At 68.7% G+C, this 112,341-nt stretch carries 99 protein-coding genes (1 of these 99 only partly in view); 40 read left to right on the top strand and 59 right to left on the bottom strand.

Features of this window, described 5'->3' with window-relative positions:
• The 7 genes from AC1DW3_RS10775 to AC1DW3_RS10745 all read right to left on the bottom strand — a co-directional run.
• Positions 1–365, bottom strand: the 5' portion of a protein-coding gene (locus tag AC1DW3_RS10775) for a hypothetical protein (protein ID WP_477931262.1). Its footprint begins 202 nt before the window's first position; 365 of the gene's 567 nt are visible here — the first part of the coding sequence; it begins with the start codon at positions 363–365; its stop codon lies off the left edge, out of view.
• A 144-nt stretch (positions 366–509) separates the two neighbouring features.
• A complete protein-coding gene (locus tag AC1DW3_RS10770) occupies positions 510–1,115 on the bottom strand; it encodes a type 1 glutamine amidotransferase family protein (RefSeq protein ID WP_477931260.1) in 606 nt (201 codons plus the stop codon).
• A complete protein-coding gene (locus AC1DW3_RS10765) occupies positions 1,112–1,606 on the bottom strand; it encodes a Dps family protein (protein ID WP_477931258.1) in 495 nt (164 codons plus the stop codon). The genes AC1DW3_RS10770 and AC1DW3_RS10765 overlap by 4 nt, the downstream gene beginning before the upstream one ends.
• A 66-nt stretch (positions 1,607–1,672) precedes the next feature.
• Positions 1,673–2,104 (bottom strand): DoxX family protein, encoded by a 432-nt coding sequence (locus tag AC1DW3_RS10760; RefSeq protein WP_477931257.1) that lies wholly within the window; start codon positions 2,102–2,104, stop codon positions 1,673–1,675.
• A gap of 150 nt (positions 2,105–2,254) precedes the next feature.
• Positions 2,255–4,420: a catalase/peroxidase HPI gene (gene katG, locus AC1DW3_RS10755; RefSeq protein WP_477931255.1), complete on the bottom strand. Its 2,166-nt coding sequence runs from the start codon at positions 4,418–4,420 to the stop codon at positions 2,255–2,257.
• Positions 4,421–4,601: 181 nt separating this feature from the next.
• Positions 4,602–5,324, bottom strand: coding sequence for a P-loop NTPase family protein (locus tag AC1DW3_RS10750; RefSeq protein WP_477931253.1), 723 nt, complete (start codon positions 5,322–5,324; stop codon positions 4,602–4,604).
• Positions 5,325–5,401: 77 nt separating this feature from the next.
• The gene (locus AC1DW3_RS10745) at positions 5,402–6,406 is read right to left on the bottom strand and encodes a hydrogen peroxide-inducible genes activator (protein WP_477931251.1); all 1,005 of its coding nucleotides are present in this window, start codon (positions 6,404–6,406) and stop codon (positions 5,402–5,404) included.
• A 61-nt stretch (positions 6,407–6,467) separates the two neighbouring features.
• Between AC1DW3_RS10745 and panB the strand changes: the two genes are divergently transcribed.
• The 8 genes from panB to AC1DW3_RS10705 all read left to right on the top strand — a co-directional run bounded on the left by panB (position 6,468) and on the right by AC1DW3_RS10705 (position 12,783).
• Entirely contained in the window at positions 6,468–7,274 is an 807-nt protein-coding gene (gene panB / locus AC1DW3_RS10740; protein ID WP_477931249.1) for a 3-methyl-2-oxobutanoate hydroxymethyltransferase, read from the top strand.
• A 2-nt stretch (positions 7,275–7,276) separates the two neighbouring features.
• The gene (panC, locus tag AC1DW3_RS10735) at positions 7,277–8,110 is read left to right on the top strand and encodes a pantoate--beta-alanine ligase (protein ID WP_477931247.1); all 834 of its coding nucleotides are present in this window, start codon (positions 7,277–7,279) and stop codon (positions 8,108–8,110) included.
• 1 nt (position 8,111) lies between these two features.
• Positions 8,112–8,753: a peptidylprolyl isomerase gene (locus tag AC1DW3_RS10730; protein WP_477931245.1), complete on the top strand. Its 642-nt coding sequence runs from the start codon at positions 8,112–8,114 to the stop codon at positions 8,751–8,753.
• 77 nt (positions 8,754–8,830) lie between these two features.
• A complete protein-coding gene (locus AC1DW3_RS10725) occupies positions 8,831–9,529 on the top strand; it encodes a peptidylprolyl isomerase (protein WP_477931243.1) in 699 nt (232 codons plus the stop codon).
• Positions 9,530–9,649: 120 nt separating this feature from the next.
• Positions 9,650–10,543: an alpha/beta fold hydrolase gene (locus AC1DW3_RS10720; RefSeq protein ID WP_477931241.1), complete on the top strand. Its 894-nt coding sequence runs from the start codon at positions 9,650–9,652 to the stop codon at positions 10,541–10,543.
• A gap of 18 nt (positions 10,544–10,561) precedes the next feature.
• Positions 10,562–11,608, top strand: coding sequence for a sensor histidine kinase (locus tag AC1DW3_RS10715; protein ID WP_477931239.1), 1,047 nt, complete (start codon positions 10,562–10,564; stop codon positions 11,606–11,608).
• Positions 11,609–11,750: 142 nt separating this feature from the next.
• Positions 11,751–12,473, top strand: a complete 723-nt coding sequence (locus AC1DW3_RS10710; RefSeq protein WP_477931237.1) for a LytR/AlgR family response regulator transcription factor — start codon at positions 11,751–11,753, stop codon at positions 12,471–12,473.
• A 112-nt stretch (positions 12,474–12,585) separates the two neighbouring features.
• Positions 12,586–12,783: a hypothetical protein gene (locus tag AC1DW3_RS10705; protein ID WP_477931235.1), complete on the top strand. Its 198-nt coding sequence runs from the start codon at positions 12,586–12,588 to the stop codon at positions 12,781–12,783.
• Here AC1DW3_RS10705 and recG read toward each other — a convergent pair whose 3' ends face one another.
• Together recG and AC1DW3_RS10695 are read right to left on the bottom strand one after the other, a co-directional pair.
• Positions 12,784–14,820 carry an ATP-dependent DNA helicase RecG gene (recG, locus tag AC1DW3_RS10700; protein WP_477931233.1) on the bottom strand — a complete coding sequence of 679 codons (2,037 nt, stop codon included), beginning with the start codon at positions 14,818–14,820 and terminating at the stop codon, positions 12,784–12,786. It lies immediately after the preceding gene.
• A gap of 23 nt (positions 14,821–14,843) precedes the next feature.
• Positions 14,844–15,596: a substrate-binding periplasmic protein gene (locus AC1DW3_RS10695; protein ID WP_477931232.1), complete on the bottom strand. Its 753-nt coding sequence runs from the start codon at positions 15,594–15,596 to the stop codon at positions 14,844–14,846.
• 186 nt (positions 15,597–15,782) lie between these two features.
• Between AC1DW3_RS10695 and AC1DW3_RS10690 the strand changes: the two genes are divergently transcribed.
• On the top strand, positions 15,783–18,098 hold the full coding sequence (locus AC1DW3_RS10690) for a YCF48-related protein (RefSeq protein ID WP_477931230.1): 2,316 nt from the start codon (positions 15,783–15,785) through the stop codon (positions 18,096–18,098).
• A 66-nt stretch (positions 18,099–18,164) separates the two neighbouring features.
• Positions 18,165–19,217 (top strand): tRNA preQ1(34) S-adenosylmethionine ribosyltransferase-isomerase QueA, encoded by a 1,053-nt coding sequence (gene queA, locus AC1DW3_RS10685; protein WP_477931228.1) that lies wholly within the window; start codon positions 18,165–18,167, stop codon positions 19,215–19,217.
• Here queA and AC1DW3_RS10680 read toward each other — a convergent pair.
• From AC1DW3_RS10680 to AC1DW3_RS10665, 4 genes are all read right to left on the bottom strand, one after another.
• Positions 19,169–19,774 carry an IMPACT family protein gene (locus AC1DW3_RS10680; RefSeq protein ID WP_477931226.1) on the bottom strand — a complete coding sequence of 202 codons (606 nt, stop codon included), beginning with the start codon at positions 19,772–19,774 and terminating at the stop codon, positions 19,169–19,171. The genes queA and AC1DW3_RS10680 overlap by 49 nt on opposite strands.
• Before the next feature lie 166 nt (positions 19,775–19,940).
• Positions 19,941–20,732 carry a substrate-binding periplasmic protein gene (locus AC1DW3_RS10675; RefSeq protein ID WP_477931224.1) on the bottom strand — a complete coding sequence of 264 codons (792 nt, stop codon included), beginning with the start codon at positions 20,730–20,732 and terminating at the stop codon, positions 19,941–19,943.
• Between the two features lie 61 nt (positions 20,733–20,793).
• The gene (locus AC1DW3_RS10670) at positions 20,794–21,552 is read right to left on the bottom strand and encodes a substrate-binding periplasmic protein (RefSeq protein WP_477931223.1); all 759 of its coding nucleotides are present in this window, start codon (positions 21,550–21,552) and stop codon (positions 20,794–20,796) included.
• 21 nt (positions 21,553–21,573) lie between these two features.
• Positions 21,574–22,392 (bottom strand): substrate-binding periplasmic protein, encoded by an 819-nt coding sequence (locus AC1DW3_RS10665; RefSeq protein ID WP_477931221.1) that lies wholly within the window; start codon positions 22,390–22,392, stop codon positions 21,574–21,576.
• Between the two features lie 49 nt (positions 22,393–22,441).
• On the opposite strand from AC1DW3_RS10665, the gene tgt reads away from it, so the two are divergent.
• On the top strand, positions 22,442–23,569 hold the full coding sequence (gene tgt / locus AC1DW3_RS10660; protein WP_477931219.1) for a tRNA guanosine(34) transglycosylase Tgt: 1,128 nt from the start codon (positions 22,442–22,444) through the stop codon (positions 23,567–23,569).
• 175 nt (positions 23,570–23,744) lie between these two features.
• Positions 23,745–24,263, top strand: a complete 519-nt coding sequence (locus AC1DW3_RS10655) for a hypothetical protein (protein ID WP_477931217.1) — start codon at positions 23,745–23,747, stop codon at positions 24,261–24,263.
• Here the strand turns inward: AC1DW3_RS10655 and AC1DW3_RS10650 are convergent.
• The 5 genes from AC1DW3_RS10650 to AC1DW3_RS10630 form a co-directional block, all read right to left on the bottom strand.
• Complete coding sequence (locus AC1DW3_RS10650) at positions 24,196–26,103, bottom strand: MFS transporter (protein WP_477931215.1); 1,908 nt, start codon at positions 26,101–26,103, stop codon at positions 24,196–24,198. The genes AC1DW3_RS10655 and AC1DW3_RS10650 overlap by 68 nt on opposite strands.
• A complete protein-coding gene (locus tag AC1DW3_RS10645; protein WP_477931214.1) occupies positions 26,100–26,879 on the bottom strand; it encodes a DUF2145 domain-containing protein in 780 nt (259 codons plus the stop codon). Before AC1DW3_RS10645 ends, AC1DW3_RS10650 begins: the two co-directional genes overlap by 4 nt.
• A complete protein-coding gene (locus AC1DW3_RS10640) occupies positions 26,876–27,325 on the bottom strand; it encodes a hypothetical protein (RefSeq protein WP_477931212.1) in 450 nt (149 codons plus the stop codon). The genes AC1DW3_RS10645 and AC1DW3_RS10640 overlap by 4 nt, the downstream gene beginning before the upstream one ends.
• A gap of 120 nt (positions 27,326–27,445) precedes the next feature.
• Positions 27,446–28,669 (bottom strand): amidohydrolase family protein, encoded by a 1,224-nt coding sequence (locus tag AC1DW3_RS10635; RefSeq protein WP_477931210.1) that lies wholly within the window; start codon positions 28,667–28,669, stop codon positions 27,446–27,448.
• Positions 28,670–28,672: 3 nt separating this feature from the next.
• A complete protein-coding gene (locus AC1DW3_RS10630; protein ID WP_477931208.1) occupies positions 28,673–29,110 on the bottom strand; it encodes a hypothetical protein in 438 nt (145 codons plus the stop codon).
• 135 nt (positions 29,111–29,245) lie between these two features.
• Between AC1DW3_RS10630 and AC1DW3_RS10625 the strand changes: the two genes are divergently transcribed.
• Entirely contained in the window at positions 29,246–30,016 is a 771-nt protein-coding gene (locus AC1DW3_RS10625; RefSeq protein ID WP_477931206.1) for a helix-turn-helix domain-containing protein, read from the top strand.
• 8 nt (positions 30,017–30,024) lie between these two features.
• Positions 30,025–30,810 carry a hypothetical protein gene (locus AC1DW3_RS10620; RefSeq protein WP_477931204.1) on the top strand — a complete coding sequence of 262 codons (786 nt, stop codon included), beginning with the start codon at positions 30,025–30,027 and terminating at the stop codon, positions 30,808–30,810.
• Positions 30,811–30,825: 15 nt separating this feature from the next.
• On the opposite strand, the gene AC1DW3_RS10615 is transcribed toward AC1DW3_RS10620, so the two are convergent.
• From AC1DW3_RS10615 to AC1DW3_RS10590, 6 genes are all read right to left on the bottom strand, one after another.
• Positions 30,826–31,275 carry a YiaA/YiaB family inner membrane protein gene (locus AC1DW3_RS10615; protein WP_477931202.1) on the bottom strand — a complete coding sequence of 150 codons (450 nt, stop codon included), beginning with the start codon at positions 31,273–31,275 and terminating at the stop codon, positions 30,826–30,828.
• Between the two features lie 147 nt (positions 31,276–31,422).
• Entirely contained in the window at positions 31,423–34,128 is a 2,706-nt protein-coding gene (locus AC1DW3_RS10610) for an immunoglobulin domain-containing protein (protein ID WP_477931200.1), read from the bottom strand.
• Positions 34,129–34,278: 150 nt separating this feature from the next.
• Positions 34,279–34,962, bottom strand: a complete 684-nt coding sequence (locus AC1DW3_RS10605) for a CAAX prenyl protease-related protein (protein ID WP_477931199.1) — start codon at positions 34,960–34,962, stop codon at positions 34,279–34,281.
• 78 nt (positions 34,963–35,040) lie between these two features.
• Positions 35,041–36,609, bottom strand: a complete 1,569-nt coding sequence (treF, locus tag AC1DW3_RS10600; RefSeq protein WP_477931197.1) for an alpha,alpha-trehalase TreF — start codon at positions 36,607–36,609, stop codon at positions 35,041–35,043.
• Positions 36,606–37,850, bottom strand: coding sequence for an MFS transporter (locus AC1DW3_RS10595; protein ID WP_477931195.1), 1,245 nt, complete (start codon positions 37,848–37,850; stop codon positions 36,606–36,608). The genes treF and AC1DW3_RS10595 overlap by 4 nt, the downstream gene beginning before the upstream one ends.
• Positions 37,851–37,894: 44 nt before the next feature.
• Positions 37,895–40,411 carry a TonB-dependent receptor gene (locus AC1DW3_RS10590; protein WP_477931193.1) on the bottom strand — a complete coding sequence of 839 codons (2,517 nt, stop codon included), beginning with the start codon at positions 40,409–40,411 and terminating at the stop codon, positions 37,895–37,897.
• A gap of 222 nt (positions 40,412–40,633) precedes the next feature.
• Here AC1DW3_RS10590 and AC1DW3_RS10585 point away from each other — a divergent pair, with 222 nt between their 5' ends.
• Together AC1DW3_RS10585 and AC1DW3_RS10580 are read left to right on the top strand one after the other, a co-directional pair.
• Entirely contained in the window at positions 40,634–41,395 is a 762-nt protein-coding gene (locus AC1DW3_RS10585; protein ID WP_477931191.1) for a UPF0149 family protein, read from the top strand.
• Positions 41,395–42,159, top strand: a complete 765-nt coding sequence (locus tag AC1DW3_RS10580; protein WP_477931189.1) for a metallophosphoesterase — start codon at positions 41,395–41,397, stop codon at positions 42,157–42,159. The genes AC1DW3_RS10585 and AC1DW3_RS10580 overlap by 1 nt, the downstream gene beginning before the upstream one ends.
• A 330-nt stretch (positions 42,160–42,489) precedes the next feature.
• On the opposite strand, the gene AC1DW3_RS10575 is transcribed toward AC1DW3_RS10580, so the two are convergent.
• Together AC1DW3_RS10575 and AC1DW3_RS10570 are read right to left on the bottom strand one after the other, a co-directional pair.
• Positions 42,490–42,822, bottom strand: a complete 333-nt coding sequence (locus tag AC1DW3_RS10575) for a hypothetical protein (protein ID WP_477931187.1) — start codon at positions 42,820–42,822, stop codon at positions 42,490–42,492.
• Between the two features lie 148 nt (positions 42,823–42,970).
• Positions 42,971–43,438 carry a DUF5071 domain-containing protein gene (locus tag AC1DW3_RS10570; protein WP_477931185.1) on the bottom strand — a complete coding sequence of 156 codons (468 nt, stop codon included), beginning with the start codon at positions 43,436–43,438 and terminating at the stop codon, positions 42,971–42,973.
• Positions 43,439–43,915: 477 nt separating this feature from the next.
• Between AC1DW3_RS10570 and AC1DW3_RS10565 the strand changes: the two genes are divergently transcribed.
• Positions 43,916–46,747: a carbohydrate-binding protein gene (locus tag AC1DW3_RS10565; protein WP_477931183.1), complete on the top strand. Its 2,832-nt coding sequence runs from the start codon at positions 43,916–43,918 to the stop codon at positions 46,745–46,747.
• A 73-nt stretch (positions 46,748–46,820) separates the two neighbouring features.
• Here the strand turns inward: AC1DW3_RS10565 and AC1DW3_RS10560 are convergent, their stop codons facing one another.
• On the bottom strand, positions 46,821–47,366 hold the full coding sequence (locus tag AC1DW3_RS10560; RefSeq protein ID WP_477931181.1) for a hypothetical protein: 546 nt from the start codon (positions 47,364–47,366) through the stop codon (positions 46,821–46,823).
• A gap of 425 nt (positions 47,367–47,791) precedes the next feature.
• Entirely contained in the window at positions 47,792–48,769 is a 978-nt protein-coding gene (locus AC1DW3_RS10555) for a DMT family transporter (RefSeq protein ID WP_477931325.1), read from the bottom strand.
• 54 nt (positions 48,770–48,823) lie between these two features.
• Here AC1DW3_RS10555 and AC1DW3_RS10550 point away from each other — a divergent pair, with 54 nt between their 5' ends.
• Complete coding sequence (locus AC1DW3_RS10550; protein WP_477931179.1) at positions 48,824–49,495, top strand: hypothetical protein; 672 nt, start codon at positions 48,824–48,826, stop codon at positions 49,493–49,495.
• Here AC1DW3_RS10550 and glpD read toward each other — a convergent pair.
• On the bottom strand, positions 49,479–50,960 hold the full coding sequence (gene glpD, locus AC1DW3_RS10545; protein ID WP_477931177.1) for a glycerol-3-phosphate dehydrogenase: 1,482 nt from the start codon (positions 50,958–50,960) through the stop codon (positions 49,479–49,481). The genes AC1DW3_RS10550 and glpD overlap by 17 nt on opposite strands.
• A gap of 22 nt (positions 50,961–50,982) precedes the next feature.
• On the opposite strand from glpD, the gene glpK reads away from it, so the two are divergent.
• Together glpK and AC1DW3_RS10535 are read left to right on the top strand one after the other, a co-directional pair.
• On the top strand, positions 50,983–52,449 hold the full coding sequence (gene glpK, locus AC1DW3_RS10540; protein WP_477931175.1) for a glycerol kinase GlpK: 1,467 nt from the start codon (positions 50,983–50,985) through the stop codon (positions 52,447–52,449).
• A gap of 134 nt (positions 52,450–52,583) precedes the next feature.
• Complete coding sequence (locus AC1DW3_RS10535) at positions 52,584–53,072, top strand: hypothetical protein (protein ID WP_477931173.1); 489 nt, start codon at positions 52,584–52,586, stop codon at positions 53,070–53,072.
• Between the two features lie 69 nt (positions 53,073–53,141).
• Here the strand turns inward: AC1DW3_RS10535 and AC1DW3_RS10530 are convergent, their stop codons facing one another.
• Positions 53,142–54,002: an oxidoreductase gene (locus AC1DW3_RS10530; protein WP_477931171.1), complete on the bottom strand. Its 861-nt coding sequence runs from the start codon at positions 54,000–54,002 to the stop codon at positions 53,142–53,144.
• Positions 54,003–54,107: 105 nt separating this feature from the next.
• On the opposite strand from AC1DW3_RS10530, the gene AC1DW3_RS10525 reads away from it, so the two are divergent.
• The gene (locus AC1DW3_RS10525; protein ID WP_477931169.1) at positions 54,108–55,004 is read left to right on the top strand and encodes a LysR family transcriptional regulator; all 897 of its coding nucleotides are present in this window, start codon (positions 54,108–54,110) and stop codon (positions 55,002–55,004) included.
• Here AC1DW3_RS10525 and AC1DW3_RS10520 read toward each other — a convergent pair.
• Together AC1DW3_RS10520 and AC1DW3_RS10515 are read right to left on the bottom strand one after the other, a co-directional pair.
• Positions 54,990–55,313 (bottom strand): DUF805 domain-containing protein, encoded by a 324-nt coding sequence (locus tag AC1DW3_RS10520; RefSeq protein WP_477931167.1) that lies wholly within the window; start codon positions 55,311–55,313, stop codon positions 54,990–54,992. The genes AC1DW3_RS10525 and AC1DW3_RS10520 overlap by 15 nt on opposite strands.
• Before the next feature lie 68 nt (positions 55,314–55,381).
• The gene (locus AC1DW3_RS10515) at positions 55,382–55,960 is read right to left on the bottom strand and encodes a TMEM165/GDT1 family protein (protein ID WP_477931165.1); all 579 of its coding nucleotides are present in this window, start codon (positions 55,958–55,960) and stop codon (positions 55,382–55,384) included.
• A gap of 85 nt (positions 55,961–56,045) precedes the next feature.
• Between AC1DW3_RS10515 and AC1DW3_RS10510 the strand changes: the two genes are divergently transcribed.
• Positions 56,046–56,441: a VOC family protein gene (locus AC1DW3_RS10510; protein ID WP_477931163.1), complete on the top strand. Its 396-nt coding sequence runs from the start codon at positions 56,046–56,048 to the stop codon at positions 56,439–56,441.
• Here the strand turns inward: AC1DW3_RS10510 and AC1DW3_RS10505 are convergent.
• On the bottom strand, positions 56,387–56,599 hold the full coding sequence (locus AC1DW3_RS10505; protein WP_477931161.1) for a hypothetical protein: 213 nt from the start codon (positions 56,597–56,599) through the stop codon (positions 56,387–56,389). The genes AC1DW3_RS10510 and AC1DW3_RS10505 overlap by 55 nt on opposite strands.
• A gap of 75 nt (positions 56,600–56,674) precedes the next feature.
• On the opposite strand from AC1DW3_RS10505, the gene AC1DW3_RS10500 reads away from it, so the two are divergent.
• Positions 56,675–57,367 carry a helix-turn-helix transcriptional regulator gene (locus tag AC1DW3_RS10500; RefSeq protein ID WP_477931159.1) on the top strand — a complete coding sequence of 231 codons (693 nt, stop codon included), beginning with the start codon at positions 56,675–56,677 and terminating at the stop codon, positions 57,365–57,367.
• A 167-nt stretch (positions 57,368–57,534) separates the two neighbouring features.
• Here the strand turns inward: AC1DW3_RS10500 and AC1DW3_RS10495 are convergent, their stop codons facing one another.
• From AC1DW3_RS10495 to AC1DW3_RS10455, 9 genes are all read right to left on the bottom strand, one after another.
• Positions 57,535–57,921, bottom strand: a complete 387-nt coding sequence (locus AC1DW3_RS10495) for a DUF488 domain-containing protein (protein WP_477931158.1) — start codon at positions 57,919–57,921, stop codon at positions 57,535–57,537.
• Positions 57,922–58,148: 227 nt separating this feature from the next.
• Entirely contained in the window at positions 58,149–60,944 is a 2,796-nt protein-coding gene (locus tag AC1DW3_RS10490; RefSeq protein WP_477931157.1) for a PAS domain S-box protein, read from the bottom strand.
• Positions 60,934–62,913 carry a ferritin-like domain-containing protein gene (locus tag AC1DW3_RS10485; protein ID WP_477931155.1) on the bottom strand — a complete coding sequence of 660 codons (1,980 nt, stop codon included), beginning with the start codon at positions 62,911–62,913 and terminating at the stop codon, positions 60,934–60,936. Before AC1DW3_RS10485 ends, AC1DW3_RS10490 begins: the two co-directional genes overlap by 11 nt.
• Before the next feature lie 80 nt (positions 62,914–62,993).
• Entirely contained in the window at positions 62,994–64,076 is a 1,083-nt protein-coding gene (locus tag AC1DW3_RS10480; protein WP_477931153.1) for an acyltransferase family protein, read from the bottom strand.
• A 138-nt stretch (positions 64,077–64,214) separates the two neighbouring features.
• Positions 64,215–64,751 carry a CoxG family protein gene (locus tag AC1DW3_RS10475; RefSeq protein WP_477931151.1) on the bottom strand — a complete coding sequence of 179 codons (537 nt, stop codon included), beginning with the start codon at positions 64,749–64,751 and terminating at the stop codon, positions 64,215–64,217.
• A gap of 88 nt (positions 64,752–64,839) precedes the next feature.
• Positions 64,840–65,160 (bottom strand): BON domain-containing protein, encoded by a 321-nt coding sequence (locus AC1DW3_RS10470; RefSeq protein ID WP_477931149.1) that lies wholly within the window; start codon positions 65,158–65,160, stop codon positions 64,840–64,842.
• Positions 65,161–65,279: 119 nt separating this feature from the next.
• Entirely contained in the window at positions 65,280–66,440 is a 1,161-nt protein-coding gene (locus AC1DW3_RS10465) for a vWA domain-containing protein (protein ID WP_477931147.1), read from the bottom strand.
• Positions 66,441–66,443: 3 nt separating this feature from the next.
• The gene (locus AC1DW3_RS10460; protein ID WP_477931145.1) at positions 66,444–67,337 is read right to left on the bottom strand and encodes an AAA family ATPase; all 894 of its coding nucleotides are present in this window, start codon (positions 67,335–67,337) and stop codon (positions 66,444–66,446) included.
• An 89-nt stretch (positions 67,338–67,426) separates the two neighbouring features.
• Entirely contained in the window at positions 67,427–68,188 is a 762-nt protein-coding gene (locus AC1DW3_RS10455; RefSeq protein WP_477931143.1) for a hypothetical protein, read from the bottom strand.
• A 188-nt stretch (positions 68,189–68,376) separates the two neighbouring features.
• On the opposite strand from AC1DW3_RS10455, the gene AC1DW3_RS10450 reads away from it, so the two are divergent.
• Genes AC1DW3_RS10450 through AC1DW3_RS10440 form a run of 3 tightly spaced genes read left to right on the top strand, consistent with a single transcriptional unit; the run spans position 68,377 to position 70,056 of the window.
• Positions 68,377–69,252, top strand: coding sequence for a hypothetical protein (locus AC1DW3_RS10450; RefSeq protein WP_477931141.1), 876 nt, complete (start codon positions 68,377–68,379; stop codon positions 69,250–69,252).
• A 40-nt stretch (positions 69,253–69,292) separates the two neighbouring features.
• On the top strand, positions 69,293–69,514 hold the full coding sequence (locus AC1DW3_RS10445; protein WP_477931139.1) for a hypothetical protein: 222 nt from the start codon (positions 69,293–69,295) through the stop codon (positions 69,512–69,514).
• A 5-nt stretch (positions 69,515–69,519) separates the two neighbouring features.
• Complete coding sequence (locus tag AC1DW3_RS10440; protein WP_477931138.1) at positions 69,520–70,056, top strand: DUF924 family protein; 537 nt, start codon at positions 69,520–69,522, stop codon at positions 70,054–70,056.
• Here AC1DW3_RS10440 and AC1DW3_RS10435 read toward each other — a convergent pair.
• Positions 70,053–70,343: a hypothetical protein gene (locus AC1DW3_RS10435; RefSeq protein ID WP_477931136.1), complete on the bottom strand. Its 291-nt coding sequence runs from the start codon at positions 70,341–70,343 to the stop codon at positions 70,053–70,055. The genes AC1DW3_RS10440 and AC1DW3_RS10435 overlap by 4 nt on opposite strands.
• Before the next feature lie 143 nt (positions 70,344–70,486).
• On the opposite strand from AC1DW3_RS10435, the gene AC1DW3_RS10430 reads away from it, so the two are divergent.
• Complete coding sequence (locus AC1DW3_RS10430; RefSeq protein ID WP_477931134.1) at positions 70,487–72,217, top strand: hypothetical protein; 1,731 nt, start codon at positions 70,487–70,489, stop codon at positions 72,215–72,217.
• A 105-nt stretch (positions 72,218–72,322) separates the two neighbouring features.
• The gene (locus AC1DW3_RS10425) at positions 72,323–72,541 is read left to right on the top strand and encodes a hypothetical protein (RefSeq protein WP_477931132.1); all 219 of its coding nucleotides are present in this window, start codon (positions 72,323–72,325) and stop codon (positions 72,539–72,541) included.
• A 61-nt stretch (positions 72,542–72,602) separates the two neighbouring features.
• Here the strand turns inward: AC1DW3_RS10425 and AC1DW3_RS10420 are convergent, their stop codons facing one another.
• The gene (locus AC1DW3_RS10420) at positions 72,603–74,477 is read right to left on the bottom strand and encodes a phosphoenolpyruvate carboxykinase (GTP) (protein ID WP_477931130.1); all 1,875 of its coding nucleotides are present in this window, start codon (positions 74,475–74,477) and stop codon (positions 72,603–72,605) included.
• Positions 74,478–74,983: 506 nt separating this feature from the next.
• On the opposite strand from AC1DW3_RS10420, the gene AC1DW3_RS10415 reads away from it, so the two are divergent.
• Positions 74,984–75,832: an amidohydrolase family protein gene (locus tag AC1DW3_RS10415; RefSeq protein ID WP_477931128.1), complete on the top strand. Its 849-nt coding sequence runs from the start codon at positions 74,984–74,986 to the stop codon at positions 75,830–75,832.
• A gap of 30 nt (positions 75,833–75,862) precedes the next feature.
• Here AC1DW3_RS10415 and AC1DW3_RS10410 read toward each other — a convergent pair whose 3' ends face one another.
• Both AC1DW3_RS10410 and AC1DW3_RS10405 read right to left on the bottom strand, forming a co-directional pair.
• Complete coding sequence (locus AC1DW3_RS10410) at positions 75,863–76,978, bottom strand: YbdK family carboxylate-amine ligase (RefSeq protein WP_477931126.1); 1,116 nt, start codon at positions 76,976–76,978, stop codon at positions 75,863–75,865.
• Entirely contained in the window at positions 76,975–78,234 is a 1,260-nt protein-coding gene (locus AC1DW3_RS10405) for a cation:proton antiporter (protein WP_477931124.1), read from the bottom strand. Before AC1DW3_RS10405 ends, AC1DW3_RS10410 begins: the two co-directional genes overlap by 4 nt.
• A gap of 93 nt (positions 78,235–78,327) precedes the next feature.
• Between AC1DW3_RS10405 and AC1DW3_RS10400 the strand changes: the two genes are divergently transcribed.
• Both AC1DW3_RS10400 and AC1DW3_RS10395 read left to right on the top strand, forming a co-directional pair.
• Positions 78,328–78,894, top strand: coding sequence for an MOSC domain-containing protein (locus AC1DW3_RS10400; protein ID WP_477931122.1), 567 nt, complete (start codon positions 78,328–78,330; stop codon positions 78,892–78,894).
• Positions 78,894–80,036: a right-handed parallel beta-helix repeat-containing protein gene (locus AC1DW3_RS10395; RefSeq protein WP_477931120.1), complete on the top strand. Its 1,143-nt coding sequence runs from the start codon at positions 78,894–78,896 to the stop codon at positions 80,034–80,036. Before AC1DW3_RS10400 ends, AC1DW3_RS10395 begins: the two co-directional genes overlap by 1 nt.
• On the opposite strand, the gene AC1DW3_RS10390 is transcribed toward AC1DW3_RS10395, so the two are convergent.
• Both AC1DW3_RS10390 and AC1DW3_RS10385 read right to left on the bottom strand, forming a co-directional pair.
• Positions 79,996–81,261, bottom strand: coding sequence for a PEP-CTERM sorting domain-containing protein (locus AC1DW3_RS10390; protein WP_477931119.1), 1,266 nt, complete (start codon positions 81,259–81,261; stop codon positions 79,996–79,998). The genes AC1DW3_RS10395 and AC1DW3_RS10390 overlap by 41 nt on opposite strands.
• Positions 81,262–81,376: 115 nt before the next feature.
• Positions 81,377–82,459 (bottom strand): alkene reductase, encoded by a 1,083-nt coding sequence (locus AC1DW3_RS10385; RefSeq protein ID WP_477931117.1) that lies wholly within the window; start codon positions 82,457–82,459, stop codon positions 81,377–81,379.
• Between the two features lie 102 nt (positions 82,460–82,561).
• Here AC1DW3_RS10385 and AC1DW3_RS10380 point away from each other — a divergent pair, with 102 nt between their 5' ends.
• Both AC1DW3_RS10380 and AC1DW3_RS10375 read left to right on the top strand, forming a co-directional pair.
• Positions 82,562–83,428 (top strand): 23S rRNA (adenine(2030)-N(6))-methyltransferase RlmJ, encoded by an 867-nt coding sequence (locus AC1DW3_RS10380; RefSeq protein ID WP_477931116.1) that lies wholly within the window; start codon positions 82,562–82,564, stop codon positions 83,426–83,428.
• Positions 83,425–84,411: a substrate-binding domain-containing protein gene (locus AC1DW3_RS10375; protein WP_477931114.1), complete on the top strand. Its 987-nt coding sequence runs from the start codon at positions 83,425–83,427 to the stop codon at positions 84,409–84,411. Before AC1DW3_RS10380 ends, AC1DW3_RS10375 begins: the two co-directional genes overlap by 4 nt.
• A gap of 654 nt (positions 84,412–85,065) precedes the next feature.
• Here the strand turns inward: AC1DW3_RS10375 and AC1DW3_RS10370 are convergent.
• Complete coding sequence (locus tag AC1DW3_RS10370; protein WP_477931112.1) at positions 85,066–86,487, bottom strand: aminotransferase-like domain-containing protein; 1,422 nt, start codon at positions 86,485–86,487, stop codon at positions 85,066–85,068.
• Between the two features lie 213 nt (positions 86,488–86,700).
• On the opposite strand from AC1DW3_RS10370, the gene AC1DW3_RS10365 reads away from it, so the two are divergent.
• The 3 genes from AC1DW3_RS10365 (at position 86,701) to udk (ending at position 88,792) form a co-directional block, all read left to right on the top strand.
• Positions 86,701–87,345, top strand: coding sequence for a glutathione S-transferase family protein (locus tag AC1DW3_RS10365; RefSeq protein WP_477931110.1), 645 nt, complete (start codon positions 86,701–86,703; stop codon positions 87,343–87,345).
• A 99-nt stretch (positions 87,346–87,444) separates the two neighbouring features.
• Positions 87,445–88,005 carry a LysE family translocator gene (locus tag AC1DW3_RS10360; RefSeq protein ID WP_477931323.1) on the top strand — a complete coding sequence of 187 codons (561 nt, stop codon included), beginning with the start codon at positions 87,445–87,447 and terminating at the stop codon, positions 88,003–88,005.
• Between the two features lie 145 nt (positions 88,006–88,150).
• On the top strand, positions 88,151–88,792 hold the full coding sequence (gene udk / locus AC1DW3_RS10355; RefSeq protein ID WP_477931108.1) for a uridine kinase: 642 nt from the start codon (positions 88,151–88,153) through the stop codon (positions 88,790–88,792).
• 45 nt (positions 88,793–88,837) lie between these two features.
• On the opposite strand, the gene AC1DW3_RS10350 is transcribed toward udk, so the two are convergent.
• The 3 genes from AC1DW3_RS10350 to AC1DW3_RS10340 form a co-directional block, all read right to left on the bottom strand.
• A complete protein-coding gene (locus AC1DW3_RS10350; protein ID WP_477931107.1) occupies positions 88,838–90,556 on the bottom strand; it encodes a M14 family metallopeptidase in 1,719 nt (572 codons plus the stop codon).
• A 99-nt stretch (positions 90,557–90,655) separates the two neighbouring features.
• On the bottom strand, positions 90,656–91,411 hold the full coding sequence (locus AC1DW3_RS10345) for a LytR/AlgR family response regulator transcription factor (protein ID WP_477931105.1): 756 nt from the start codon (positions 91,409–91,411) through the stop codon (positions 90,656–90,658).
• Positions 91,408–92,451 (bottom strand): sensor histidine kinase, encoded by a 1,044-nt coding sequence (locus AC1DW3_RS10340; RefSeq protein WP_477931103.1) that lies wholly within the window; start codon positions 92,449–92,451, stop codon positions 91,408–91,410. The genes AC1DW3_RS10345 and AC1DW3_RS10340 overlap by 4 nt, the downstream gene beginning before the upstream one ends.
• 116 nt (positions 92,452–92,567) lie before the next feature.
• On the opposite strand from AC1DW3_RS10340, the gene AC1DW3_RS10335 reads away from it, so the two are divergent.
• The 3 genes from AC1DW3_RS10335 to pcaF all read left to right on the top strand — a co-directional run bounded on the left by AC1DW3_RS10335 (position 92,568) and on the right by pcaF (position 96,142).
• Positions 92,568–93,365, top strand: a complete 798-nt coding sequence (locus tag AC1DW3_RS10335; RefSeq protein WP_477931101.1) for an enoyl-CoA hydratase-related protein — start codon at positions 92,568–92,570, stop codon at positions 93,363–93,365.
• A complete protein-coding gene (locus AC1DW3_RS10330; protein ID WP_477931100.1) occupies positions 93,362–94,774 on the top strand; it encodes a 3-hydroxyacyl-CoA dehydrogenase NAD-binding domain-containing protein in 1,413 nt (470 codons plus the stop codon). Before AC1DW3_RS10335 ends, AC1DW3_RS10330 begins: the two co-directional genes overlap by 4 nt.
• A gap of 165 nt (positions 94,775–94,939) precedes the next feature.
• The gene (gene pcaF / locus AC1DW3_RS10325; protein ID WP_477931098.1) at positions 94,940–96,142 is read left to right on the top strand and encodes a 3-oxoadipyl-CoA thiolase; all 1,203 of its coding nucleotides are present in this window, start codon (positions 94,940–94,942) and stop codon (positions 96,140–96,142) included.
• Here the strand turns inward: pcaF and AC1DW3_RS10320 are convergent, their stop codons facing one another.
• From AC1DW3_RS10320 to AC1DW3_RS10305, 4 genes are all read right to left on the bottom strand, one after another.
• Positions 96,143–97,348: an NAD(P)/FAD-dependent oxidoreductase gene (locus tag AC1DW3_RS10320; RefSeq protein WP_477931096.1), complete on the bottom strand. Its 1,206-nt coding sequence runs from the start codon at positions 97,346–97,348 to the stop codon at positions 96,143–96,145. It lies immediately after the preceding gene.
• Positions 97,349–97,447: 99 nt separating this feature from the next.
• On the bottom strand, positions 97,448–100,225 hold the full coding sequence (locus AC1DW3_RS10315; protein ID WP_477931094.1) for a TonB-dependent receptor domain-containing protein: 2,778 nt from the start codon (positions 100,223–100,225) through the stop codon (positions 97,448–97,450).
• Between the two features lie 461 nt (positions 100,226–100,686).
• On the bottom strand, positions 100,687–103,704 hold the full coding sequence (locus AC1DW3_RS10310) for a TonB-dependent receptor (protein ID WP_477931092.1): 3,018 nt from the start codon (positions 103,702–103,704) through the stop codon (positions 100,687–100,689).
• A 169-nt stretch (positions 103,705–103,873) separates the two neighbouring features.
• Positions 103,874–106,045, bottom strand: a complete 2,172-nt coding sequence (locus AC1DW3_RS10305; protein WP_477931090.1) for a malate synthase G — start codon at positions 106,043–106,045, stop codon at positions 103,874–103,876.
• A 156-nt stretch (positions 106,046–106,201) separates the two neighbouring features.
• On the opposite strand from AC1DW3_RS10305, the gene AC1DW3_RS10300 reads away from it, so the two are divergent.
• Entirely contained in the window at positions 106,202–107,107 is a 906-nt protein-coding gene (locus tag AC1DW3_RS10300; RefSeq protein ID WP_477931088.1) for a LysR family transcriptional regulator, read from the top strand.
• A gap of 141 nt (positions 107,108–107,248) precedes the next feature.
• Here AC1DW3_RS10300 and AC1DW3_RS10295 read toward each other — a convergent pair whose 3' ends face one another.
• From AC1DW3_RS10295 to AC1DW3_RS10285, 3 genes are all read right to left on the bottom strand, one after another.
• Positions 107,249–108,949 (bottom strand): AMP-binding protein, encoded by a 1,701-nt coding sequence (locus AC1DW3_RS10295; RefSeq protein ID WP_477931086.1) that lies wholly within the window; start codon positions 108,947–108,949, stop codon positions 107,249–107,251.
• Between the two features lie 123 nt (positions 108,950–109,072).
• Positions 109,073–111,847 (bottom strand): serine/threonine-protein kinase, encoded by a 2,775-nt coding sequence (locus AC1DW3_RS10290; protein WP_477931084.1) that lies wholly within the window; start codon positions 111,845–111,847, stop codon positions 109,073–109,075.
• Positions 111,848–111,860: 13 nt separating this feature from the next.
• On the bottom strand, positions 111,861–112,341 hold a 481-nt coding region (locus AC1DW3_RS10285), incomplete at its 5' end, for a hypothetical protein (RefSeq protein ID WP_477931082.1).

Here is a 112,341-nt window from a genome sequence, read left to right as displayed (position 1 = left end):
CCCTGCAGCTGGCGGTCCCACATATTGTCGAAGGCGGTGGCTTTTTGGCCGCTGTCGGCGCGCATCCACAAACCGCCCCATTCGGCCAGTTGGGCGCCGCGCAGCTGGGCGCTCAGGCGCACGCGCTTGCCGGCGTAGTCGGTGCCGGCGAGCTGCTGCATCAGCGTCGAAAAGCCCACGGTGCCCGGTTTGCAATCGATGCTGTAGGCCTTGGGGCTGGGCGCGCTGTCGACCGGCAGGACCCGGCCCTCGCAGGTCTGGGCATCACCGGACTGCATCCAGCCCGAAGGCAGGCCGGTCGGCTTGGCCAGGGCCGTGGCAAGCACGCCGACCCCGATGGCGGCGACGATGGCAGAGGCTTTCATCAATCAATCTCCCGTGACGGACACGAATCGGTCCGCACGCAGACTAGGTGGGCGAGTCGCGGCCCGCGGCGCAACGGGGCGAACGGTCACTGGCCGTGCGGCAGGGGTCGAAAAGGCGACATCAGCGCAGGCGTGGGGGTCGGGTCATGCCGCCGGCAGGAAAGGCTTGACGACGCCGATCAGCCGCTCCACATAGGTCTCCTTCTCGCCCACCGGCGCCGCGTAATGCAGGGCACCGCGCGCGGCGTCCAGCCCGGCGCGCGAGGCCATGACCCAGGTGGCCAGGTATTGCGAGGCCAGGCAGCCGCCGGCCGTGGCGATGGGGCCGCGGGCCTGGAAGGGCTCCTCGACGACGCGCACACCGGCCTCGACGACCCAGGGCTTGGTCGTGGAGTCGGTGCAGGCGGGCATGTCGGCCAGCAGCCCGAGGCGGGCCATCAGCAGCGTGCCCGAGCATTGGCCGCCGATGAGCTGGCGCACCGGGTCCAGGCGCAGGCGGTCCAGCAGCGCGCCGTCGGCGGCGATGGCGCGGGTGTGGATGCCGCTGCCGAACAGCACGACGTCGGCTTCGTTGGCGAACTCCAGCGGCCGCTGTGCCGTGATGGCGACGCCGTTCATCGAGCGCACCTGTTCGACCGGGCTGGTGATCTCGGCCGACCAGCCGAGATGGCTGAGCCGGTTGATCAGCCCCAGCGCGATGAAGCTGTCGAGTTCGTTGAAGCCGTCGAAGGTGACGACCGCAACCTTCATTCCGCCAACAGGCTTCGCAGCATCCATGCCGTCTGCTCGTGCACGGTCAGCCGCTGCGTCAGCAGGTCGGCCGTGGGTTCGTCGCCGGCCTTGTCGACCAGCGGAAAGATGGCGCGCGCCGTGCGGGCGACGGCCTCATGGCCCTGCATCAGCACCTCGACCATCTTCATGGCCTTGGGCGGCACGGCGGGGGCGTCGGGCAGGCCGCTAAGCTTGGTGAACTGGGCGTAGCTGCCCGGCGCCGGGTGGCCGAGCGAGCGGATGCGCTCGGCGATGGGGTCGACGGCGTTCCACAGCTCGGTGTACTGGGCCATGAACATCGCATGCAGGCTGTTGAACATCGGCCCCGTGACGTTCCAGTGGAAGTTGTGCGTCGTCAGGTAGAGCGTGTAGGTCTCGGCCAGCAGCTTGGACAGGCCGGCGGCGACCGCGGCGCGGTCCTTCTCGCTGATGCCGATGCTGATGGACGGGGCGGCGGATTTCTTGGCCATGAGGGCTCCAAAAACATAACGGGGTGAGCCTAACGGATTCGGCTTGCCCCCGTGCGGCGGCGCCCGTCAGGCGGCGGCGAACAGCCGGGGCCAGCGGGCGCGCAGCAGCGTCGGCGCATGGTGCCAGGCCAGGCAGAGATAGCAGACGATCATCAGCACCGGGTACTCGCAGCCGTCGACCTCGCTGCCCGACGAGAACCAGCCGTTCGGCAGATGGTGGACCGGGATGCCGACGAGGTAGATGGCCGCAAAGCCCAGGCTGAGCGGGAAGACGAAGCGGCCGCTGGCCAGCACCAGCGAGGCCAGCATCTCGTAGCCGGTGACGGCCGGGCCCAGCCAGGTGCCCAGCGGCACGCCATGGCGCTCGACGTAGACGCCGAAGCCCAGGGCATCACCGTGGACGAAGCGCACCCAGCCGTGGATGGCGACGAAGAGCGCCACCGTCAGGCGCAGCAGCGTCATCGGTTCAAGGGGGAAGCGGGAGCGGAGAGCGGACATGGAAGCCTCTTCAGGTCAGGATGGCGAGGGGCCGGCGCTTGCCGGACGGCTCGCCATCCTGCGGATTGCTCCGCTGATCGTCCTGAATTGGCTCTGAATTCTTCTGATTCAGGGTCTGCCGTCGCTCAATGGGCCCTGGTCTGTCCTTTTTCAGGCGTGCAGGTCGAAGCGGTCGAGGTTCATGACCTTGGTCCAGGCGGCGACGAAGTCCTTGACGAACTTCTGCTTGCCGTCGGCGCTGGCATAGACCTCGGCATAGGCGCGCAGCACGGAGTTGCTGCCGAAGATCAGGTCGGCGCGCGTGCCGGTGTACTTCACGGCGCCGCTCTTGCGGTCGCGGCCTTCGAAGACCTCGGCGCTGGCGTCCGTCGGCTTCCAGACCGTGCCCATGTCGAGCAGATTGACGAAGAAGTCGTTGCTCAGCGTGCCGGGCTTGTCGGTCAGCACGCCATGCCTGCCGCCGTCGGCATTGCTGCCCAGCACGCGCAGGCCACCGACCAGCGCGGTCAGCTCGGGCGCGGTCAGCGTCAGCAACTGGGCGCGGTCGATCAGCAGGGCCTCGGTGGAGGCGCCCAGATTGCCCTTGCTGTAGTTGCGGAAGCCGTCGGCCAGGGGTTCGAGCACGGCGAAGGACTCGACGTCGGTCTGGGCCTGCGTGGCGTCGACGCGACCCGGCGCGAAGGGCACTTCGACCGACACACCGGCAGCCTTGGCGGCCTGCTCGATACCGACGACGCCGGCCAGCACGATGACGTCGGCGAGGGACGCCTTGCCTGAGGCCTTCTGGATCTCGGCCAGCTTGGGCAGGGCCTTCACGGCGGCGGCGTTGACGGCCCAGTCCTTCTGCGGCGCGAGTGCCAGGCGGGCGCCGTTGGCACCGCCGCGCTTGTCGCCACCGCGGAAGGTCGAGGCCGAGGCCCAGGCGATGGAGACCAGCTCACTGACCGTCAGGCCCGAGGCGGCGATCTTGGCCTTCAGGTCGGCGATGTCGCCGGGGGTGGGGTGGTGGCTGGCGGCCGGCAGCGGGTCCTGCCAGATCAGGTCTTCCTGGGGCACCTCGGGGCCGAGATAACGCGCCTTGGGGCCCATGTCGCGGTGGGTCAGCTTGAACCAGGCGCGGGCAAAGGCGTTGGCAAAGGCCTGCGGGTCGTCGCGGAAGCGCTGCGAGATCTTGCCGAACTCGGGGTCGAAGCGCAGCGTCAGGTCGGTCGTCAGCATGGTGGGCTTGTGGAACTTGCCCGGGATGTGAGCGTCGGGGATGTCCTCGGGCGCGTTCTTGGCCACCCATTGCTTGGCGCCGGCCGGCGAGGTGGTGGCCTCCCATTCGAACTTGAACAGGTTGTCGAAGAAGTGGTTGCTCCACTGCGCGGGGGTCTGGGTCCAGGTGACTTCCAGGCCGCTGGAGATGGTGTCCTTGCCATGGCCGCCGCCGAAGCCGCTGGTCCAGCCCAGGCCCTGGGACTCGATGCTGGCGCCCTCGGGCTCGGCAGTCTTGTGGTGCTCGGGCGCGGCGCCGTGGGCCTTGCCGAAGGTGTGGCCGCCGGCGATCAGCGCGACGGTCTCCTCGTCGTCCATGGCCATGCGGCCGAAGGTGGCGCGGATGTCCTTGGCGGCGGCCAGGTAGTCGCCGCTGGCGTTGGGGCCTTCGGGGTTCACATAGATCAGGCCCATGTGGGTGGCGCCGACGCTGGCGACGAGGTTGCGATCGCCCTCGAAGCGCTTGTCATCGGCCAGCCACTTGGTCTCGGCGCCCCAGGCCACGTCCATGTCGGGTTCCCAGACGTCCTCGCGGCCGCCGGCGAAGCCAAAGGTGCGAAAGCCCATCGACTCCAGCGCCACATTGCCGGCCAGGATGAAGAGGTCGGCCCAGGAGATGGCCTGGCCGTACTTCTGCTTGATGGGCCACAGCAGGCGGCGGCTCTTGTCGATGTTGACGTTGTCGGGCCAGGAGTTCAGCGGCGCGAAGCGTTGCTGGCCGCGCCCGCCGCCGCCACGGCCGTCGGTCGTGCGGTAGGTGCCGGCCGCGTGCCAGGCCATGCGCACCATCTGCGGGCCGTAGTGGCCGAAGTCGGCCGGCCACCAGTCCTGGCTGTCGGTCATCAGCTTGACGAGGTCGGCCTTGAGCGCCTTGTAGTCGAGCTGGGCGAAGGCCTCGGCGTAGTTGAACCCGTCGCCGAGCGGGTCGGACTTGCTCGAATGCTGGTTCAGCAGGTCGACGCGCAGCTGGTTGGGCCACCAGTCCCGGTTGCTGGTGCCGCCGCCGGCGGCATGGTGGAAGGGGCACTTGCCTTCGGGCTTGGTGGTCGGGTCGCTCATGTCTGCTCCTGGTGTCTGGGGGGAGACCGAAGCTTAATGATGACTATTGATCGTTGGCTTTGAATAGAACTAACCTACCAATAGCCAAAATCATCATCAAGCGCCGCGTGGGCGGCACCCGATGGTGCACAGACCGGCGACGTCGCGCCACCACCAAGATGTGACGCTGGCCCACCGGGCTCTAGACGCCCAGCCGCGCCAGTTCGCTCTCCACCAGCGCCAGCCACACACGCAGGCGCTGACGCTCCAGCAGGCCCAGCTTGGCGCCCTCGCTGCTGGATGCGGTGCGGGCCGACCAGAAGCTTGCATCCGCCGCGTCGATCTTGCGCAGCACGGCGTCCTGCAGATGCTTGAGCGGCATGGTGCGGGCGCCGAGCGATTGCGCGCGGGCGAGTTGGCCGGAGCGCTCCAGCTGCGAGAAGTCGTCGCCACGCAGCTGGTTCAGCACCAGCACATAGCGCAGCCTGTCGCCGAAGCGGTCCAGCAGGCGGGCCAGCAGGTCCACCGAGTCGCGCCCGGCGTCCATCACATGCCAGTAGTTCACGGCCACACCGGCCTCGGCCGCCAGCTCCAGCACGCCGGACTCGTCCATCCAGCGCGCCAGCGGTTCGTGGGTCTGCGCGGCCAGGTCCACCAGCACGCGCCGGCCTGGCTCGGCCAGGGCACTCTCGACGATGGCGTCCAGCGCCGCGAAGTTGTCCACCAGCGCGGGCGAGGCGTAGTCGGCATAGAAGCGCAGCAGCGCGCCGTGGGAGCGGTCGGTGTCGAAGCCCGTGAAGGGGATGCCGCGGTCGATCATGTACTGCGCCAGCAGCCGCGACAGCAGCGACTTGCCCACGCCGCCTTTTTCACCGCCAACGAAATGGATGGCGCCGGCCGTGGTGTCAACGGGAAGGGTGCTCATGGCGAGGGCGCGCGCGGCGGGTGTGGAGGTGATGCGCAGTAGAACATTGTGCGGCGCAACATGGCTGTTTCAGGCCGTCACTGCGACAGCCGGGTGACGCTGTCCAGCTTGCAGGCGTAGATCGCGTTACGCAGCGCCGCGATGGCCTCGTAGCGCGTGAAGCTGCGCCGCCAGGCGAGCACGACGCGACGTGTCGGGATGGGCTCGCTGAAGGGCACGAAGCGCAGGTGTGAATTTCCTGCCCCCACGCCCAGCGAATAGCTGGGCTGCCCCCCGAGGGGGCGCGGCCCGTCTTGGGACGGCCCGGCGAAGGGCCCGGCGTCCTTGGGCACCGACAGCGCCGGCACCACGGTCACGCCCATGCCCGAGGCCACCATGTGCTTGATGGTCTCCAGCGACGAGCCCTCGAAGCTGCGGCGTATGCCCTCGGCGTCGCTGGAGAAGCGCGCGAACTCGGGGCAGACCTCCAGCACATGGTCGCGGAAGCAGTGGCCGGTGCCCAGCAGCAGCATGGTCTCGCGCTTGAGCTCCTCGGCCGAGATGGTCTCGCGGGTGGCCAGCGCATGCGTGGCCGGCAGCGCGACGACGAAGGGCTCGTCATAGAGCTGGGCCGTGGCCAGGCCCGCCTCGGGGAAGGGCTCGGCCATGATGGCGCAGTCCAGCTCGCCGGTGCGCAGCATCTCCAAGAGCTTCACCGTGAAGTTCTCCTGCAGCATCAGCGGCATCTGCGGATAGAGCTCGATGGTGTGCTTGACGAGCTCGGGCAGCAGATAGGGGCCGATGGTGTAGATGATGCCCAGGCGCAGCGCGCCGGCCAGCGGGTCCTTGCCGCGCTTGGCGATCTCCTTGATGGCGCCGGCCTGGTCCAGCACCGACTGGGCCTGGCGCACGATCTCCTCGCCCAGCAGCGTCACCGACACCTCGCTGCCGCCACGCTCGAAGATCTTCAGGTCCAGTTCTTCCTCGAGCTTCTTGATGGCGACGGACAGCGTCGGCTGCGACACGAAGCAGGCTTCGGCCGCGCGGCCGAAATGGCGTTCGCGCGCGACGGCGACGATGTAGCGCAACTCTGTGAGGGTCATAGGGCCGAACGCTACACTGCGGCCGCCTCGGCAGCCCCATCGGGGTTTCTACGGAGAAGTTATGACCGACCGCAAGCCAATCACCCTGCCGCGCCTGGCGCAGATGCACGCCAGCGGCGAGAAGATCGCGATGCTGACCTGCTATGACGCGGCCTTCGCCAGCCTGCTGGACGAGGCCGGTGTCGACATCCTGTTGATCGGCGATTCCCTGGGCAATGTGCTGCAGGGCCGCGGCTCGACGGCCCCGGTCAGCCTGGAGGACATGGTCTATCACACCTTCTGCGTGTCGCGCGGCCACAAGTGGGCCTGGATCATTGCCGACCTGCCCTTCGACAGCTATCACGTCAGCAAGGAAGAGGCCTGGAAGAGCGCCGCCGCGCTGGTGAAAGCGGGCGCCCATATGGTCAAGCTCGAAGGCGGTGGCTGGACGGCCGAGACGGTGCGCTTCATCAGCGAGCGCGGCATCCCGGTCTGCGCCCACCTGGGCTTCACGCCGCAGACGGTGAATGCGCTGGGCGGCTTCAAGGTGCAGGGCCGCGACGAGGCCGGGGCGGCGCGCATGAAGCGCGAGTCGCGTGAGCTGGTGGAAGCCGGTGCCGCCATGCTGCTTTACGAGATGGTGCCGGCCGCGCTGGCCGCCGAGATCACGGCCGAGTCGCCCGTGCCCGTCATCGGCATCGGCGCCGGTGTCGGCACCTCGGGCCAGGTGCTGGTGCTGCACGACATGCTCAACATCACGCCCGGCCGCAAGCCGCGCTTCGTCAAGAACTTCATGGAAGGCCAGGCCTCGGTGCTGGCCGCCGTGAAGGGCTATGTCGACGAGGTGAAGGCCAAGACTTTCCCGGTGAACGAGATCCACGGGTTCTGACCATGCAGGTGATCCACACCATCGCCGAACTGCGCGACGCGCTCGCCCTCCACCGGCAACGCGGCTTCGTGCCCACCATGGGCAATCTGCATGAGGGTCACCTGGCCCTGGTGAAGCAGGCCCGCGAGCTTGTGGGTCCGGCGGGCGCGGTCGTCGCGAGCATCTTCGTCAACCGGCTGCAGTTCGCGCCGCACGAGGACTTCGACACCTACCCGCGCACGCTGGAACGCGACTGCGCGCTGCTCGAAGGCGCCGGCTGCGACATCGTCTTCGCGCCAAGCGAGAAGGAGCTCTACCCCGAGCCCCAGGGCTACAAGGTGATGCCGCCGACCGAACTGGCCGACATCCTCGAAGGCCATTTCCGTCCCGGCTTCTTCACCGGCGTCTGCACCGTCGTGCACAAGCTCTTCAACATCGTGCAGCCGACGCTGGCGGTGTTCGGCAAGAAGGACTACCAGCAGCTGATGGTGCTGCGCCGCATGACGGCGCAGATGGCGCTGCCCGTCGCCATCCACGGCGGCGAGACGCGCCGCAGCGATGAAGGCCTGGCGCTGTCCTCGCGCAATGGCTACCTCAGCGAGGCCGAGAAGGTCGAGGCGCTGCGCCTGTCGCGCACGCTGAAAGGCCTCATTGCCCGCTGGCAGGCCGGCGAGCGCGACGTGGCGGCCCTGGAAGCGGACGCCATGCAGGCACTGCGCGATGCCGGCTGGTCGCCGGACTATCTGACGCTGCGCAGGCAGCACGACTTAGGGCCAGCGGTGGATGGTCAGCCGCTGGTCGCGTTAGGAGCTGCGAAACTAGGCAGCACCCGTTTGATCGACAACCTTGAAATTTGAAATGACACAGATTCGACTGCGCCGGCGTCCTCTGCTGGCCCTGGCTGCCACTTCCTTCGCACTGACCCTGACCGCCTGCGGCGGCGGCGGTGGCAGCAGCGGTGACCCCATCACCCCGCCGCCCACGCCGGTCACGCTGACCGTCACGCACAAGGTCAAGATCACGACCTCCATGGGCGACATCGAGCTGGGCCTGGACCGCAACCACGCGCCCGTCTCGGTGGACAACTTCCTGAAGTATGTGAACGACGGCTTCTACAAGAGCACCGTCTTCCACCGCGTCATCAAGGACTTCGTCATCCAGGGCGGCGGTGTCACCCGCACCGCGGCCGGCCTGGTGGAGAAGACGCCCACCTACGCGTCCATCGCGCTGGAAAGCCGCAATGGCCTGTCCAACCTGCGCGGCACGCTGGCCATGGCCCGCACCGCGGTGCCCGACAGCGCCACCAGCCAGTTCTATATCAACACCGTGGACAACACGAGCCTGAACTACGCCAATCCGGCCAATCCGGGCTATGCCGTATTCGGCCAGGTGACGGCGGGCATGGACATCGTGGACAAGATCCGCGCGGTCAACACCAATGCCGCGGACGTGCCGCTGGTCGACGTCACCATCACCGACGCCAAGGTGATTCCTCTGTAACAAGCTGCGTCCGCCTGTCGTCCTGACAGCGGACCTTTTCGTTAGGCAGGCCCCATCACGCCAACGGGTGCCCTGCCATGTTCAAACGTCTCGCCGCCCTGTTGCTCGTCGCCACCCTGTCCGCCTGCGGTGGAGGTGTGGAAATCGATGTGGGCGGCGGCGGGGGCGGTGGAGGTGGAGGTGGCGGCGGCACGCAATACCCGCGCCCCAATCCGGTCCCCAACCCGCCGACCCTGTCCTGCAGCCCCGCCGGCCTGGCGGCGTCCGCCGCGAGCAAATGGGGCACGGTCTGCATGCTGACCAGCAGCGGCGAGATCGTCGTCGAGCTCTACGACACCTACTCGCCGCAGACGGTCGCCAACTTCTACAAATACGTGTCGGCGGGCTTCTACACGAACACGCTGATCCACCGCGTCGACCGCGATTTCGTCGTCCAGGGCGGGGGCTACACCAGCGGCATGGTGACCAAGACGCCGCTGTTCGCGCCGATCAAGCTGGAGAGCAACAACGATCTGTCCAATCTGCGCGGCACCATCGCGATGGCCCGCCGCAGCGATGCCGACTCGGCCACCAGCCAGTTCTTCTTCAACGTGAAGGACAACACCAGCCTGGACTACCAGAGCGCCGCCAACCCAGGCTATGCCGTCTTCGGCCGCATCATCTCGGGCTTGAACACGCTGGACGCGATCAATGTCGTGCCGACCTACACCTACAGCCCGACCGACATCGAACCGCGCACCGAAGTGCTCGTCTACTGGGCACAACGCTTGAAGTAAGCCCCGCCCGCCCCGGCGGCTCGCCACTCGTCCGCCGGGCTTGCCGTTCGTCATCCGGTGCCGGGTGACGCCCGGGACCGCCGGCAACATGCGTCCATCACAACCTCGATGGAGACCTGCATGTCCAAGCGTTCCTGGATCGGCCTGTTCGGTGCTGCCGTGGGCATTGCCACTGCCCTGTGGGTGAGCAACAGCCAGGCCGCGACGGCCGAGTTTCGCGACCTGCGTGTCGACGTCGTCGGCCAGGGCCGGCCGGTGCTGATGATCCCGGGCCTGAACAGCGCCGCCAGCACCTGGACGGAGACCTGCGCCGCGCTGCAGCCCAGCGTGCAATGCCACATCGTGCAGCTGCCTGGCTTTGCCGGCGCGCCGGCCGTGGCGACCGACAGCTTCCTGAACGGCATGCGCGACCGCCTGCTGGGCTATCTGGACGACCGCAAGCTCGACAAGCCCGTCGTGATGGGCCACAGCCTGGGCGGCGTGCTGGCCCTGCAGATGGCGGCCGAGAAGCCCGGCCGCATCGAACGCCTCGTCATCGTCGACTCCCTGCCCTTCCTGGCCGGCCTGCGCGGCATGACGCCCGAGGCCGCGAAGGGCGCCGCAGTGGCCATGCGCCAGGGCATGCTGAACTCCACGCCGGCGCAGTGGGAGGCCGGTGCCCGCCAGGGTTCCATGGGCATGAGCCGCACGCCGGCCAACAACGAGCGCGTCTTCGCCTGGAGCATGGCGACCGACCGCGCGACGTCGGCTCAGGCCATGTCCGAACTCTGGGGCGAGGACCTGCGCCCGCTGTTGCCCCGCATCACCGCGCCCACCCTGGTGCTCGGCGCCTGGGCGGCCTACGAGCCGATGGGCTCGACGCTGGACAGCACGAAGAAGATCTTCGAGACCCAGTACGCCGGCCTGAACGGCGTCAAGGTGTCCATGAGCCAGCGCGGCTATCACTTCCTCATGTGGGACGATGCCGACTGGCTGGTCGGTGAGGTCAAGGGCTTCCTGGCCGCCGCCAGATAAACCAGGGAAGCGCAGCGCATGAACACACGCAGGCGGGCAGTCGTCCAGGGGCTGCTGTGGAGCGGCTACGTCGGCATCTCGCTCGTGATGATTGCCAACTTCGGGCCGTTGAGCGGCTCCATGGTCTTCGTCATGGTGTCGGTCGCTGCGGGGCTGTGGGTGGTCAGCGAGGCGCTGCGCGCTCTGGCACTGCGCCGGGCCTGGCTGGATCAAACCCCGCAGGGCCTGCTGCTGCGCCTGCTGCTGGTGCCGCCGCTGTTCGCCGTCGCCCTGCAGATTCTGATCTTTTTCGTCAACAAGGCCGGTGTGGCACTGGGCCTGCTGGAGTTCCCGCCCGGCATGCCGAGGAACTGGCTGGTGCTGTTGGTCTACACCTTCAACACCAGCATCCTGCTGTGGCTGTGGATGGCCGTCTGGGTGGGCCTGCACATGATCGAGCGTTGGCGCTCCGGCGAGATCGCCAAATGGAAGGCCGAGACCGCCGCGCGCGAGCTGGAGCTGCAGGTGCTGCGCGCCCAGATCAACCCGCATTTCCTGTTCAACGCGCTGAACAATCTGCGCGCCCTCATCAACGAAGACCCCGCCCGCGCCCGCGAGATGCTGAGCCGCCTGTCCAACACGCTGCGCCACACGCTGCAGCACAGCGCCAAGGAGCGCGTGCCGCTGGCCGATGAGCTGGCCGTCGTGCGCGACTACGTGGCGCTGGAGCAGCTGCATCACGAGGAGAGGCTGCGCGTGGACTGGCAGGTCGACCCCGCCACGGCCGGCGCCAGCGTGCCGCCCATGCTGCTGCAGCTGCTGGTGGAGAACGCCATCAAGCACGGCATCGCGCGCACGCCGGGCGGTGGTGTCGTCGACATCCGCATCGCGCGCGACGGCGAGAGGCTCCAGATCGCCGTCGACAACCCGGGCCAGTGGCAACCGCAGCCCACGGCCCCCACCAGCACCGGACTGGGTCTGGTGCATCTGCGCGAGCGTCTGGCGCGAGCCGGCGGCGCCGGGGCGGACTGCCGCATCGCCGCGGCCGATGGGCGCGTCAATGTGACTGTGGGGCTGGCCGCATGAGCGCTGCGCCGGGCCGTCCCAAGCAAGCTCGCTCCCGCTTGGCGGGAGTGAACCCGGACTGGAGATGCCCAGTGGGCATCTCCAGCCTGGTGAACGCCTGGCCGGCTCGGCCAGGCAAGCGCGTAGCGCGAAGGGTGCACCAGTGAAGATCTACATCGTCGAGGACTCGCGCCTGGCGCGCCAGGAGCTGCGCACGCTGCTCGCCGCCATTCCCGATGCCGACATCATTGGCGAGGCGGCCGAGCTGGCGCCGGCCCGCGAGGCCATCGAGACCCTGCAACCCGAGCTGCTGCTGCTGGATGTCGAGCTGCCCGGCGCCACCGGTTTCGACCTGCTGGACCAGCTTGAGCATCTGCCCCTCGTCGTCTTCACGACCGCCTACGACCAGCACGCCCTCGCGGCCTTCGAGCGCAACGCGCTGGACTATTTGCTCAAGCCCATCGACGCCGGACGGCTGGAGGCCGCGCTGGCCAAGGCCCGCGAGCGCCTGCGGCCCGCACCGGTTGCTGCGCTGGCGGCCGGCGCCTTCAAGGGCGCCGACGACATGGTCTTCCTGCGCGACGGCGAGCGCTGCTGGTTCGTGCGCCTGGGCGACGTGGCCGGCTTCGAGGCCTGCGGCAACTACGCCCAGGCCTGGTTCGACGGCCAGCGCCCGCTGCTGGCCCGCACCCTCACCAGCCTGGAGGAAAGGCTGGACCCGCAGCTCTTCTTCCGCGCCAGCCGCAGCCACCTGATCAACCTGCGCTGGATCCAGGACATCCAGCCGTGGAGCAACGACGGCTACCGCGTGCTGCTGCGCGACGGCCACCAGGTCGAGGTGTCGAGGCGCCAGGCCAAGCTGCTGCGCGAGAAGCTGGAGTTGTGAGATCGGCGTGCAGCCTGTCCTGGGCGATCTGCAGTCCGTCGCTCGCTGCGTGACCGGCTGGCCTCGGTTGGGGAGGATGCGTCCTCCTCAACACCTGTCCCCGACAACTCGAATGAAGCGCTTCGCCACCGTCCTTGCCCCGCTGACCGCCCTGGCCGCCTCCAGCCTGCTCGGCGCCTGCGTCTTCGCACCGCCCATCCATACGCCGGCCGACACGCAGGCCGTCAGCAAGATGAGCGAACAGGCCCTGGCCACCTGCGGCGTAGGCAATGTGAAGGAGGTGAATGCGAAGAGCTTCACCTGCAAGTAGTCAAGCCTTGAGGTACTCCGCCTTGGTCCCCAGCCAGCGCTTCACCTGGGCGGCTGCCGCGGCCGGATGACGGTCCAGCAGCTCAGGCGCCAGCGCACGCGCGGCGACGAGCAGCGGCGCGTCCTCCTGCAGGTCGGCGAAGCGCAGCAGCTCGGCGCCGCTCTGGCGTGAGCCCATGAACTCGCCCGGGCCGCGGATGTCGAGGTCGCGCCTTGCGATCTCGAAGCCGTCGGTCGTCTCGGCCATGGCCTTGAGCCGGGACTTGCCGGTGTCGGACAGCGGCGGGCTGTAGATCAGCACGCAGACGCTGGCCTTCGCGCCGCGCCCGACGCGGCCACGCAGCTGGTGCAGTTGCGCCAGGCCGAAGCGCTCGGCATGCTCGATGACCATCAGGCTGGCGTTGGGCACGTCCACGCCCACTTCGATGACCGTCGTGGCCACCAGCACGCTCATGGCCCCGTTGGAGAACTGCGCCATGACGGCGGCCTTGTCGCCGGGCGACATGCGGCCGTGCAGCAAGCCGACGCTGGTGCCCGCCAGCGTGGCGCTCAACTCCGCGTGCGTCTCGGTCGCATTGCGCAGGTCCACCGCTTCGCTTTCCTCCACCAGTGGGCAGACCCAGTAGACCTGGGCGCCGTCGGCCACCGCCATGCGGATCTTGTCGACCACATCGTGGCGCTTGGACTCGGTGAACACCTTGGTGACGATGGGGCTGCGGCCGGGCGGCAGCTCGTCGATGGTGGACACGTCCAGGTCGGCGAAATAGGTCATCGCCAGCGTGCGCGGGATCGGCGTGGCGCTCATCATCAGCATGTGCGGCTCAAGGTCCATCGCCTTGAGCTTGTTGCGCAAGGCCAGCCGCTGCGCGACGCCGAAGCGATGCTGCTCGTCGATGACGGCCAGGCCGAGCCTGGCGAACTTCACCTTGTCCTCGATGACGGCATGCGTGCCGACGATGAGCTGGGCTTCGCCCGAGGCCGCCGCGTCCAGCATCTTCTGCCGCGCCTTGCCCTTCACGCTGCCGGTGATCCACGCGACCTTGAGCCCCAGCGGCTCCAGCCAGTCGATGAGCTTGCGGAAATGCTGCTCGGCCAGGATCTCGGTGGGCGCCATCAGCGCGCATTGCCAGCCGGCATCGATGGCCACGGCCGCGGCCAGCGCCGCGACCACGGTCTTGCCGGAGCCGACGTCGCCCTGCAGCAGCCGGTGCGTGGGCTGTGGCCGGGCCAGGTCCTGGGCGATCTCCTCGGACACGCGCTGCTGTGCGGCCGTGAGCTGGAAGGGCAGGGCCGCCAGCAGCTTCTCGTGCAGGCCACCGGGCTTGGCGCGCAGCGCGGGCGCGACGAGCAAGGCCCGCTCGCGCTGGGCCTGCAGCTGCGACAGCTGCTGGGCCAGCAGCTCCTCGAACTTGAGGCGGTGCCAGGCCGGGTGGTGGTGCTCGTGCAGCGCGTCCTGGGAGGCGCTGGGCGGCGGGTGGTGCAGGTAGTTGAGCGCCTCCTTCAGCGAAGGCAGGTCGGGCGGCACGACGCCGGCCGGCAGCAGCTCGCGCAGGTCGGCGCGCGCCAGGCCCGAGGCCACGGCCTTGCGCAGATAGGCCTGGGGCAGCTGCGCCGCAGACGGGTAGACCGGCGTCAGCTCTTTAGCCAGCGGCGTGTCGTCGTCGACGACCTTGACGACGGGGTGCACCATCTCACGGCCGAAGAAGCCGACACGCGCCTCGCCGCGGATGCGCAGCCGGGTCGCGGCCGACATCTGCTTCTGCTGCGAGGGGTAGAAGTGCAGAAAGCGCAGCAGCAGCGTGCCGGAGTCGTCCTTCACGCGCACCAGCAGCTGGCGGCGGCTGCGCAACTCGACCTGGCAGTCGACGACGACGCCTTCCACCTGGGCCGGCTCGTTCTCGCGCAGCGCGGCGATGGGGATGAGCCGGGTCTCGTCCTCGTAGCGCATCGGCAGGTGCAGGGCCAGGTCGATGTCGCGCACGAGGCCGAGTTTCTCCATCGCTTTTTGCGGTGCAGATTTGGCGCGTTCCTCGGGCATGGCCGGCATTGTGCCGGCCGCTCTCAGCGGAAATAGCGTTGCCGCAACTGCTCATAGCGCCCGTCGCGCTTCATCGCATCCAGCGCCGCCTGCAGTCGCCTCGCCAGGGCCGGGTCGGTCTCGGGGCGCAGCCCATACCAATAGGCGCGCGTGACATCCAGCTCCATGACGGGCTGCAGCGCGGCGTAGTCCAGCTTGTGCTGGCGCATGGCCCAGGCGGCAGCCCAGTCCAGCAGCACGACGAACTCCATGCGGCTGGCCAGCAGCTTGCGCACATTGGTGGCGTCGTCGAGGCCATGCTCGAGCTCGATGCCCGGCTTCAGCCCGGCCGCCTGCAGCAGGCGGTCGGCCGCCGAGTCACGCACGACGCCGATGCGCCGCTCGCCCAGCTCGCTGAGCTGGGGCAGGCTGAGGTCGCTGCGCTTGGCCAGCCGGTAGATCAGCACGCGCCGTGGCGCGATCGGCCCGACCCACTGGAACTGGGCCTCGCGCTCCGGTGTGCGCGTCAGCGAGAACAGCACGCTGGCCGGCTGGGCCTCGGCCATCTGCACGGCACGCTGCCAGGGCAGCACCTGCAACTCCAGCGGCAGTCCGGCCGCGGCCGCCATCTTGCGCAGCAGCTCGACGCTGAAGCCGCGCACCTCGCCGCCGTCCTGGTAGTTCAGCGGCGCCAGGTTTTCGGTGAAGCCCACCAGCGTGCGCTCGGCCGGCGCCGCGACCGCCGCGGCGGGCAGGCCGGAGACAGCGGGCAGGGCGAGACAGGTACGGCGCTTCACGGGGCCGCGAGTCTAGGATGACAACGCTGACGCCCGTATGACCGAGCGGCCGACGGTGTGGAATAAGGCGCGGCTCGCTGTCCTGTCGGGTTCTGCGTGACAAACTCCTGCCCAAAAGAGGTGCTCGGGAGGGCGGAGTTGAAGACTTTTCAGATGGCGGGCATTCGTGCAGTCGCGGCGTTGGCATTGGCTGCCCTCGTTAGCGCCTGCGGCGGCGGCGGGGGCGGGGGTGGCTATGGCGCTCCGCCGCCTGCTCCACCCGCGGCCATCCCGGACAACCTGGCGATCACGGCACCGGCCGTCGCCGAGATGTCGGCGGCTGCGGCATTCACCAGTTCGGCCGCCAGCCTCAGCGGCCTGAGCTTTGCGTGGAGCTTTGGCGATGGCGCGAGCAGCACCGAGGCCAGCCCCCAGCACCAGTACACCCAGCCGGGCGACTTCGAGGTCAGCCTCAAGGTCAGCAATTCGGCCGGCACGAGCAAGGAAGTCAAGGCCAAGCTGGCCGTCAACAACCGCGCGATCACCAGCGGGCTGAGTTGCAGTGGCGCAAACCAGGGAGGCTGGTGCTGGCAGACGCCACGGCCGAGCGGCAACGCCGTTAATGACGCGCATTTCGTGAGCAGCTCGGTGGGCTGGACCGTGGGTGACAGCGGCGAAATCCTCAAGACCGTCGATGGCGGCAAGACCTGGGCACGCCAGTTCGCAGGCGTATCGACGCAGTTGACGAGTGTGCGCTTTGCCGATGCCAACAACGGCTGGGCCCTCGGGGCCTATGGCGCTCTGCTGCGCACGGTGGATGGCGGTGCCCGCTGGACGATGCAGAGTGCCGACCTGCCGCAGGGCGCCTCCACCCGGTTGGTCGTCGTGAACGCTGCGACCGCCATGATCCTTGCCGGCAGCAACGTGCTGGCGGCAACGGCCGACGGCGGCAACAGCTGGACGCGCCCCATCCTGGACACCGTTTCGCCGACGATCACTGCGGACGGCGTGATCTGGGACCTTGGCTCCTCGGTGCTGCGCAAGTCCGCGGACTTGGGCAAGACCTGGACGGTGCTGYGGAGCTTCTCGTCCTTCCCGTACGGGCCTGTCCTGGTGATGCAGGGGCAGTCGCTGTGGATCGCGGCGCGCGCGCTCGCCTATGACCCCCTGCTGGAAAGGACGGTCTACCGGGTCACGATCCAGCGCAGTACGGACGGCGGCGCCACCTGGGGCACGCTGACGCCCGAGACCCTGCCCGGCAATGCCGCCTCCATGTCCGCCATCGACTTCAACGATGCCAATGTGGGCGCCGTGGAGGTGAACACGGCGCTCTACCGGACGACGGACGGCGGCGTCAGCTGGACCCAAACGGCGGTGCCCGCGGGCGCCTACGGCCTTGAGCATCGCGTGATGGCGCCCGGTGTGCGCTATCGCGGCTACTTCGACAGCAGCAACAAGCGGGTGCATCAGCTCAGCGAGGATGCCGGCGCCACCTGGCGAACCATCAGCACCCCGGGCCGCACCGACAGCTTCTACGACGACTTCCAGCTGCAGCGGTTGCAGCGGCTGGACGGTCCCGCGTGGGTGGCGCTTTCGGAAGGCGAGCTTCGCCAAAGTGTCGACGGCATGGCGAGCTGGAGCGTGGTTCGCGGATCGGCGCTCGCGCAGCAGGCCACGGCCTTCCAATCGCCATGGTTCTTTGACGCCAAGCGAGGTCTGGCCCTGTCGCAGCTCGGTGAGCTGCTGGAGACCAGCAACGGCGGCCTCGACTGGACGGCCCGGCGCATCGGCGTGCCCGCGGGGTTCTGGACCGCTTCGCGCATGCATTTCGTTGACGCGACGCATGGCTGGTTGGTGACGGACCTCGGCGATCTTTTCATGACGACGGACAGCGGCGGGCGCTGGAATGCAACTCCAGCGACGCTGACCTATGAGTTCAGCCGGGTCCATTTCCTGGACGCCCGGAACGGCTTTGCAACGGGACGCGAGGTGGCCTATCCGAATGAGCGACGCTTCCTGACCTCGGCCGACGGTGGTCAGACCTGGACCGCGCTTGCCACGCTTGCGGAAGACATCGCTGACATCCACTTCAGCAACCAGCAGCAAGGCATCCTGGTGGGCTCGGGGGGGCGCATCATGACCACGTCGGATGGCGGCAGGACCTGGGTCAACCGCTTCAGCGGCACGAGCGCCGCGCTGAACAGCGTGGCGAGAGGGGAGACGGGGCTGTGGGTCGTGGGGGACTCGGGCACGGTATTGAACTCGAGCGATGGCGGAGCGACCTGGGCGCCGCTGACCGTGACGACGGCATCGCTGCTGAAGATCCGTTTCCTCGACACCCGGCAGGGGTGGGCGGTGGGCAGGAATGGCACCATCCTGTCGACGCAGGATGGCGGCAAGACGTGGAAGACCCAGGACGCCGGCACGCGCGCCGCCCTGTCCGATGTGTTCTTCGTGGACTCCCGCACGGGTTGGGTGAGTGGCGGCTACGCGCTGCTGGCGACCGGTACCGGCGGCCAGTAGCGGCGGCGGCCCGGCCGCGTGGAACAATCCTGGCCCGACTGAATGGGCCATGCCGCCCAGCGCCTCATGTCCCGCTCGTACAGCGTCGCCGATTTCGATTTCGACCTTCCCCCCGAGCTGATCGCCCAGCACCCGGCCGCGGAACGCAGCAGCTCGCGGCTGCTGGACGCGACCGGCGCCACGCTGGTGGACCGCGTCTTCCGCGAACTGCCGGACCTGCTGGGCGCGGGTGACCTGCTGGTCTTCAACAACACCCGCGTCATCAAGGCGCGCCTCTTCGGTCTCAAGGCGACCGGCGGCTCCGTCGAAGCGCTGGTCGAGCGCGTGCTGCCCGGCACGCAGGAAGTCTGGATGCATCTGCGCGCCAGCAAGAGCCCCAAGCCGGGCAGCAGTGTGCGCTTTGCCGATGCCTTCGATGCCGAGGTGCTGGGCCGTTGCGGGCCCGACAACGGCCTCTTCCATCTGCGCTTCGACGGCGACCCGTTTGCGCTGCTGGAGGTGCATGGCCATGTGCCGCTGCCGCCCTATATCGCCCATGCCGACGGCGAAGACGATGTGCGCCGCTACCAGACCGTGTTCGCCAAGGAGCCCGGTGCCGTCGCCGCGCCGACGGCGGCTCTGCATTTCGACGAAGCCCTGCTGGCCCGCCTGGCGGAGTGCGGCGTCGAGCAGGCCCATGTCACGCTGCACGTGGGTGCCGGCACCTTCCAGCCGGTGCGTGTCGACAGGCTGGAAGAGCACAAGATGCACAGCGAATGGTTCGAGGTGCCGCAATCGACGGTGGACGCAGTGGCCGCCTGCCGCGCACGCGGCGGCCGCGTCGTGGCCGTCGGCACGACGACGCTGCGCGCGCTGGAGTCGGCCGCGCGTGGTGGCCAGCTCGAAGCCGGCGCCCGCGAGACCGACATCTTCATCACGCCGGGCTTCGAGTTCCGCGTCGTCGACCGCCTCGTCACCAACTTCCATCTGCCCAAGAGCACCTTGATGATGCTGGTCAGCGCGCTGGCGGGCTATGAGCACATCCGGGCGGTCTATGCGCATGCGATCGCGCAGCGCTACCGCTTCTTCAGCTATGGCGACGCGATGCTGCTTTCGCGCGTCCACACCACGCGGCCCTGAGCCGCATCGTCGACGGCGGTCGTGAATGCGGCCCTCGCCGTGACCGGCAGGCTGAAGCGCATGCGAACGCGCGCCGCATGGCCCACATCGACGAGCTGCGCGCCATGCTGCTCGGCCAGCCGGCGCAGCCGGCCTTCCAGCTCATAGGGCAGTTCGCAGCCCAGTTCGACCAGGGCGACACGCTCGACCTTGTCGGCCGTCAGCAGGGCCTGGGCAATGCAGTCGGTGTAGGCGCGCACCAGGCCGCCGGCGCCCAGCTTCACGCCGCCCCAATAGCGCACGGCGGTCGCCAGCACGCCGTCCAGGCCCTGGTGGCGCAACACGTCCAGCATGGGCCGGCCGGCGGTACCGCCGGGTTCGCCGTCATCGTTGGCGGCCGAGTGACCGCCGGCCAGCAGGGCCCAGCAGACATGGGCCGCGCCGGGATGCGCCGCGCGCAACTCGGCCACGCGGGCCAGGGCGGCCTGGCGGTCGGCGCAGGGCTCGACGCGGCCGAGGAAGCGGCTTTTCTTGATGACGAGTTCGTATTCGGCCGGCGCGGCCAGGGTCAGGGGCATGGGGAGTGATTGTCCTCACTGCATAGCCCGAGCTCGCGGCATTCGCGGGCCGAGCGCCGGGCCGCTCCCTAGCCGGCCCGCCTGGGGCGATGTGTTCGCCGGTCGAACCGGCGAGCATCGCCGTCCCCTCGGGGGACCGTCCAAGGTACTCCTTGGACGAGGGGCTTCACTCACCTCCCGTGTAGGCCGCCGCCTTGGCACCCTTGTCGCCCAGATGGCGCTTCAGGATCTCGTGGACCTTGCCATCCGCCAGCATGGCCTGCAGCGCGCGACGCAGGCGCAGGCGGTCGGCCTCCGGCATGCTGCGCACCATGGCCAGAGCGACCGCGTTGCGTTCGTTGGGCGTCACGTCCACCGGCACCAGTTCGTCCGGATCGTCGAAGGCGGCCATGGCGATGCCCCAGCCGCTGGGCAGGGCCAGCAAGGCATCGGCGCGGCCGGCCTTCAGCATGCGGGTGGCGCTGGCGAAGTCGCCGGTCTCGACGAGACGGCCCTGGCTGCGCATGCGCTGCACCCAGGCGTCGATGGTCGGGCCGTGGGCATAGCCCCGCACATCCAGCAGCCGCAGCCGGGTATCGGCCTCGAAGGCGGCGATGGTCGGCGCGCGTGCCGCCAGCTCGCGCCGCATCAGCACCTGGTAGCGCCCCTGGGCGTAGGGCACCAGCTCGGCGATCTCGCGGCGTTCCGGGCTTATCAGCGCGGACAGCGTCAGCTGCACGACGCCGCGGCGCATCTGGTCCCAGATGCGCACGCGCGACTCCACCACCATGCGCAGCTGGCAGCCGGAGCGGCGCGCCAGCTCGTCGAACATGTCCTTGTCGATGCCGGCGGGGCCCGTCTGCGGGTCCTCGTAGTAGAAGCGGGCATAGGGGTAGAGGGCGGCCGTGTAGGGGCCGCAGGCCTGGGCGGCCTGCCCCATCCAGGCGAGCAGCAAGCCCACAAGCAGGGTGCGCAGCATGTGCCGATAGTGGCGGTTCGGCGGATTGGCGTCCAGCCCGGCAATGCCCGGGAGGTGGTCGCTAGGTGGCGCTGGCCGGCAGGCCGTAGGCCTGCTTGAGCTTCTCCACGGCCCCGCTGCGGCGCAGTTGATCGAGGGCGCGTTGCAGCGCTTCGGCCAGCGCGGGATCGCCGTCCACCCGCAGGCCGAAGCAGTAGTCGGCGCTGGCATCGAGCACGGCCACTTCGCGGATCCGGTCCGCAGCTTCGCGCATCTGGTGCAGTTGCCAGTAGATGTTGAGGTCGCCGATCACCAGCAGGTCCATGCGTCCGGCCATCAGCTTGCGCACGCTCGCCTCGTAGCTGGGCGACACCTCCAGCTCCTTGTCCGGCTTCAGACCCTCGGCCAGCAATTGCTCCAGCGTGGCCGTGCCGGCGGTGGCACCCACGCGCAGGCCGTCCAGCTGGTGCAGGCCACGGAAGTGGATGTCCGTGCGTTGGCGCAGGCTGTAGATGCCCACGCGGCGCGGCAGGATGGGCCCGACCCAGCGGTAACGGTTCTCGCGCTCGGGCAGGCGGGCCAAAGGGAGGAGCAGACTGCCCGGGGTGTCGAGAAAGGACTTCTCGGCCCGCAACCGGGGTTGCAGGGCCAGGTTCAGTTCCAGACCGGCCGTTTCGGCCATGCGGCGCAGCAGGTCGACGGCCAGTCCCGTCACCTGGCCGTCCTGCTCGAAGCTCAAGGGCGGCAGCGCGTGGCAGAAGGCCGGCAGCGGCGTGCGCGCGGCGGCGGCGGGCAGAGGCAGGGCCGCAGCGAGGGTCAGCAAGGGGCGACGACGCAGCATCTGGGGTGTACTCGGGTGCGCTCAGGGGCCGCTGTCGCCGTCGGGCAGGCGCAGGGCGAGTGCCAGCTTGTCGCCGGCATGGCGGCGCAGGATGGTGTCCAGGCTGCCATCACGCCGCATGGCCAGCAGCGCCTCGCGCAGCTGCGCCCGGTCGGCCTCGCCGACCCGCTCCCGCGACATGGCCAGGGCACCGACAACACGTTCCGCGGGGGCCCAGACGACGGCTTCGTAGGCATTGAGGTCGGCATCCAGCTGGCGTAGCCATGCCAGGCTGGCGACCCCGATCAGCAGGGCGTCGGCGCGACCGGCCTTGAAGGCGCGCACGGCAGTGGGTTGATCGGGCGCCTCGACGATGCGCCCGCGCTGCTGCAGCCGGGCCAGCACGGCCTCCATCCGCGGGCCGTCGCGGGCGGCCCTCACTTTCAGCAGGCGGCGCTGCTCATCCTGCAGAAAGGCTTCCGGCGTGCTCGGCACGCTGCGGTCCTGCAACAGCACGACGCGGCGCGACTGCACATAGGGGACCAGCTCGACGATGCGCCCGCGCTCGGGGTTCATCACCGCGGAGACCGTGATGTCCACGCCGCCCGAGGTCAGCAGGGCCCAGATGCGCGCACGCGACTCGAGCCGGGTCTCGAAGCGGCAGCCCGTGCGCCGCGCCAGCTCCTCGATGACGTCCTTGTCGATGCCGCGGTACTGGCCATCGGCGTCGCGGTGGTAGAGGACGCCGTACTCGTAGAAGGCCACGCGGTAGGGGCCGCAGGCCAGGGCTGCCGTGGGCAGCATGGCGCAGGCCAGCAGCAGACGGCGCAGCCGGGATGTGACCGTGGCGGGGATCCTCATCGCAGTTCAGTGTAGGCGCGCCCCTCCCCGCTGCGACAATCCCTGTCCCATGCTGAAGTTCGACCTCCTCAAGACCGAAGGCCGCGCCCGCCGCGGCACGCTCACGCTCAACCACGGCGTCGTGCAGACGCCCATCTTCATGCCCGTGGGCACCTATGGCACGGTCAAGGGCGTCACGCCGCGATCGCTGGAGGAGATGGGCGCCCAGATCATCCTCGGCAACACCTTCCATCTGTGGATGCGGCCGGGCCTGGACGTCGTCACCCAGTTCGGCGGCCTGCACCGCTTCGAGAGCTGGAACAAGCCCATCCTGACCGACTCCGGCGGCTTCCAGGTCTGGAGCCTGGGCGCCATGCGCAAGATCAGCGAGGAAGGCGTCAAGTTCGCCTCGCCCGTCAATGGCGACAAGCTCTTCCTGACCCCCGAGGTCAGCATGCAGATCCAGACCATCCTCAACTCCGACATCGTCATGCAGTTCGACGAGTGCACGCCCTACGAGAGCAAGGGCGTGCTGACGACGGAGCGCGAGGCCAAGCAGTCGATGGAGCTGAGCTTGCGCTGGGCCAAGCGCTGCATTACCGAATTCGACCGGCTGGAGAACCCGAACGCGCTGTTCGGCATCGTGCAGGGCGGCATGTTCACCCATCTGCGCGACGCCTCGCTGGCCGGCCTGGCCGAGCTGGACCTGCCGGGCTATGCCATCGGTGGCCTGTCGGTAGGCGAGCCCAAGGCCGAGATGCAGCGCATCCTCGAGCACACCGGCCACCAGTTGCCCGCCAACAAGCCGCGCTATCTGATGGGCGTGGGCACGCCGGAGGACCTGGTGGAAGGCGTCAGCCAGGGCATCGACATGTTCGACTGCGTGATGCCCACCCGCAATGCGCGCAACGGCCATCTGTTCACGCGCTTCGGCGACCTGCGCCTGCGCAATGCGCGCTACAAGTCCGACGAGAAGCCGGTTGACGAGACCTGCACCTGCGAATGCTGCAAGGGCTTCAGCCGCGCCTATCTGCACCACCTGGACCGCTGCGGCGAGATGCTGGGCCCCATGCTGACCAGCGTGCACAACCTGCACTACTACCTGGCCCTGATGCAGGAGATGCGCGACGCGCTGGATGCCGGGCGCTTCGAGGCCTGGCGGGCGCAGTTCCACGCCGACCGGGCGCGCGGGGTGTGAAGCGGCCCCTCGTCCAATCTCGCACCGCTGAACGCGGGCGAGCCTGGTCGGTCCCCCGAGGGGACGGCGATGCTCGCGGCATGGAGCCGCGAGCACATCGCCCAACCGGGCCGGCTCGGGAGCGGCCCAGCGCTCGGCCCGACGTATCCGGTTTCATCGGCCTCAAGATAGCGGCATGCTGAAAGCCCTGTTCGCTGCGCTGCGCTGGATCTTCCGGGTCGTCTTCGCCATCCTCATCCTGTTCGAGGAATGGGGTTGGGAGCCGCTGCGGCGCGTCTTCGCGCTGCTGGCCAGGCTGCCGGTCATCCGCCAGTTCGAGGCCCTGCTCAAGCGCCTGCCGCCGCGCTGGGCTTTCGTCGTGCTGCTGCTGCCCAGCCTGCTGATCCTGCCGATCAAGCTGCTGGCCGTGTGGCTGGTGGCCGAAGGCCGCTACGCGATGGGCGTGGCCCTCGTCGTCGGCGCCAAGCTGATCGGCACGGCCTTGCTGGCCTGGCTGTTCCAGCTCATCCAGCCGGCGCTGATGCAACTGCCCTGGTTCGCCCGCCTCTACACGCGCTGGACGGCCTGGAAAGCCGAGCTGCTGGCCTGGGTGCGCGCCAGCGCGGCCTGGCGCACGGCTCGGGCGATCAAGCTGCGGGTGAAGCGGGTGTTCCGAGCAGGCCGGCCACGCGCGAACGAAGCGCCTCGGGACTGACGCCGGCCGGTGGCATCGGCTGATCCACCGTCAGGCTGACCGGGCTCCACACGCCGCGCCGCATCGGCTTGACCATGGCCTTGCCGTCCTCGACGCGCGAGAAGAAGCTGCCCCACAGATTGCCCAGCGCCATCGGGATGACGGGCACCTCGGGCATGCCCTCGATGAGCTTCATGACACCGCCCTTGAAGGGCTGCAGCTCGCCGTCGCGGGTCAGGCCGCCCTCGGGGAAGATGCAGACCATCTCGCCATCGGCCAGCACTGCGCGCGCTGCCGCGAAGGCGGCTTCGTAGGTGGCCGGATCGGCCTTGGCTGGCGCGATCGGGATGGCCTTGGCGAGCTTGAACATCCAGCCCAGCACGGGAATCTTGAAGATCTGGTGGTCCATCAGGAAGCGGATGGGCCGCGGGCTGGCGGCCATCAGCAGCACGGCGTCGACGAAGCTCACGTGGTTGCAGACCAGCACGGCCGGGCCGGCGGTCGGGATGCGTTCGTCGTGGATGACGCGAAAGCGATAGACCAGGCGCGTCAGCACGAAGGCGGCGAAGCGCAGCAGGTACTCCGGCACGATGAGGAAGATGTAGAAGGCCACGACCGCGTTGGCGATGCCCACCGCCAGGAAGATCTGCGGGATCGTCAGGCCGGCACCCAGCATGGCACCGGCGATGACCGAGCTGGCGATCATGAAGACCGCGTTCAGGATGTTGTTGGCCGCGATGATGCGGGCGCGGTGGCTGGGCTGGGCGCGCAGCTGGATCAATGCGTACATGGGCACGCTGTAGAGGCCGGCGAACAGGGCCAGCAGCGTCAGGTCGGCCAGCACGCGCCAATGCGCGGTCACGGCCAGGAAGGCGCTGACGCTGTAGGGCTCGCTGGCCGGCAGGCCGGTGGCGGCGAAGTAGAGGTCGATGGCGAACACGCTCATGCCGATGGCGCCCAGCGGCACCAGGCCGATCTCGACATGGCGCTTGGACAGCATCTCGCACATCAGCGAGCCGATGCCGATGCCGATGGAGAACACCGCCAGCAGCAGCGACGCGACCTGGGGGCTGCCATGCAGCACTTCCTTCGCGAAGGCCGGGAAGTTGCTCAGGAAGACGGCGCCGAAGAACCACATCCACGAGATGCCGAGCAGCGAGCGGAACACGGCCAGGCCTTCGTGGGCGATCTTCAGGTTGCGCCAGGTTTCGGTGAAGGGGTTCCAGTTGATGACGAGGTCGGGGTCGGTCGACGGGCTGGCCGGGATGCCCTGGGCCGTCACGCGGCCGGCGATGGCCAGCGCCAGGCAGGCCCAGGCGACGTGCTGCGGGCCGACGACCGGCGTGTCGACGAGGATGCCGCCGACCAGCTGGCCCAGCAGGATGGCGACGAAGGTGCCCATCTCCACCATGCCGTTGCCACCGGTCAGCTCGCGCTCGCTGAGCTGCTGTGGCATATAGGCGTACTTGACCGGGCCGAACAGCGTCGAGTGCAGGCCCATCAGGAAGACGCAACCCAGCAGGGCCGGCACATTGGCGGCGTAGAAGCCCCAGGCCGCGATCACCATGATGGCGATCTCCAGGCTCTTGACGAGCTGCATCAGCCGCGCCTTGTCGTGCTTGTCGGCGAGCTGGCCGCTGGTGGCCGAGAACAGCACATAGGGCAGGATGAACAGCGCCCCGATGACCAGGCCGGCCATCTTGGACGGCAGCCAGTCCAGCTGCAGCTGGTAGGTGATCATCAGCGTGAACGCGAACTTGAAGACGTTGTCGTTCGCGGCGCCGAGGAACTGCGTCCAGAAGAAGGGCGCAAAGCGGCGTTGCTTCAACAGCGCGAACTGGTTCGGATGTTCTTGGCTCATTGCTGGACGGTTTGGGGTGATTGGGACAGGCCGGCGCGCTGCATCCACGCGAACATCGAATCCACGGTGACCGTGTCGATATGGCTGCTGAAACGACGCGCGCTCGGATGATCGTCGAAAGCGATGTTGGCACGCGTGAGGCGGCCGCCCAACCGGGTCAACGTGGAGAGATGCAGGTCGGTGGGCTGGTAGCCCTGGGTCCGCAGCCAGTCCTGGGCGGTGCGACGGCTGCTGACGTTGGGTGCTGCGGCACCGGCCAGCGTCTCCAGCGCCCACTGGTTGCTCTGCTGGTATTGGGTGCCGAAGGCATAGGCCACCATGCTGTAGCGGCGCTCGTTGAAGCGCGCCACGCGGGCGTTGTCCGTCAGGATGGGCAACAGGGCCTGCTGCAGTTCGGGCTTGAGCACGGCGAAGGCCGCCTCGTAGCGGGCGGGGTTGTCGAGGAAGAACTCGCCCAGGCCCTGGCGGTACAGGGCGGCGTGGTCGGTGCCGCAGTGGTTGAGCTTGTGCATGACGCGCCAGGCGCCGCCGCCATCCTTGTAGACGAAGCCGACATGCGACCAGGTCAGGCCGTATTTGGACAGGTCCTGCCCGGCGCGGGCCAGCAAGACGACCTGGGCGCCGCTGGCGTCGAGCTGCCTGGCGGTGGCCGCGGCGAGGTTGAGCCCCTGCTCGACCTGGCGTGTCGTGGGCGGCTTCTCGTCGCAGCTCCGGCCGGCGTGCGCGGCGGTGGCGAGGGCGAGCGGCGCGAGGGCCAGCAGATGACGGCGCTTCAACGCGTCACCTGTTCGTTGTAGAGCAGGGCCTTGCCGATCTCGCTGGGGATGAAGGCGATGACTTCGCCCGCGGCCGACAGCACCGTGCCAGCGCCGATGACCGATACCGCGACCGCGGTGCCCGCGGACACGACGACGCCCTCGACCAGCTTGGCCGCCGTGCGCAGGCTGATGCGCACACCGTCGGAGACGCGCTCCAGCACCCAGACGGTGGCGCCGCCGATGACCTCGACGCTGACCACCACCAGCGACGCGCCCGCCGACAGCAGGCCGGCGGGGATGGCGCTCAGCGCGACACCGGTGGCGCTGACCGCGCCGACCGACAGCACGAGGGGGGCGGCCGACACGGCCAGGCTCAGCTCGGAGGCACCGCGCTGGGCCTGCGCCGGCAGGGCGAAGGCGCTCAGGACAAGGGACAGGCTGGAGACGGCAAGCAGGCGCTTCATGAGAGGACTCCGGGAGTGACGAGGTCCGGCTGGGCCAGACGGCCGCGATCTTGCGTGAAGCCAGGGTGGCCATCCCGGGAATAGTGCCGAGGCGCGTGGCAAGCGCCGCAAAGTAGCGCTTCATGACACCGCCACGCGCTCGAAATGCGCCCGCGTGGCAAACACCTTCGGCGACAGGCGGGCGCCGCGCCAGCGCGCCACGCGCTTGAGCGCGAGGTCGAACAGCAGCGGGTTTTGCTCGCGCAGGGCCTCCAGTTGCGGCAGGTCCACCGCGTCCAGCAGGCCGGCACTGACGAGGGCCGGCAGGCGAATGGCGGCCGGGATGCCGGGCAGCGGGTAGTCGGAACCGTGCAGCAGGCGCGCGTGCCAGTCCTCGCGCATCATCAGCGTGCGGGCGACGTCGGGATGGCGGTTGGTCTGCAGTACGACCGAGATGTCGCCCAGCAGCCGGCCACCCCAGTCCTCGTCCATCAGCCTTGCGAACAGCGAGAAGGCCGGCACTTCACGAGGACGCGCGCGATCCAGGTCCAGCGCGGTGCCCAGAGACGCGCAATGGGCGATGACGACACGCACGCCCTGCTCCAGCGCCGCACGCACCAGCAGCGGGTTGCCCAGCTCGTCGCGGCCGGCGCCCGGCACGGCGCGCTCCTCGCCGCAGTGCACGATGAGGGGCAGGCGAGTGGCGGCCAGGCGGGCGTAGAAGGGCCGCAGCCGCGGGTCGCGCAGGTCGATGTTCATGCTGGACGGCAGCCACTTCAGCGCGACGGCGCCCCGGGCCAGGGCCTCGTCCAGACGGGCCAGCGCGTCGGGTCGGTAGGGGTGGATGGAGGCCACCCAGGCGAAGCGCTGCGCATGCGCGGCGGCGACGCTGGCGGCATAGGCATTGGGCACATGGAAGGTCGTGTGCGCGGCCTGGGGCCGGCCGGCGGCGTCGCAGGCCTGGTCAAACGCAAACAGCATCCAGCGCGCGCCAGCCGGGAAGTCGTCGGCCAGCGCGCGCAGCCGCTCGACATAGGCGCGGTCCACGCTGGGCGCATCGGCCGGCACGCAGGCCGCATTGAGGATGAAGCGCTTGCGCAGCATCTCGACCGGGTGCCACCACTGGCTCAGCTGCGCATTGACCGAGCAGCCCGAGCCGGAGTCGCCGGTGCCGAGCAGATGGGTGTGCACGTCCCAGAGCTGGGCCGGGTCGAGGCCCTCGAAGCAGCGTTCGACCAAGGGCCGCAGCGTGTCGGGAATGCCGCTGCGGCAGGTGTTGAGCAGGCCGGCGCGGGCCGGGCTGGCCAGGGAGGTGAACAGGCCGGCGGCTGCGCCGCAGCACAGCAGATGACGTCGTGTCAGCATGCGTCAGTCGCTGACGCGCTCGTGATGCAGCAGCGCCTTGCCGGACTCGTTGGGAATGAGGGCGAGCACCCGGCCGGCGGTGGACAGCAGGGCGCCGGCGGACAGCTCCGTGATCGTGACCACATTGCCGGGTGCCAGCATCACGCCGTCGAGCAGGCGACCGCTGACGTGCACGCTGAAGCGAGCGCCGTCGGACGGCCTTTCCAGCAGCCAGCTGAAGCCATCGCCCTCCTCGTAGACCGCGAACATGCTGAGAGCCACGCCGGTGCTGAGCAGCGCCTGAGGCGTCGTTCGCGTGGGCACGCCGCTGGCATCGAGCAGTGCTGTCGACAGCACCGCGGTGGGCAGCGAGACGGCCACGTAGTCGGACGCCGTGGGCTCCTTGGCGCCCGCCGTCGTGGCAAGGCTCATGGCGAGGATCAAGGCAGGCAAGGGCTTCATGGAATGCTCCGTCTGGAAGGCGAGAAGTGCTGAGGGGCGCGAGCATCGCGAGGCCGTGCGTTGCTGCCGCCGTTTTTGTCCCGGTGGCGCGGCGGCTGCGCCCGATGGGGGCGTCATGCGCTACCGTTCATCCCCATGTCGAGCACGCAATCGCTGGTGGCCCTCATCAAGGCCGAGCTGAAGACGCAAGGGCTGAGCTATGCCGAGCTGGCCCAGGCCCTGGACCTGTCGGAGTCCAGCGTGAAGCGCATGCTGGCGCCGGGCGGCGAGATGCCGCTGTCGCGTGTGGACGAGATCTGCCGCGTGCTGAAGCTGGAGTTCGCCGAGCTGGCCGGGCGCCTCGTCAGCCAGTCGCCGGCGCTGCGCGAGCTGAGCCTGGAGCAGGAGCGCGCCGTCGTCGCCGACCCCAAATTGCTGCTCGTCGCCATCTGCTGCCTGAGCCATTGGGCGGTGGAGGACATGCTGTCGCGCTACCGCATCAGCGAGGTGGATGCCGTCGCCGCGCTGGCCCAGCTCGACCGCCTGGGCGTCATCGAGCTGCGCCCGCACAACCGCTACAAGCTCAAGGTGGCCAAGACGCTGCGCTGGCGGCCACAGGGGCCGGTGATGCAGTTCTTCCGCGAGCGCGTGATGGCCGACTTCTTTGCCGGCGGTTTCGACGGCGAGGGCGAGTTGCTGACGCTGGTGCACGGCGAGTTCGGTGCCGGCCATGCGCGCGAGCTGGCCGAGCGGCTGCAGCGCACGGCCGACGATTTCGCGCGCCAGCATCTGCTGGACCAGAAACTGCCGTCCTCCGAGAAGCGGCCCTACAGCGTCGTCATCGGGCTGCGGTCGTGGATCTTCGAGGCCTTCAGGGACCTGGAAAGGTCGGGCCTGGGCCAGCGTCGCAGCGCGAACAAACCCTAGGATGCCGCATGGCCGCTCCCGATCCCGATCCCGATCCGTCGTCCCGCCTCGCCGTCGGCTCCCAGCCCGTCAACCGGCGCACGCGGCGCCCGCTGCCCTCGGAAAACAACGAGCGACCGGAGGTGGTCCAGCAGCGCCAGCAGCAATTGCGAGCCCGCCATGAGCTGGGCCGCCCGCTGGCGGCCGGGCCTCGGCCAGTGGCGGCGGCGCCGCTGCCAGTGGCTGCCAGGGTGCAGGCAGGCCTGGGCGTGGCTTCGTTGTCGGGCGCCTTGTTCGTCAGCCAGCCGGTGCTGGTGGGTGTGCTCGTCGTCATCGGCACGGCGGGCCTGGGCTGGGCCGTGCGCGGGGTATGGCACCAGCGTCGTGGCATGGGCGAGGTGGGGCCGCAGGCCTTGCTGTCACCGCAGGCCCTGGACGCGCTGGATGCCCTGCTGGCCCGCGCCGCGCCGGCGTTGCCGCCGCCTGCGACGGAGGCTGTGAAGACCATCAAGCAGATGTTGGAACTGGTCCAGCAGCCAGGCGCGCCGGCGCGCCTGGGCATGCAGGACGCCGCCTTCGTGCAGCAAAGCGTGGCGCGCTATCTGCCCGACAGCCTGGAGGCCTATCTGCGCGTGCCGGCGGAGCGCCGCAGGCAGCCGCTGTCGGATGGCCAGCCCAGCGCCGACGAGGCCCTGGTCCAGCAGCTGGCGACCCTGTTGGAGGGACTGCAGCGCCGCCTGCAGCCGCTGCACGACGAGGCAGGCGAGGCGCTGCTGCGCCAGCAGCGCTTCCTGGACGTCAAGGCCCGCGAGTAGCGGGCGCCATCCACGTCAGTTGTTCGGTTCGGAGGAGCCGCGCGCGTTGGTCTGCTCGAGCAGGTCGGCCTCGTGGCGGTCGCGCAGCGTCTTGGCCAGCGTGAAGGTGCTGGAGACGAGGAAGAGCCAGGACACGGCGAGGTAGCGCTTGATCCAGTCGTCCATCTGCATGCGCCACAGGCCCCAGGCCGTCAGGGCCAGTGCCGCGACCAGCGCGATCCAGACCATCATGACCCAGCCCTGGGTGTCGACCTGGCCGTCGCGGTTGTCGCGCTGGGTCTTGGCGACGGCAAAGCAGGCGAACACCGAGAAGAACAGGCCGATGGCGAGGAAGGCGCGGTCCAGATCCTGGCCCGGCGCGCCGAACACGCCCCAGGCGCAGGCCAGCAGTGCCAGGACGAACGACGTCCAGACCTGGAGGCGCCAGGAACTGGTGTCGCGTTGCATGACGAAGCGGGTGGCCATGAGAGGATTTCCTTGCGGTGGTGTGTGTGGGCCGCGATCTTGCGTGAAGCCGGGCGCGCGAGCCTCGGGAATAGTGCCAAGGCGCGTGACAAGCGCCACGCAGTAGCGCCGGGCGACACCGCCGCCCTGCCCCATTCCGCCCCGAACTCAGCGCATCACGCGCACCCGCGCCGCCGCGAACGGCTGCACGCGCCCGTTGACCTCGATCTGCAGGCTGCCGTTGGCGAAGTACAGGCGTCCCAACTTGGCGCCATTGCTGAACAGCGTGATCTCGCCATTGCCATTGCTCAGCGCGCCGTTGGGACCGTTGAAGACCAGGGCCAGGCTGCCCGCCGCCACGTGAGGCGTGCCGGCGACGTCAAAGGCGAAATTGACGTAGCTGAAATGCGTCTCCGTGAGCCTGTCGTCGCTGCTGCGCACCGTGGTGGTGACCGAGAAACTGCCGCCCGTCAGCGTTGCACTCAGCGCCAGCAGGTTGTTGCTGATGCGGGTGCCGGCGGACGGCGTGAGGATGGCCGTCTGCACGACGCTGTCGCCGTTCAGCAGGCCGGCCAGCTTGACGCCGGCGCTGCCGGTCACCGTGTAGTCGCTGCCGGCGCTGGCATCGGCCATGCGCAAGTCGCTCAAGGTGATGGTGGCGGAGCCATTGATCGGCGAGCCCAGGCTGGTCAGGCTGTAGTCGGCGCTGGCGCTGCCGTTGTAGCGGGTGCCGTCGTCCACACAGTCGGTGAAGCGGGTGGCCAGCACGCCGCTGGCCGGCAGGGCCTGGCCCACCGCGGGTGTCGCGCCGCCCAGCGTCGTGCTGACGCTGCCGCTCTGGCAGACGGCGGCGCTGCTGCGCACACGGCCCTGGTCGTCGCTCACTTGCAGCGGTGCGCTGACGGCCTGCAGCCAGATGCTGCTGGTGCCCAACAGGCGCATCAGGTTGGCCTGGTCGGTCTCGCCGCTGCTGGCGGCCTGCACAGTCAGCAGTGCACTGGCGCTGAGCACCTCGCCCTGTGAATTGCTGAGTCGCACGCTGTAGAGGGCCCCGCTGTCGGCCAGTGTCAACGCGGGCGTGGTGTAGGCGGCCGAGGTGGCGCCGTTGATGGCGCTGCCGTTCTTCAGCCACTGATAGCTGGGCGCGGGGTTGCCGCTGGCGAGCACGACGAAGCTCGCCGTCTGGCCGGGCGCCGTGGTGACCGCGGCGGGCTGGCTGGTGATGCCCGGCGCGGCCAGCACCGTGGCGGTGACGCTCAGCGTGGCCTCGGCGCTGCTGGCGCTGCCGTAGGCGTTGCGCACGACCAGGCGGTAGCGGGCGCCGTGATCGGCGAGCGCCAGTGCGGGCGTGGTGTAGGTCAAAGCCGTGGCGCCGGCGATGTCCACGCCGTTGCGTTGCCACTGATAGCTGAGCGGCGCGCTGCCGGCGACCGTGGCGGTGAAGCTGGCGGTGGCACCCACGAGGGCGCTGGCGCTTTGCGGCGCTTCGGTGATGACCGGCAGCGTGGCGGGCTTGACGTTCAGGGTGGCCGCTGCGCTGCTGACCTGCCCCAGGCCGTTGCGCACCACGCAGCTGTAGCGGGCGCCGTCGTCCGCCAGGCGGGCGGTGACGCTCAGCGTGTCAAAGGTCTCGCCGGGCAGGTCGGCGCCATTGCGTTGCCACTGGTAGCGCAGCGCGCTGCCGCTGGCTTTCACGCGGAAGTAAGCCTGCTGGCCGGCCACCACGGTGCGGTCCGCCAGCGTGCCGAGCAGCTGGGGCGCGGCGGCGTCGGCGAGCACGAGGCAGCTGGGCAGCGTGATGTCGGTGGCCGAGGGGCCGACGGCCAGTGCCGGGCTGCTGCGCTCGAAGGTGGTGGCGAGCAGCTCGGCCAGCGAGTTCTTGCGGATGGCGACGCGGAATTTGCCCGCAGTGTCGGTCACGGCGGCGTCCATGCCGGAGTAGTCCAGGCCGGTGGCCTGCACATACGTCCAGGCGGCCGGCTTGCCGGCGCTGTCGTTGACGCAGCCGTTGACGAAGATGGTGTCCATCTCCATGTCGGCATTCCAGCTGCTGAAGTGGCTGACCGTGCCTTCGTAGTAGCTGCCGTCGGTGGTCGTCTTCAGCGTGGCCTGGCCGTCCTGCACCCACTGGCCGGTGGCCTCGTCGAGGTGGAACAGCGGCACGCTGGCCGGCGGCGTGGCCGAGCGGCTGGCCAGCGGGATGCGCACGGTGGCGGTAGCGCCGGCCTTGAGGTTGAGCTTGTTGCCGGCGGCGTCGCGCAGGTCCACGTTGATGGCGCCGAAGCTCTCGATCGCGCGGCCCGTGCTGGCGACGTAGCGGCCGGGCATGGCGGCGGGGTCGCGGGCGGGGTCGATGACGCTGAGCCTGGCGCTGAGGGTGCCGGTGGCCGCGGTGCTGCCGCCGTCGATGACGAAGCCGTTGGCCGGCAGGTCCACGCTGGCCAGCGAGTTGGCGGCGCGCAAGGTGCCGGGGGCGTCGGCGCTGAAGGTCTGCGCCTTGCCGGCAGCCACCAGACGCTGGGTGATGGTGGTGGCCTGGTTGGCCGTGACGGGCAGCGGCAGCACGGCGTCGAGATGGCCGTCGGCCTGGATGCGCAGCACCACGGCGCTGGCGGGCGCGAGCGTGCCGAGCGTGAAGCGGCCCTGGGCATCGCTGACCGTGCTGGTGCCGGCGGCGCTGATGCGAGCGCCCGGCACCGGGCTGGCATCGGCGGCGTTGAGCACCTGGCCGCTGATCTGGCCGGTGGCGGCTGGCGTGGTGGGTGGCGTGGGCGTTGCGGGGCTGTCGCCGCCACCACCGCCACAGCCGCTCAACAAGGCGGCCAGGCAAAGGCTGGCGAAAGCGCCACGCAGGCGCTGGGAACTGAAAGACATGGGACTCCCTGGTCTGGACTGCACCGGCGCTGTTTCGCGCCTGACGGCCCGCGTTGACGCAGGGCGGGCGCAGTGTAGAAAGCGCCTCAGGGGGATTTCAGGGTTCTCCCTAGAACCGCAGGCCCCATGATCCAGGGGGGATGCCAGGGGTCACCAGAACTCCCAGCGCCCGGTCCAGATGACCCAGATGCCCAGCAGCCCGTTGGTCACGGCGTGGGCGATGACGGCGCTCCACAGCTTGCCGTTCCTGCGGTAGAGCAGCGCGTAGGCGAGGCCCGCGACAACGGCGGCCAGCCACAGCGTGTGGGCCAGTGTGAAGACGAAGGTGGACAGCACGATGGCGCGCGCGCCCACCGTCTGCGGGTCGACGCGCTCGAAGCCCGGGTGCTGCACCCAACGCATCAGGAAGCTGCGCCAGAACAGCTCCTCCATGACGGGCACGACCAGGGCGGCGCCCATGAGGCGCAGCATGATCAGCGTCCAGATCGGTTGGCCGTCGGCGTCCAGCGGCACGAAGCTGGCGGTGGCCGAACCGAGCTGCATCCAGGGTGCGTCCAGCTGCACCCAGATCGCGAAGACGGCGATGCCGACGACGACGGCCCAGCCGGTCTCGCGGGCATCGGGCAGGTTCTGGCGTACCAGCTCGCCGTAGCCGCGCCAGTAGTAGGCCAGCAGGCCGGCGACGATGACGGTCTGGGCGCCATAGATCCAGCGCGCATCCAGGCCGACGTCGGCGGGCAGATAGCCCCGCAGGGCCAGAAAGCCCATGAAGACGAAGAAGGGGATGCAGCGGGCGAGGGCGGCGGGGCTGAACGCGGGCGTGTCGGCAGGCATGTCGGACGCCAGCTTAGCCCGGCGTCGCGACGATTCGCGCCGCCGCGGCCCCCCAAGCCTCAGGGGTGGGCGCGGGAACTAAGACTTCAGCAGCCCGTCCTTGAAGGCCGCGAAGACGCCATTGGTCCAGCCGAAGCCGTCCTGGGTCTCGTACTCGCCGCCGCCGCCGGGCTTGTCCTCGGCCACGTCGTACTTCTCCAGCAGCCGGCCGGTGGCGAGGTAGACGCGGTGCACGCTGGCGCACCAGCGCGCGGCGATGTCGCGGGCGAGGGCGGCGTGGCCGTAGCGGGCCAGGCCGAGGGCCGCCATCCATTGCAGCGGCGCCCAGCCATTGGGCGCATCCCATTGCTGGCCGGTCACGAGGGCGGTCGTCAGCAGGCCGTTGGCACCGAGCAGATGGCGCTGCACCTGGGCCGCCATGGCGTCGGCCTGGGCGGGCGATGCCATGCCGAGGTACAGAGGCACGAGGGCGGCGGCCGTCAGCGGGCGCGGGTCGGTGGCCTGGCGCCAGTTCAGGTCGGCGAAGTGGCCAGCGTCGGCGCGCCAGAAGCGCGTCTGCAGCAGCTGGCGGCGGGCGGCGGCGCGGGCCTCGAAGGCGTGGGCCGTGGCGGTGTCGCCGCTGCGCGTGGCACCGAGGGCGATGGCGTTTTCCAGGCCGGCCAGCAGCGCGTTCAGGTCGACGGGTGCCAGCGCTGTCGTCTCGATCGTCGCGATGTCGGCGGGGTCGGCGCACCAGCGGCCGGAGAAGTCCCAGCCGCTTTCGGCACCGGCGCGCAGGTCGCGCCAGACGTCGGTGGGCGTGCGGCCCTTGGCTTCCTCGGCCGTCAGCACGTCCTCGCGCCAGCTTTCCTCGCGTGGCGTGCAGCGGTCGTCCCAGTAGCGGTTCAGCAGCGCTCCATCGGCCGTGCGCAGCACGCGGCGGTGGGCCTGGCCGGCGCCGAGCGTGGCTTCGCCGGCCATCCAGAAGGCGTGCTCGGCCTTCAACGAGGCCAGGTGGGTGGCGAAGCCGGCGGCGGGGTCGTCGGCGTGCAGCAGCTCGACCATGCGGAAGAAGAAGGGCGGCTGCGAGCGGCTCAGCATGTAGCTGCGGCTGCTGTTGGGGATGAAGCCGTGGGTCGCGATCAGGTGGGCGAAGTTGGCGAGCATGTGCTCGGCCAGGTCGCGCCGGCCGTCGGCGACCAGGCCGAGCATCGTGAAATAGCTGTCCCAGTAATAGAGCTCGCGGAAGCGCCCGCCCGGCACGACGTAGGGGCGCGGCAGCGCGAGCAGGCTCTCGCCTTCCTGGGCCTGGGCATGCTCGCGCACCAGCAGCGGCCACAGCGCGCGGATGTGCTCGCGCACGCCCAGGCGCGGGCCGACGGCGTCGTCATGGCCGGGCAGCACGAAATGGGCGTGCACGAAGTCCGGCAGCGAGAAGCCGGGCAGGCGGCGCTCGGCCTCGAAGCGGGCGCGGATCAGCGACGGCGCGGTCTTGGGGCGGGCGTCGACAAAGCTCTTGCCGTCACCGAAGACGCGCGTCATCTGCACGGCGACAAAGAGCTCGCCATAGAGCTCATGGGGCGTGGCGGCTGCCGCGTGGGCGGGGGCGTCCGCATGGATGGGCGCGGTGGCGAGCAGGTCGCCGGGGCGCTGGGAGCGGGAGGTCATGACGATGCGAGATGCCGGCGCAGCCGGGTGAGCGAGACCGCCAGCGCCGCGACGGGCACCAGCAGCAGGCCGAAGGCGGTGGTGCCGTCGAAGGCGACGAAGAGGCGGCCGGTGATGAAGCTGCCCAGCGTGCCGCCGAGGGCGGAGAAGACGACGATGAGGCCGGTCATGGCCGCATGCTGGCGCTGCGGCAGCGCGCTCAGCATGGCGGAGTTGATGGCCGGGTAGATGGGGGCGAGCAGCAGGCCGGTCAGCGGCAGCAGATAGGCCGCGGGCGGGGCGTTCAGCCAGCCGATGTCACCGGTCAGCGGCTGGGCACCGCGAGCCAGTGGCAGCGCGACGAGGATGAGCGCGGCGATGCCGACCAGGCAGGCGATGACGACGGCGAACCAGCCCAGGCGGCCGATGACGGCGGCGCTGGTCAATCGGCCCAGCGCGGTGGTCGCCGGCATGATGACCGCCAGCCCCACGCTCATCGCGGTGGGCAGATGCAGCACCTCGTTGTTGAAGCTCGGCAGCCAGGTCGAGATGCCCTGCTCGATCAGCACGTACAGAAAGGCCGACAGCAGGAAGACGACGACCAGGGCCCTCTTCAGCAACGGCGCCATCGCGACGAGGTCTTCGCGCAGCGAGGTGTCGGTCGACTGGATCGGGCCTTCGTCCAGCGGGCTGATCAGCAGCAGCACAAAGGCGCCTGCCGCCAGCCCCGCCAGCAGCGGATAGACCTGCAGCCAGCCCTTGCCCTCAGCATGGGCTGCCTGGCTGAACAGCAGGAAGCCGCCCAGCACGCCGACCATGAACAGGCCTTCGAGCAGGTTGGTGAAGCGCGCATGGCCGGCGCGGTCCTGGGTGACCAGGCCGATCATGGAATAGGCCGACACCTTGACCAGCGCGAAGCCCGCGCCCAGCGTGCAGAACAGCAGCTTGATGGCCCAGAACGCCGACAGCACCGGCATGGCCAGGCAGGCCGCGCCGACGGCCGCGAGGGCCAGCAGCATGGCCCGCTTGAGGCCGAGGCGCGGCAGCAGCGAGGCGACGAGGAAGGACGTCAGCGCGATCGGCAGGTCCTTCCACGCGTCCAGCAGGGCGGCCTCGGCGCGCGGCACGCCCAGGGTCTGCACGACCAGCAGATTGACCGCACCCACGCTGTTCAGCAGTGCGCCGAACAGCATGTAGGTGAGGATGATGGCGAGCCTGATGCGCAAGCCGCCGCTCGACAGGGAGATGGAGGTGGTGGTCATGTCGAGTGGGGCTTGGAGTTCAGGCGTCGCCATCTTGGCGCGTCTCAGAACTGGAAGCCGACGCTCAGCTCATAGGCGCGGCCGAACAGCGGCCGCGCCAGGAACACACCGTCCTGGCCCGCGGCCTGGCCCGGCACGCGGAAGTTGCCCTCCGTCAGGCCGATCTTGTTGGTCAGGTTGGTGCCGGTCAGGCGCACTTCCAGGCCGTTGTCCATCGAGAACACGGCGCCCGCGTCGATGGTGCGGTAGGCCGGCAGCTTCAGCGTGTTGGTCTGGTCGGCGAAGCGCTCACCGACATGGCTGAAGGTCGCGAAGGTGCGCAGCTGGCCGAAGCCGGTCTGGGTCTGCCAGCTCGGGGTCAGGCGGGCCTGGAACTTCGGCGCGCGCTCGACGCGGTTGCCGCTGAACTGCTGGAAGTCCTTGTACTTGGCGTCCTGGAAGTTGCCGGTCGCCGCGATCTCGAAACCATAGCCCGGGCGCAGGGCCAGCTCGAACTCCAGGCCGGTGGCCTTGCTGTTGGGGCGCAGCACGACATTGCCGGCATTGGTGAACTGCTGGGTCTGAGAGTTGGTCAGCTTGTTCTGGTAGGCCGTCAGGAAGGCGCTGTAGAGCTTGGTGGCGGTCTTCAGGCCGATCTCGAACTGGGTGATGTCCTCGACCGAATCCTTGCTCTCGTTGGCACCGCGGCCGCGCAGCACGTCGAAGTCGGGCAGGCGGTGGCCCTTGTTGACGCGCACGAAGGCGCTGAAGTCGCGCGTGAAGGCGTAGTTGGCACCGCCGGTGAAGGAGCTGCGGCTGAGCTTGCTGTCGATCAGCGTGTTCGTGCCGTTGAAGTACGAGAGGTTGTTGTTGTAGATGGTCGTCGGGTCGGCATCGAGGTCGCCATTGCTGACGTTGGCGATGGTGCCGGTGATGCGCTGCGTCTCGCGGCGCGCGCCGAGGTCGATGCGCAGTTCCTTGTTCAGCTGCCACTCGTCGGCGATGAAGAAGGCGCGGGTGTTGCCGCTATAGCTCGCGTCGAGGTCGAAGGAGAAGGGCGGCGAGACATAGCCGTTGCGCGAGGCCTTGACGTCGTTGTCCAGGGCCACGTCGATGAGGCGGGCGTGGGGCTGCACCGTCATCAGCTGGGCCTGGCCCAGCGTCCACACGTCATGCGAGCTGTAGCCGGCCAGGTAGAGGCCGACGGTCAGGTTGTTGCCCGGCGCGATCTCGCGCGACAGGCGGGTCTCGTTGCTGGTCGAGCGCAACGCCTTGTCGACGGCCCACATGCCGTTGACGATGACGGGCGTGCTGCCGGTGACGGTGCCGCCGCCATTGGTGAAGGTGGCGGTGCCGGTGGTGGCAACGCGGCCTGCTGCGGCCACGACAGCCGCATCGCCGTTGGCTGCGGTGACCTGCGACGTGATGTAGCTCGACAGCGTCTGCGGGTTGGCGCCTGAGAACAGCGCATAGGTCGGCGTGTCGCCGGTGGTGTGGCTGAGCTTGTTGGTCAGCGTCCAGTCACCCAGCTTGGTGTCGAGGTTGGCGCCATAGGTCTGCACATCGGCGCCGCGGCCGTCGGCCAGGTCCTTGGTGACCGTGCTGCGCAGGATCTCGGGCTTGCCATTGGGCAGGGTGCGGCCCGAGGCGCGGCCGGTCTCGAGCACGATGTTGCGCAGCTCGTTGCCGTAGAAATAGTCCTTTGACGCATTGAAGCCGGGATAGCTGGATGCGCTCTTGCCGTCGGCCGAGCCCACGACGGGAATCGCCGTGAAGAAGGCGTTGCGGTCGCGCAGCGCGCGGGCATAGAGCTGCAGGCTGCCGTTGTCGAGCTTGCGGCTCAGCATGAGGCTGGCCTGGCCGCCGCTGTCGGCGGGGAACTGCGTGTCGCGCACGCCGTCGCTCTCGCGCCAGAAGCCACCGACCATGATGTTCCACTGGTCGCTGAGCTTGCCGGCATAGACGCCGTCGACGCGCTTCAGGCTGCCGGTGCCCGTCGTCACGCGCAGGCCGGCCTCGGGGTTGCGGCCGTCCTTCTGGATGAAGTTGACCGTCACGCCGGGCTGGCCGCTGCCGAAGATGGGGCTGGGGCCGCCGCGCAGCACTTCCATGCGGTCGATGGTGTCGTCCAGGCGGAACAGCTGCGAGTGCTCGAAGAAGCTCAGCGTGGGCAGGTGATACAGCGGCGCGCCATTGAGCTGGAAGGTCGAATAGGGACCGTCGCCCGGTGTCGGGAAACCGCGCACGCGGATGTTGGCGCCGGCCTGGCCGCCCGAGGTTTCCACGAAGATGCCGGGCACGGTCTTCAGGATGTCGGCCGTGCTGGTGGGCGCCGCGGCCTTGATCTGTTCCTCGGTGGCGGTCGTGATCGAGAAGCCGGCCTCCAGCTTGCGCACGCCTTCACGGCGCGCCGTGCCGGTGACGACGACGGCTTCGAGTTCCTTGACTTCAGGGGACTTGTCGGCGGGCTTGGCCGCTTCCTGGGCGAAAGCGCTGCCGCACAGCGCGGCGGCGGCCAGGGCGAGCAGTTGGGGACGGAAGGAGCGGACGCCGGCGCGCGGCGCGGCATGGGGCTTGGACATCTGTGGTCTCCGATGGTTGTTTGTTATCAATCCCGAAAGCCGGCGCGGCCGTCGCCACTTTCGATGGACCGGACTTTGAGGGCAAATGTTATCGATGTCATTTGGGTTTTTACCAATGTGGCCGATCGTTGACATCGATGACATCGATTGCGGTTCTAGGGGGTTGAACGTTTTCGGCGCAACGGCTTGCCCGAAGGGGGCAAACCCCGACAATCCGCGCCCATGAGCACCCAAGACCTCACCGACGCCGAGTTCGCCGAACTCGACGAACTCCTCGCCGCCACGCCCGAGCCGCTGCAGCCGCTGGACGCCTCCATGCTCGATGGCTACCTCTGCGGCGTCATCGTGCAGCCCCGCCTGATCGAGGCCGACGAATGGCTGCCCAATATCTTTGACTACGACGGCGGCCTGCTGCCCGAGACGGTCGATGCCGGCTGGCTGGACAAGCTGACCCAACTCGTCGAGCGCCGCCATGCCGCGCTGAACCGCGGCCTCGTCGAGGACGGCTGGTTCGATCCCGTCATCCTCGAGGTCGAAGAGGACCAGGAGCCCGACCCGCTGCCCGAGGACGCCACCGAGGAAGAGCGCTCGGCCCGTGCCAGCTATGACGAGCTGGGCCCGATCTCGCGCGCGCTGATGCCCTGGGTCGCCGGCTTCCAGCACGCGGCCCTGTGCTTCCCCGAGCTGGCCGACATGCCCAACGAAGACGTCAGCGCGGCGATGGCACGCCTGTACCGCCATCTGCCGGCCGAGACGGCCGAGGAAAAGGAAGTCGTCGCGACGCTGAACCGCGAGCATCCGCTGAAGGACCTCGACGATGCGATCGAGGAACTCGTCGTCACGGTGGCCGATCTGGCCGACCTGACCGAGACCGAACGCTACCGCGTCGAGACCATCAAGCGCGACACGCCCAAGGTGGGGCGCAACGATCCTTGCCCTTGCGGGTCCGGGCGCAAGTACAAGGTCTGTCACGGTTCCAACTGATGCGCCTGCAGCTCCTGTCGGACCTGCATCTCGAGACGGAGTCCTACCAGCCCATCCCCGCACCCGGCGCCGAACTGCTCATCCTCGCTGGTGACATCGACACGACCTGGCGCAGCTTCGAGCTGTTCCGCGGTTGGCCGGTGCCGGTGCTGTTCGTGCCTGGCAACCACGAGTACGACCGCCGCGACGTGGACGAGGCGCGTGAAGCGCTGCGCACCCATGTCAAGGGTGTTGGCCTGCGCATGCTCGATGACGAGTCTGTCGTCATCAGCGATGCGCAGAGCCGACGCGTGCGCTTCGTTGGCAGCACGCGCTGGTGCGACTTCGACGCCTTCGGTCCCTCGGGCCGTGACCGCGCGATGCGGGCGGGGGGCTACTTCCAGAACGTCATGCAGTCCACCCGCCACGGCGAGCCCTTCGGCGTCGATGCCGTGCGTGTGCTGGCGCTGGAGCAGCGCGCCTGGTTGGCCGATGAACTCGCACGTAAAGGCGATTGGGACGCCACCGTCGCCATCACCCATTTCGCACCCAGCCTGAAGAGCGCCGACCCGCGCTACGGCCGCCAGCCGGGCACGGCAAGCTTCTGCAACAACGACGAAGACCTGCTGCCGCTCGCCAGCCTGTGGATCCACGGCCACCTGCACTGCCGGCACAACTACCGTGTGGGCGAGACGCGCGTCATCAGCAACGCCCGCGGTCACAGCAAGCGCGGCGAGGCCGATGGCTTCGATGGACAAAGGGTGTTCGAAGTCTTCCAAGCTTGAGGTTCAACGGACTGAGTAGTTGAGTTCTCAGCACGCTGCCGGGTGCGGAAAGCAGGGGCAGTCGGCCTAACCAACTGCTGCTTCAGGCTGAGGCTGTGTGAAAACGCCACCGGGTGGCGGGCCTGCGGGAAAGCGACCTCTCAGATCGCGTCAGGATCAACGATTGCGTGGGCGCCCAGGGTATCGAGACCCCTGAAAGGCCATCGAGAGCGAGTTTTCACACAGCCTCGGCTGAAAGCGGTCTTCCACCGTATCCAGCTCAACGCAGGTAATGAGCCTGCACGCGAAGCGCGGAGATGTTCGCGAGCGCAATCTGCCAAATTGGCCTGCTCAATGACCGTGGTGCGTGTACTTGCCAATCAGGCCAACCACAAAGACCACCCAGCCGATGCCGAAGACGAGCCATCCGATCTTGGCCCACGGCGGCGGCTGGATGATCTGATCCCGCCTGGTGAAGGGCAAAAGGCGCCAAATCCAGTTCACGGGGTCGAAGCATGCCCCGAAGAAAAGGATGGCGGCCCCTGCGGCTTCGATGGCCCGAAACGGCTTTCCGTTGGCCTGATCGGCGATGGCAAAGTGGACGGCGAACAGGCTAGCGCCAAAAAGCAGCGTCGCGGCAATGATCTCTAGGGCGACGGAGCGAGGGGGCAGGTCGGAGGACATGGGCGTGCCGGCGATTTTTGCCCAACTTCTAAGCTTACGGCCGTGCCGCCCGGCTATTGGTGCTGCCAGCCGCTCCAGGCTGCTTGCTGTCATTGGCCGCGTCAGCTCAAAAGTTGGCGATCAGCGCTCCTCAGCGCGCCGAGACCGGTCACCGCTCAAGTGCAGCAAGCAACTCACGCATGCGCTTGATCTTGTGCTGTTTCCACATTTCGTTTCCGCCGTGGCTCTCGAGCCCCTTGTCGATCATGAGCAAAAGTGCCCAGACGTCGAGGCCATAAAAGTCATGCTGATCGACCATCCGTTCGAGTTCAGGGCGAAGCTTCTCGACAATGGGAGCCGGCCAGTGCGGTAGTACATATCGCAGCAACGCATGCTTCCGGGCGGGCTTGATGGGAGCAGTCAGCGCGTCGCGGACCAATCCAAGCGCGGGCTCACCGAGCTCTGCAAAGAAGGGGCGGACGATCAACTCGACTGGCGATCCGCTCGTCTCCAGCCACTGAAACAGGCTTTTCAATATTGGCTCAACCGCCGGGAACCCGAGGGCGATGATCGCCTGCGCATTCTCGACATCTGCACTGTGCCTTGGCAGCATTTTTGTCAGGTCAGCTCTATTCATTGCGAGGGCTCACAGGGCTTTTTGTGTTCAAGGGAGCGAGGGTAGGCACACCTCGCTGACGCTCGCAAATTCTGACTCTGCTGGGCTGTCCGCATACGCTGCATTGCCGACATCCGGCGGCATTGCTGGTTGTCCTACCCGCCGTTTCTCTTGGTGGGCCGAGGTTTGCATCGCGGCCCGCTGTGGCCGCATCGGTGAATGTCCCCGGGTCGCGTTACCAAACGTCCCGCCGCCGCGGGTCGGCCCCGGTGGTGCCCGTCGGGTCTATGGCGAATCTGAAGCCAGCCTGAAGCCTTCCCAAGGTTTTGAAGCTTCAGTCCTTGCGCCCTGCCGGGGCATCGTGATTGGCGCTGCCGTCGTCCCTAGAGTCGTTTTCGGCCCGCACCAGACGGGTCTCGTGACGACTACTACGGAGACAAACCAATGCACACGACCCCGGCGCTTCGCCGACTGATTTCCTGCCTGCCTTTCCTGGCCATGGCGACCACCCTCCACGCGGCCACCTTCCAGGCCGAAAGCGCCTCGCTGAGCGGGGGCACAAGCACAGCCACCGACCACACGGGCTACACCGGCAGCGGCTTTGTCGGCGGCTACGTCGACGGCAACAAGGGCAACGCGCAGACGAGCTTCACCGTCAACGCGGCGGCCACCGGCAACTACACGCTCAAGCTGCGCTATGCCAACGGCACCGGCTCGGCCAAGAGCCTGACGCTCTATGTCGACGGCGTGTCCAAGGGCCAGGTCAGCCTGGGCGCCACCGCCAATTGGGACGACTGGCTGGTGCAGACGACCACCGTCGCGCTGACCGCCGGCAACCACGCCATCGCCTACAAGTTCACCAGCGCCGACAGCGGCAACGTCAACCTGGACAAGCTGGACGTCGATGCCGTCGTCACCGGCACCGGTGGCCCGCAGGCCGAGGACGCCACCCTGAGTGGCGGCGCCACCGTCGCGACCGACCACACCGGCTATCAGGGCAGCGGCTTTGTCGGCGGCTTCACCGATGGCAACAAGGGCAATGCCCAGGTGGCCTTCAGCGTGACGGCGGCCACCGCCAGCAGCCACGAGCTGGCGCTGCGCTACGCCAACGGCACCGGCGCGGCCAGGACGTTGACGCTGTTCGTCGACGGCGCCTCCGCCGGCCAGGTGACGCTGCCCGCCACGACCAACTGGGATTCCTGGGCCGCGCAGACTTCCACCGTCACGCTCAGCGCCGGCGCGCACACGGTGGCCTACAAGTTCGGATCAACCGACAGCGGCAACGTCAATCTCGACGCGCTCACCGTCACGGCCGTGACCGGTGGCGGCACGGGCAATCCGGCGGTGACGCCGGCCGAGGCCGAGACCTGGTTCATGTCCGGCGGCGCCGCGGTGTCGACATCGGCAACGGGCTACAACGGCAGCGGCTACGCGGCCGGCTTTTCGAGCAGCGGCGCGCGGGCCATCCGCACCGTCTTCATGAGCGGCGACGGCAGCGCCACCGCCAGCCTGCGCTACCGCAACACCAGCGGCAGCGCCCGCGTGCTGGACGTCATCGTCAACGCCGCCAAGGTGGGCACGGTCAGCATTCCCTCCGGCAGCGGCTGGACCACGATGAATCTGCCGCTGACGCTGCGCACCGGCCACAACACCGTCGGCCTGCAGGCGGCATCGGCTGGAGCCGACGTCGGTATCGACAGCCTCACCGTGCCCGGCGAGCTGACGGCCGCCGTGCGCGGCGCCACCGTGCGCACGACGCTCTACGAAGCCGAGACAGCCTCCACCAACGCCACCGTGCTGACGGCCAGCCGCACGCCCTTCACCGTGCAGTCCGAGTCCAGCGGCCGCAGCCTGGTGCGCCTGGCCAACACCGGCCACCAGGTCAGCTTCACGACCACGCAGCCGACCAACTCCCTGGTGTTGCGCTATTCCATCCCCGATGCCCCGGGCGGCGGCGGCCAGTCGGCCACGCTGGCGCTCTACGCCAACGGCAGCAAGGTGCAGGACCTCAACCTGACGTCGACCTATGCCTGGGTCTATGGTGGCTACCCCTTCCGCGGCGTGCCGTCGGATGGCACACCGCGCCATTTCTACGACGAGATCCATGTGCCGCTGGCCAGCTACCCGGCCGGCACGGTGTTCAAGCTGCAGAAGGACGGCGGCAACACCGCGGCCTATTACGACATCGACTTCATCGAGACCGAGGTGGTCCCGGCCGCCTATGCCATGCCGGCCGGTGCCTTCTCCATCACCAGCTATGGCGCGGTGTCCGGTGGCGGCGATGCCACCTCGGCCTTCCAGCAGGCCATCGCCGCGGCGCAACCCTCGGGCGGCGTCGTGTGGATTCCGGCCGGCAGCTTCAAGCTCAGCTCGCGCATCAACATTTCTGGCGTCACGATGCGCGGCGCCGGGCCCTGGTACTCGACGGTGGAGCTGGGCAACGATGGCCACGGCGGCCTCTACGGCACCGGCAGCAACGTCAAGCTGGCGGACTTCCTGATGCTGGGCAAGGTCACGCTGCGCGACCCCGACGGCCAGGTGATGACGGACGCGCCGCTGGAGGGCAACTTCGGCACTGGCTCGCAGTTCCAGAACCTGTGGTTCGAGCACACCAAGGTCGGCATGTGGATCGACTCGGGCACCAACGGCCTCTATGCCAGCGGCCTGCGCATCCGCAATGTGTTTGCGGACGGCGTCAACATCCACGCCAATGTGCAGAACGTGGTGATGGATCAGAGCGTCGTGCGCAACACCGGTGACGACGCGCTGGCGATGTTCTCGGAAGGTGCGGCGGTGACCAACAGCGCCTTCGTGCGCAACACGGTGCAGTCGCCGGTGCTGGCCAATGGCATCGGCATCTACGGCGGCAATGGCAACCGGGCCGAGTACAACGTCATCACCGATACGGTGGTCGGCTCGTCCGGCATCACGGTCAGCTCGCGCTTCAGCCCGGTGCCCTTCAGCGGCACGACGCGCATCACCGGCAACACCCTGGTGCGCACGGGTGGCTTCGAGCCCAACTGGAACGACCAGTTCGGCGCGCTCTTCCTGTTCGCCGACACGTCGAGCATCACGTCGCCGGTCGTCATCAAGGACCTCATCATCCAGGACAGCACCTACTCGGGCATCTACATCAGTGGGCCCAACCAGCTGCAGAACGCCGTGTTCGACGGCGTGACGATCTCGGGCGCGGGCACCTATGGCATCCACATCAAGTCGGGCGGCAATGCGAGCTTCCAGAACGTGACGGTCAGCGGTGCGGCCCAGGGTGGGTTGAGCAACACGGGCGGCTTTGTGCTGAACCGCGGAACCGGCAACAGCGGGTTCTGAGCTCCAGCCGACTTTGCAGGCATGGCGCCTTCACGGGCGCCATGCCCCAGCTTGCGCCGGCAAGGCACGGCCTTCAGTCCAGCCGCAATTCCTCGACACGCTCACCACCTCCGGCGGCCACCAAGCGGACTCGCAAGACCTTGGGTGCCGTGGCGTCCAATCCCAGCACCTTTTCCTGGTTGTATTGAACCAATGGGCGCTCCTTCACGAAGACAAGGGCAATACGCCGCCGCTCCACGATATCGGTCCAGGTGCTTCCGAAGCTTCCTCTTTCAATGGCCACGAACTCCGCGGTTTCATTTCCGGTTGAATGAGTCTGCTCGGACAGGCCACGCTGAAAAAGCAATAGGGCGGCGTAGAGGAAAACGCCAATGAACAAGAAAATCACCGCGGCGAGCCTGAGCGGCTTGAACCAGGGCGGAAAGAGGTTCAGTCGGTTAAAAAGCGTCCAAAGAACAATTGCAAGAACGCACAAGACCGCGCCCCTGAGCAAACTATGGACTGCTGGAGTGAACAGCACGCCGCCGTGGAGGTCTGCCCATTGGAAAAGTAAGCATGAAATAGTTGCAAGCCCGATGGCAAGAAATGGCTTGCTTTTTATGACTGCGCGACTTTTCATCACTTGATCTTGATTACCGGGCCGACATTGACACTTCCGCCGCTTCCATTTGAACTCTTGGGAGGAGTCGTGGGTGGTTTCGTTTGGCACGTGACTGCTGCGCGATGGCCAGCGGAAATAACTGGGGGATCATCCGGATTGTCGCCCAGCCCGCTAATTGCAGCGAACGCCAAATTTCGAGCCAAGACGGCTACGTTGTTTGCATCAGGGTGGCCAGTATTCCCTCAACGATTTCTACGCACGGCATGGTCTGAGCCGTGCGATATGCGGAATCAGCGCAAGCACAAGTAAAAACAGCGAAAAACCCTTTTTCATTGTTACTCCCAAAGTAAGGGCCGCCAATGTATCGAATAATGTTTTGAGGCAGATAGGTGCTGACGAGTCGCCAATAACGGGGACATGGAGCTCAAAAAAACGGTGCGTGCTCAGCAGGCGTTGGGAGAGCTTGTGGTCGGCTTGATGCGCAAGGCCCAGACCACGCCGGCGATCAACAGCAGCACGCCCGCCAAGGTCGCCGGCGGCGGCATGCGCTGGTTCCACGCGAAGGCATAGGCCAGCGCCGCCAGCGTCTCGAAGACGATGAGTTGGCCCGACAACGAGGTCGGCAGCCGCTGGCTGGCTTCGTTCCAGCACAGCGTGCCCAGCCATGACGAGCACAGGCCGATGGCTGCCATCAGGCCGATGAAGGCCAGAGGCCTGTCACCGAATGGGAAGACATAGCCGGCCGGGATCAGCGTGTCCGGCGCCATCAGGTGCACGAGCGCGAGCAGCAGCACGCCGATGGCGGCCATCGGCAGCGTGACCAGGCCCTGGGCCGTCGCCCAGGCCCGAGGACTGCGGTCGCTGTGCGCGCGCAGCCAGTCGGCATTGCGAATCGGATACCAGGTCCAGCAGGCCACCGCGGCGATGGCCAGCAAGGCGCCTTCGGCATACCGGCGCGGGTCGCCGGCCTCGGCCTGCAGCACGGCCAGCTCGTCGCGGTTCACGCAGGCCAGGCCCGCGGCGATCAGCAGGAGCGAAGGTGCCAGCTTGGCCCATGGCAGATGGCCATCACGCACGCGGTTGCGGTGGTTGGCGCAGATGGCGATGACGACCGGCAACGTGCCGATGATCATGGTCGGCAGCGGTGCGCCGGCCCGTTGGATGGCGGCCGACAGGCAGAGGTAGTACAGGAAGTTGCCGATCAGGCTGAGCTTGGCGGCCTCCCACCAATCGCCCGGCAGCAGTTCGCGCAGCGCGCGCCGGTCCAGGGCCAGGGCCAGCGGCAGGGCGATCAGGCCGAAGGCCAGGTAACGGCCCACCGTCAGCAAGGCGGGCGCATAGCCCGGCAACATCACGGGCGCGACAAACACCAGCCCCCACATCAGCCCGGCAGCGAGGGCGAACAACAAACCAAACAGCATGGCCGGCATCATCACCCATGCCTTCGTCACGGCAGGGCGCTAGGCTCTTTCCCCATGCGTCCCGCCTTCGTCTTCAGCCTCGCCCTCGTCGCCTGCACGGCCCAGGCCGGCCGGCCGCTGCAGGCCGAGGACGCCGCCGTCATGGACCCGCGGGCCTGCGAACTCGAAGGCGCCCATGGCGACTGGCGCCTGGACGGCGCCGGCCAGCGCCAGACCGGCCTGCAGTTCGGCTGCGGCATCGGCTGGGGCACCGAGGTCGCGCTGAACGTCATCCGCCCGCGCGAGCTGGCGCTGAATGGCAAGACGATGCTGGCCAGCACCGCCTGGCCCGACGGCGACGCCCAGCTCACGCTGGCGTGGAGCCTGTCGCACCGTCACGTCGAGACCGTGTGGCGGCGCAGCAGCGCCGGGGTCATCCTCGTCGGCAGCCTGCCGCTGACGCGCGACCTGACCCTGCACGCCAACCTCGGCCACCAACGCGACGAGATGCAGGGCCGGCGCAGCACGACCTGGGCCCTGGCCGTCGAGCATGGCGGCTTTGGCGAGGGCGGGCGCTGGCAACCGATGGCCGAGGTTTTTGGCGACGACCGCGGTCGGCCCTGGGCCAATGCGGCGCTGCGTGTGGCCCTGCTGCCCGATCGTGTCTTTGTCGATGCGTCCTATGGCCGCCAGTTCAGTGGTCCGCGCGCGCGGCTGAAGACAGCCGGCTTCAAGCTCGCGTTCTGAACCAGTCCGCCACGGCCTCGCGCTGCTCGGGCGTGTAGTGCAGGCCCAGCTTGCTGCGCCGCCACAGCACGTCCTCGGCGCTGGTCGCCCATTCGTGTTCCACCAGATAGCGCAGTTCGGACTCGAACAGGCCCGGCGAGATCTCGGCACCGGGCGGTGCTGCGAGGAGCTCGCGCGCCTGGCTACCGTAGGCGCGGGCGATGCGTCGCACACCCGCTCGGCCTGGATGCGCGGCCTGCAGTTCGGCGGCAAAGGCTTCGATGTTCACGCCATGCGCGCCGAGGTCGCCACCGGGCAGGGTCGTGCCCGCCGTCCATGGCTTGCGCGCATCGCCAAGCAGTTCGCCTATCTGCGTCGCACCGTCCTCGGCCAGCTTGCGATAGGTCGTCAGCTTGCCGCCCCACACGTTCAGCAGCGGCGCGCCGCTGTCTGCGTCGGCCTCCAGCAGATAGTCGCGCGTGACGGCCGAAGCCGAGCCGCCTTCGTCCAGCAGCGGTCGCACGCCGGCATAGGTCCACAGCACATCGGCCGGCTGCACCGGCTGGGCCAGGTAGCGGCTGGCCTGCTCGCAGAGGTAGGCCACTTCATCCTCGGCGATGGTCGCGCGTGAGGGCGGGTCCTCGTGCTCGGGCAGCTCGACGTCGGTGGTGCCGATCAGCGTGAAGCGGTCCTGGTAGGGGATGGCGAAGATGATGCGGCCATCCGCGTTCTGGAAGATGTAGGCGTGGTCGTGCGTGAAGCGCTGGTTGACGACGATGTGGCTGCCCTTGACCAGGCGCAGGCCGCGCGCCGGCAGCGGCTGGCCGCTGGCGCCTTGCGTGTGGTCGCGCAGGAAGCGCTCGGCCCAGGGGCCGGTCGCGTTGACGAGGGCCCGCGCACGCAGCTGGCGGCCGTTTTGCAGCGTGACTTGCCAGCCGTCCTTGCCGCGCACCGCCCGGGTCACGGCGCAGCGCGTCAGCACCTCGGCGCCGCGGGCTTGGGCGTCCTGCGCGTTCAGCACGACGAGGCGGGCGTCGTCCACCCAGCCGTCGGAGTAGACAAAGCCGCGTGTGAATTCGGGCTTGAGCGCTGCGCCGTAGAGGCTGCCCGCCAGGCGCAGCCCGTGCGAGCCCGGCAGCAGCTCGCGGCGCGCCAGGTGGTCGTAGAGGAAGAGGCCGATGCGGATCATCCACGCCGGGCGCAGATGCGGCGCATGCGGCAAAACAAAGCGCAGTGGCTGGATCAGATGAGGCGCGCTCCTGAGCAGCACCTCGCGTTCCTGCAGCGCCTTGCGCACCAGCGAGAACTCATAGGTCTCCAGGTAGCGCAGGCCGCCGTGCACGAGCTTGGTGGAGGCCGACGAGGTGTGCGAGGCCAGGTCGTCACGCTCCGCCAGCAGCACGCGCCAGCCGCGCCCGGCCAGGTCGCGGGCCAGGCCCGTGCCGTTGATGCCGCCCCCCACCACCACGACGTCAAAATCGCCCATACGGACACTCTAAATGACAGCCATGGATGCCTTGCTGGCTTTGGACCAGGGAACCTCTAGTTCGCGCGCTCTAGTTTTTGGCCGTGATGGTCGGCTGCTCGCTTCGGCGCAGCGCGAATTGCCCCAGCATTTCCCCCAGCCCGGCTGGGTGGAGCACGACGCCGAGGAGATCTGGACCCACCAGGTCGAATGCGCTCGCGAGGCTGTGGCCAAGGCCGCTGTGAAGGTCGCGGCCATCGGCATCACCAACCAGCGCGAGACCGTCGTGCTGTGGGACCGCAAGACCGGCCAGCCCCTGCACAAGGCCCTGGTCTGGCAGGACCGGCGCACGGCGGCCTTCTGCGAGCAGCTGAAGCAGCAGGGCCTGGAGCCGCGCGTGCGCGAGCTGACCGGCCTGGTGCTGGACCCATATTTCTCGGCCACCAAGCTGCGCTGGCTGCTGGACAACGTACCCGGCGCACGCGAACGCGCGGTCCGTGGCGAGCTGGCCTTCGGCACCATCGACAGCTGGCTGCTGTGGAAATTGACCGACGGCAAGGTCCACGCCACCGACGCCAGCAATGCCTCGCGCACGTTGATCTACGACATCCACCGCGGCGACTGGAGCGACGAGCTGTTGGCGGCCTTCGACATTCCGCGCAGTCTGCTGCCCGAGGTGAAGCCCTCGGCCGGCGTGTTCGGCCAGGCCGTCGAGTTCGGCGTTCCCATCGCCGGCATTGCGGGCGATCAGCAGGCGGCCCTGTTTGGCCAGGCCGCGCTGCAGCCCGGCCAGGCCAAGAACACCTATGGCACCGGCTGCTTCCTGCTGATGCACACCGGCACCCAGGCGCGCACGTCCACGCAAGGCCTCATCACGACGCGCGCCGCCCAGGTGGACGCCATCGCGCAGTACGCACTGGAAGGCAGCGTCTTTGTCGGCGGCGCCGTCGTGCAGTGGTTGCGCGACGGGCTCAAGGCCATCGGCGGCAGCGGCGAGGTGCAGGCGCTGGCCAGCAGCGTGCCCGACGCCGGCGGTGTCATGTTCGTGCCCGCCTTTGCGGGCCTGGGCGCGCCCTACTGGCGGCCCGATGCGCGTGGCGCGTTGCTGGGTTTGACGCGCGGTACGACGCAGGCCCACATCGCCCGCGCGGCGCTGGAGAGCATCGCTTTCCAGAGCGCGGCGGTGCTGACGGCGATGAATGCCGACGTGGATGCCGCGGATCGGCTGACTGAGTTGCGCGTCGACGGCGGCGCTAGTGCCAACGACTTGTTGATGCAGTTCCAGGCTGATTTGCTCGGCATTCCGGTACTGCGCCCCAAGGTCATCGAGACGACGGCACTCGGTGCGGCGCTGTTGGCCGGACTGGGGACGGGTGTCTACGAGTCCACGGAACAGATCGGCGCCATCTGGCAACTGGACCGCGCCTTTGAGCCGCGGATGTCTCGGGATGAAGCGGGTGCAAGGTTGGCGGAGTGGGATAGGGCGGTGAGGCAGGTGCTGGCTGTCTAAGCGGCACGGGCGGTCCCTCCGAGAACAAAGGCGGCGCGATGAATTAGGAGCTGAAGTCATATGCGAGAGCACTCGCAAAGCCGCTGGATGACCTCCTTGATGCAAATGCCGTGCTCCGGGAAGACATTCAACGATTGCTGAACAAATTCGCCGACGACTGGGACGACCAAACGCTTAGGCGGTTGCTGGTGCGCTCGTGCTGGGCCTATATCGAGGCCGTGGTCTATGGTCTGAGGCAAGTCACGCTAGCAGCGTGCACTTTGGGGTCAGTCGATATCAGTGCCAGGACCCGCTCCTTTCTGAGTGAGACAACAATTGTTGTGAACAGCAGCGGCGAGGCCAGGATTGAATTGGTGCGCACGGGCACCCTGAAGAACATCAAGCTGACTCTGAAGCTCGCCGCCAAGCACTTTGACGTCGAGTGGAGGCCCAACTTCGGAAACGAAGGATGGAATCAGCTACGCCAATCGTTAGAACTTCGTCATCGGCTCACTCATCCCAAATCGGCGCGAAGTCTGGTTGTCGAGAACGACGAGACAGAGAGCCATAGAGATGCATTTCTATGGTTTTCCAGAGGCTTCAACAACTTTCTTGAAAGTCTGAAGACTCGCCATGGCGCATAGCCGCTTCCAACAGGAGTGCGTCTTGCGGATGGCGTCGCCTACAGCAAGACGCCTGCAAATCGTTGACGCTTACTGACCTTCTGCTTCCATCGCTGTTGCACGACCAATCGCTTCCCACGCCGCCAGATCCCGCAACAGCTGCTCGCTGTGCGCCCGCACCGCGTCAATCGCATCCGCACCCAGCTGCAATCGCAGCGGCGTGACCTCGGCCTTCAGCGCCGCATCGATCGCCGCTGCCGCCTTGTCCGGGTCCCCCGCCTGCGTCCCATCCATGCCCTTGGCAAAGCTGCGCGTGCCACCGACGATCTCGTCATAGGCTGCCAGCACCGGCATCTGGCGCAGCACGTCGGCGCCGGCAAAGCCGGTGCGGAAGGCGCCGGGCTCGACGATGAGGACCTTGATGCCGAAGGGCGCGACCTCCTGGGCCAGGGCCTCGGACAGGCCCTCCAGTGCGAACTTGGAGGCCGAGTAGGCGCCAAAGCCGCCGAAGGACATCTGGCCACCCATGCTGGACAGGTTGACGATGGCGCCGCTGCGCTGCTCGCGCATCGCCGGCAGTACGGCGCGGGTCACAGCGACGGCGCCGAAGAAGTTGGTTTCCATCTGCGCGCGCAGCTCGGCGTCGGGCGTCTCCTCGACGGCGCCGACGATGCCGTAGCCGGCGTTGTTGATCAACACGTCGATGCGGCCGAAATGGGCCAGCGCCGCAGCCGTGGCGCGCTCGGCGTCGCCGGCGGCGGTCACGTCCAGCGGCAGCACGAGGACGCGGTCCGGCGCGCTGTCGGCCAGCGCGGCCAGGCGGGCCGGCTGGCGGGCCGTGGCGACGACGTTGTAGCCCTGGGCCAATGCGTATTTGGCGAAGGACAGGCCAAAGCCGGACGAGGCGCCGGTGATGAACCAGGTGGGGCGGGTGTTGGTGGCTGCGGTCATGGTGGGCTCCGTGGGGTGGTGGGTTGCGACGGAGTCCAGTGTCTTGAAACGATGTGATCGGATAAAGACGCTTGAATCGCATGGGTCATGCGATATGGTTCATGAATGAACCGCGAACTGCTGGCCCATCTGCCCATCGTCGTTGCCGTGGCCGAGAAGCGCGGCTTTGCGGCGGCCGCCCAGGCGCTGGGCCTGAGCGCCTCGGCCGTCAGCCACGCGGTGCGGGTGGTGGAGGACAGCCTGGGTGAGCCGCTGTTCGCGCGCACGACGCGCAGCGTCTCTATGACCGAAGCGGGCCAGCGCTTTCTTGCCAGCGTCGGGCCGGCGCTGGAGGACATTGGCGCGGCCGTCGAAGGCCTGAGCGCTGCGCGCGGCGAGATCAGCGGCGTGCTGAAGCTCAATTCCTCGCGCGTGGCCTCGCAGATGGTGCTGCCGGCCCTGCTCGCGAAGCTGGCCGTGGCCCACCCGCGGCTGACCGTGGAAGTGCATGACAACGACGCCCTGGTCGACATCGTCGCCCTGGGCTTTGACGCCGGCATCCGCCTGGGCGAGCAGGTGCAGCAGGACATGGTCAGCGTGCGCCTGACGCCGCCGTTCAAGGCCATCCTCGTGGCCTCGCCGGACTACCTCGCCCGCCGCGGCGCGCCGGCCCGTGTGGCCGAGCTGGCGGCGCACAACTGCATCGGTTTCCGGCTGCTGGCCGCCGGCAGCCTCTACGACTGGGAGCTGCGCGAGGCCGGCGACACGGTGGCCGTGCGCACGACGGGCAGTGCCGTCGTCACCGATGCCAGCTTCGCGCGCGACCTGGCCCTGGCCGGTGTCGGCATCGCCTACATCTTCGAGCCGCTGGTGCGCGAGGAATTGCGCGGCGGCCGGTTGGTGCAGCTGCTGCCCGAGTCGGCCTTCGAGGAGCCCGGCCTCTTCCTCTATTTCCCGCGGCGCGCGGCGCTGGCGCCCAAGCTGCGCGCCTTCATAGCTGCCGCCCGCTCAGGCGGCGGTTGATTCGCTCGCTTCGCCGCTTTCCTGGGCGAGGAAGACGATCAGCACGATCCAGCCGATGAGGGGGATGAGGCCGATCAGCTGCCACCAGCCGCTGCGGCCGGTGTCGTGCAGGCGGCGCGAGGCGGCGGCCAGTTGGGGCAGCAGGGTGCCGAGCACGAAGATGATGGCCAGCCAGTGGCTGACGATGCTCAGCACGACGTTGCCGAGGAAGACGAACAGCACGAACCACCAGTACTCCGAGCGGCTGGCGCGGCCCGAGAAGTCGACGTATTTGTTGAAGCAGACTTTGATCGAATCCTGGAAGGTCATGACGGCCTCTCCCCGAGGTGGTGTTGAGTCGCCGGCATGCTAGGGCACCGGCTGGCCTTCCCCCACCCTCAGAAACCCAGGCTCTCGCCCAGGCCGGCCAGCGTCGCGAGGCCCAGCAGCGCAAAGATGACGGCGGCCACGGTGTGCACCAGCTTGACCGGCAGCTTCTGCGCCAGCTTGCCGCCGACCAGCACGGCCGGCACGTTCGCGACCATCATGCCTGCCGTCGTGCCGGCCACCACGCCGATGAAGTCGGCCGGAAAGCGCGCCGCCAGCGCCACGGTGGCGATCTGCGTCTTGTCGCCCATCTCGGCGAGAAAGAAGGCGATGACGGTCGTCACGAAGACACCGTGGCCAGGCTTGGGGGCGTCGTCTTCGTCGAGCTTGTCGGGGATCAGCATCCAGCCCGCCATGGCGAGGAAGGACAGGCCGAGGATCCAGCGCAATGCCAACGGGCTGATGAGGCCGGTCAGCCAGCTGCCCAGCGCACCGGCGGCGGCGTGGTTGAAGACGGTCGCGACAAAGATGCCCAGCACGATGGGCCACGGCCGGCGGAAGCGCGCCGCGAGCATGAAGGCGAGGAGCTGGGTCTTGTCGCCGATCTCGGCGAGGGCCACCAGGCCGGTGGCGATGAGGAAGGCTTGCATCGGGAGGGATTTTCTCCGGCGCTCCTGACATGCGCTGACAGCCAACCCGGCGCAGCATGCGGGCATTGCACTTCAGGAGACCTTCATGAACTTCGCCTACACCCTCGTCTACGTGCCCGACGTCGCCGCTTCGCTGGCCTTCTTCGACAAGGCCTTCGGTCTGAAAAAGCGCTTTCTGCATGAGAGCGGCGCCTACGGCGAGGTCGAGACCGGCGCGGCCGGCGCCAAGCTGGCCTTTGTCGACCATGCGACCGCCCGCGACAGCGTGCAGCATGACTATGTGGCTGCCGACGCCAGCCCGCAGCCGCTGGGCATGGAGATCGGCTTCACGGTGACCGATGTGCAGGCCGCCTACGACAAGGCGGTGGCTGCCGGCGCGCGCGCCCTGGCCGCGCCTGTCACCAAGCCCTGGGGCCAGACGGTGGCCTATGTGCGCTGCCCGGACGGCACGCTGGTCGAACTCTGCACGGCCATGGGTTGATTCTTCCCCTTGACGGGGCGGCTGCGCCCCGGCGCGGCGCGCGCCGTGAAGAGCTGGTCCTGGGCCAGTGAGGCCAGCGGGGCACTGATGGCGCCCAGCGTGGCCAGTTCGGCTGCGTGGGTGGCACGCGCCTGGAAGGAGGCAATAAAGATGGCCATGATGAGGTTCGACGTCGTTGTCGGTGACACGTGTCTTCTGCAAGGGGCATGCCCGGTCCCGCACAATGACCGGTTATGCGCCGCGCCGACCGCCTTTTCCAGATCGTCCAGCTCATCCGCGGCCGCCGCCTCACGACGGCCGACTACCTCGCGAGTCGCCTCGAGGTGTCGATGCGCACCGTCTACCGCGACATCGCGGCGCTGGGCCAGCAGGGCGTGCCCATCGAGGGCGAAGCCGGTGTCGGCTACCGCATGCGGGCGGGTTTTGACCTGCCGCCGCTGATGTTCAGCAAGCAGGAAGCCCAGGCCCTGGTCGCGACGGTGCGCATGGCCGAGTCACGCCTGGATGCGGCGTTAGCTCGCCAGGCCGAGAACGCGCTCTCCAAGATCCTCGCCGTGCTGCCGCTGGATGCCCGCGCCGCTGCCGAGAGCCTGGCGCTCTATGCGCCACTGCCTGCGCTGGACCCGCAGACCAGCGCCCATCTGACGGCCATGCGCGAGGCCACCGAGTCAAGGCGCAAGCTCAAGGTCGGTTACCTCGACCTGGGTGGCGTCAAAAGCGAGCGCATCGTGCGGCCGCTGGCCTGTTTGTTCTGGGGCCCGGTGTGGACGCTGTCCGCCTGGTGCGAACTGCGCAACGACTTCCGCAGCTTCCGCGTCGACCGTGTCGAGACGCTGGAGGCGCTCGACACCTTCCGCGACGAGCCCGGCAAGACGCTGGCCGACATGAACCGCAAGCGCGAGGCGCAGGAGAGCGGTGGGGCGTGACATGAGGCCCCTCGTCCAGTTGCGCCTGGCTGAACGCCGGCACACCTAGCCGGTCCCCCGAGGGGACGGCGATGCTTGCGGCATTGAGCCGCAAGCACATCGCCCCAGGCGGGCCGGCTAGGGAGCGGCCCGGCGCTCGGCCCGCAATTCGGAACCGGCATTCGCCGTCAGGTCCAGCGGGCCCCTTTCTCGTCCAGCAGCTCGCGGAGCACCGACCGGTGGCATCTCGCTTCGTTTTCGCAATAGCAGCCCACCGAGAAACTCGTCTGCGCCGACAGCGTGGCCAGCAGCGCCAACGCATGCTGGGCCTCGGGCTCGGCCATCTCGGCGCGGTACTTCTTCGTGAAGGCGGTCCAGTCGGCCGCGCTCTCCACGGCCTGGCCCAGTTTCATCGTCTCGACGCTGGGCGCGAGATTGGGAAACCAGACGTCGTAGAAGTCGCGCGAGGCGAACTCGGCCTTGGGCACGCCGCGCGGCGGGCGGCGCACGGTGCCGATGCGCGTACCCTCGCCTTCAGCGCGCGGGCTGCCGAGCCTGACGATGCGGATGGGCATGGCAATCTCCTCAGTCGGGGTTTTGCGGGCCGAGCGCCGGGCCGCTCCCTAGCCGGCCCACCTTGGGCGATGTGCTCGCCGGTCGATCCGGCGAGCATCGCCGTCCCCGCGGGGGCTGAGGCCGGACACGGCAAGTCCTGTGGACTTGCCGTGCCTGCCGAAGAGCAGCCGCTCTGTCGGCTGCGCGGCCTGCAAGGCCGGCCAAGGTACGCCTTGGACGAGGGGCCTCATTTTCTGCCCAGAACGCGGATGACCTCGTCTTCGGCGACCGGCTTGGTGATGAAGCCGTTCATGCCGGCGGCCAGGGCCTTCTCGCGCTCCTGGTCCAGCACGGCGGCCGTGAAGGCGTGGATGGGCAGGTGGGCCGTGGCGGGGTCGGCGCGCAGCAGTTCGGTCGCCTTCAGGCCGTCGACCTTGGGCATGTGCAGGTCCATCAGCACGCCGTCCAGGCGCTCGGCCTGCTCGCGCGCGATGCGCACCGCCTCTTCGCCGTCCTCGGCCTCGACGACCTCGGCACCCAGGCGCTGCAGCAGGGCCGCGATGATGAGGCGGTTGACCGGGTTGTCCTCGGCGACGAGCAGGCGCTGGCCGGCCAGCGGGTAGCGTGGCGGCAGCGGGATGCGCTTGCGGGCCGCCGTGTCGTCGATGGTCAGGGCCGTGGGCAGCGCCAGCTCGGCCCAGAAGTTGGAGCCGGTGGCGCCGTCGCTCTGCACGCCGACGCGGCCTTCCATGCGCGTGGCCAGCTCGCGGCAGATGGACAGGCCCAGGCCGGTGCCGCCAAAGCGCCGCGTCGTCGAATCGTCGGCCTGGGCGAAGGGGCGGAAGAGGCGGCCCTGCAGGTCGGCCGGCACGCCGATGCCGCTGTCCGCGACGACGATGCGCACGCGGTCCTGCCCGGCCGCCGACAGCTTCAGGCGGATGTGGCCGCGCTCGGTGAACTTCAGCGCGTTGACGAGGAAGTTGGCCATGATCTGGCGCACCCGCAGCGGGTCGCCCATGACCAGGCGGGGCAGGCCGGGCGCGAGCTCGATCTGCATGTCCAGGCCGCGCTCCCGGCCCAGGGATGCGCAGCCCTCGAAGCTGGCCTGGGCCAGGGCGTGCAGGTCGAACTCGATCTTCTCCAGCTCGAGATGACCCGCCTCGATCTTGGACAGGTCCAGCACGTTGGAGACGATCTCGTTGAGTGCCTCGGCGGCGCCGACGAGGTGGGCCAGGTATTTGTCGCGGTGGGCGTCGTCGGGCGTGCCCTGCTGCAGCAGGCGCGCCAGGCCCAGCACGCCGTTCAGCGGCGTGCGGATCTCGTGGCTCATCGTCGCGAGGAAGGCGCTCTTGGCATGGCTGGCGGCTTCGGCCTGCTGCTTGGCGGCGCGCAGCTCACCCTCCTGCTGGCGGCGGGTCGTCACGTCCTCGGCCACCCACAGGGTCGCCTGCCCGGCGCGGTTGTCGGCGCGCCCGGCCAGCGTCGCCGGCAGGCCGCGGGCGTTGAACTGCACGGTGATGCGGCGGCCATCGGGGCGCAGGCAGTCGCGCTCGAAGGCCAGCGCCGAGCTGGCGATCTCGTGGGCTGCGGGCAGGCTGGGCGTCCCGGCCGCCAGCTGCGGCTGCGCGCCGCCGAAGATTTCCTGCCAGTGGCGATTGACGCGCGCGAAGCTTTCGCCGCGGGTCAGCGCGATGCCGACGCTGGCATGGTCGAGGATGGCGTCGGCCTCGATGCGGGCGCGCTCGCGCTCGGTGATGTCGCGGGCGATCAGCATGGTCGCCGGCTCGCCCTCCCAGTCCAGCGTCGCGGCCGACACGAGCACGTCGCGCCATTCGCCGTGCACGAGCAGGGCCGAGCGGAAGTCCCGCACCATGCCCGAGGCGGCCAGCTCGGCCGCGAGGCGCTTGGGTTCGCTGCTGTCGGGCCACAGGCCGAGCTCGCGGCCCGAGTGGCCCATCAGCTGGTCGCGGCTGAGGCCCACCAGCGCGCAGAAGCCGGAGTTGGCGAAGCGGATGCGGCCGTCCTCCATATGGGCCACGCAGATGGCGTCGGGGCTGGCGCGCAGCACGCGATCCAGCATATTGGCCGTGCGCTGGTGCTGCTGCAGCGCCAGGCGCTCGCCGGTGATGTTGTGGCTGACGCCGCGCCAGCCGATGTGCTCGCCATCGGCGTCGAAGACCGGCTCGCCCGAGGTCAGCGCCCACAGGATGCGGCCGTCGGGCGTGCGAAAGGCGTTGATGCGGTCGCGGTAGGCGCGCTTGGCGCGAATGTCCTCGAGCAGGCCGGGGTAGTCGGCGTCGCGCACCAGCACGACGCCGCCGGGTTCGCCCATGCGCAGGAAGGCCTCGCGCTGGTGGCCTGACAGCGTTTCGAACTCGTCGGAGAGCATGGTCACGCGGAAATTGGCATCGGCTTCCCAGGCCCAGTTGTGCGCGGCCTGCACGAGGCGGGCCAGGCGGGCCTCCTCGCTGATGGCGCGCGCCAGCGCGGCGCCGAGGATGCGGTTGAGCAGCAGGGCCGAGGCCAGGCCGCTGATGGCAATGAGGAAGTGCGCAACGAGGCGGTCCACCAGCTGCGGCTGCCTGGGTGAGCTCATGCCCATCAGCAGGCCCTGGGCTTCCATCGTGGCGAGCACGCCGATGGCGGCGAGGTAGAGCACGGCCAGCACCGCCGCGGCCGCATTGCCGGCCACGCCACCGCCCAGCGCGATGACGAGGGCGCCGGCGGCCAGGATGACGGTGTGCACGCCCAGGCCGATATGGGCCGCGTGGGCCACCAGCGCGAGCAGCGTGCCGCCGAGGACGATGGTTGTTGCCAGCTTGGCGCGGCCGGCGCGGCACAACAGCCAGCCGATGGCGCTGACGCTCAGCAGGGCGAGACCGACGACGAGGCGCTGGCTGCCCCACAGCGCCCGCAGGCCGAGGGCGGTCTCGCTGATGCCGATCAGCGCAGCCACGCCGCCGACGACGCCGACGATCCAGATCAGCGTGCGCGCCGCCATCTGCTGCAGCGCGGTGCGCGTGTCGTGGGAGTCAGTCGGCACTGAAACCATTGCGTGCGTGCGTGCCGTCGCAGAAAGGCTTGGTCTGGCTGCCGCCGCAGCGGCACAGCCGCGCCTGCGTCACGCGGCAGACCATGCGGCCGGTGCCGGCCAGCACCTCGAGGTTGCCGCGCAGCTGCAGCGGGCCGTTGGGCTCGGGCTCGATGGTGATGGCGCCGTCGCGCACGGCCGGCATGTCGGTGGGCAGGCCCAGCATGCCGGTCTCCGGCTCGCCGGTGGCGGCGAAGTGGATGTCGTGGTGGCTGCCATCGCAGAAGGGCTTGTTCTTGCTCGCGCCGCAGCGGCACAGCGTGGCGCGCGTGCCGATGGACTGGCCGCGCAGCGACAGCGCGCCGCGGATGGCATAGGGCCCGGACTCGCGCACCGACAGCAGGTTGACCGGCGGCGCGGCCTCGTCGCCCTCGCCGTCCTTGCGGCGGTACTGGATGGCGCCCGACGGGCAGGCATGGGCGATGTCGACGAGGCGCTCGACCGGCATCGCGTCGGGGTGCAGCCAGGGCCCCTGCACATTGGCGAGAAAGACCTTGGGCGCGCCGGTCACGCAGAAGCGCGCGTGGATGCAGCGCCCGGCCTCGAAGCGCAGCTCCAGCTTCTCGCCCTGCACGACCTCGATGCCGTCGACGACCTCGGTGGGCGGCGCCGGTGGCGTCGGCGGCGGCGGTGCGGCCACGGCTTGCGCGGTCGGCGCCGGCGCGTTCAAGTCCATGCCGCGCTCGGCGCGCTCGCGCAGGGTTTGCAACTGTCGCGCGGCGCGGCCGGTGCGCTCGGCGCCGAGCTCGGCGTGCAGGGCGGCGCCGGCGTCGGCCAACTGGGCCAGGCGCTCGATGAAGAAACGCCGCGCCGAGGGCCCCGGCGGCAGTGCGGCGGCGTCGCGCAGGGCCGTGAAGCTGGCGCCGGCATGGCAGCCCGGGTTGCTGGGGCCGGCAGGCAGGCGGGCGGCATGCTCGGCCAGCGGCGTGAAGGCACGCATCAGGCCCAGGCCGAGGTCGATGCACAGGCTCTTCTCGGCCGAGGGGCCGGGCAGCAGATAGGCCTGGGCCAGCAGGCGCAGCATCAGGCCGTAGCTGGCGTTGGCGATGTCCACCGTGGTGGCGGCGGCCGGGTTCTCCAGCCACACCCGGCCCTCGGGCCGCGGCGGGCGGCGCAGCACGGGGTTGGTGGCGGCCGGCCAGGCGGGCTCGAAGCCCGGGTTGGCCTTGCGCAGTGCGGCCAACTCCTCGCGGATGGCGGCGAAGCGGTGGTAGTGGGAGGTGTCGCTGTCGCTGGGTGCGCCCTCGCCCTGGCGCACGATGGCGTCAAACGCCGCCAGCGCCGTCTTGCTGCACAGCACATGGCGGGCGCCGCCGAGGTTGAGCTCGTTGGGGCCGAGCTGCAGCCAGCGCTCGCCGCAGAAGGCCTTGCCCTCGCCGTGCAAGGCGACGAAAGCCGCCAGGTCCTGGCTGAGCTGCAGGTAGAAGTGGCCTACGGTCTCGTAGTCGCAGGCCATGGGCGTGACGCGCGGCACCGTCGAGCCGCGGACGAACAGGCGCTCGGCGGCAAAGCCCTCGCCGTCTTCCTCGGTACTGCCCTCGGGGCGCTCCAGAAAGATGAAATGCTGCAACGTCGCGTCGTTGAAGGGCGCCAGCTTGACGACGACGCGGGCCGGCAGGTTGCCCGGATCCAGCGGGAAGTTGCCGCGGCCGATGCGCGGTGCACCGCCCAGGGCCGCCGTGATGTTCCAGACCGCGACGAGATGGCCCATCTCCTCGACGGCGACGGCGGTGATCTCGCGCCGCCAGCGCTCGACCGCCTCGGCTTCGGCGGCGCCCAGCCCCTCGGCCTCGCCCTGCTTGAGGCTGAAGGCCGCATAGAGATAGGTGCACATCAGGTTGTGCTCCAACTCGGCGGCCTCGTAGAGGCAATGCAGCAGTTGCTCGCGACTCGGCGCCGCGGCCTGGGTGGCAGTCGTCATGAAAAGCGCGTCCTAAGGGCTGGCTCGGGCTGGCTGCGCGCGACATTAGCACGCAGTCGCGGCCGCAGCCCCGTGGTTTCTCAGGCTGTGCGCAGACGCGGCAGCCAGGCCAGCGGGTCGAAGCGCGCGGCCGGTGCTTCCACCCAGCGGTGGAAGGGCACGGCCAGGCTGTTGGCCAGCAGCCAGGTGGCCGCCAACAGCAGCAGGCCCATGGCCGGCGTTGCATCGCTGAGATGGGCCATCAGTGCGTTGGTCAGCAGCAGCACCGGGAAGTGCAGCAGGAACAGGGCATAGGACTGTGTCGAGCCGCGCGCCAGCGCGGCGGTGCAGGCGGCGGGCAGCAGTGACCGGCCTGCGGCGTGGCGCGCCTCGGCCCAGGCCAGCCACAGCGCCGTCAGCAGCGCCAGCGCCAGGCGGTCGCGCCAGTCCAGCATCAGCGCGGCGGCCATGGCCACGGCCAGCAGCATCAGGCCGGCGCGGCGGTGGCGCCACAGGCCCAGCCAGTGCACCAGCGCGCCCAGGCCATAGGCCGCGAAGAAATACGGCGCCCAGGCGTCCAGCTCGGGTTGGCGGTTGAAGAAAAAGGCCGAGGCCAGCGCGACACCGGCGACCAGCAGCGGGCCGACGACGAGGCGGCTCGGGTGCCGCCAGCCGCGCCGCGCCAGCCACAGCAGGCCGACGAGCAGCGCGAACAGCTGCAGGTCGATGGCCACATACCAGGCGCCCACCGTCAGGGCCTCGTAGCCGAGCACGTCATGCAGCAGCAGCGCGTGGGCGAAGAGCTGGCCCAGGCTGATGTCGGTCGGCACCAGTTCGGGCCAGGACGAGGCGATCAGGCCGCAGGCGCCCAGCGTCAGCGCCAGCGCCGCGAGAAAGGGCAGCACCAGGCGCAGATAGCGCCGCCACAGCAGTTCGGGCACGGCGGCCTGCAGGGCCTTGCCCTGCGGCGACAGGCCGCGCGCGCTGAGGTAGCCGCCGACGACGAGGAAGATCTGCACCGCCATGCGGCCGTACTGGTGCATGGCGCCGGCCAGCCACGGCAAAGCTTCGTGAGCGGCACGGGCGATGGGACCGTAGCTGACGAGGTGATGCAGCACGATGACCTGAGCGGCGAGGGCCTTCAGGACGTCGATATGCGGCAGGCGGCGGGAAGTCGTGGACATGGAGCGCAAAAAGAACGGGCCTGCGCGGTGGCAGGCCCGTTGTTTCGGACATGTGAAATTGTACCGGGAGCTTCCTGGGGAAATCCCGGTGGCGTTTCAGGTCGTCACGAGTCGGCCCTTGTTATTTGCAACTGCACGTCAGCCGAAGACACGGCGCAGCCAGGCGCGCAGCCGTCGCAGGCGGCCCGATGGCGGGGCGGCGGGTGCCGCTGCGGCCGCGGCGGGCGGGTGCCGCTCGACCAGCGCCGCCTGGAAGCGGGCGAAGAAATCCTCAGCCAGTTTCTGGGACGCGGCGTCGACGAGACGCGAGCCGATCTGGGCGAGCTTGCCGCCCACGCTGGCCGTCACGTCATAGCTCAGCAGCGTCTGCTGCGGCGAAATGGCCTGCAACTGCACGAGAGCCTGCCCCTTGCCGTGGCCGGCCACGCCGCCCGAGCCCTCGAAGCTGAGGCGGTAGCTCTGCGGCGGGGCCAGCTCGGACATCTGCAGCTTGCCCTTGAACTTGGCCTTGAGCGGCCCGACGGACACGGCCACAGCCAAGTCGAAGGCGTTGTCGCCGGTGGGCGTGAGGGCTTCGCAACCGGGCAGGGCCGCCTGCAGCAGGGTGGTGTCGTTCAGCGCGGCCCAGGCCTGGGCCTGGGAGACGGGCAGGTGCTGCTGGCCGGCGAGGTTCATGCGCCGATTCTGGCGCCCGGAGCGCAAAAAGACACGGCCCGCCGAGGGGTGTCGGCGGGCCGTGCGTGGGAGGCCGGGGGGCGGCTGCTTACTTGCCGGTGACGGTCAGCTGGTTGTCAACCGACTTCACGCCGTCCACCGCCTTGGCAATGCTCTCGGCGCGGTCCTTCTCGGCCTGCGTGGAGACCTTGCCGGTCAGTTCGACCCAGCCGTTGGCATCGGTCTCGACGTGCACCTTGGCGAGCGACGAGATCTTGCTGGTGGCGAGCTGGGCCTTGATCTTGGTGGTCACGACCGAGTCCTTGACCCAGGTCTTGGCCGTGCCGGCGGGCTTGTCGTCCGCAAAGCTGGCCAGCGGCACCACGAGGGCGCCAACGACAACGAGGGAAGCGAGTTTGGAAATCTTCATGGCTGGGGTTCCTTTCATCGGAAGCGGCAACACCCGATGCGCACCGCTGAAACCGAAATCTAAGCACCGGGCCGGTCACGGCGGGGCAGACGGCGCGCTGCCTTCCTGTAGGACGGTGGCTAGCGCAGCAAGGCATCCAGCAGCTGGTTGATGCTGTCGAGGTTGTGGATCGGCAGATGCCGGCTGACCTGTGGCAACAGCGCTCGCACGCCGGCCGCACGCGGCTCGAAGCCATCGAAGCGCAGCAGCGGGTTCAGCCAGATCAGCTCACGGCAGCACAGGCGCAGCCGCTCGGCCTCGGTACTCAGCCGGGAGCCGTCCTGCGCGTCGCGCTCCAGCCCGTCCGTGACGAGCAGCACCGTGGCCGCACCACCGGCCAGCACGCGCCGCGCCCAGTCGCGGTTGAAGGCATGCAGGCTCTGGCTGATGTGCGTGCCGCCGGCCCAGTCCGGCACGGCGGCGGACACGGCGGCCAGCGCGGCATCGGGGTCGCGGGCCTGGAGCTGGCGGGTGATGCGCGTCAGCCGGGTGCCGAAGACAAAGGCCTCGACGACGGGGCGCTGATGCAGGCCGGGGCCGGGGTTGAGCAGGCCCTGGGCCAGGTGCAGCAGCACGCGCGAGTAGCGCCCCATCGAGCCCGAGATGTCGGCCAGCAGCACCAGGGGCGTCGAGCGGCGGCGGGCCTGTTCACGCGATGGCAGCGCGATGTCGCGACGCGCTTCGGCACGCAGCGTCACGCGCCAGGCGACGCGGCCCTGTCGCGAGGCGGTGTGGCGCCGCGTCAGCTGCTGCGCGAGGCGCGGCTGCAGCGCGGCGAGGGCCCGGCGCGCGGCGTCCCATTCGGTGGCCGTCATGGTGTCGAAATCGCGCCGCTGCAGCAGCTCGCGGTTGCCGGCGTCCAGGCGCGCCTCGATGTCGACCTGCTCGGTGCGCGGCGCCGTGGTGAGCGGGGCAGGGAACAGCGCGTCGGCCAGGCGCCGGTTCTCCGGCGGCGGTGGCGTGGACATGCGGCCCTCGGCCTGCGGCAGCAGCAGGCTCATGATGCGGCCGAGCAGGTCGGGGTCACGCCAGAAGACATGAAAAGCCTGGTCGAACAGCGGGCGGTGCTCGGGCCGGTCGACGAGACAGGTGGCCAGCGTGGCCTTGAAGTCGGCGCGCGAGGCCAGGCCGCCGGCCTCGAGGGCCTGGGCTGCCAGCAGCAGCCGGTCCGTGCCGACGGGCAGGCCGGCGGTGCGCAGCACACGGCCGAAGTGCAGCAGGTTCTCCGCCAGGTGGTCCACGGCTCAGGCCTGTGCGGTGGCTCGCATTTCCGCCAACAACCGCGCCGCCTCGCTGCCCTGCACGCGGGCGATGTCGTCCTGGTATTTGAGCAGCACGCCCAGCGTCGACTGCACGGTGGCAGGGTCGAGGCTGACGGCATTCAACTCGATGAGGGCGCGCGACCAGTCCAGCGTCTCGGCCAAGCCGGGCAGCTTGTAGAGGTCGAGCTGGCGCAGACCCTGCACGAAGGCGACGACCTGCGCCGCGAGCCGCCGCTCGATCTGCGGCAGGCGCGCGTTGACGATGGCCAGCTCGCGCGCGGCGTCGGGGAAGTCCACCCAGTGGTAGAGGCAGCGGCGCTTGACGGCGTCGTGGATCTCGCGGCTGCGGTTGCTCGTGAGGATGACCAGCGGCGGCGTGGCGGCGCTGATCGTGCCGAGCTCGGGGATGGTGATCTGGAAGTCGGCCAGGAACTCCAGCAGGAAGGCCTCGAAGGGCGCGTCGGCGCGGTCCAGCTCGTCGATGAGGAGGACCGGGGCGGGCTGGGTCGTCAAGGCCTGCAGCAACGGGCGTTCGATGAGAAAGCGCCGGGAGAACAGTTCGTCGGCCGTGCGCTCGCGCTCGTGCGCCTGCGCGAGGCGGATCTCCAGCATCTGCCGCGCATAGTTCCATTCGTAGGCCGCGGCGGCCAGGTCCAGACCCTCGTAGCACTGCAGGCGGATCAGCGGCCGCTTCAGGGCCGCCGCCAGCGCGGCCGCGATGGCCGTCTTGCCGGTGCCTGGGGCGCCTTCCAGCAGCAGGGGGCGCGACAGTCGCAGCGCCAGGAAGGCGGCCGTGGCCAATTCGCGCGAGGGCAGATAGGCCTGGGCTTGCAGGGCCTCGGCGATGGCATCGATGCTGGCCGTTGGCTGATTCATGTCGGCAGCGCCCTGGTGAATCGCGGTGCCGGGAGTATCGGCGTGTCCCGCCCCAAGTGCAGGATCTCGGGGCCCGCGCGCCCCGGCGGCTATTTGGGCTTCAGCATGCTGTCGGTCCACTCGCGGGACATCTGCGTGAAGGATTCTTCGGTCGTCAGCTCTCGGCCACAGGCATTGACGCGCCAGGTCAGCTTGACCTCCTTGTCAGCGCCCAGGGACTTGTCGGGCACGTCCTCTTCGACCCGGCTCAGGTCCAGCACGCGGATGCGCCCGCATGGCTGACCGGTCTGGCGCAGCACATCAGCGCTGACCGTGCGCATCGATCCGGCGAGCGAGGCCGGCGTTGAGCTGCCGTTCCTGGCCATCAGCGCCTTGAACGCCGACTCATCCACGTTCTCGAACTGAGGCTGGCTGCTTGCTTCGATGAGCTGGACGCGCGGTACGTATTCGTCATCGATTCGCATGGCCGCCAGCGACTTGTCCACATCTGTCGACAGGCAGGCCAGGATGGAGGTGATGCCGCGAAGGGTGGCGTAGGCCTTCAGGCCACCCGCGTTCAGCCGCTGGGCGAGAACCGCATTCTCGACCCTGAATTCGGCAACGAGTCGCGAGTCGCCGACGATCCTGTCAAAGGCACAGCTGCATACCGATTGGCTGTCGACTGCGCGTCCCGCGAATGCTGCCTGGATATCGCGGTTCCCCGTCAAGTCCTTGATAAGGACGGGGCATGCCTGCGCTATCACACCCGCCCACTGACCGAGCATGGGAGGGAGGTCCGGCGCGGCACAGATCGGAATGGGCAGCAGCAGGCTCGCCGCCAGGATGATCGATTTCGACATCATGAACTTCACGCTCCCTGCGGCTTCTTATGGTCGGGCGGCAGTGTGGTCGACCCGTCGGAATCACGCATCCCCGCGAACCCTGAAGCGCGCCGGCGCGCCTAGGCTGCGACTGGTTACATCGGCACTGGAAGGATGGCGGGGCGGGCGGCGTTGTCGGGTTGAAAGGGTCACTGTGACCCACAGAACCTGGAGCCCTGATGAACAACCTCAAGCCCATCCTCGTCGCCACCGCCCTGCTGCTGGCCGGCACTGCCAAGGCTGACGAGCCGGCGCCCAACGCCGACAGGCGCGCGTTGAACCTCGCCGTGCAACGCGACGGCCAGCGCAACCAGAGCGCGGCGGCGGCCATCAGCCTGCCGGTGGGCGACAGCGCCTGGGTGCAGGCCGGCGTCGACCAGTCGCGCAGCCGCGATGCGGCCAGCGGCCTCACCTACCGCCCCAGGCAGGCGGCCGTCGGCGGCGGCGTGGCGGGCAAGGCCTGGCAGGCCAGCGTCAATGCCAGCCAGCGACGCGACGGCGCGGCCCTGCGCCAGACCGACGTGGCGGCGGCGCTGGACTGGAAGCCGACGGCAGACGCCAATATCGGCGTTGACGCTACCCGGCGCACCGCACGCGCCCACGCCACCGTCGCCGGCGCGCCGGTCGAGCAGCGCGTCAAGGGCCACGGCCTGGGCCTGCACGGCGCCGTCGCGGTGACGCCGCGCCTGACGGTCTATGGCGCCAGCCTGCGCAACCGCTACGCGACCCGCACGACGCAGGCGACGAACAGCGCCGGCCTGCTGGACGGCGTGCCGCTGATCGGCAATCGCGTCTCGGCCGTCAACCGCGACGAGGCGGCCCTGGACCGCAGCCATCAGCTCGGCGCGACCTGGCGCGTCAACGAGCGCGTGGCGCTGAACGGCGAGGTGCAGCAGGACCGCGTGCATGACGGCGGCAGCCTGCGCAGCGTGCAGATGAAGGCCGCCATCGCCGCGGGTGCCGGCTGGACCCTCACGCCCGGCATCGGCCGCAGCCGCGGGCCGCAGGGCGGAGGCGTGAATTACGGGTTGCTGGGGGCCAGCTACGCCTGGTGAAGCACTTAAGCTGACGGCTCTGCCACTTCAACCGCCCGCCATGAACGTCGCCAAGATCATCGGCATCCTTCTCATCATCGCCGGCACTGCCAGCCTGGTCACCGGTGGCTTCAGCTACACCAAGGACAAGACCGTCGTGAAGCTCGGGCCGTTGGAGCTGTCGGCCAAGCAGAAGGAGGACGTGAACCTGCCGGTGTGGCTTGGCGTGGGGGCGATTGCGGTGGGTGGGCTGTTGCTGCTGTTGGGCGGCCGCAAGGGGTGAACGGCATGCACGACACCGTCCTGCGCTTCTGGTTCGAGGAGATCACGCCGGCCCAATGGTGGAAGGTCGACACGGCCTTCGATGAACTCGTCCGCGCCCGCTTTGGCGCCCTGCATGAACAGGCCAGGCGCTGCGAGCTCTTTGCCTGGCGCGCCACGCCCGAGGGGCGCCTCGCCGAGGTCATCGCGCTGGATCAGTTCGCGCGCAATATCCACCGCGGCACGGCCGATGCCTTTGCGGCCGACCCGCTGGCGCTGGCGCTCGCTCAGGAGGCCGTGGCCGCCGGTGCCGACCTGGCCCTGCCCGTCGAGCAGCGGGCCTTCCTCTACATGCCCTATATGCACAGCGAATCCGTCGCCATCCATGCGGCGGGCGAGCCGCTGATGCGTGAGCGCGCGCCGCAGCACACGCATGAGTTCGAGCTCAAGCACAAGGCCATCGTCGACCGCTTCGGGCACTACCCACACCGCAACGCCATCCTCGGCCGCGCGTCGACGCCGGAGGAAGAGGTCTTCCTCACGCAGCCCGGTTCGAGCTTCTAGACGTCCAGCAGATAGACGGTTGCCGCCGCGCGCTCCTCGGCGCTGTGGCCAGCGAGGGCCTTGTTCCACTCCGCACCGCCGGCGCCCGTCGACGACGTGGCGCTGCGCGTCATGACGGCAACCTCCTCGGTGCCCACGTCGAACTCACCCGCCGGCTCGCGGCTGTCGAGAAAGAGCTTGGCGACCGGGCCGGCGCCCGACTCGATGACGATCAGGTACCGGGAGACCTTGCGGTGCTCCTGCTGGGCGTGCCGTCCTGGCACCTCGTGACCAAAGCCTTGGCTCATCGGGTCTCCTTGCGCAAGTCGAGCCATTGTGCGCTGCCCTGCGCAGGAGTAACCCTGAAGGCCGTGCCTAGTGGTGCGTGATCCAATCAGGAAAGTGGAACCGATTCCAACAACGACAGCCAAAGACCTGGCGAGGAAGAGACATGCAGTGCAAGCAAGCGATGGCGGCCGTGTTGGCCGTGGGCCTGGCGGCTGCCGCCGTGGCGGCTGACAAGCCGGACTTCGGCCCCAACGTCCACATCTTCGACCCCGCGACGCCGGGCCTGCAGCAGCGCATCGACGAGGTCTATGCGGCCCAGCAGCCCAACCATTTCGGCCCGCGCCGCGACGCCATCCTGCTCAAGCCCGGCATCTACGACGGCCTGCGCATCCCGGTGGGCTTCTACACGCAGGTGCTGGGCCTCGGCGCGCATCCGGACGATGTCCACGTCATCGGCGACCTGCGCTCCACGGCCTTCCTCGACGGTGACAACGCCACGCAGAACTTCTGGCGCGGCGCCGAGAACTTCTCGGTGACGCCGACGCTGGGCATCGGCGACAACACCCTGCAGTGGGCGGTGTCCCAGGCCATCCCGTTCCGGCGCATGCATGTGCGCGGCAATATGCGGCTGAACCAGAACAAGGGCTGGGCCAGTGGCGGCTGGTTCTCGGACGTGCTGGTGGACGGCCAGGTGAACTCGGCGACCCAGCAGCAATGGCTGTCGCGCAACAGCCGGTGGGGCAGCTGGACGGGCTCGAACTGGAACATGGTCTTCGTCGGCGTGCAGGGGGCGCCGGCGGGCGAGTTCCCGACACCGGGCCAGCGCTTCACCAAGGTCGACAAGACGCCGCTGGTGCGCGAGAAGCCCTATCTCTTCATCGACGCCCAGGGTGGCTACGCCGTGCGCGTGCCGGCGCTGCGGCGCGACAGCGTCGGCATCTCCTGGGCCGACGGCAGGCAGGCGCCGGGCAGGACGCTGCCGATTGCCCAGTTCTTCATCGCCAGGCCGGGCGACACGGCGGCGGCGATGAACGCGCAGCTGGCGGCGGGCAAGCATCTGCTGTTCACGCCGGGCGAGTACCTGCTGACCGAGACGCTGCAGGTCAGGCGCCCCGGTACCGTCGTGCTGGGCATCGGCTTCCCGACGCTGCGCTCGGATGTCGGCCAGCCGCTGTTGAAGACGGCGGACGTCGACGGGTTGACGATCGCCGGCCTCTTCCTGGACGCGGGCGAGAAGGACTCGGGCGTGCTGATGGAGGTGGCGCCCGTGGGTACCCGCAAGCGCCACAGGGCCGACCCCATCGTGCTGCATGACCTGTTCTTCCGCATCGGCGGCGCGGCGGCCGGCCAGGTCGACACGGCCTTGCGCATCAATGCCCACGACACCATCGTCGACCACACCTGGCTGTGGCGCGCCGACCATGGCGCCGGCGTCAGCTGGACGAGCAATCCTTCGGCGCATGGCCTGTGGGTCAATGGCGAGGATGTGACCATCTACGGCCTGTTCGCCGAGCATTTCCAGAAGGAGCAGGTCGTCTGGCAGGGCAATGGTGGCCGCGTTTATTTCTACCAGTCCGAGATCCCCTACGACCCGCCGACTCAAGCCCAGTGGACGAATGCAGCCGGTGGCCGGGGCTATGCGGCCTACAAGGTGGCCGACACGGTGACGCGCCACGAGGCCTGGGGCTTGGGGCTGTACAGCGTCTTCCTGAAACCCGACGTCGCGCTGGACCGCGCCATCGAGGCTCCCCAGCTGCCCGGTGTGCGCTTCCACCACATGATCACGGTCTGCCTGGTGGACAAGGGCAGCATCGAGCACGTCATCAACGACGCCGGCGATGCGGCACGCTGCAAGGGCGGCAGCAACACGGCGACGCTGAAGGACTACCCGTGAGACGACCCGCTGTCGGCTTTGTCTGACAGCGGGTCGCGTCGTTCGACACCGTTTGTCACAGGCGGTCGACCTGAGACTGAGCGCACCTCAAAACAGGAGAGCGCCATGGGTGCCACCAAGATCATCGCCATCCTGCTGCTCGTCATCGGCGCGGCCAGCCTCGCCATGGGCGGCTTCAGCTATACCAAGGACAAGACCGTCGTGAAGCTGGGCTCGCTCGAGGTCTCGGCCAAGGAGACGGAGCAGGTCAATATCCCGATGTGGCTGGGCGTCGGCGCCATCGCCGTCGGCGGGCTGCTGCTGGTGTTCGGCAGCAAGCGCTGAAAAAACGGGCGCCCGAAGGCGCCCGTACAAAGTTTGTCACCGGAAGGGTCAACAAAAACGGTCAGCCCGCCTCTTTCGCGAGGCGCTCTTCGATGCGCGCCTTGACGGCAGGCAGCTCGGCGGGCAGATGGAAGGCGAGCTGGGCGAACAGCTCGTCGTGCAGCTTCATCTCGGCCTGCCATTCGGCGGCGTCGATGCGGGTGACGGTGTCGAACTTCTCCTGCGAGAAGTCCAGGCCTTCCCAGTTCAGGTCGGCATAGCCGGGCGTCACGCCGAAGACGTGTTCGCTGCCACCGCCGTTGCCTTCCAGGCGGTCCAGCATCCACTTCAGCACGCGCATGTTCTCGCCATAGCCGGGCCAGACGAACTTGCCGTCGGCGCCCTTGCGGAACCAGTTGACGCAGTAGATGGCGGGCAGCTTGGCTCCCGAGGCTTCGAGCTTGGCGCCCAGGTCCAGCCAGTGCTGGAAGTAGTCGGCCATGTTGTAGCCCATGAAGGGCAGCATCGCGAACGGGTCGCGGCGCACGATGCCCTGCTGGCCAGCGGCGGCGGCGGTCGTCTCGCTGCCCATGGTGGCGGCCATGTAGACGCCCTCGGTCCAGTTGCGGGCTTCGGTCACCAGCGGCACGGTGGTGGAGCGGCGGCCGCCGAAGATGAAGGCGTCGATGGCCACGCCGGCGGGGTTGTCCCAGTTGGCATCCAGCGCCGGGTTGTTGGTCGCGGCGACCGTGAAGCGGGCGTTGGGGTGGGCGGCCTTGGCGCCGGTTTCCTTGGCAATCGCGGGCGTCCAGTCCTTGCCCTGCCAGTCGATGGCGTGGGCCGGCGGCGTGTCGCTCATGCCTTCCCACCAGACGTCGCCGTCATCGGTCAGCGCCACGTTCGTGAAGATCACGTCGCGTTGCAGGCTGTCCATGCAGTTGGGGTTGGTGTGCGAATTGGTGCCCGGCGCGACGCCGAAATAGCCGGCCTCGGGGTTGATGGCGTAGAGCTTGCCGTCGGTGCCCGGCTTGATCCAGGCGATGTCGTCGCCGATGGTCGTGATCTTCCAGCCGTTGAAGGCCTTGGGCGGGATCAGCATCGCGAAGTTGGTCTTGCCGCAGGCGCTGGGGAAGGCGGCGGCGATGTGAGACTTCTTGCCTGACGGGCTCTCGACGCCCAGCACCAGCATGTGCTCGGCCAGCCAGCCCTGGTCGCGGCCCATCGTGGACGCGATGCGCAGCGCGAAGCACTTCTTGCCCAGCAGCGCATTGCCGCCGTAACCCGAGCCATAGCTCCAGATCTCGCGCGTCTCGGGGAAATGGACGATGTACTTGGTCTTGTTGCAGGGCCAGCTCACGTCGGCCTGGCCTTCTGCCAGCGGCGCGCCGACCGTGTGCACGCAGGGCACGAAGTCGCCGTCGGTGCCCAGCAACTCGATGACGGCGCGGCCCATGCGCGTCATCGTGCGCATGTTGACGGCGACATAGGGGCTGTCGCTCAGCTCCACGCCGATGTGGGCTATTGGGCTGCCCAGCGGGCCCATGCTGAAGGGCACGACGTAGAGGGTGCGGCCGCGCATGCAGCCCTTGAACAGCGCCTTGTCGCCGGTCTGCAGCAGCTCGCGCATCTCGGCCGGGGCCATCCAGTTGTTGGTCGGGCCGGCGTCTTCCTTGGCTGCGGAGCAGATGAAGGTGCGGTCCTCGACGCGGGCGACGTCGCTGGGGTCGGAGTTGGCGAGGTAGCTGCCGGGGCGCAGCGCGGGATTGAGTTTCTTGAAGGTACCGGCGGCGACGAGCTGGTCGCACAGGCGCTGGTATTCGTCGGCGCTGCCGTCGCACCAGTAGACGTCGGCGGCCTCGGTCAAGGCCGCGATCTCGGCCACCCAGGCGATCAGCCGGGCGTTCTTGACATAGGCGGGCAGGTTCAGCCGCAGCCCCTGCATGGCGGGTTGGTTCATGGCGAAAGCTCCAATCATGGGAATGTGTTTGGGGCAGCCAGCGAGCTGGCCCAAGCACACCGAACCTGAGGAGGTGGATTGTCGAATCCAATGTAATCACGCCGTAACCACCGGGATCGGTGGGGTCATGCAAAACAGGAATAACGCCATGCTGGCGCGGTCGAGAGGCTCACGGCGCTCGTGAAGTGGGCCTAGGGTTTGCGCGAAGGCAGCGTGAAACTTCGTGCAACTTTGGCGTGGTCAGCGCTGTCATGCCGAGGTGCCGGCAACTACTCCGTGGTTGGGCGCGGCCGCCATCCTTGCCCATCACGACGCCACCCGCGTTGTCTTCTATCGGGCCTACCGCCCGTCCATCGGTCGCCATGCCATTACGCGCAGCAGCAGCACGGCCCATTGGATGCTGGGGCGGGGACCTCGGTCATGAGGGGAGGCAGCGGAGCGTGGCTGCGTCCTGGGGAATACTTTGGGCTGACGCGCTGATTCAACGGTGCCGCCTTGGAGAAACGATGAAGCCTGCTGTGTTTGCACTCGCGCTGCTGCTGCTGTCGCAGGGCGCTGCCTTCGGCCAGGAGAAGACTTTCGATTCGCATGTCCACCTGTGGAATGGCGAAGCTTCGATCCGCGACTACGAGGCCCAGCTCAAGGCTGGCGGGCAATCGGTGGCCGGCTTCGGGGCCATGTGGTTCGGTGGCCCGAACCAGGCACCGGCGGGCGAGGTCGAGAAGACACGGGCCAGCAACGACGGCCTGATCGCGCTAGCCGCCAAGCACCCCGGCATGCTGCCGATCGCGACGGTCCATCCCTATGACGGCCAGGCGGCCGTGGTGGAGCTGGAGCGGGTCGCGGCGCGTGGCATCAAGGTACTGAAGCTGCATGCGCACACGCAGAAGTTCGACGTCACGGATCCGCGGGTGTCGACCCTCGTCAAGCGGGCCGGCGAACTGGGCGTCGTCGTGTTGATGGACAACGCCAGCATCATCCCCGGCGACACCGAGAACCTGTTCAATCTTGCGTTGAAGACGCCGAAGACCAAGTTCATCTTCGCCCACATGGGCGGGCTCAACTTCCGCTTCTGGAACATCCTGGCCCTGGCGCGAACGGCCGAGGGCCTGTTCGCGGACAACATCTATTTCGACATCTCCGCCAGCGTGATCATCGCGGCCGGATCGCCCATCCAGGACGAATTCGTCTGGACCGTCCGCAACGTCGGCGTCGACCATGTGCTGCTCGGGTCGGATTTTCCGCAACTGTCCCTGCCGCGCACGCTGGCGGCTTTCGAGCGCCTGGGCCTGACCGAGCAGGAAAGGGCGCAGATCCGCTACGGCACCGCGCGCCAGCTGTTCGGGCTGAAGTAGCACACCGCCGCTGGATGCGGGCGCCAGCACTCAACCGTGCCAGCGTTTGGCCGCCCGTCGGATCACCTCGGGCAGCAGGTGGTTCTCGGCCTCGATGCGCCGCAGCCAGGTTGCGTCGTTGCCCACGCCGTTGATTTCGCGGCGCACATATTGCAGCGCGGCCTCGGCGCGCAGGTCGCCGGCGTGGGTGTCCAGCCGGGTCAGCACGGCGATGAGGTCGTCGCGCAGCACGCGGTGCTCGCCGCTCTCGGGGTCGACGAAGGTGCCGTCCAGGCCGAAGCGGCAGGCCTGGAAGCGGTTGAAGGTGTAGGGCAGATAGTCGTCCTCGCTGAGCTTGAACGGCTTCTCCACCGTGATCCAGCGCGCCAGGCACTGGATGAAGCCAGCCAGGGCCGCGGCCTTCTCGATGGTCAGCGGCGTGTCCAGTACGCGGACCTCGATGGTGCCGAACTCGGGCTTGGGGCGGATGTCCCAGTAGAAATCCTTCATGCCCGAGACGACGCCGGTGCGGGTCATCTTGGTGAAGTAGGTCTCGAAGTCGTCCCAGGTCTGCACGAAGGGGGCGCGGCCGCTCAGCGGGAAGGCGAACACCGAGTTCAGCCGCGCGGAGTCGAAGCCGGTGTCTTCGCCCTGCACAAAAGGCGACGACGCCGCGAGCGCAATCAGGTGCGGGATGAAGCGGCTCATGCCATGCAGCAGCACCAGGGCCTCGTCGGCGCTCGGGCAGCCGATGTGCACATGCTGACCGAAGATGGTGAACTGCTTGGACAGATAGCCGTACAGCGACGACAGCTCGTGAAAGCGCGGCGTCTCGAAGATGCGCTGGCGCTTCCAGTGCTGGAAGGGGTGGGTGCCGCCACCGCACAGGCTGACGTCGAGCTGCTCGGCGCAGCCCACCAGCGCGTCCCGTATCTGGCCGAGCTCCGACAACACCTGGCCGAAGCCCGTGCACACGCCGGTGGCCAGCTCGATCATGCTGCTGGTGATCTCGGGTTTCACGTCGCCGGGAATGCTGCGCTTTTCCATCAGCCGCAGCAGGTCGGCGGAGACGGGCGCGAGGTCGTAGTCGGCGCTGTTGACGATCTGCAGTTCCAGCTCGACGCCCAGCGTCAGTGGCTGCGATTTGGAGAAGACCCCCAGGCTCATTGCTTGCCTTCCTTGCCGTTCTCTTGGCGATTGCGGCGCTTGGGCGCCGGTGGCAGCTCGCCGGCCAGGCGCAGCGCGAACTGCACGGCAATCGGGCCGATCAGCTCCAGCACGGCAATGCTGGCCAGGATGATGGGCACGGCGCCGGCGGCCAGCCCGGGCTCGGCGCGCATCAGCTCGCTGAGCATGACCAGGGCCGTGGCCGACAGCGGCGTCATCGTGATGGACAGGGCCAGGCCCTGGCGCCAGCTGGACTTGGCCAGGGGCGCCAGCGCCACGATGGCGATGGTCTTGGCGACGAAGCGGGTCGCCAGCAGCGCCAGCGCCGCGAAACCGCCGGCGACGAGGATCTTGGGTGACCAGGCCGAGCCGACGATGACGAACAGCATCAGCACCAGGGCGCCGCCCGAGGTGCCGAAGTGGCGCGGCCAGACCCAGGGGCGTTCGCTGGTGTTGCGCAGCAGCAGGCCGGCCAGCAGCGGCATCAGCAGCGTCGACACGCCGATGGCGCGCGCCGCGACGATGGCGAAGGCAACCAGGCCGAACAGCAGCAGCACGGCGCTCTCGTTGCGCAGGTCGAGCCGCCGCGCGACGAGATAGACGGCACCGGCCAGCAGCGCCGCCAGGCCCAGCGTGGTCAGCAGCGAGATTGCCAGGCCGGCCAGCGCCTGGGGCAGGCTGCCACCATCGTCCGCCGCCCACCAGGTGCGCATCAGGATCAGCGCGACCACGGCGTACAGCGTGTTCAACGCCGTCAGCAGCGAAGCCCGCTGAGTGACTTGACCCTCGGCGCCCAACTCCATCGCGACGCGGCCCGACACGGCGGCCGGTGCTGGCATGGCCAGGATGGCGCAGGCGATGGTCGTCTGCCAGCCGAGGTCGAAGAAGCGCAGCACCACGGCCACCGCCACGGCGCTGAGCAGGGACTCGGCCAGGCTGGTCAAGGCCAGGCCGGGGTTGCGGACCAGCCAGCGCAGGTGCACGCGGCTGCCGATCTCGAACAGCAGCAGGCCCAGGGCCAGGTCGGTGACGGTCTGGGCCGCGCCGGCCAGCGGCATGGCCACGCCWTGGCCAAAGGCGGCCGCCACGCAGCCCGCCAGCGTGTAGCCGACGACGCGCGGCAGCCGCGTCGTCGCGGCGATGAATTCGCCGGCCAGGGCGCCGGCCAGCAATACGCCGACGACGAACATCAGCGCGCTGGAAGGCGGCACGGCCAGCCCGGCCCAAACCCTGGCGCCGGTGTCGAGTGCGTTCATGGCTCTCCCTTGGGATTTTTGCAGAAGCCTAGATGGCCAGCCAGCAGACCCTTGTAGGCCAACACGCCGAAAGCCTCCTCGACAATGCCCGGCATGCAAGTCCTCAGCGTGAATACCGCCCCTGTCGAACATTTCGTCGCGACCTCAGGCGAGTCCCTGGACTCCGCCATCCGCAAGCGCCCCCGTGAGGGCCGCATCGCGGTGCGGCCCCTGGGCCTGGAGGGCGACGAGCAGGCTGACCTCAGCGTGCATGGCGGCCTCTCCAAAGCCGTCTATGCCTACCCGCAGGAGCATTACGCCTTCTGGAGCACGGTGCGTGGCCAGGCCAAGGTCGAGGGCGCCCTGCGGCCGGGCGATTGCGGCGAGAACCTGACGCTGTCGGGCCTGCTGGAGAGCAAGGTCTGGATAGGCGACGTGCTGCGCTTTGCGGACTGCGAGCTCGCCGTCTCCGAGCCGCGCTACCCCTGCTTCAAGTTCAATGCCCACATGGGCTTCAACCAGGCGGCCAAGCTGATGGTTCAGAGCGGCTACTGCGGCTTCTATCTGGCCGTGAGGCGGGAAGGCACGATAGCTGTCGGCGAGGCCTTCGAGCTGATCCCGGGGCCGCGCGAGGTTGGCATCGTCGAACTCTTCAAGGCCAAGATGAAGAAGAAGGCCTGATGCGCCGCCGGTCGCTGTTGGTCGCAGCGGGCCTGGCGCCCCTTGCCGCCCATGCTGGCCCGGCGCTGCAGGTCGGGCCCCGGCGCGCCGTCAAGTCGCTGGCGGCCGCGGCGCGGCAGGCCAAGGACGGCATGCTCATCGAGGTCGATGCGGGCGACTACGTGGCCGACGTCGCGAGCTGGCGCCAGCATGAGCTGACGCTGCGTGCCGTCGGCGGCCGCGTGAGGCTGATCGCGAACGGCGCGCACGCCCAAGGCAAGGGCATCTTCGTGATGAGCGGCCAGCGCCAGCGCATCGAGGGCTTCGACTTCGTCGGCGCCGCGGTGCCCGACCGCAATGGCGCCGGCATTCGCGTCGAGGCGGGTTCGTTGACGCTGGTGGGCTGCAGCTTCGTCGACAACGAGAACGGCGTGCTGACGGCCAATGACGACGGCATCGAACTCGACATCGTCGACTGCGACTTCGGCGCCATCGCCTTGCGCGAGGGCAAGACGCATAACGTCTACGTCGGTGCCATCAGGCGGCTGGCCGTGACGGGCAGCTATTTCCATCACGGCCGGCTCGGCCATCTGCTGAAGAGCCGCGCGGCGCTCAACCACATCCTCTACAACCGGCTCAGCGACGAGATCGGCGGCCGCGCGAGCTATGAGCTGGAGTTTCCCAACGGCGGCGTCGCCGTCGTCATGGGCAACCTCATCATGCAGAGCTCGACGACGGAGAACCCGCATGTGATCTCCTTCGGCGTCGAAGGTGCCAAGTGGGAGAAGCAGGCCCTCTACCTCGTCAACAACACGCTGGTGGACCAGTTGCCCAGCGGTGGCCCCAATGGCGGTATTTGGCTGCGCGTGACGCCGCCGCAGGCCGAGGTCGTGCTGGCCAACAACCTGCTCGTCGGCGCACCCAAGCTCGCGGCCGAGGGGCATTGGACGCGGCGCGCCAACTTCACGGCCGAGTGGGACGAGTTCGTGCGCGCGGCGCGCGACGACTACCGGCTCAAGCCCGAATCCTCACTGCGCGGCAAGGCAGTCGATGCGGGCGAAGGTGGCGGGCTGCGGCTCTCGCCGTCGCGCGAGTACCGCCACCCGCACACCAGCCAGGCCCTCAGCGGGCCGGCGCGCCACCCCGGCGCTTTCCAGTCCTGAGGGCGATGACGCCCAGGCCGGCGAGCAGCAGGGCCAGGCTCTGCGGCTCCGGCACGGCCGTCGTGAAGCCGAGCTGCTGGCTGGCCACGCGCTGCAGCGCGCGCGCCGTCGTCGCGTCGATGCCGAGGTCGATGGCCGCCTGCTCGCCCACGCCCAGCGTCAGCGGGTCGCGGCCGGTGATGCTGCCGAACAGCGTCAGGGCGGACAGATAGGAGCCGTATTTGCTCGCATGTGTGCGGTCCAGCCACCACAGGTTCAGCGCACCGGCCGTCTCGGCGAAGGTGCCGCCGGCGTTGTAGAAGCCGCTGCCCTGGGCCAGGCCCTGGTCGACCGCGAGCTGGAAGGCATCGCCCACCGGCACCACGCCGGCAAAGCCCGGGTTGGAGGCGGCCTTGGCGTAGAAGGAGTCGTGCAGGTCGGCCGTCATCGCCGCGAGGCTGTTGTAGTACAGCGTCGCGTTGCCGCCGGCCGCGTCGACGATGGGGCGGCCGTCGCTGCTCGTCAGGTCGGGCGTCGTGACCTTGTGCGCCTCCACCATGTCGGGCCGGGCCCAGCTCTGCTCCAGATAGACCTTGGTATTGGCGCTCGCGTTCGTGTTGGCGGCGATGTTGCGCGTCGTGCCGCAGCTGCCCGCCGACAGGCCCGTGGCCGTGCAGGCCGCCAGGCTGCCGAACAGTGCCGATTCCTTGTAGCTCTGGGCTGCGCCGTTGTGGATGAAGCGCTCGAACTGGTCGGCGTAGGCGTTGAAGGTGGCGAGGTTGGCGTTCTTGCCCTTGCCGGCCGGCAGGGCCGCGTCGCTTTGCTCCTGCAGCACGACGGCGCCCCACTGCTGCGTGGCGACGTTCTCGCGCAGCTTCCAGTCGCTGTTGGCCGTGTCCAGGAACTGACCGCGCAGCGAGGCCGCGTTGCGCGTGGACAGTGACACGTCGTAGCTCATGCCCGCCTCGTCGGTCATCTTCTTGAAGATGCCCGGCACGCCGCCCCAGGGGTGGGGCTCGAAGCTGCCCGAGCCCACCGTGCCGGCGGGAAAGCTGTTGGTGCCGGCCGGGTTGATGGCGTTGAAGCCGGCCGTCAGGTCGTGCACGGCGGCGGCGTTGTAGCTCAGCACCGGGTCGACACGGCCGAAGGTGTAGCTGTTGCCGACGAAGAGGATCTTGATGGGGTCGGCCGCGAGGGCGGGCCCCGCCAGCGTGGCCGCCAAGGCCAGCGCGAGAAGGCGATTCATTGCTTGTCTCCAGTGTTTATTCGGGGTCGTCCCAAGGACGGCCCCCACACTAGAGACGGCAACTCCAGTCGTCAAATATCTGAAATATCACATCGCCATATCGGCGACGTATGGATCAGGCCTGTTTCAGCGCCGGGTAGTCCGTGTAGCCCTGGACGCCTCCGCCGTAGAAGGTCTCCTTCTGCGGCAGGGCCCAGGGCTGGTCGTCGCGGATGCGTTCGACGAGGTCGGGGTTGGCGATGAAGGGCCGGCCGATGGCCACCGCATCGACCTTGCCGCTGGCGACGGCATCCAGAGCCATGCCGCGGTCATAGCCGTTGTTGGCGATGTAGGGGCCGGCGAAGCGGCGGCGCAGTTCGGCGTAGTCGAAGGGTGCGATGTCGCGCGCGCCGCCGGTGGCGCCCTCCACCACTTCCAGGAAGGCCAGCTTCAGCGGCGCCAACTGCTCGGCGACGTAGTTGAAGAGAGCCTGCGGGTTGCTGTCCTGGCCGATGTCGTTGCTCGGCGTGACGGGCGACAGGCGCAGCGCCGTGCGGCCCGCGCCGATGGTGCCGGCCGTCGCCGTCATGACCTCGATGAGCAGGCGGGCGCGGTTCTCGATGGAGCCGCCGTATTCGTCGTTGCGGTCGTTGGCGCTGTCGCGCAGGAACTGGTCGAGCAGATAGCCGTTGGCGCTGTGGATCTCGACACCGTCGAAGCCCGCCGCGATGGCGTTCTTGGCGGCCTGCACATAGTCGGCGATCAGCTGCGGGATCTCGTKCGTGGCCAGGGCACGCGGCTCGTCGGTGGGTACCAGCTCGCCATAGGCGGCATAGGTTTTGGTCTTGGCGGCGCGGTTGGTCGACGACACCGGCTGCTGGCCGCCCGGCTGCAGGCTCTTCAGCGAGATGCGGCCCACATGCCAGAGCTGCACGACGATCTTGCCGCCTTCGGCATGCACGGCGTCGGTGACCTGCTTCCAGGCGGCGATCTGCTCGGGCGTGTGGATGCCCGGGGTGTCGAAATAGCCCTGGCCGTCGGGGCGGATCTGGGTGGCCTCCGTGATGATCAGCCCGGCGCCGGCGCGCTGGCGGTAGTACTCGACGTGCAGCTCATGCGGGGTCTGGCGGGTGGCGCGGTTGCGCGTCAAAGGCGCCATGACGACGCGGTTGGCCAGCGGGATGTCGCCGAAGCGGACGGGGTCGAAGAGGGTAGGCATGACGGTGAAATAGGGACGAGACGGATGGTTGCAAGTCTGGCTTTCGTCGCCTTTCCCCGTCCTGGCGGGGTTGATCCCGGATGTGTTAGCGACAATCGCCCCATGCTCGCCTACCGCCACGCCTTCCATGCCGGCAACCATGCCGACGTCCTCAAGCACCTCGTGCTGACCCGCGTGCTGCGCTACATGGGTGAAAAGGACAAGCCCTACACCCTCATCGACACCCACGCCGGCGCCGGTGGCTACTCCGTCGAGGGCCGCTATGCGCAGAAGAAGGGCGAGTACGCCGAGGGCGTCGCCAGGCTCTACGACCGCAAGGACCTGCCCGCGCCGCTGGCCGACTACCTGGACCTGGTGCGCGCCTTCAACCCCGACGGCCAGCTGCGCCAATACCCCGGCTCGCCGGCCATCGCCCACATGCTGCTGCGCGAGACCGACCGGCTGCGCGTCTACGAGCTGCACTCGACCGACCACCGCATCCTGGCCAGCTACCTCGAGTCGCGCGCGCAGACCCAGGTGCGCGACACCGATGGCTTCGCCGCCATCAAGGCCGAGCTGCCGTCGCCGACGCGCCGCGCGGCGCTGCTGATGGACCCGTCCTATGAGATCAAGAGCGACTACGGCAAGGTGCTCGCCGCGCTGCGCGAGGCGCTGGAGCGCGCGGCCGACACCGTCGTCATGATCTGGTACCCGCAGCTGCAGCTGCTGGAGTCGAGCCAACTTGCGGCGCGCCTGAAGGGCAGTGCCGACGCTGCTGCCAAGAAGGGTTGGCTGCATGTGCGCCTGACCGTGGCCGAGCCCGCCGACCGCCCGGACGGCAAGGGACTGGGCATGCTGGGCAGTGGCATGTTCATCGCCAACCCGCCTTTCACGCTGCACGACGAGCTGGCCGAGTGCCTGCCGCTGCTGGTGGAGAAGCTGGGCCAGTACGACGGCGCGAACTACGTGCTCGAACAAAAAGTGGCATGACCGAGAGCAAGCCGGTCACGATGGAGCAGATCGCCGCACTCGCTGGCGTGTCGACCATCACCGTCTCGCGCGCGCTGCGCGACAGCCCCTCGGTCACGCCGGCCACGCGTGAGCGCATCAAGACGCTGGCCGAGGCGGCGGGCTATCGCTTCAACCACCATGCGCGCAACCTGCGGCTGCGCCGCAGCCACATGGTGGCCGTCATGCTGGAGATGCAGCCCGACACCGACCGGCCGATGACCGACGCCTACCCGCTGCAGCTGCTGGGCGGCATCACGCAGGAGCTGACCTCGCGCGGCTACAGCGTGCTGCTGTCGGCCTTGCAGAGCCCCGGCCAGGGCATGGCGGCGTCGGCGGACGGCGTCATCCTGCTCGGCCAGGGCGCCAACGGCTCGGCCGTGAAGTCGGCCGCGGCCATGGGCCTGCCCATGGTCGTCTGGGGTGCCGAGCATGGCCGCGGCGATGCGGTCGTCGTCGGTGGCGACAACGCCCATGGTGGCGCCTGCGCGGCCGAGCGCCTCATCACGCTGCAGCGGCGCGAGCTGCTCTTCCTCGGCGATGTGCGCCATGCCGAGATCCGTGACCGCCAGCAGGGCTTTGCCAAGGCGCTGAAGAAGGCCGGGCTCAAGACGCAGACGCTGACGCCGGCGGCCTTCACCTTCGGCGCCGGCTTCACGGCCGTGCAGGCGCACCTTGCGAAAGGGGGCAAGCCGCCGGACGGCCTGTTCGCGGCCAGCGACCTGCTCGCCATGGGCGCCGTGCGCGCCTTCACCGACGCCGGCCTGGCCGTGCCCGAGGCCGTGTCGGTGATCGGCTATGACGACTCGCCGGCGGCCCAGAGCTTTGCGCCGCCGCTGACCAGCGTGCGCCAGGACTGGCACCACGGCGGCGTGCTGCTGGCGCGCAAGGTGCTGGACCTCATCGGCGGCCAGGGCGCTGCCAGCGAGATCATGCCGACGGAGCTGGTCGTACGGGCGACCTGAGGGGCTGCTTGGCAGCGGTAGCGGGCCTATGCTTCATGTCCTTGTAGCCTCGTTCTTGGGCTATGCCTAACCAGTTGAACACTAAAGAGCTTTGCCCCACCTGCCATGTTGTTGTGGCAGTTAGTCATCGACCGGCTGACGGTCGGAGCGTGCTTCGGATTTCGTTCTGTCCGCGATGCGGTTGGAATCGGAGCGAGCCAGGACCTGAAGGCTCATTGGAGGTTGAGCGTGATTGGTGGATTGAGCTGCGACCAAACGCGCTGACCACGGAGCAGATCCTCGCGCTCCGACGCGTCCAACCGGGCAAAGATGCTGAATCAACAACGGCGTTTGCGAAGCGAGTAAGAAGTGCTGAAGTGCTCCGCATCGGTCCGTTTTGGCCAAAGCCGCAGGCTGCCAAGGCAGCCCAGACGCTTGCTGACGCGGGCCTCGCGGTGACCATCGCTACATAGATCAGGCGTCCGCTTCCAGCCGAGGCTGTGTGAAAACACCACCAGTCGACGGACCGGCGAGAAAGCGGCCTATCAGATCGCGTCAGGATCAACGATCGCCGAAGTGCCAAGGGTGTCGAGACCCCTGAAACGCCGTTGAGATCGCGTTTTCACACAGCCTCAGCCTGAAGCGGTCAGCGGCTAGGCGCCCGCACGCCGGGTCTTAAAGGCGGTGCGCTTGCCGCACCTGCGCTGCTGCAAGCGTCCCAACGTGCTTAAGCGCGCGCCGGTGTGTCTCGTCCCAGTCCCCGCCGAGACCCAGCCGAACACAATGGCGGAAGTGGTCGGTGGCACTGAACATGGTGCCCGGTGAAACGACGATGCCCTCCGCCAAAGCCGCCTGGTGAAGCCCGAGCGCGTCAGTGCCGAGCGGCAGCTCCACCCACAGGATCAGACCGCCTGCCGGGTTGGTCACCCGCGTGCCGGGCGGGAAATGGCGGGCGACGAGGCTGCGAGCTTCGTCGACGCGGGTCGCAAGCGCGTCGCGCAGGCGGCGCCGGCCGGCTTCGACGCCGGGCTGTGTCAACAGATCGGCCAATGCTTGCTCAAGCACGGTGGACTGGCTGCCGCTGGTGGCTTGCTTGAGTCGCGCGACCTGGCCGCTCCAGCGGCCGGCGTCCACCCAGCCCAGGCGCAACCCGGGCGCCACAGTCTTGGAAAACGAACCGCAAAGCATGACATGGCCGGTTGGATCGAACCCGCGCACGGCGTGACGGTGCTCGTCGCTTGCGGCGAGGTCGTTGCACAGCACGTCTTCGATGAGCGGTATACGGCGCTCGGCCACCAACTGCGCCAGGCGTCGGCGCTCGGCGAGCGGCATGCAGGCGCCTATCGGGTTTGAAAGCGTGGGCACGGCCAGCACGGCCTTCACGGGCTGGGTGTCGAGAGCGAGTTGCAGCGCGTCGACAGACAAGCCGGTGCGTGGGTGAGTGGGAATCTCCAGCGCACGGAGATGCAAGCTCTCCAGGATGACGAGGAAGCTGAAAAGCGTCGGCGATTCCAGCGCCACCACATCACCCGGCCGGGTTACCGAACGCAGGCACAGCGCAATGGACTCCAGGCAGCTGTTGGTGACGACGATGTCGCGCGGGTCGAGCTGACAGCTCAAATAGAGCCCATGCCGGGCAATGGCGCGGCGCAGGCCGTCGTCGCCCGGGCCGATGGCATAGCGTGTCAGCGAGGCACCATGGCGTTGCGCGGCACGGGCCACAGCCCGTCGCACGCGATCCTGCGAGAACAGCTCAGGGCTGGGGCAGGCGGCTCCAAAGGAGACGTAGCTCGGGTCGTGCGCAAGCTGCATGACGCGTTCGGCCAGCGAGCTGACGTCCACGGCGAGTGAACTCGTTGGCGGGTTGGAAACCTCGGGTTCGGGCAGGCCGGGCGGCCGTGCCGTGACGAAGTAGCCCGAGCGAGGCCGGGCTTCGATGAGGCGCGCGTCTTCCAGCAGCCGATAGGCCTGCACGACCGTGCCGAGTGACACGCCGTGGCGGCGCGAAAGCTCGCGCACCGAGGGAATCCGCTCGCCAAGCGCCAGAGTCCCGTTACGGATGGGCGCGGCGATGCTGTCGGCGATCCGCAGGTACAAGGTTGCGGGCTCCGCGGGCTCAGGCACTGCTGACATCCAGGCATTCTGTCCTTGTGCGGAGCGGTCTGACTGGCACAGACGGCGATGGATGCAGCTGGTACAGCCGTCCCTGGGTGCAATCTGTGCCGGTCAAACCGGCTCGTCACTGTGGCTGTGCGGATCGCTCCGGTGAGCCTATCGTGAACGCCAAGTCGAAGCACTGAAAGGATCACCATGCTCACTGTCTACGGATTTGCCAAGGTCAATGCCGGCGCGCGCACCCACACCCGCGACCTCCGCGTGCTCTGGGCTCTGGAAGAGATGCAGCTGCCCTTCGAGATCGCCGGCTTGGACCATCCGGCACACGACCTGAACACCGAGGCCTATCGCCGGCTCAGTCCGTTTGAGCAGATCCCGGCGATCGACGACGACGGGATGGTGGTGTCCGAATCGGCCGCCATCGTCCTTTACCTGGCGAAAAAGGCAGGCCAGCTCATTCCGGCAGACTTGGCGGGCGAGACGCAGGTGTCGCGCTGGTGTTTTGCTGCATTGAGCACGGTCGAACTGCCCTTGATGGCGCTGATGGTGCATGACTGGACGGCCGACGGTGGCTGCGCCAAGCCCCGCGAGTTCCTGGTCGGATGGGTCCATCGCGTGTTGGGCAATCTGGAGCGCTGGCTGACCGGGCGCGAGTTCGTCGCGACAGACAGTTTCACGGCCGCGGACATCCTGATGGCCCACGTGCTGTCGGCAGGTGTCAAGGACGAAACCCTGATCACGCCCTACCCTGGCGTCGTGGCATACCGCGACCGGTGCCTGGCGAGGCCGGCATGGCAGCGAGCGTTCAAGGCCTATTGCGAGAGGGTGGAGGCGGCCTGATGGCCTGTGCCGCGCACTCGGCCCAACATCGCGCAGAACCGCACGCTCGTGGACTTGCACACCTGGCTCCTCTACCTTGCCGCCATCGTCGGCCTGTCAATGTCGCCCGGCCCTAACGGCCTGCTGGCGCTGACGCATGGCGCTGTGCACGGATGTCGCAAGGCCGCGTTCACCGTCATGGGCGGAGTCATCGGTTTCGTTGCGGTCATCGCGCTGTCGATGTTCGGCATCGGTGCGCTCCTGCAAACCTCGGCCACGGCACTGACTATCATGAAGTGGGTCGGTGGCGTCTATCTGGTGTGGTTGGGCGTCCAGGTGTGGCGGTCGCCTCCGGTGGGCGTCTCTGCGGCGGACACCACCGAAGCGGCCACCGGCGGCGCCCTGTTTCTGCAAGGGCTTCTGTCGGCCGTGACCAACCCCAAGGTGCTGTTGTTCTTCAGCGCCTTTCTGCCCAGCTTCATCGATCCGGCGCGTCCGATCTCAACCCAGTTCCTCTTCATCGCTGGCACCTTCGCCGCCGTCGAGGTCGCCACCGAGATGCTGATCGCAGGCATGGCTCAGCGCGTCACCGCTTGGCTGGCCCGGGCGGGGCGAGGTTTCAATCATGTGTGCGGCGCCATCATTGCGGCCATTGGAGTGCTGTTGCCGCTGAAAGGCTAGAGCACGTTGACATTGCGACTGCTGGTTGGCAGCAGATCCGCTGGTGAAAGGCGGCAACCAGCCTGAAGCGGAGCCCGAGGCCGCACACAATCCGCTCGCCAGCTTGTAAATTCCCAGGCATCGCCCACGCCCGCTCCACGACCTCATGCCCAAAACCCCTCACAAGCCTTTCGTCATCGGTGTGGCAGGGGGCAGCGGCAGCGGCAAGTCGACGGTGACGCGTCAGGTGTTGGCCGCCATCGGGCCGGAGAAGGTGGCGGTGGTCATGCAGGATGACTACTACCGGGACCAGTCCCACATGCCGCCCGAAGACCGGCGCAAGCAGAACTACGACCATCCCGATGCCTTTGACTGGCCGCTGATGGCGCAGCACCTGGCCGCGCTGCGCAAGGGTGAGGCGATCGAGATGCCGGTGTATGACTTCTCGGCCGACAACCGCTCCAGCGAAACCATCACCGTGAAGCCCGCACCGGTGATCGTTGTCGAGGGCCTGTTCGCCTTGTACGACACCAGGCTGCGCAACATGATGTCGCTGAAGATCTATGTGGACACGGCCTCGGACGTGCGGTTCATCCGTCGGCTGCAGCGCGATATTTCGGAGCGTGGCCGCAGCACCGAGTCGGTGGTGAGCCAGTATCTGGAAACCGTGCGCCCCATGCACAAGCAGTTCATCGAGCCGACCAAGCGCAACGCCGACGTGATCCTGCCGCACGGTGCCAACGGTCCGGCGGTGGACATCATCACCACCAAGGTGATGAGCTTGTTGCTCGATTTCGAGCGGGGCTGAGCCCCAGGCGCCCGTCGCCCCAACCGGCGAGCCGCAGGATTCCCCTCAGTCCAGCACGACCTCGGTGCGGATGATGCCGGCGCGCTCGGCGCTGGCCGACAGTGCCAGCCGCGTGCCCACCGGCGCGCGCACGACCCACTCGGCCACCGCGCGGTCGCCCGTGGGCTGCTTGTTGGGCAGGAAGGCGAGCTGGCTCTGCTTGGGCGCGTGGCCCTCGAGCTGCGGGCCTTCCATGCGCTCCTTGCCGCTGACCAGGCTGATGGCCGGGTCGCCGCTGGGCAGGTGGATCTCGAACATGACGCCGCGCACCGTCTTGCGCTCCAGCGCCCGCTGCGTCACATAGGCCGGCAGATAGCCCGCATTCGCGACCGCCAGGCGCACCCGCCACATGTCGGGGCCCAGCGCCCGCACCTCGGTGCGGATCAGCTCCAGCTTGGGCAGGCTCATCGCGATCTGCGTCATCCAGGCCGGGAAGCGCGCGGCCTCGCGTTCGCGCAGGGCCGGCGGCGGGTTGCGCCAGTAGTTCATCTTGTCCCAGCCACCGATCTCGACGGCGCCGAGCTGCGGATGCTGGAAGGGCGTCCAGGCGACGTGGGCCTGGCCGCCGCACTGCTCGTCGCTCCACTTCAGCAGCTTGACGTCGTCCTCGACCGGGTGCTGGCGGTACCAGTCGATGTACTTCTCGATCTCGACGCCGGCTTCCTTGCTGGGCGACCACAGCTCCACCACCCAGAACAGCGCGCCCAGGTGCTCGTAGACCCAGTCCTGTGTGCCGGTGATGACGTCCTTGGGGTGGTAGCGGAATTCCTCGTAGATGCTGATGGCCGGGTAGCCCGTGTGCTTCACGCCCAGGGCCGAGAAGTTCTTGATCAGCCACAGGTCCTCGGGCGTCATGTCCTTGTCGCTGCGCGTGCCGCAGGGGCGCAGGATGACGCCGCTGTGCGTGTGATAGCTGATGGCCGCGCCGATGTTGGGGTGCTGGGTGATGAAGTCCACCATGGCCCGCACTTCGGGCTCGCTGGTCGGGTAGGGGCCGGCGCCCATCTGCTCGAACTCCTGGCGCCATTCGCCAGGGAAGTTGCGGTTCAGGTCCAGCCCTTCGCGGTCGGGGTTGATCCTGACCGTCAGCCCGTCGTGGTTCTTGATGAAGCCCTCGGGGATGAGGCGGTAGTACTCGCCGCCCTGCTCGCCCGGTTCGCGGGGCACCATCAGGCGCGGGTCGGCGGCGTGCTTCTTGTAGCCACCGTGCGGGTCGGGCACGCGCATGGTCAGGATGCGGCCATCGCCGTCGACGTCCTCGATGGTCAGGCCGTCGACCGGCTCCTCGGTGTAGGGGTAGGGCCGCGTCGAGCTGCGGATGTGGCGCGGCCGGTCGGCCAAGGCCAGCTCGGCGCCATCGGGGTTCAGGCGCGGCACGATGTAGAGGGTGCGCGTGTCCAGCAGGCGGTTCACCTGCTGGGCCTCGGCCGACGTGCCGCCATGCATGCTGAGCAACTGGTGCACGTAGTAGATGCAGGTCGTCGATGCGGTCAGCTCGGCGGCGTGGATGTTGCCGTCTATCCACATCGCCGGCTTGTCGATGTCCATGCCGCTGGCCAGGTTCGTGATGACGACGACCCAGATGTCGCGGCCCTCGTAGCTCTTGCCGATGGAGCGCACCGACACCAGGTTGGGGCGGGCCTCGGCATAGGCGAACAGCAGGGCCGTCAGTTCGTCGTAGCGGTAGAAATGGTCGAAGCGCGGAGTGGGCAGTGGGGTGGGCATGGCGGCGGTGTCTGTCTTGATGTGGCCCCAAGAACTAGGGGCCTGGAATGCGGCGGATTGTCTGGAGACGGCCCACGCCGGTGCCCAAGGGTTTGCCCTTCATTGCCCCTTGAACAGGGCCTGGAACTGCCGCGACACCGGCAGCTTGTCGTCGCGCCCGCGCAGCGTGACGACCATGGTGCCCTCGTCCACGCGGATGGCCTTGGCGATGCAGCGGCTGTTGACGAGCACGCTGCGGTGGATCTGCCAGAACTGCTCCGGGTCGAACTGCGTCAGCAGCTCGCGCAGCGGCGTGCGGATCAGCGCGTCGCCACTCTGGTGGACGACGCGGGTGTAGCGCTGGTCGGCCTCGAAGTAGATGATTTCCTCCGGTGGGATCAGCAGCACGTCGCGCCCGACGCTGGCCTGGATGGGGCGCGGCACCGGTTTGGCCTGCGGCAGGCTGGCCAGCAGGCGCTGCAGGGCCGTCGTGTCCGCCATCGGTTGGGCCAAGCGCGCGCGCAGCCGGGCCAACGTCTGCGCCAGGCGCTCGTCGTCGACGGGCTTGAGCACATAGTCGACCGCACCGGCGTCGAAGGCCGCCAGCGCGTGGTCGTCGTAGGCCGTCACGAAGACGATCAGCGGCGGCTGGGCCAGGGCGGACAGGCGGCGCGCCACCTCCAGCCCGGTGAGGCCGGGCATGCGGATGTCGAGGAAGGCGATGGCCGGCTCATGGGCCAGGCAGTCGTCCCAGGCCTCGGCACCATTGGTGCTGGCGGCGACGATGTCCAGCTCGGGCCACAGGCGGGCCAGTGCCGCGCGCAGCTGCTCGCGCGGGGCCTCCTCGTCGTCGGCGATCAGGGCGGTGAAGTTCATGGCAGGGGCAGGGTCAGGGTGGCAGTGCAGCCGGGCGTGGCGTCGGTCAGCGTCAGCGTGGCGCTGGGGTAGGCGCCGAGCAGGCGGCGCCGGGTGTTGGACAGGCCCACGCCCTCGGTCCAGCCGGGCGTGAGGCCCGGGCCGTCATCGGTGATGGTCAGCACCAGGCGATCGGCCTCGTGGCGTGCGGCGATTTCGACATGGCCGCCGCGCAGCTGGGGCTCGATGCCGTGGGCGATGGCGTTCTCCACCAGCGTCAGCACGATGCCCGGCGGCACCGGGCTGTCCAGGTCGACCTGCATGGCGATGCTGAAGGCGAGCCGCGCACCCAGCCTGGCCTGCATGATGGTCAGGTAGCGGCGCACCATTTCCATCTCTTCGGCCAGCGGTTGCAGCTCGCGGTCGAACATCGGCAGCGTCGCGCGCAGATAGGCCGTGAAGTCGCGCAGCAGCGGTGCGGCGCGGGCGTCGCCGGTGTCCACCCAGTGCTGCAGCGAGGCGAGGGTGTTGAACAGGAAATGGGGCTGGATCTGCGCCGCGGCCAGGCGCGTCTGCAGGCGCAGCGCAATGTCCTGCTCGGCGAGCTCGCGCAGCCGCGCCTCGATCTGCTCCACGCGGTAGACGGTCAAACCCCACCAGGCCGACAGGATGGCCGTCATGACCACCACCGCCAGCGCCGCGTGGTCGATGGCGGCCTCGCGCCAGCCCGTCCTGATCAGCACGACGAAGAACACCGCGACGACCGCCGCAATGCCGTAGCAAGCGATGTTCAGCCGGCGCCGGCTCGGGTTGCGCCAGAGCCCGCGCGCCACGGCCAGCGCAACGGAGGTGATGAACAGCGACAGGAACCACGCCACCGGCCGCGTGCCCTTGGACATCTGGTGCGAGAACGCGGCCAGCAGCAGGATGACGTTGACAAAGACGTACTGGTCTATGCCCGACGGCCAGGCCTGGTCGCCGCCACGGGCCATCTCCGCGGGCGTGAAGACACGGCGCGAGCCGGGATAGAACCATTGGACATAGTCGTCGAGGCGAGGCATGGCGGCAGTCTAGGAGGCGGGGCGGTGGCGCGGCGCCAATCGAGCGGCGAACGGCGGGCTGGAGCGCCTGAATGGCAGAGTCGACCGATCGGTCGGGAAACGTGCAGAATGCCCGCATGCCTTCCTGGACCTCCCTCGACCTGCAGCGCCGCGGCGACGGCGTGGCCGTGCTGACGATGAACCGCCCGGCCGTCTTCAATGCCTTCGACGAGACGCTGATCGCCGAACTGGATGCGGCCTTTGCGCAGCTGGGCGACGACGCCAGCGTGCGCGCCATCGTGCTGGCCGGCTCAGGCAAGCATTTCAGCGCCGGTGCCGACCTGCAGTGGATGCAGCGCGCCGCCGCCGCCTCGCAGGACGACAACCTCGCCGACGCGCGCCGCTTCTCGGCCATGCTGGCGCGCATTGCCGAGACCCCGAAGCCCACGCTCGCCCGCGTGCAGGGCGCGGCCCTGGGTGGCGGCGTCGGCCTGGTGGCCGCCTGCGACATGGCCGTCGCCGCCGAGGCGGCGAGCTTTTCGGTCAGCGAGGCCCGCATGGGCATCCTGCCCGCCGTCATCGGTCCGCATCTCGTCAACGCCGTGGGCCTGCGCGAGGCGCGCCGCCTGGCGCTGACGGCCAGCCGCATCGATGCCACCGAAGCCATGCGTGTCGGCCTCGTGCAGCGCGTCGTGCCGGTCGAGGGGCTGGACGCGGCCGTCGACGCCTTCATCACCGAGCTGCTGGCCTGCGGCCCCGCCGCCCAGGGCGAGATCAAGCAGCTCTATGCCCAGCTGTCGCCCGGCCCGGTCACCGCCGAGGTGCGCGAGCTGACGGCCCAAACGATTGCCCGCGTGCGCAAGACGCCCGAGGCCCGCGAAGGCTTCGCCGCCTTCCTGGCCAAGCGCAAGCCCAACTGGACGGCCTCCGAATGAATCTGAACAACTCCCGCATCCTCGTCGTCGGCGCCGGCCTGATGGGCGCCGGCATCGCGCAAGTGGCCGCCCAGGCCGGCCACGAGGTGGCCCTCTTCGACGCCCGCGCTGGCGCCGCCGAGGCCGCCAAGAGCAAGCTCTCGGCCACGCTGGGCGGCCTGGTCACCAAGGGCAAGCTGACCGCGGATGCGGCCCAGGCGACGCTGGCGCGCATCACGCCGGTGGAGGCTCTCGGCAGCGCCGACCTCGTCATCGAGGCCATCGTCGAGAACCTGGAGGTGAAGCGCGCGCTGTTCGCCGAGCTGGAGGCCTTGCTGCCCGCCGACGCCGTCATTGCCACCAACACCTCGTCCATCTCGGTGACGGCGCTGGCGCGCGGTATGCACAAGCCCGAGCGCCTCGTCGGCATGCACTTCTTCAATCCGGTGCCGCTGATGAAGCTGGTCGAGGTGGTATCCGGCCTGGGCACTGCGCCCGAGGTCGCGCAGGCCGTCTTCGAGCTCGCCGGCCGCTGGGGCAAGACGGCGGTGCACACGCGTTCCACGCCAGGCTTCATCGTCAACCGCATCGCCCGGCCCTATTACGCCGAGACGTTGATGCTGCTGCAGGACCGTGCCGCGGCGCCTGAGCTCATCGACGCGGTCCTCCGCGCGGCGGGCTTTCGCATGGGCCCCTGCGAGCTGATGGACCTGATCGGCCACGACACCAATTTCGCGGTGACCAACTCCGTCTTCGCGGCCAACTTCCACGACCGCCGCTTCACGCCGTCGCTGGTGCAGCAGGAGCTGGTGGATGCCGGCTTCTTCGGCCGCAAGAGCGGGCGCGGCTTCTACCGCTACCCGGAAGGGCCGCCGGCGCTGCCGGCCGTCAACATCGCGCCGCCGCGGGCGGCCCGCCTCGTCGTGCATGGCCGTGGCGCGCTGGCCGAACGTTTCGTCGCCAACCTGCCGGAGGCGGTGCGCGAGCTGGACAGCGACTGGGTCGGCCTGGCCGTCGACGGCCGCCAGCTGCGCCTGACCGATGGCCGGCGGGCGCGCGATTTCGGCCCGGGCGCGGCGGTCTTTGACTTGCCGCTGGCGCCCAGTGGTGACATCGCCTATGCCGGCGATGCACGCACCGCCGAATGGCTGACCTGGTTAGGGCTGACGCCGCGCGCCGTGGCCGACCTGCCCGGCCTCGTCGTCGCCCGCACGATCGCGATGCTGATCAACGAGGCGGCCGATGCCGTCGCCCAGGGCGTCTGCGACGAGGCCGGCGCCGACGCGGCGATGAAGCTGGGCGTCAACTATCCCGCCGGGCCCTTCGAGTGGCTGGCCTTCTGGGGTGCGCAGCCCGTCGCGGCGCTGCTGGACCGACTCGATCACCACTACCGCGGCGAGCGCTATCGCGTCTCGCCGTATTTACGGTGAGCCCCTCGCCCAGCCCTGCGCCGCTGAACGCGGGCATGTCTGGTCGATCCCCCGCGGGGACGGCGATGCTTGCGGCATCGAACCGCAAGCACATCGCCAGCCGGGCCGGCTAGGGAGCGGCCCGTCGCTCGGCCCGCAAATCCGAACATGCAATTGGAGACTTCAATGAATCACGCTTTTATCTGCGACGCGATTCGCACGCCCTTCGGCCGCTACGGCGGCGCACTGTCCTCCATCCGCACCGACGACCTGGGCGCCCTGCCCATCAAGGCGCTGATGGCGCGCAATGCCAATGTCGACTGGGCCCAGGTCGCTGACGTCATCTACGGTTGCGCCAACCAGGCCGGCGAGGACAACCGCAATGTCGCCCGCATGGCGGCGCTGCTGGCCGGCCTGCCGATGGACGTGCCCGGCAGCACGGTCAACCGCCTGTGCGGTTCGGGCATGGACGCCATCGGCACGGCTGCGCGCGCCATCCGTGCCGGCGAGGCCGGGCTGATGATCGCCGGCGGCGTCGAGAGCATGAGCCGCGCGCCCTTCGTGATGCCCAAGGCGGAATCGGCCTTCAGCCGCGCCAACGCGGTCTATGACACCACCATCGGCTGGCGCTTCATCAACAAGCAGATGAAGGCGCTGTACGGCGTCGACGCCATGCCCGAGACGGCCGAGAACGTGGCGGCCGATTTCGGCATCGAACGCGAAGCCCAGGACCGCATGGCGCTGGCCTCGCAGATGAAGGCGATTGCGGCGCAGAAGCGCGGCTTCTTCGAGCGCGAGATCGTGCCGGTGGAAGTGCCGCAGAAGAAGGGCGATCCGGTTCGCGTGCTGCTCGATGAGCACCCGCGCGAGACCAGCATCGAGGCGCTCGCCAAGCTGAAGGGCGTCGTCAAGCCCGACGGCAGCGTGACGGCCGGCAACGCCAGCGGCGTCAACGACGGCGCCTGTGCGCTGCTGCTGGCCAGCGAGGCCGAAGCGGCCCGTCATGGCCTCAAGCCCCGCGCCCGTGTCGTCGGCATGGCCACCGCCGGTGTCGCGCCGCGCATCATGGGCATAGGCCCGGCGCCGGCCACGCGCAAGGTCATGGCGCTGACCGGCCTGACCCTCGCGCAGATGGACGTCATCGAGCTGAACGAGGCCTTTGCGGCCCAGGGCCTGGCCGTGCTGCGCGACCTCGGTCTGGCGGATGACGACGCCCGCGTGAACCCCAACGGCGGCGCCATCGCGCTGGGCCATCCCCTGGGCGCCAGCGGTGCGCGCCTCGTGACGACGGCGATCAACCAGCTCGAGGTGACGGGCGGCCGCTATGCGCTGTGCACGATGTGCATCGGCGTCGGTCAGGGCATCGCGCTGATCGTGGAACGCGTCTAGCTATTCCAGAAACAGCCTGGAGATGCCCTTCAGGCTGACCAGATTGCCCGGGTTGCTGGTCTCGTTGAGCACGCCGGCCATCCGTGCCAGCAGGCGCTGGCTCTTCTTGGCGCGCCAGATCAGCAGGTCGGCCAGCCAGGGGTGGGCGTTGACGCGGTTGGCGCGTTCGTAGAGGTCGAACTTGGGCTTGAGGGCCGTGAGGGCGGCTTCGTAGGCGGCGCGGGCCGCGGCGTCGTCGGCGTGGCCGAGGATGGCGTCGGCCGCCAGCATGCCGGTCTCCATGGCCTTGCCAATGCCTTCGCCGGTGAAGGAATAGGTGCTGCCTGCCGCCTCGCCGGTGACGAGCAGGCCGGGCCGTGTCCATTGGGCGCCGGCCAGCGTGCAGCGCAGCGGAGCGCCCTTCAGCTCGCCCACCAGTTCGCCGACCCGCATCAGTTCCGCCGCGGGTTCGTACTTGGCGATGAAGGCATCGAAGATGGCGCGCAGGTTGACGTCCTTTTTCTGGCCCTTGCCGCCGAGGTCTCGATGGCTGTCCGTCACGCCGACGCCGATGTTGAAGTGGCCGTCGGGTGCCGGGAAGATCCAGCCATAGCCCGGCCGCACCGATTTGTCCCAGACGACTTCCAGCGCCTTGATCCTGCCGACCATCTGCGGCGCCTTCACATAGCCGCGCAAGGCCACGCCGCTGGGCGTGTGACGCTCGCACATGCCGGCAGCCGTCAATGCCTTGGGCACGGCGCCGGTCGCGAGCACGACCCAGCGCGCAGGGATCTCGACGATCTCGTCACCTCGCTTCAGCCGGGCGCCGACGACGCGGCCGTCGACCTCCAGCGGCGCCTCGAAGCGCGCCTGCTCGAAGCGCGCGCCGGCGTCGCGGGCGGCGCGCAGCAGCAATGCGTCCAGCTCCTTGCGCGGCAGCACCGCCAGCGTGCCGGGCACGTCGATGCGCCCACCGCGCGGGCCGATGCAGCCGACGTGGCTCACGGCCTCGGCGCGGCGCATGACTTCGTCCAGCAGGCCCAGGCGGGCCAGGGCCTTGTGGGCATCCGGGATCAAGCCGTCGCCGCAGATCTTGTCGCGGCCGGGCGGGTGTTGGTCGACCAGCAGCACTGACACGCCGGCACGGGCCAGTGTGCGCGCGCAGGCGCTGCCGGCGGGGCCGGCTCCGATGACGAGAACGTCGGGAATGGGATCGGTGGCTGTCATGGCAAGGGCAGGAGCGGCGCGCATTCTCGCCCCCGAAATGAAAAAGGCCCGCCGAGGCGGGCCTGAAGAGGCCGGCGCGAAGCCGGCCGGATCACGTCATCAGAACGTGTAGGTGCCGGTCACGTAGACGGTGCGCATCAGCGGGCTGGCGTAGCGCGGGTCATAGGCAACCTGGTGGCCCGAAGAGTCACGCAGCGTCAGCGGCGGGGCCTTGTTCAGCAGGTTGGTGACGCCCAGACGCAGTTCCAGCGCCTTGCTCCACTTGTAGCTGCCCTGGTAGTCGATGGTGTAGTACTCCGGCACATTCAGCGCGATGGTCGTGTTCTTGCCCGTCGACAGGTCACGAACGGTCTGCGCACGGTCCTGGTACTTGCTGCGGTACTTGAACTGCAGCGAGTTGGTCAGGGCGCCGGTTTGCAGCTTGGCCTGCGCGGTCAGGATATTGCGGAAGGTCACGGCGGCGTTTTCGCCGTAGTGGCCCAGGCTGTCCGTGAAGTCGTTGCTCGTGCCTGCACGGGTGTACGAGGACTCGATGATGTACGTGCCAGACACCGAGGTCGTCAGGCGGCCGACGCCACCGATTTCCGTGCGGCCTTYGAGTTCCCAGTCGATACCCTTGGTGATGGCCTGACCGATGTTGGTCGACAGGGCCATGAAGGCGTAGAAGTTCGACGTTTCAGCCGGCTGCTTGTACGTGGTGAACAGGCTCTGGTACTTCTGCGGATCGCCGAAGGCCTGGTTGGCCGACACGCCGCTGACGGCGTCGCGCAGCTTGACTTGCCAGTAGTCCAGGGCCGCGCTGAAGTTCGAGCTCGGCTCGATGCGCACGCCCAGGGTGGCCTGCTTGGACTTCTCGGGCTTCAGGTTCTCGTTGCCGCCGCTCAGCTGCGTGTACTGGGCCTTGCCAGGCTTGCAAGGCGGCGAACCGCTGCCGTCGCCAGGGAAGGGGCAGTCGTAGCTGGAGGCGGTCACGCCGTTGGAGACCAGCGGCTGGGCGATGTCCAGCATGTCCGGGGCCTTGAAGCCCGTGCCGTAGGAGCCACGGAACATCAGCTGGCTGGAGACCTGGTACTTGCCCGACAGCTTGTAGGTCGATGCCTTTTCCGTCTTGCCGAAGTCGCGGTTGTTGATCGCGTCCTTGATCTTGCTGATGCTGTCGTAGCGCAGCGAGGCATTGACCTCGAGGCCCTTCACGACCGGGATCAGCAATTCAGCGAAAACGCCGAGGTTGTCGCGCTCGAGGTCGTACTGCGGGTTGGCGGCAAAGTTGTAGATGACGCCGTTGACCGCGTCGGCAGACGGGGTCTGCTTGTAGTGGTAGTTGCGGACGTCGGCGCCGACACCCAGGTTCACCGCACCGGCGGGCAGGTTGAAGACTTCGCCCGAGGCGCGCACGTCGCCGCCCTTCAGCGTCGTCGAGGCGGTACGGATGCTGCCGTGGTAGATGGAGTCGCCGATCAGCTTCTGCGCGGCGGAGGTCTGGTTGCCCGACGGCACAAACGGGTCGATGGCCAGCGTGCTGACGATGTTCGTGAACTCGGTGGTCTTGAAATAACCGCCGATGTAATGCTCGTCCAGCGAGTTCTGCGACCAGGTCAGCGCGCCATTGATGTTCCAGCTACCGACGTCGGCATCTGCGCCGACGACGACGTGCTTGGCAGTGGTGAAGGTCTCCGAATCGCGGGTACCGAAGTCCGTCGCGCGGAAGCCTGCCGTGACGGTGTTGACGCGGGCCTGCTGGGCGGCCGTCAGATAGGGCGAGACGTACTTGTTGTACAGCGCCGATCCGACCGGGATGTTGATGGGCACCGGGTTCGGCGCGATACGGGCGATCAGGTCGTACTTGGAGTAGGCGATGTCCGAGAACAGCTTGAGGTTTTCAGAAACCTTGAGCTGACCCGTGACGAAGGCCGAATCACGCGTGGATTCGGGATAGATGTCGATGGTCGACACGAAGTCGAACGCGCATTGCGCGGTGCCGACGGTGGCCGCGCTGCCTGCCGGAATGGTGTTGGCGAGGCTGTAGAAATTGTTGGGGGCGCAAACGCCCTTTTCCTTCATGTAGGGGTTGAAGGAGTAGGCGCCCAGCGTCGCGGTGTCAGCACCGATCCGCTTGAACGTCACCTGCGCGTTGGCCGGGTCGGCGGACGTGCTGGTGCGGTCGTAGACGTAGTTGTTGCCCTGGAAGTAGACCGGCACATAGGCGGTCTTGGCGAAATCGCGATCGCTGGACTTCAGCTGCTTCTGCTGGTCGCGGCGATAGGACGCCACGACGTTGAAGCGGTCACGGTCGAGGTCGCCGAAGCCATAGGTGATGGAAGCAAAGGCCGACTTGCCGCCGCCTTCCAGCGGGTTCGAGTAGCTGGCCGTGACTTCGCCGCCCTGCTTGTTGCGCTTCAGGACGAAGTTCACGACGCCGGCAATGGCGTCAGAGCCGTACAGGGCCGAGGCGCCGTCGGTCAGCACTTCGATGCGATCGATCGCGCTCATGGGGATCGAGTTCAGATTGACGCGACCACCGTCACCCGAGGGTGCCAGGCGGCGGCCGTTCAGCAGCACCAGCGTGTAGGCTTGGCCGATGTCGTGCAGCGAGGCGAAGACGGTGCCGCCGGAGTTGGAGCCGATGGCGATGTCGGCAATCTGGAAGCCTTGCATGGCCGGCATGCGTTGCAGCAGTTCGGCCACGTTGGTGGCGCCGGTGGCCTTGATCTGCTCCGAGCTGATGACCTGCACGGGCAATGCGCCCTCGCTGGCGATGCGCTTGATACTGGAACCAGTGATTTCGACCCGTTCCAGTTGCTGCTGGGCGATAGCCGGCTGCATGGCTGCGGCGAGACAAGCCAACGCAGCGGCGCTGACGGCATGAAGTTTGAACATCGAAGGAACTCCTAACAATTAAGACAACTTGCCTAACCTGATGGGCGGCAAGTGCTAGGCCACAGCCCCGGCCGTAGCGCCGGAGAGTCGCGGAAGTGTGATGAAAGATTGCTGAGCACCTTTGCGGGTTCGCCCCAATTGAGTGGGCTCGGCCGTGCCGACGCGTGCTTTTCGTGGCGCCAGGCGCGCAAATCCCTAGCTCACGCGGCGCAGCGCGCGTGCACTGTCGTTATCGGGCAACAGAAGCCGATTTTTCCGGCGGGTTGTTCGAACCAGAAAGCAACAGATTGACACCGAAATGGGTGTTGCCAGCCGCTGGCATTGCCTGCAGCGCAGTGCCAAAGCGAAGCGTCCCGGCCGAACGCGTGGTCGCCAGGACATCGAGGATTGCACCAGAAGGGGGCTCGCAGGGGGCGCGAGCCTGTCAGGGCCTGCCCGCCAAGGGCAGGCCCTGCGCGGCATCAGAACTCGTAGCGGCCGCTCAGGCGCACATAGCGCGGTTCCTGCGTGGCCGTCGGGCTGCCGTAGTTGGCGTTCTGCCGGTAGGGTGCGACCTCGCTGGTGGCGTAGCTGTAGTCGCGCAGTTCGTTGTATTCCGTCGCCTTGCGGGTGTTGAACACATTGAAGACGTCGGCCTGCAGCGTCAGCCGGCTGGYGGCCCACTTGGGCTTGTAGGCGAACTGCATGTCGAACTGATGCGTCCACGGCGTGCGGCCCGCCGTGCCGCGCGGCACCAGCTTGACCTCCGTCGTGCTGGTGCGGCAGTAGTAGGACGAAGCGCTGCCGGTCCAGGTTTCGGCGAAGTCGGGCACCGTGTTGGGCACGAAGCCGATGCAGCTGTACGGCCGGCCCGAGGTCAGCACCGCGTTCAGGCCCATCGACACCTCTTCCGTCAGCGCGTAGGTGCCAAACACCTTGAAGGTGTGGCGGCGGTCGTTGGGCAGATAGCCCTTGGCGCCATCGGTGAAGGAACCGAAGTCGAAGTCCTGGGTGATGCCCGCGTCCTCCTGGTTCAGCTGCGACTGCACATAGCCCTCGGCGGTGCCGCGGCTCTTGGCCAGCACATAGGAGACCTGCAGGCCCCACTTGCCGTCGAAGGGCTTCTCCAGGGTCAGCTCCAGCGCCTTGTAGGTGCGGGTGTAGGGCGCGAGGCGGAAGTAGCTGGCCGGGATGTTGACGGTCGTCAGCTGGCCATCGTTCTTCAGGTCCATCGCCAGGCTGACATCCTTGCCCGGGTTGAGCACGATGCAGGAGGCCAGCGTGCCGGAGTCGAAGGCGGTGTAGCCGTTGTCCGCCGCCCAGTCTTCCATGGCGTAGTGGCCGCAGAAGTCATCCATGCCGCTGTTGATCTTGCGGTAGGTGAACTTGGCGCCGGCCGTCCAGCCCTTGGCGACGGCCTTCTGGATGCCCAGGATGTATTCGTCCTGGTTCATCGGGCTCAGGTTGGTGGCGGAGATGGTGGCCGGGTTGGGGATGCGGCCGTCGGAGTTCACCAGCGTGGTGCCGATCTGGGTGGTGCCCGTCGGTGCGGCTGTGCGCGGGTCCTGGCCGGTGTAGCGGTAGTAGGCCTCGGTGTTGAACTCGCCGCGGGTGGCGCGGATGTTGGTGTTGGACGCCACCGGGATGTAGTAGCGGCCGACATTGCCGTAGACCTTGAGCGTGGAGTCGCCGTTGGCATCCCAGGAGAAGCCCAGGCGCGGCGCCATCTCGCGGTCCTTCTTGACGAAGCTCACGCCATCGCTGTTCTTGTTGTCGAAGGATTCCCAGCGCAGGCCGCCGTAGAGCAGGATTTCCTTGGTGACCTTGAAGCTGTCCTCGACGTAGTAGGCGCTGTTCTTGACCTCGTACTCGCCGCTGGTGTTCTGCGAGATGCGGCCGCGCACATAGGGCGTGTTGCCGGGCAGGGCCACGCCGCGCACGGTGCCGCCGGCGGCCGGGGTCACGAAATAGCGCCAGTAGATGCCGCCCGAGTAGTCCGAGCCGCCGGCCTGGCCGGAGGTGAAGGTCTGGTTGTCCAGGCCGGCACGGATGGTGTGCTTGCCGGCGACGTACTCCAGGTCGACGCGGTAGGCCTTGCGCTTGTCGATGTCGGTGGGCGGTGCGTTGGGGTCGCGGCCGGGAGCGCCGGGGAAGATGCCGTTCCAGCAGCCCAGCGGGGCCGTGGCGCCGACGTTGTAGACGGTCGGGCAGTCGGATCCGTTCAGGCGCGCGCCGCTGAAAATGGGCTGCTGATCGTCCACGCGGCCGGCCAGGGCCGAGATCGTGAGGTCGTCGGTCAGGTAGCCGGTGTACTTGAGGATGTCGACGCGGCCGCCGGCCGTGCGCTTGCTGGCGCCGGGCGTGCCGTCCAGCGTGCCTGCATAGGGCGTGGCGGAGTCGTAGTCGTAGTAGTCGCGCTTGCTCTTGGTGCTGATGCCGGTGTACTCGAAGAGGTGGTTGTCCGTCGGCGCGAAGTCGACCTTGACCAGCCAGTTCGGATGCGTGTCCTTGATGCGGTGGGACTGGCTTTCCTCGAAGGTGTCGGTCGTGTTGCTGCGGCCTTCGACGAGGCCGAAGACAAACAGCTTGTCCTTGATGACGGGACCGCCGACATAGGCGTTGTACTCACGCACCTCGCGGCGGTTCAGCGTGGTGTCGTAGTAATAGTGCGTGTAGGGCGGCAGCGACGGGAAGGCGCTGTCCAGGTCGGTTTCCTTGTTGGCGACGCGCACGCCCTTGCTGCGCAGGGCCTGCGGCTCCCAGTAGACCGAGGCGCCGCCCGTCCATTCGTTGGTGCCGCGCTTGGTCAGCAGGCTGATGACGCCGCCCAGCGAGCGGCCATATTCGGCGCCGTAGCCGCCGGTCTTGATCTGCTGCTGCGCGATCGCCTCGAAGGGCAGATTGGCATAGGACAGGAAGTTGCGGATGTTGGTGACGTCAAAGCCGTTGATGTAGTAGCCGTTCTCGGCCACCGAGGCGCCGGCGAAGGACGGCAGGCCGCCCTTGTCGCCCAGGTCGGCATCCCCCTTCACGACGCCCGGCGCCAGCAGGGCCACCGCGTCGACGTTGCGCGCCACCGGCAGGGCGCGCAGCTGCTCGGCGGTGAACACCGTGCTGCTCTCCACGCTGGCCACGTCGATCATCGAGCGGCTGGCGCGCCCCGAGATCTCGATGCGTTCCATCTCCTGGACATTGAGCTTGACCTCGGTCCCGGAACCCAGGGCCACCACCACCTCGCGCGTGACGCCGCCCGAGGTCACGCGATAGCGGCCCGGCTGCAGCTTGGAGAAGGTGAAGTTGCCGGCCGCCTCCGCCGTGGTCTGACGCTGCAGGCCGGTGTCGACGTTGACGATGTTGACGGTCGCGCCGGCCGTGGTGCGGCCGAACAGCGAGCCTTCAGCGCTCTGCGCCTGGGCGGCGCCGGCAAAACCCAGGCTGATCGCCAGGGCGACTGCGCTGTGGCGCAGGAAGGGGGTACGGGGGTGATGCAGGGTAAGCAAGATGGCCCTCCGGAGAGTTGGATCGAGAACCTGACTTCTGACACATGCCAAAAGTCAGGGAGAAGGCCGGAATCTTGATTTCCCCCTAGGAATGCTGGGCCCGTGTTGTCCCTCTGCTTGGCAGGTAGGCAACACCGGGCTTCCGCTGCTTGACAGCGCCGCCAATCTTTCAGCAGGCTGTCTTCACCTTCAGCCGCCAGGCATGCAACAGCGGCTCGGTATAGCCGCTGGGCTGGGCCTCGCCCTTGAAGACCAGGTCCAGCGCCGCCTGCATGGCCGCGCCCTGCGGGTGGGTGGCCAGCGCCTGGTAGGCCGGGTCGCCGGCGTTCTGGCCATCGACGACCTTGGCCATGCGCGCGAAGGTCTCACGCACCTGCTCGGCCGTCACGACGCCATGGCGCAGCCAGTTGGCGATGTGCTGGCTGGAGATGCGCAGCGTGGCGCGGTCTTCCATCAAGCCGATGCCATTGATGTCCGGCACCTTGGAGCAGCCCACGCCCTGGTCCACCCAGCGCACCACATAGCCCAGGATGCCCTGCACGTTGTTGTCCAGCTCCTGCTGGCGCTGCTCGGGCGTCCAGTCGGCCTGGGGAGCGACCGGGATCGTCAGCAGCGCATTCAGGATGGCTTCGCGCTCGGCAGCGAGGTCGACCTTCTCCAGCGCCTGCTGCACCGCGCTGACGCTGACCTGGTGGTAGTGCAGGGCATGCAGGGTCGCGGCGGTCGGCGACGGCACCCAGGCGGTGTTGGCGCCGGCCTTGGGGTGAGCCACTTTCTGCTCCAGCATGGCCGCCATCAGGTCGGGCATGGCCCACATGCCCTTGCCGATCTGGGCCCGGCCACGCAGGCCGCAGGCCAGGCCGGTCAGCACATTGCTGCGCTCATAGGCCTGGATCCAGCTCGAGGTCTTCATGTCACCCTTGCGCAGCATCGGGCCGGCGCGCATGGCGGTGTGCATCTCGTCGCCGGTGCGGTCCAGGAAGCCGGTATTGATGAAGGCGACGCGGCTGGCGGCGGCGGCGATGCAGGCCTTGAGGTTGACGGAGGTGCGGCGCTCCTCGTCCATGATGCCCAGCTTGACGGTGCTGTCGGGCAGGCCGAGCAACTGCTCGACGCGGCTGAACAGCTCGGCCGCGAAGGCCACTTCGGTGGGGCCGTGCATCTTGGGCTTCACGATGTAGACGCTGCCCGTGCGCGAGTTGCCGCGGCGCTTGAGGTCATGCATCGCGATCGTCGTCGTGACGACGGCGTCCATGATGCCCTCGGGGATCTCGCTGCCATCGGCCAGCAGCATGGCCGGGTTGGTCATCAGGTGGCCGACATTGCGAACGAACATCAGCGAGCGGCCATGCAGCGTCACGGTGCCACCGTTCGGGGCCGTGTAGACGCGGTCGGCATTCAGGCGGCGCGTGAAGCTCTTGCCGCCCTTGGCCACTTCCTCGGTCAGCGTGCCGAGCTGGATGCCCAGCCAGTTGCGGTAGGCCAGCAGCTTGTCCTCGGCGTCCACCGCGGCGACCGAGTCCTCCAGGTCGAGGATGGTGGACAGCGCAGACTCCAGCACGACGTCGGCGACGCCGGCCGCGTCGCTCTTGCCGATGGCCGTCGAGCGGTCGATGCGGATGTCCAGGTGCAGGCCGTGGTGGACCAGCAGCACGCTGGTCGGCGTGGCGGCGTCGCCCTGGTAGCCGGCAAAGGCGGCGGTGTCCTTGAGGCCCGTGGTGGCGCCGGAGGCCAGCGTGACGACAAGCTGGCCGCCTTCGACGCGGTAGCCGGTCGCCTGCGCATGCGAGCCGCTGGCCAGCGGCGCGGCCTGGTCCAGCACCTGGCGGGCGAAGGCGATGACCTTGGCGCCGCGCACCGGGTTGTAGCCACCGTCGCGGGTGGCGCCGTCGGCCTCGGAGATGGCGTCGGTGCCATATAGCGCGTCATACAGCGAACCCCAGCGCGCATTGGCCGCGTTCAGCGCATAGCGGGCGTTCAGGATGGGCACGACGAGCTGGGGGCCGGCCTGCAGGGCCAGCTCGGCGTCGACGTTGGCCGTGGTCGCCTGCACCTGGGCGGGCGGCTCGACGAGATAGCCGATGCGTTGCAGAAAGGTCCGGTAGGCCGGCATGTCGGCGATCGGACCGGGATGGGCCTCGTGCCAGGCGTCCAGCTCGGACTGCAGGCGGTCGCGCTCGGCCAGCAGGGCGCGGTTCATTGGCGCGAGTTCGTGGGCCAACTGGCTGAAGCCGGCCCAGAAGGCGTCGGCTGCGACGCCGGTGCCGGGCAGCACCTCGGTGTCGATGAAGCGGGCCAGGTCGGTATCGACCTGCAGGCGGTGGAGGGTGGTGCGGGGCATGGCGAGACTCCTGCGAGAGGCAACAACGGATGTCGCCAATCTAGCCGCGTCGCGTGTCGGGATTCGCTGCGGGCCGCGCCATTCATCTGTGACAAAAACGCAAAGATCTTTCCTGAAACCGCTGTCTTTGCACCTTTGGGCCAGCACAATCCCGTCATGGACAAGCTCAAGCAGATCGAGTCCTTCGTCCTCGTCGCCGGCAAGGGCAGCCTGACGGCGGCGGCCCAGGCCGAGGGCGTCGCGCCGGCCGTCATGGGCCGACGGCTGGACGCGCTGGAAGCGCGCCTGGGCGTCAAGCTGATGCTGCGCACGACGCGGCGGCTGACGCTGACACCCGAGGGCCAGGCCTTCCTGGAGGACTGCCAGCRCCTCGTCGCGTCGCTGGCCGATGCCGAGGCCGCCGTCAGTGCCGGCGGGCTGAAGGCCAGCGGCCATCTGCGCGTGACGGCCCCGGCCGGCTTTGGCCGCCGCCATGTCGCGCCGCTGGTGCCCAGCTTCCTGGCCGAGCATGCCGACCTCAGCCTGTCGCTGAACTTGAGCGACCGCGTCGTCGACATCGTCCATGAGGGCTTCGACTGCGCGGTGCGCGTCGGCGACCTGCCCGACTCCAGCCTCGTCAGCACGCGCCTGGCCGACAACCGGCGGCTGTGCGTCGCCGCGCCCGGCTATCTGAAGCGGGCCGGCACGCCCAAACACCCCGATGAACTCGGCCGCCATGCCTGCCTGACGCTGAGCTCCGAAGCCAGCCAGGTGCGCGGCTGGGCCTTCCAGATCGAAGGTGCGTTGCAACACCTGCGGCCCGTCGGGCGCCTGGACTGCAGCGACGGCCAGGTGCTGCACGACTGGTGCGTGGAAGGGCTGGGCATCGCCTGGCGCAGCACCTGGGAGGTCGAGGCCGATCTCGCGGCGGGGCGGCTGGTCAGCGTGCTGGACGCCTTCGCGGCGCCGCCCAACGGCATCTACGCGGTGTTCCCGCAGTCACGCCACTTGCCGCTGCGCACGCGGCTTTGGGTGGAGCATCTGCGCGGCCACTACGGCCGCGCTGACTACTGGCGCTCTTGAATTCGGGCCGAGCGCCGGGCCGCTCCCTAGCCGGCCCGCCATGGCGATGTGCTTGCGGCTCAATGCCGCAAGCATCGCCGTCCCCTCGGGGGACCGACCGGGCTCGCCCGCGTTCAGTGGGGCCAGACCGGGCGAGGGGTCTCAATCCCCGAGCTGCACCTTGGCGCGCTTGCCAGCCCAGCTGTCGAACTTGCCGGCGTAAGCCTCCTCGATGCGGTTGCGCTTGACCTTGAAGGTCGGCGTGATGAAGCCGTTGTCGACGGTCCAGGGCGTCTTGATCAGCACCAGGGTGTCGAGCTGCTCGTGCGGGTCCAGGCGGGCGTTGACGTCGTCGAGATGCTTGCTCAGCTCGGCCATCAACGCGGCGCGCTCCGCGTCGGTGCTGGCGCGCTGGATGCCCTGCGGCGACAGCATGGCGATGCCCAGCGGCTGGCCCATGTTGGCGCCGGCCACGCAGCAGGCCTCGATGTTGGGGTTCATGCCCAGCTTGTCCTCGATGGGCGCCGGGGCGACGTATTTGCCCTTGCTGGTCTTGAACAGGTCCTTCACGCGGCCGGTGATGCGCACGCAGCCGTCGCCGTCCTGGCTCACCTTGTCGCCGGTGTGCAGCCAGCCATCCGACGTCAGCGCGTCGGCGGTCAGGCCGGGTTCCTTGTAGTAGCCGATCATCAGCGCCGGGCTGCGCATCTGCAGCTCGCCATTCGCCGGGTCGATGCGCGTCTGCACGCCGCCATAGGCCGGGCCGACGGTGCCGCGCTGGTTCTTGCCCGGCATCGTCATGTGCGACAGCGCCAGGTTCTCGGTCATGCCATAGCCCTCGTTGATGTGCAGGCCGATGGTCTCGTACCACTCCAGCAGCGCCACCGGCATGGGCGCGGCGCCGCCGACGGCGATGCGGCACTGGTCCAGCCCCAGGGCCTTGAGCACCTTCTTGCGCACCAGACCGCCGATGATGGGCAGGCGCAGCAGCTTGTTCATCTTCTGCGGCGGCATCTTGGCCTGCACGCCCTGCTGGAACTTGACCCACAGCCGCGGCACGCTGAAGAAGATGGTCGGCCGCGAGCGCTGCAGGTCGGCCGTGAAGGTGTCCAGCGACTCGGCGAAGAACACCTTGAGGCCGACCTTCAGCCAGCTGTGCTCGACGAGCACGCGCTCGGCCACGTGGGCCAGTGGCAGATAGGACATCATGCGGTCGTTGACGCTCATCGGGAAGCGCGCCAGGCCCTCGCTGATGGCCCAGGCAAAGGCGCCGAAGTTGTGCATCACGCCCTTGGGGTTGCCCGTCGTGCCCGAGGTGTAGATCAGCGTGCAGAGCTCGTCGGCCGCGCGCGTAGGCTCGCCCTTCAGCGGCTCGGTGCGGGCGCAGATGGCGTCCCAGCTCTCGTAGTTCTTCTTCACGTCGTCGGGCGACAGCGCATAGCTGGCGCCAGGCAGGCTGGGCGGCACGCCGGGCTTCATGCCCTCCCAGCCGTCGAGCTTGCCGATGAAGACGAAGCGCGCCTCGCTGTGCGTGAGGATCTGCGTGATGGTCTCGGCGGCCAGCGTCGGGTACAGCGGCACGGACACATAACCAGCCATCCAGATGGCAAGGTCGGTCATCAGCCACCAGGCGCAGTTCTTGGACAGCATCGCCACCTTGGCGTCGGCCGGCCAGCCTTCGGCGGCGCCCTTGGCCTTCAGGAAGGCGGCCATGCGGCGCACCTGGTCGCCCACCTGGGCCCAGGTGAAGTCCTTGACCTCGGGCCCACCCATGGGCTGGGTCAGCGTGACCGTGCTGCCGGCCGTGCGCTCCCAGTGATACAGGCGTTGCAGGGCGAGCTGGTCGGCGGCGATGGTGGCCATGGGCGTGTCTCCTCAGGGGATTCTTTTCGGGAGCCGCAAAGTTAACCGCCTGTAAAGCTGCCCCTCCCCCGGGTAAACACCTTGCGCCGTGACGCCCTGCCCACAGCGCCTAGAGGCAGGTCTCTAGAAACGCCAGTCGCAGTCGGCCGCTGCCGTGCCGGCCTGCAACTGCGCGGCGACGCCGGTCAGTGGATGCGGGTCGGGCGTCAGCTCGGCCAGATTGGGTGGCCGCGCGGCTTCGGCGCGCGTGAGGGCCGCCTCCCAGGGCTCGCCCGCCGCGCGCAGCGCGCAGGCCAGTTGCAGGCGGGCGGTCCAGTCCGGCAGGCCCTGCGATTCGGGCAGGCCGTCGAAATAGGCCACGCGGATGCGCGTCGCCGCCAGCCAGGCCGCCGGCGTGCCGGCCTGCCGGCCCTTGAGGAGGTCGATGCGGCTGGCCAGGTTGCCGGCCTGAGCGAGCAGCGGGCGCAGCGTGTTCAGCCGGTGCTCGATGTCGCGCGCCAGCGCCTGGCCGGCCTCGCCGGCCCCGGGGGCGATGGCGACATGGGCCAGCGTCAGCAGGCCCTCGGCGCGGCGCACGTCTCCGATCAGCGGTGCCGCGTCCAGCTTGACGAGGGCTTCGGCGGCCGCCCGTACCGTGGCCGTGTCGGCGCGCCCGGCGGCCAGCGCGCGGGCCTCCAGCACCAGGGTGCGGCGCAGCAGCCCGGTCACCGCGTCGTCGGCGCCGGCGGCCTCGGTCTCGGCCTGGGCTTTCTCCAGCTGATCCAGGGCCGGGCCGAAGCGCCCCAGCTGCTGCAGATAGACGGCCAGCAACTGGCGCATCAGCGTGCTGGCATGGTTGCCGGGGCGGGCGACGGCATCCCAGCGGCGAATCAGGTCATCGCTGCGCGCCGTGGCCTCGGCCGCGCTCTCGCGTGCGAGCCGCCAGCGCACGAAGGCCAGGTTGCGTTCCAGCACCAGCGCCGGGCGTATGCGCTCGGCCTCCTTCGGATTCCAGAACGGCTTGGCCGCCTCCAGCGAGCGCTCGGCCTCGCGCAGCCGGCCCTCGTAGACATAGAGCACGTTCTCGTAGGTCGCGAAGCGCGCGTGCTCGAAGGGGTTCTTGGCGTAGATCACGTCGTTGGAACGCCGCGCCAGCGCCAGCTCGCGTTCGGCCTCGGCGAAGCGGCCCAGGCGGCCATAGGCGGTCAGCAGGTGCAGGCGCAGGTTGTGCGACTTCTCGCTGAGCGGCCCGTAGCGCTGGTCCCAGCGGGGCAGCAGCGGCTCCAGCAGGTCGATGACGGGCTGGCCGCCGGCCACGGCCGTGTGGATGCCGGCCAGCGAGACGACGGCGTCCTCGGCGCGCGGGTCGTCCTCGCCGAAGGCCTGGCGCGCGTGGGCCAGGCGCGCCTCGGCCAGCGGCGCGGCGACGTCGAAACGCTGCAGCGCGAAATAGGTCTTCACCAGCGTGTTGAAGACGCGGTCCTTGACCTCGGGCTGGTCGTTGAAGCGCGTCGCCAGCTCGTCGCGCTTGCGGTCCAGCAGTTCGACGACGGTGGGCTGGCGGCCGCCGTTCTGGTCGGGGCTGGCGGCGCTCAGCATCTCGGCGAGATAGCCGGTCACCTGGTCGGACTCGCGCGCCGCGGCTTGCGCCTCACGGCGTTGCCACAGGCTCACGGCCAGGCCCAGGCTGAGCGCCGCGATGACCAGCGTGCCGCCGATGGCCACGGCCGCGTTGCGCCTGGCCCAGAGGTGGACGCGGTGGCGCCATTCCTCGGCGCGCACGCTGACCGGGCGCTGCTCCAGCCAGCGCTGCAGGTCATCGATGAGGGCGCCGACGCTGGCATAGCGCTCGGCGGGGTCCTTGCGCAGGGCCTTGGCAGCCACGGCCTCGAGGTCGCCGCGGGCGCGCGCCGCGTCGGGCGGGCGGCCCGGGCCCTGGTCGCGCTCATCGGCACCGCTGCCGGTCGTGCGCGTCAGCCGCACCGCTTCCGTGTGCAGCACCGCATGCTCCAGCTCCGTGCGGCTGCGGCCCTTGCTGTCAAAGGGCAGCTGGCCGCTGGCCAGTTCGTAGAGCATGACGCCCAGCGAGTAGATGTCGGCCGCGACACCCACGGCGGCACCGGAGATCTGCTCGGGCGCCGCATAGGCGGGCGTCAGGCGCCGGCCCGAGATCAGCGTCAACTGGCTGTCGGCCTGCATGCCGGCGTCGTTCAGCAGGCCGGCGATGCCGAAGTCCAGCAACTTGGCACAACCACTCTCGTCGAGCATCACATTGCCGGGCTTGAGGTCGCGGTGCACGATGAGCTGGGCGTGCGCATGCTCGACGGCACGCGCCACTTCGACGAGCAGCTTGACGCGCGCCGCCAGCGGCAGGGCATGGCTGCGTGCATGGGCGCTGAGCGTCTGGCCGGACACGTACTCCAGCACCAGGTAGGCGCGGCCGTCCTGCTCGCCAGCATCCAGCAGACGCGCGATGCCGGGATGCGTCAGGCGGCCGAGCACGGCGCGCTCGCGGGCGAAGCGGGCCGCGAGGCCGGGGCTGGCGAGGTCCTCGCGCAGCAGCTTGATGGCGGCTTCGCCCTGGTAGAGGCCGTCGGCCCGTTCGGCCCGCCACACCTGGCCCATGCCGCCTTCGCCAAGCAGCTCGGCCAGGCACCAGGCGCCGAAGCGGTCGCCGGGCTCGGGCCGCTTGTTGTGGGGGCGTTCGACCAGGGCATCGGCCAGCTGCGCATTGAAGGCGGTCTGGCCGACCAGCACGGTGGCGTCGTCATCCTCCGGCAGATTGGCCAGCATGCGCGCCAGCCGTTCGGCCAGTGCGGGCGGCTGCAGAGCGGCCAGGCGCGCCTGGCGTTCGGCGGCGGGCAGGTCGGCCAGTTCGTCGAAGAGGGCCGAGATGCGCGGCCAGTCGGTGGCGTCCATGGCGTTCATGGGGCTAGAACTGACCTTCCCATTGGCGGCCCGGCTTGCCGCTCTCCAGCTCGCGGCGCAGGGCATCGAGAGGATGGCTGGCCAGCCAGGCCGGGCGCAGCGCGTCGGCGCGCTGCAGCGCCGCGGCGGCCTCCGGCGTGCCGGCCAGGCTGGCCGCGAGGTCGAGCTGGGCCCGCCAATGCGGCAGGCCCTGGGGCTGGGGCAGGGCGTCCAGCAGCGCCACGCGCTGGCGCAGCGCCGCCAGGCTGGCGGGGGCCTGGCCGCGCGCCCGGGCCAGTTCGCCGGCGGCCTGCTCGACGCGGCTGCGCAGTTGCTGGTGGACGTTCAGCCAGGGTTGCGCCTGCAGGTCCTGCAGCGGCGCCAGGGCCTGCTGGGCCAGGGCGAGGTCGCCCAGGCGCAGGCCGACACGCGCGATGGCCAGGCCGGCCTCGGCCCAGGGCGGGCCGCTGACGTCGCGGCTGCGGGCGAGCTCATCGGCCAGGCGG

This window comes from Roseateles sp. P2_H4, from assembly GCF_056403315.1.
The sequence above is the reverse complement of the archived record's forward strand: the minus strand, read 5'-3'. Positions and strand labels throughout refer to the sequence as shown.

Excerpts from the sequence above, each read along its gene's own strand:
- AC1DW3_RS10565 (WP_477931183.1), top strand. The coding sequence starts at position 43,916 with ATGGCGACCACCCTCCACGCGGCCACCTTCCAGGCCGAAAGCGCCTCG.
- AC1DW3_RS10610 (WP_477931200.1), bottom strand. The coding sequence starts at position 34,128 with ATGTCTTTCAGTTCCCAGCGCCTGCGTGGCGCTTTCGCCAGCCTTTGC.
- AC1DW3_RS10480 (WP_477931153.1), bottom strand. The coding sequence starts at position 64,076 with ATGTCCACGACTTCCCGCCGCCTGCCGCATATCGACGTCCTGAAGGCC.
- AC1DW3_RS10450 (WP_477931141.1), top strand. The coding sequence starts at position 68,377 with ATGAACAACCTCAAGCCCATCCTCGTCGCCACCGCCCTGCTGCTGGCC.
- AC1DW3_RS10585 (WP_477931191.1), top strand. The coding sequence starts at position 40,634 with ATGAGCACCCAAGACCTCACCGACGCCGAGTTCGCCGAACTCGACGAA.
- AC1DW3_RS10570 (WP_477931185.1), bottom strand. The coding sequence starts at position 43,438 with ATGAATAGAGCTGACCTGACAAAAATGCTGCCAAGGCACAGTGCAGAT.
- AC1DW3_RS10620 (WP_477931204.1), top strand. The coding sequence starts at position 30,025 with ATGGCCGCTCCCGATCCCGATCCCGATCCGTCGTCCCGCCTCGCCGTC.
- AC1DW3_RS10555 (WP_477931325.1), bottom strand. The coding sequence starts at position 48,769 with ATGCTGTTTGGTTTGTTGTTCGCCCTCGCTGCCGGGCTGATGTGGGGG.
- AC1DW3_RS10510 (WP_477931163.1), top strand. The coding sequence starts at position 56,046 with ATGAACTTCGCCTACACCCTCGTCTACGTGCCCGACGTCGCCGCTTCG.
- AC1DW3_RS10680 (WP_477931226.1), bottom strand. The coding sequence starts at position 19,774 with ATGCCCCTGACCCTGGCCGCGCCGGCCGAATACGAACTCGTCATCAAG.
- AC1DW3_RS10530 (WP_477931171.1), bottom strand. The coding sequence starts at position 54,002 with ATGACCGCAGCCACCAACACCCGCCCCACCTGGTTCATCACCGGCGCC.
- panB (WP_477931249.1), top strand. The coding sequence starts at position 6,468 with ATGACCGACCGCAAGCCAATCACCCTGCCGCGCCTGGCGCAGATGCAC.
- AC1DW3_RS10340 (WP_477931103.1), bottom strand. The coding sequence starts at position 92,451 with ATGCCTCGCCTCGACGACTATGTCCAATGGTTCTATCCCGGCTCGCGC.
- AC1DW3_RS10435 (WP_477931136.1), bottom strand. The coding sequence starts at position 70,343 with ATGAGCCAAGGCTTTGGTCACGAGGTGCCAGGACGGCACGCCCAGCAG.
- AC1DW3_RS10390 (WP_477931119.1), bottom strand. The coding sequence starts at position 81,261 with ATGAATCGCCTTCTCGCGCTGGCCTTGGCGGCCACGCTGGCGGGGCCC.
- udk (WP_477931108.1), top strand. The coding sequence starts at position 88,151 with ATGCCCAAAACCCCTCACAAGCCTTTCGTCATCGGTGTGGCAGGGGGC.
- AC1DW3_RS10750 (WP_477931253.1), bottom strand. The coding sequence starts at position 5,324 with ATGAGCACCCTTCCCGTTGACACCACGGCCGGCGCCATCCATTTCGTT.
- AC1DW3_RS10760 (WP_477931257.1), bottom strand. The coding sequence starts at position 2,104 with ATGTCCGCTCTCCGCTCCCGCTTCCCCCTTGAACCGATGACGCTGCTG.
- AC1DW3_RS10665 (WP_477931221.1), bottom strand. The coding sequence starts at position 22,392 with ATGAGGATCCCCGCCACGGTCACATCCCGGCTGCGCCGTCTGCTGCTG.
- AC1DW3_RS10330 (WP_477931100.1), top strand. The coding sequence starts at position 93,362 with ATGAATCTGAACAACTCCCGCATCCTCGTCGTCGGCGCCGGCCTGATG.
- AC1DW3_RS10350 (WP_477931107.1), bottom strand. The coding sequence starts at position 90,556 with ATGCCCACCCCACTGCCCACTCCGCGCTTCGACCATTTCTACCGCTAC.
- AC1DW3_RS10635 (WP_477931210.1), bottom strand. The coding sequence starts at position 28,669 with ATGCTGACACGACGTCATCTGCTGTGCTGCGGCGCAGCCGCCGGCCTG.
- AC1DW3_RS10295 (WP_477931086.1), bottom strand. The coding sequence starts at position 108,949 with ATGGCCACCATCGCCGCCGACCAGCTCGCCCTGCAACGCCTGTATCAC.
- AC1DW3_RS10590 (WP_477931193.1), bottom strand. The coding sequence starts at position 40,411 with ATGTCCAAGCCCCATGCCGCGCCGCGCGCCGGCGTCCGCTCCTTCCGT.
- AC1DW3_RS10360 (WP_477931323.1), top strand. The coding sequence starts at position 87,445 with ATGTCGCCCGGCCCTAACGGCCTGCTGGCGCTGACGCATGGCGCTGTG.
- AC1DW3_RS10765 (WP_477931258.1), bottom strand. The coding sequence starts at position 1,606 with ATGGCCAAGAAATCCGCCGCCCCGTCCATCAGCATCGGCATCAGCGAG.
- AC1DW3_RS10335 (WP_477931101.1), top strand. The coding sequence starts at position 92,568 with ATGCCTTCCTGGACCTCCCTCGACCTGCAGCGCCGCGGCGACGGCGTG.
- AC1DW3_RS10395 (WP_477931120.1), top strand. The coding sequence starts at position 78,894 with ATGCGCCGCCGGTCGCTGTTGGTCGCAGCGGGCCTGGCGCCCCTTGCC.
- AC1DW3_RS10380 (WP_477931116.1), top strand. The coding sequence starts at position 82,562 with ATGCTCGCCTACCGCCACGCCTTCCATGCCGGCAACCATGCCGACGTC.
- AC1DW3_RS10415 (WP_477931128.1), top strand. The coding sequence starts at position 74,984 with ATGAAGCCTGCTGTGTTTGCACTCGCGCTGCTGCTGCTGTCGCAGGGC.
- panC (WP_477931247.1), top strand. The coding sequence starts at position 7,277 with ATGCAGGTGATCCACACCATCGCCGAACTGCGCGACGCGCTCGCCCTC.
- AC1DW3_RS10345 (WP_477931105.1), bottom strand. The coding sequence starts at position 91,411 with ATGAACTTCACCGCCCTGATCGCCGACGACGAGGAGGCCCCGCGCGAG.
- AC1DW3_RS10675 (WP_477931224.1), bottom strand. The coding sequence starts at position 20,732 with ATGCTGCGCACCCTGCTTGTGGGCTTGCTGCTCGCCTGGATGGGGCAG.
- AC1DW3_RS10470 (WP_477931149.1), bottom strand. The coding sequence starts at position 65,160 with ATGAAGATTTCCAAACTCGCTTCCCTCGTTGTCGTTGGCGCCCTCGTG.
- AC1DW3_RS10375 (WP_477931114.1), top strand. The coding sequence starts at position 83,425 with ATGACCGAGAGCAAGCCGGTCACGATGGAGCAGATCGCCGCACTCGCT.
- AC1DW3_RS10625 (WP_477931206.1), top strand. The coding sequence starts at position 29,246 with ATGTCGAGCACGCAATCGCTGGTGGCCCTCATCAAGGCCGAGCTGAAG.
- katG (WP_477931255.1), bottom strand. The coding sequence starts at position 4,420 with ATGAGCGACCCGACCACCAAGCCCGAAGGCAAGTGCCCCTTCCACCAT.
- recG (WP_477931233.1), bottom strand. The coding sequence starts at position 14,820 with ATGCCCGAGGAACGCGCCAAATCTGCACCGCAAAAAGCGATGGAGAAA.
- AC1DW3_RS10500 (WP_477931159.1), top strand. The coding sequence starts at position 56,675 with ATGCGCCGCGCCGACCGCCTTTTCCAGATCGTCCAGCTCATCCGCGGC.
- AC1DW3_RS10425 (WP_477931132.1), top strand. The coding sequence starts at position 72,323 with ATGGGTGCCACCAAGATCATCGCCATCCTGCTGCTCGTCATCGGCGCG.
- AC1DW3_RS10580 (WP_477931189.1), top strand. The coding sequence starts at position 41,395 with ATGCGCCTGCAGCTCCTGTCGGACCTGCATCTCGAGACGGAGTCCTAC.
- AC1DW3_RS10770 (WP_477931260.1), bottom strand. The coding sequence starts at position 1,115 with ATGAAGGTTGCGGTCGTCACCTTCGACGGCTTCAACGAACTCGACAGC.
- AC1DW3_RS10715 (WP_477931239.1), top strand. The coding sequence starts at position 10,562 with ATGAACACACGCAGGCGGGCAGTCGTCCAGGGGCTGCTGTGGAGCGGC.
- AC1DW3_RS10670 (WP_477931223.1), bottom strand. The coding sequence starts at position 21,552 with ATGCTGCGTCGTCGCCCCTTGCTGACCCTCGCTGCGGCCCTGCCTCTG.
- AC1DW3_RS10400 (WP_477931122.1), top strand. The coding sequence starts at position 78,328 with ATGCAAGTCCTCAGCGTGAATACCGCCCCTGTCGAACATTTCGTCGCG.
- AC1DW3_RS10305 (WP_477931090.1), bottom strand. The coding sequence starts at position 106,045 with ATGCCCCGCACCACCCTCCACCGCCTGCAGGTCGATACCGACCTGGCC.
- AC1DW3_RS10615 (WP_477931202.1), bottom strand. The coding sequence starts at position 31,275 with ATGGCCACCCGCTTCGTCATGCAACGCGACACCAGTTCCTGGCGCCTC.
- AC1DW3_RS10730 (WP_477931245.1), top strand. The coding sequence starts at position 8,112 with ATGACACAGATTCGACTGCGCCGGCGTCCTCTGCTGGCCCTGGCTGCC.
- AC1DW3_RS10365 (WP_477931110.1), top strand. The coding sequence starts at position 86,701 with ATGCTCACTGTCTACGGATTTGCCAAGGTCAATGCCGGCGCGCGCACC.
- AC1DW3_RS10745 (WP_477931251.1), bottom strand. The coding sequence starts at position 6,406 with ATGACCCTCACAGAGTTGCGCTACATCGTCGCCGTCGCGCGCGAACGC.
- glpD (WP_477931177.1), bottom strand. The coding sequence starts at position 50,960 with ATGGGCGATTTTGACGTCGTGGTGGTGGGGGGCGGCATCAACGGCACG.
- AC1DW3_RS10505 (WP_477931161.1), bottom strand. The coding sequence starts at position 56,599 with ATGGCCATCTTTATTGCCTCCTTCCAGGCGCGTGCCACCCACGCAGCC.
- queA (WP_477931228.1), top strand. The coding sequence starts at position 18,165 with ATGTCCCGCTCGTACAGCGTCGCCGATTTCGATTTCGACCTTCCCCCC.
- AC1DW3_RS10655 (WP_477931217.1), top strand. The coding sequence starts at position 23,745 with ATGCTGAAAGCCCTGTTCGCTGCGCTGCGCTGGATCTTCCGGGTCGTC.
- treF (WP_477931197.1), bottom strand. The coding sequence starts at position 36,609 with ATGACCTCCCGCTCCCAGCGCCCCGGCGACCTGCTCGCCACCGCGCCC.
- AC1DW3_RS10495 (WP_477931158.1), bottom strand. The coding sequence starts at position 57,921 with ATGCCCATCCGCATCGTCAGGCTCGGCAGCCCGCGCGCTGAAGGCGAG.
- AC1DW3_RS10290 (WP_477931084.1), bottom strand. The coding sequence starts at position 111,847 with ATGGACGCCACCGACTGGCCGCGCATCTCGGCCCTCTTCGACGAACTG.
- AC1DW3_RS10595 (WP_477931195.1), bottom strand. The coding sequence starts at position 37,850 with ATGACCACCACCTCCATCTCCCTGTCGAGCGGCGGCTTGCGCATCAGG.
- AC1DW3_RS10515 (WP_477931165.1), bottom strand. The coding sequence starts at position 55,960 with ATGCAAGCCTTCCTCATCGCCACCGGCCTGGTGGCCCTCGCCGAGATC.
- AC1DW3_RS10430 (WP_477931134.1), top strand. The coding sequence starts at position 70,487 with ATGCAGTGCAAGCAAGCGATGGCGGCCGTGTTGGCCGTGGGCCTGGCG.
- AC1DW3_RS10445 (WP_477931139.1), top strand. The coding sequence starts at position 69,293 with ATGAACGTCGCCAAGATCATCGGCATCCTTCTCATCATCGCCGGCACT.
- tgt (WP_477931219.1), top strand. The coding sequence starts at position 22,442 with ATGCTGAAGTTCGACCTCCTCAAGACCGAAGGCCGCGCCCGCCGCGGC.
- AC1DW3_RS10560 (WP_477931181.1), bottom strand. The coding sequence starts at position 47,366 with ATGAAAAGTCGCGCAGTCATAAAAAGCAAGCCATTTCTTGCCATCGGG.
- AC1DW3_RS10440 (WP_477931138.1), top strand. The coding sequence starts at position 69,520 with ATGCACGACACCGTCCTGCGCTTCTGGTTCGAGGAGATCACGCCGGCC.
- AC1DW3_RS10640 (WP_477931212.1), bottom strand. The coding sequence starts at position 27,325 with ATGAAGCGCCTGCTTGCCGTCTCCAGCCTGTCCCTTGTCCTGAGCGCC.
- AC1DW3_RS10520 (WP_477931167.1), bottom strand. The coding sequence starts at position 55,313 with ATGACCTTCCAGGATTCGATCAAAGTCTGCTTCAACAAATACGTCGAC.
- glpK (WP_477931175.1), top strand. The coding sequence starts at position 50,983 with ATGGATGCCTTGCTGGCTTTGGACCAGGGAACCTCTAGTTCGCGCGCT.
- AC1DW3_RS10420 (WP_477931130.1), bottom strand. The coding sequence starts at position 74,477 with ATGAACCAACCCGCCATGCAGGGGCTGCGGCTGAACCTGCCCGCCTAT.
- AC1DW3_RS10460 (WP_477931145.1), bottom strand. The coding sequence starts at position 67,337 with ATGAATCAGCCAACGGCCAGCATCGATGCCATCGCCGAGGCCCTGCAA.
- AC1DW3_RS10725 (WP_477931243.1), top strand. The coding sequence starts at position 8,831 with ATGTTCAAACGTCTCGCCGCCCTGTTGCTCGTCGCCACCCTGTCCGCC.
- AC1DW3_RS10320 (WP_477931096.1), bottom strand. The coding sequence starts at position 97,348 with ATGACAGCCACCGATCCCATTCCCGACGTTCTCGTCATCGGAGCCGGC.
- AC1DW3_RS10475 (WP_477931151.1), bottom strand. The coding sequence starts at position 64,751 with ATGAACCTCGCCGGCCAGCAGCACCTGCCCGTCTCCCAGGCCCAGGCC.
- AC1DW3_RS10650 (WP_477931215.1), bottom strand. The coding sequence starts at position 26,103 with ATGAGCCAAGAACATCCGAACCAGTTCGCGCTGTTGAAGCAACGCCGC.
- AC1DW3_RS10630 (WP_477931208.1), bottom strand. The coding sequence starts at position 29,110 with ATGAAGCCCTTGCCTGCCTTGATCCTCGCCATGAGCCTTGCCACGACG.
- AC1DW3_RS10525 (WP_477931169.1), top strand. The coding sequence starts at position 54,108 with ATGAACCGCGAACTGCTGGCCCATCTGCCCATCGTCGTTGCCGTGGCC.
- AC1DW3_RS10720 (WP_477931241.1), top strand. The coding sequence starts at position 9,650 with ATGTCCAAGCGTTCCTGGATCGGCCTGTTCGGTGCTGCCGTGGGCATT.
- AC1DW3_RS10410 (WP_477931126.1), bottom strand. The coding sequence starts at position 76,978 with ATGAGCCTGGGGGTCTTCTCCAAATCGCAGCCACTGACGCTGGGCGTC.
- AC1DW3_RS10575 (WP_477931187.1), bottom strand. The coding sequence starts at position 42,822 with ATGTCCTCCGACCTGCCCCCTCGCTCCGTCGCCCTAGAGATCATTGCC.
- AC1DW3_RS10605 (WP_477931199.1), bottom strand. The coding sequence starts at position 34,962 with ATGCCTGCCGACACGCCCGCGTTCAGCCCCGCCGCCCTCGCCCGCTGC.
- AC1DW3_RS10550 (WP_477931179.1), top strand. The coding sequence starts at position 48,824 with ATGCGTCCCGCCTTCGTCTTCAGCCTCGCCCTCGTCGCCTGCACGGCC.
- pcaF (WP_477931098.1), top strand. The coding sequence starts at position 94,940 with ATGAATCACGCTTTTATCTGCGACGCGATTCGCACGCCCTTCGGCCGC.
- AC1DW3_RS10705 (WP_477931235.1), top strand. The coding sequence starts at position 12,586 with ATGAAGCGCTTCGCCACCGTCCTTGCCCCGCTGACCGCCCTGGCCGCC.
- AC1DW3_RS10485 (WP_477931155.1), bottom strand. The coding sequence starts at position 62,913 with ATGACGACTGCCACCCAGGCCGCGGCGCCGAGTCGCGAGCAACTGCTG.